The following is a 113,985-nucleotide window of genomic DNA, read 5'->3' as shown; positions in this document are numbered from 1 at the left end:
GGCCGACCACGTGGTGGCCTCCGACGAGGTGCCCAACGGCCGTCCGCATCCGGCCCAGGCGCTGGCCAGTGTCATCGCGCTGGGCATCGAGGACGTCGCCGCCTGCGTGAAGATCGACGACACCACCCCGGGCATTCTCGAGGGGCGTCGCGCCGGCATGTGGACGGTGGGCCTGACCTGCTCGGGCAATGCCCTGGGCCTGACCCTCGAGGAGTTCCAGGCGCTCTCGCCCGCGGCCCTGGCCGAGGGGCGCGCCCGGGTCGCCCGGGAGTTCGAGCCCTCGCGGCCCCACTACCTGATCGACACCATCGCCGACCTGCCGGGGGTGATCGACGACATCAATGCCCGGCTGGCCCGCGGCGAGATGCCCCAGGCCTGCTGAGCGGGCGCCGCCTTGAAGGATGACACGACCGGGCTCAGGCCCGGTCGTTCTCGTTGGGAAAGCGTCAGGGCGGGGCGGTGACGCCGGATAGTGCTCATGTGCCAGAATCGAGCCTCGCCCCGGCCTCCGGCCGGCCACCGGCCACGGCTTCCCCGCCAGCAGGACTCCCCGACATGAGCGACGCCTACTACCTCCACCTCACCGACCGCCTGCGCGACCTCCTGGAGACTCCCGAGGCCTTCGGTGATGATCGGCTGCCGTCCGAGCGGATGCTGGCCGAACGCTTTCGCACCACGCGGGTGACCCTGCGCCAGGCCCTGGCGCAGCTGGAGGGAGAAGGGCGCATCCATCGCAGCAACCGCCGCGGCTGGTTCGTCTCGCCGCCGCCCCTCGACTACGACCCGACCCGGGACGCCGGCTTCAACGACTACGTGCAGGCCCAAGGGCGCCGCCCGCGCACCGAGGTGCTGCTCACCGATATCCGCCCCCATCGCCCGGCCGCCGAGGCGCTTGGCCTGCCCATCGATCATCCCTTCCATCACATTCGCCGGCGCCGCTTCGTGGACGACCGCGCGGTGCTCTCGGAGTCGCTCTGGGTCGTGCCGGAGCGTGCCCCGCGGCTGCTCGAGGGGGACTTCACCGCCTCGCTGTGGGGGCAGCTTCGGGACCGCTGGGGGGTGACGCTGGCCCATCGCTCGCTGCGTCTCTACTCCGAGGCGCTGCGCGCCCAGGAAGCGGAGGAACTGGGGGTGGCCGCCGGGACGGCCGGCCTGAGCCTGCGTCGTGCCATTTTCGACGCCCATCATCGGCCGGTGGAGTACGACGAGGAGCACTGGCTGCACAACGCGCTGTGCATCACGGTGGACCTGGAAAATACCGCGTAATCAATCGTCTGCATTTTTCACTCGACGTTCAAAGAACTGTCATGCAAGCGTCACGCGGCATCGCCAGACTCTTGGTATATACCAGATAGGCACTGGCCCATCTGATCTTCACCAAGCACTGGAGCACGACGATGTCCCTCTTTTCCCGTTCCCTGCTGGCCGCCGCGGTGGGCCTCGCCATGACCACCGGGGCCCAGGCGGCCACCGAGCTGACCGTCTACACCGCCGTCGAGGCGGACGACCTGCAGAAGTACGCCGCGCGCTTCGAGCTCGCGCATCCGGAGATCGAGATCAAGTGGGTGCGGGACTCCACCGGCGTCATCACCGCGCGCCTGCTGGCCGAGAAGGACAATCCCCAGGCCGACGTGGTCTGGGGCCTGGCCGCCACCAGCCTGCTGGTGCTGGAAGAGGAGGGCATGCTGTCCCGCTACGCGCCCGAGGGCGTGGAGGCCCTGGACCCCAAGTTCGTCGATCCGGCCATCCGCGAGGGAAAGGATCCGGCCTGGGTCGGCATGGACGCCTGGGTGGCGTCGATCTGCTACAACACCATCGAAGGCGAGCGCCTGGGCGTGCCCAAGCCCAGCTCCTGGGAAGACCTCACCCGCCCCGAGTATGAGGGCCATGTGATCATGCCCAACCCCAGCTCTTCCGGCACCGGCTACCTGGACGTGGCCAGCTGGATGCAGCTGTGGGACGAGGAGGGCGGCTGGGACTACATGGACCGCCTGCACCAGAACATCGCCCGCTACACCCACTCGGGCTCGGCCCCCTGCAACCTCGCGGCCTCCGGCGAGACCGTGGTGGGCGTCTCCTTCGCCTTCCGCGGCGCGCGTCTCGCGTCCCAGGGCGCGCCCCTCGAGCTGGTCTTCCCCGAGGAGGGTGTCGGCTGGGACATGGAGGCGGCGGCCATCATCGAAGGCAGCGACCGGCGCGAGGCCGCCGAGACCCTGCTCGACTGGGCCGTCACCGAGGAAGCCAACGCGCTCTACAACGAGGGCTATGCGGTGGTGGCCTATCCCGGCGTGGCCGAGCCCATCGAGAACTATCCCGAGAACATCACCGAGCTGATGATCGAGCCCGACTTCAACTGGGCGGCCAACCACCGCGAGCGTCTGCTCGGCGAGTGGCAGCGCCGCTACGACGGCAAGTCTGACAGCCAGTAATCCCCTCGCCATCCTCGTCATCGCCTCGGCGCAGCGCGTCGGGGCTTGGAGTCCTCCTGCATGACCACCCTGACCGTTCCCCAGACCGATTCGGTGCACGCCGCCGTCGCCGATGCCGGCATTCACCTCGAGATCGCCGGCCTGACCAAGCGCTACGGGCAGTTCACGGCCCTGCGCGATATCGATCTCGCCATCCGCGAGGGCGAGTTCGTCTGCTTCCTGGGGCCCTCGGGCTGCGGCAAGACCACCCTGCTGCGCGCCATCGCCGGCCTGGCGCCCCAGAGCGCGGGACGCATCGTCCAGTGCGGCCGTGACATCTCGCGGCTGCCGCCCCAGGCCCGGGACTTCGGCATCGTCTTCCAGTCCTACGCGCTCTTTCCCAATCTCACCGTCTTCGACAACGTGGCCTACGGGCTGCGCAACCGTCGCGACGAGCGCCATCTGATGCGTCAGCGGGTCGCCGAGTTGCTGGCCCTGGTGGACCTGACCGGCAGCGAGGGCAAGTACCCGGCGGCGCTCTCCGGCGGCCAGCAGCAGCGCGTGGCGCTGGCCCGCGCGCTGGCCACCGAGCCGGGCCTGCTGCTGCTCGACGAGCCGCTGTCGGCCCTGGATGCCCGAGTGCGCGTGCACCTGCGCAGCCAGATCAAGGCGCTGCAGGCGCGCCTGGGGGTGACCACCATCATGGTGACCCACGACCAGGAGGAGGCCCTGGCCATGGCCGATCGCATCGTGGTGATGAATCACGGCGTGATCGAGCAGGTGGGCACGCCGGCCGAGATCTACCGCCACCCCGCCAGCGCCTTCGTGGCCGAGTTCATCGGCAGCATGAACTTCCTCGACTGTCGCCCCGAGGGCGGTCACGGCCTGCGCCTCGGTGAGCAGCGCCTGGACTGCGCGGCTCACCACTGCGCCGACGAGGAGCGGGTGCGTCTGGCCATTCGCCCCGAGGCGGTGCAGCTGTGCGCGCAGGACGAGGGGCTCTCGGCCCGGGTCGACCACGTCGAGTTCCTGGGCGCCTTCCTGCGGGTCAGCCTGACCCTCGAGGCGAGCGGGCAGGCGCTGACCGCGGACGTCGCCGTGCGCGACGGCGAGCGCCTGGGGCTCGAGCAGGGCATGACCCTCGGCGCTCGCCTGCCGGCCGAGGCGATGCGCCTCTTTCCCAGCGAGGAGGCCCGGGCATGATCGCAGGTGCCTCCATCTGGCCCGAGCGGTTCTCCGGCGAGGCTCTGATCCGGCTGCTGGCGCTGCTGCTGGCGCTGGGCCTGCTGGTGGTGGGGCTGCTCTTTCCCCTGGCCGCCATGCTGGTCAAGAGCGTGCAGGATCGCGCCGGCGACTTCATCGGCCTGGCCAACTTCGCCCGCTACGTGCAGACCCCGGCCCTGGCCGGCTCCATCGTCAACTCGCTGACGGTGGCCCTGACCAGCACCGTGATCGTGGTCGGCCTGGCCTTCCTCTGCGCCTACGGCATCACCCGCACCTGCATGCCGGGCAAGCGGCTGTTTCGCATGCTGGCCACCCTGCCGATCCTCGCGCCCTCGCTGCTGCCGGCCATCAGCCTCGTCTACCTGTTCGGCAACCAGGGCTGGTTCCGGGAGGCGCTGATGGGGGAGAGCATCTACGGTCCCATCGGCATCGTCATGGGCATGTGCTTCTGGATCTTCCCCCATGCGCTGATGATCCTGGTGACGGCGCTGGCCAACAGCGACGCGCGCCTCTATGAGGCCGCGGAAGCGCTCGGCACGCCGAAGTGGCGCAGCTTTCTCACCATCACCCTGCCGGGCGCCCGCTACGGGCTGATCTCCTGCGCCTTCGTGGTCTTCACCATGGCGATCACCGATTTCGGGGTGCCCAAGATCATCGGCGGGCAGTTCAGCGTGCTGGCCACCGACGTCTATCGCCAGGTGGTGGGGCAGCAGAACTTCCAGATGGGTGCGGTGGTCAGCGTGATCCTGCTGGCGCCGGCGCTGGTCTCCTTCGTGGTGGACCGCTGGATCCAGCGTCGCCAGGTCGCCCAGCTCTCGGCCCGGGCGGTGCCCTGGCAGCCGAGCCCGAGCCCCCTGCGGGACTGGACCTTCGCCGCGATCTGCTACGGCGTGGCGGCGATCATCCTGACGGTGATCGGCACCGCCATCTACGCCTCCCTGGTGCAGTTCTGGCCCTACGACCTGGCGCTGACCCTCGAGCACTACGCCTTCGAAGCGCTGGCCGGCGGCGGCTGGGCCGCCTGGTTCAACTCCCTGACGCTCGCCTTCTCGGTGGCGTCGATCGGCACCCTGGTGATCTTCTTCAACGCCTGGCTGATTGAGAAGAGCGACGGCTACCGCGCGCTGCGCCAAGGGCTGCACTTCATGGCCATGCTGCCCATGGCGGTGCCGGGCATGGTGCTGGGCCTGGCCTACATCTTCTTCTTCAACCAGGCCGACAACCCGCTGAACTGGATCTACGGCACCCTGATCATCCTGGTGCTCAACACCCTGGTGCACTTCTATACCGTCTGCCACCTCACCTCGGTGACCGCGCTCAAGCAGCTCGACCCCGAGTTCGAGGCGGTGGGGGCGTCGCTCAAGGTGCCGTTCTGGACCACCTTCCGTCGCGTGACCCTGCCGGTCTCGCTGCCGGCGGTGCTGGATATCTCGGTCTACCTGTTCGTCAACGCCATGACCACGGTCTCGGCGGTGGTCTTCCTCTACACCAGCGATACGCGCCTGGCCTCCGTGGCGGTGATGCACCTCGACGAGGCCGGCTACTTCGCCAGCGCGGCAGCGATGGCGGTGCTGATCTTCTTCACCTCGCTGGCGGTCAAGCTGGCCCATGCGGCGATCAGCCATCTGCTGCTGACCCGCGCCCAGCGCTGGCGCCACGCGAGCTAGGCCCCCCTCGGCGGCCATCGCCGCCCTCGATGCTGCCCTGGCCCTTGGCCGGGGCAGCCCCCTCTTGCAAGGAGAGTGTCATGCGACCCTGTTGGTTGCCCGGGGCCCTGGCGGCCCTTTCACGCGTTATGAAACAACGGGCCGCGGCGGCGGGCCAGCTTGGCCCTTGCGCGTCATGAGTCCCCTGGCGCTGGGGCTCGTGCTGCTGTCGGTCTGCCTGCATGCCGGCTGGAACCTGATGGGCAAGGGGCGGGCGCCGTCGCTGGCCTTCTTCGTGCTGTCAATGGGCGCCGGGGCGCTGGCGCTGGCGCCGCTGCTGTGGCTGGGGCCGTCGCCGGCCGCGCTGCCGCCGGCGTTCTGGGGCTGGCTCGTCGCCTCCGGGCTCTGCCAGATGCTCTACCTGGGCGGCCTGGCCTGGGCCTATGCCCGCGGCGAGATCAGCGTGCTCTATCCTATCGCCCGCGCCCTGCCGGTGGTGCTGGTGCCCCTGGTGTCGGTGGTCGTGCTGGGCAGTCGCGCCCTGACGCCCCTCGATCTTGCCGGCATGGGGCTGATCGTGATCGGCGCGCTCTGCCTGCCCCTGACGAGCCCGCGGGCGCTGCGGCCCTCGACCTACCTGACCCCGGCGTTCGGCTTCGCCCTGCTGGCGGCGGTGGCCACCGCCGGCTACTCGCTGATCGACAACCGGGCCCTGGCGCTGATGATGGCGAGCGGCTACACCAGTCTCGCCGCCGGCAGTCACTTCATGGTGCTCCAGGCGCTGATGACTCTGGCCTGGGGCCTGCCCGCGGTGCTGCTGCTGCCCGTCGAGCGGTGCCGCCTCGCCGCGCTCTGGGACGGAGAGCGATCTGCAATGGCGCTGACCGGGATCATGATGCTCACCACCTACGGCTTGGTGCTGGTGGCGATGGCCCTCACCGAGGAGGTGAGCCTGGTCGTCGCCATGCGCCAGCTGTCGATCCCGCTCGGCGTGGTGCTCGGGGTGTGGTGGCTGCGCGAGCGCGCGGCACCGGCCAAGTGGCTCGGTACCGCGCTGATGCTCGCTGGGCTGTGGGTGGTGGCGCTGCCCTGAGGCGAAGAGGAGGAGGGTGATGGGGGCGGCGGCGTCCGGTGGGACGCCGCCGTGTACCGGCCCGGCAGCGATCAGCTCGCCCGGTGGGCCTCGATCAGGCGCCGCACCCGGGGGGCGAAGTGGGCGAACTCCGGCGTCTGGCGGCCGGCTTCCTTGCCGGCATCGTCCAGCAGGCGCACCTTGAGGATCGCCTCCAGGTGGGGGTGCTGGGCGAAACGCTCCGCCTCATCGGCCGCCATGGGGCCCCCCTGCAGGCGCAGGGAGTGCTGAGAGGCCCGGGACAGGGTGTCGGCATAGGCCGGGTCGACCGCACAGAGGTAGCGCTTGGCTGCCACGTGCTCGCGAATGCAGGCGACCACCGCCGGCGGCAGGTGCGCCTCGACCAGGGCGGCGCCGGTGCTCTCGTGGCAGCGATCCTCGGTGTCGGTCAGGGCGAAGGTGCCGCGATCCCCGGCGAAGTGGCCGATGTCGTGGAGCAGGGCGCCGACGATGATCTCGTCGCTCGCGCCCTGCTGCTCGGCCAGCCAGGCCCCCTGCAGCATGTGTTCGGCCATGGTGACCGCCTCGCCCAGGTAGCTCTTGGCGCCCTGCTCGGCGAAGAGGGTGGCGAGGGTCTCGACGACGGTATCCGGCGTGTGGGTCATGCGTCGGCTCCTTCGATGGCGGTTTCCAGGCAGGCGAGGGTGGAGAGCAGGCCGTCGCGGTCGGCGTAGCAGCCCTGCAGCCAGCGCGACCCCTCGCCCGAGTAGCCGGTGCGCGCGTGCAGCACCCGGGTGTTGTCGACCAGGAAGGCCTCGCCGGGGGACAGCTTGAAGGTCACGCCGAGCTCCGGGGACTCGAGCAGCTCGCCGAGGCGGCGATAGGCGGCGTAGTAGGCGGCCATGTCGTCGAAGGGGATGTCGGTGAAGGGCGCTGCGGAGCGGTTGTTGAAGCGAATGCCGATCAGCTCGCCGTCCGGGGCCAGCTCGATCATCGGGCGCCGGGCCTGCAGGCAGACGTCGCCGAGGCCGCGATACTCGAAGCGGGCGCAGTAGCCGGCCAGCAGTTCGAAGCCGCGGGGATCCTCCTCGCGCAGGCGCTGGGCGGCGCGGAAGCCGTCCACCACCCGGTTGTCGCCGCCGGCCGCGGAGTTCTCCAGGCAGTAGAGCAGCTGCAGGGTCGGCGCCGGATCCCGGTAGGGGTTATCGGTGTGGGCCGGCAGGCCGAGGCCGGTGAAGGCCAGGTTGGTCGGGGCGATCTCGCTGCGCACCTCGAAGTAGCGGCCGTAGTTGGTCTCTCGGGTGAAGCCGAACTGGGCCACCACGTCGAGCAGGGCGCCATCCTCGATCGGGCCGCCCGTGAGCTTGCCGATGCCGTAGCGACGAATGTCGGCGAGCCACCGGCGCTTGGTGTCGTCGTCGTTGCTCAGGGCCGTGATATCGGCGCAGGGCAGGCGCTCGGCCAGCGAAGCGTCCCAGGTCTCTGCGTGCGCGTCGAGCCAGCCGCGCTGGGCGGGCGGTTCGCGATCATAGGCGTGCTGCCAGAGCCAGGCGGCGTCATAGGTGAACTCCCGCCCCTCCGGGGCCATGGCCACGATCAGGCGCCCGCCCTCGACCCGCGCCTCGGTCAGCCGCAGGGTGGCGGGGATGTCGGCGAGGCTGATCAGGCGCTGGCCGTTGTCGGGGGAGCGGGTGGCGGCGTCCTGGGCGTTGTCGCGCAGCCAGACGCCATGAAAGCGGCGTTGCGCGCCCTGCTGGAAGGTCAGCAGTACGGCCTGGCCGTGGTCGATCAGTTCGGCGGTCTCGAGCATGAGGCTCTCCATGACACAGTGTGATGGATGGATGCCTGGCCATTTGACGTCGCCAGTGGCATAACGACAATCAACGGTTTTTGGGGTGAGAGGTGCAAATTTCTTATGGCTGAATCCACCGCCCTGCTGCCCTCGCTGGAGTGGGTCCGGGTCTTCGAATCGGCAGCGCGGCTGGGCAGTTTCACCGCTGCGGCCCGGGAGCTGGGGCTGACCCAGGCCGCCGTCAGCCAGCGCATCCGCCACCTGGAAGAGCGGCTGGGGGTGTCGCTGTTCGAGCGCCAGGCGCGGGGAGTGACCCTGTCGCTGCAGGGCGAGGCCTGGCTGCCCCACGTGCAGCAGGCGCTCGAGCGGCTCACCCACAGCGCCGACAGCCTCTTCGCGGCGCCTCGCACCCGCCTGAGCCTGATGGCCTCGGTCTCGCTGATCGAGCTCTGGATCGTGCCGCGCCTGGCCGCGCTGCAGGTCGAGCTGCCCAGGCGACAGCTGGTTCTCTCCACCATGCATCGCTGGCCGGACTACGCCCAGGCGGAGGCCGACCTGGACATTCGCTTCGGGAAGGGCGACTGGCCGGAGCGGGTCAGCCATCGGCTGTTCGGCGAGGTGCTCGCGCCCATGGCAACACCGGCGCTGCTGGCCGGCGTCAAGGACTGGCGGGGCCTGCCGCGCATCGCCGTGGCCGGGCCACGGCTGGGCTGGCGGGAGTGGGATCAGCGAGTGGAGGCGGGCCCCGGCCCCATGCCGGTGGTGCGCCTGGATAGCCTGGCGCAGGCCCTGCGCGCCGCCGAGGCCGGCGCCGGGGTGCTGCTGGGCTCGCTGCCCCTCTGCCGGGCGGCGCTGCAGGCCGGGCGGCTTCAATGCGCAAGCCCCGAGACGCTGCCCATGGCCGAGGGCTACTGGCTGACCCGGCGCAGCGACCGCCCCGCCGGGCCCGAGTTCGAGCGCGTGCTGGCGGCCCTGCGCCCCGCGGAAGACCTCGCCGATGGCGGACGCTGAGACCCCTTACGGCTCCAGCGGATGCTCCTCGCCGATCACCGCCGGGTCGAAGGGCGTGCGCGAAAAGACGCGGCGCAGCATCGGCTCGAAGTGCTCGAGGGGCGGGGTGGGGTAGTCCGGGTCGAAGGAGGCCTGGTCGTAGCGCTCGCAGAAGTCGACGCAGCTCTGATAGCAGGGGTGGTCTCGATAGCGGTCGCGCTCGTTCGGGTCCATGCCGAAGTGGTGGGCGAAGTAGTAGGTCTGGAAGAGACCGTGGTGATGGACCACCCAGGTCACCTCGCCGCGTACGTATGGGCGGATGATCGAGGCGGCCAGCTGGGAGTGGTTGTAGGGCGCCAGATCATCGCCCAGGTCGTGCAGCAGGGCGCCGACGATCATGTCCTCATCGGCGCCGTCGGCCTCGGCCCGGGCGGCCGACTGCAGCGAGTGCTCCAGCCGCGTGACCCGGTAGCCGCTCAGGCTGTGCTCGAGCTGGCGCAGGGCATCCAGCAGGCGGTCCACCAGCCCCGCGTTGAACTGTTCCTCCAGGCCCTCGAGGAAGAGGTACTCTTCCCGGGTGCCGTCCTTCATCTGACGGAATGCGACCTGTTCCATTCAGGCGACCTCCTCGATCGAATCATGATGTTTCACTAGGCTCGCGAAGCGTTCGCGCGGGCCGTCTGTGTCCAGGTAGCAGCCCTGCAGGTGGCGGCGCCCCTCGCTGCTGTCATAGCTGGTGCGCCCGTGCAGCACCCGGCTGTTATCGAACAGCATCAGCTCGCCGGCATTGAGGGCGAAGCGACGCTCGTAGGTCGGGTCCGCGAGCAGCTCGCCGAGCCGCCGCCGGGCGGCGTGGAAGAGCCGAGTCTCGGCATCGGAGAGCAGCGGCAGGGCGTCGAGCCGCGGGCTGTAATGCACGCCGGTCGGGTGGCCGTCGTCGTCGGTCTGGATCATGGTGCGGTGGGTGACGAGTTCGGTGCCGGCATCGACGAAGCGAAAGCGCACCGGCGTGGTCTTGAGCAGCGCATAGCCCTCGGGGGACTCGTGGCGCAGCCGCTCGAGCACCTTGAGGCTGTCGGCCAGGGTCGAGAGCCCGCCTTGGGTCTCGTTGACCAGGCAGTGCAGCAGCTGGATGCCCGGCACCGGGTTTCGGTACGGGTTGTCGGTGTGCGGGCCGAGCGCCACGCTGCGATAGGCCAGGTCGTTGCCGCTCGGCCGCGAGTAGACCTCGAAGTAGCGGCCGAAGTTGGTCTCCTTGACGTAGCCGAAGTGACTGCCGACCTCGAGGATACGCTCGGGGTCGGTGGGCACGTTATAGAGCACCAGGTGACCATAGCGCAGATAGGCATCCAGCGAGGCGCGAAAGTAGCCGGGCTCCGCGAGCACCCTCTGCCAGTCGAAGCGCACGCGATCCGCGTCCAGTCGGGCATCCCAGGGCTCGGCCGCGGGGAAGCTCGCCGCGTCATCGAGCTCGGCGGCCAGCACGCGAAGATCGTAGGTCTCGCGATGGCCGTCGCTGAAGGCCAGCGCCGCGTGGTGATCGTCGACCCGGGCGACCTCGGTCAGCGTCAGGTCGGTGTCGATGGCGTGGGAATCGAACAGGCGCTGCTGGGTCATCGGCTCCAGCTGGTCGGGCAATTGAGTGCGCTCGCGCAGCCATAGCGGGCTGATCTCACGGGAGGCATCGCCGTTCTCGAGGCGCACCGAGGGCGGCTGCTCGTGAAGGACGAACGCGGGTCGGGTGGGCATGAAGGGCATCCTCGTGTGGCTTGGTCATCACGCTAACGATCGCCGGCATGGTGACTGGCGCGCCGCTGCACGAGTAGGGCCGTTGGCTTATCGCCTGGCATGCATTTTTCTTATGTCCTTCACTCGAGCCCATCGTCCAACCCCTTCGCCCAGCCCCTTCGCCGTCATCGAGGATCGCGCCGATCATGGTGATTCTGTGGCCGCGCCCGTGACGCGCCTCGTGATGTGCGCTGCGCCTCGAGGATGGCGTCGTTGCGCAGTTCCGGGCGCACGATGTCGTCTTCGGCGAGCAGAGCGGCCAACGAGTGGCGGCGAGTGACGGCGGCCGAGGCGTGAGTGGTGGTGCGAGCGATAGTGGTGCGGTAGGTCATGATCGTCTCCGTTTCCCCTGGGGTTCGCTGGAAAGGGTGGTTCGGCAAGCGCCGACCCAGGGGAGAGGAGTCGCACGCCGCTTTAGCTGCATTTCTATGCCGCCCGCAAGTTGGTGCTTAAATCGGCGGCGGCCCGAGGGCCAGACAACAAAAAACCCGCTTTGCGTGTGCTAAAGCGGGCCTCTGGCAGCGCTTTAGCGGCATTTGTAGAGCGCCCGCAAGCTGGAATTCAAATCGGCGCTGTCTGGATCATAGGCTTCGTCGCGCCCGGATGTAAAGCCTTGCCTCGGCCCCGGGTCTGCCCGCCGGCGAGGCCCGTGCATCGCCGGCACGGTGCCGCCTCGCGCCTTGATTAACGCGTTCATCATTAGCGGGGGTAGCCAGCGCTCGAGCGTTACTAGTAAACTGGTCTAATCAGTTCGGATGCAAGGCGCCGAGCCCAGTTTCACACCTATCGAAGAGGACGTTACCGCATGGCGAACCAGACCCTGCTGACACCGACCCGCCTGGGCAGCCTGACGCTGCCCAACCGCATCCTGATGGCGCCGCTGACCCGGGCCCGCACGCCCGACAGCGTGCCGGGCAAGCTGCAGCAGGCCTACTACGGCCAGCGTGCCGGCGCGGGGCTGATCATCAGCGAGGCGACCAATATCTCGCCCACCGCGAGGGGCTACGTCTATACCCCCGGCATCTGGACCGACGAGCAGGAAGCCGGCTGGAAGGACGTGGTGGAGGCCGTGCACGCCAAGGGCGGACGCATGGCCCTGCAGCTGTGGCACGTCGGCCGCGTCTCCCACGAGATGGTGCAGCCGGACGGCCAGGCGCCGGTGGCGCCGAGCGCCCTGAAGGGCGAGGGGGCCCAGTGCTTCGTCGAGTTCGAGGACGGCAGCGCCGGTCGTCACGAGACCAGCACCCCGCGCGCGCTTGCGACCGACGAAATCCCCGGTATCGTCGACGACTATCGCCAGGCGGCGATTCGCGCCAAGCGGGCAGGCTTCGACATGGTCGAGGTGCACGCGGCCAACGCCTACCTGCTCAACCAGTTCCTGGCCACCGGCACCAACCAGCGCACCGATCGGTACGGCGGCTCGCTGGAGAACCGCGCCCGCTTCCCGCTGGAGGTGGTCGATGCGGTGGCCGAGGTGTTCGGGCCCGCGCGCACCGGCATCCGCCTGACGCCCTTCATCGAGATCTTCGGCCTGACCGACGATGAGCCGGAGGAGATGGCCTTCTACCTGATGGAGCAGCTGTCTCGTCGCGGCCTCGCCTATGTACACGTCAACGAGCCGGACTGGGCCGGTGGCGATATCCGGTTCAGCGATGAGTTCCGTCGCGCTCTGCGTGAGCGCTTCTCCGGCAGCCTGATCTTCTGCGGCCACTACGACGCCGAGCGCGCCCAGCGGATCATCGACGACGGGATCGCCGATGCGGTGGCCATCGGGCGTTCCTACATCGCCAACCCGGATCTGGTCGAGCGCTTCCGCGTCGGCGCCGCGCTCAACGAGCCGAACCCCGATACCTTCTATGGCGGCGACGAGACGGGCTACACCGACTATCCGTTCCTGGATAACGGTTTCGATCGGCACGCCTGATTGCGACACCTTGCGATGTTCCATGCTTTGCTGTTTTTGCCCCCTCGATGAGGGGGCTTTTTTTGGAGTGTCTTGCGGCGCCCTCAGCGCGGGGCGGCCGGCCCCAGGAAACGCGTCTCGCGCTCGATCGCAAGCGCCCCGTCGCCGGCGGCGACGATCCTCAGCGTGACGGGGTGGCTCGGCCGGGTCAGGGCCTCGCGCTCGGCCTGAAGCGCGACCCGCCAGCGCTGGGTGCTGTTCGCTCCCACTTCCATGACGTCGGGGCCGATCAAGGCGAGCGCCGGGAGCCCGCTCGCGTCTAGGCGAAAGCGATGCGCCCGGTCGTCCTGATTGCGCAGGGTCAGGGTGTAGTGGTTGACGACGCGCCCTTCCGCGACCTGGGTGAAGAGCCGCTGGCGATCCCGTTCGATCTCGAACTGCAGGGGCGTGCGATCGACCATGAACGCCACCATCAGGCCGATCATCACGGCAAGCCCAATGGCGTAGCCCACTAGCTGGGGGCGCAGAATCCGCGAGGGCTGGCCGGCCAGGGCCCGCTCGGTGGTGTAGCGCACCAGGCCGCGCGGCTTGCCGATGCGTTCCATGACGTCGTCGCAGGCATCGATGCAGGCGGCGCAGCCGATGCACTCGTACTGCAGGCCGTCGCGGATGTCGATGCCGGTGGGGCACACCTGGACGCACAGCTCGCAGTCGATGCAGTCGCCCGCCGGCGCGGCCTGGCCCGCGGCCTTGTGCTGGCGGTCGCGGCGCGGCTCGCCGCGGGCGGCATCGTAGGAGACGATCAGCGTGTTGGCGTCGAACATCGCCGACTGGAAGCGGGCGTAGGGGCACATGTGCAGACACACCTGCTCGCGCAGCCAGCCCGCGTTGAGGTAGGTGAAGAGCGTGAAGAAACCGATCCAGAACAGCGCCCAGGGGCCGACGTCGAGGCTCGCCAGGTCGACGACCAGCTCGCGGATCGGCGTGAAGTAGCCGACGAAGGTCAGGCCGGTGACAAAGGCGATGGAAAGCCAGGCGCCATGCTTGGCGGCCTTGCGCCACAGCACATCGAGGCGTCGAGGCGAGCGGTCGCGACGCATGCGCCGGTGCCGCGGGCCCTCGAGCCGATGCTCGAACCAGATGAACAGGAAGGTCCAGACGCTCTGCGGGCAGGCATAGCCGCACCAGACGCGTCCGGCGAGCACGGTGATCAGGAAGAGGCCGAAGGCGCAGACGATCAGCAGCCAGGCCAGCAGGATGAAGTCCTGGGGATAGAAGGTGGCGCTGAAGAGGTGGAACTCGCGGCTCGGCAGGTCGAACCAGACCAGGGGGCGATCGCCGAAGCGGAGCCAGGGCGCCCCGACGTAGAGCGCCATCAGCACCCAGTTCGCGCGGCGTCGCAGGCGCTGGAAGACTCCCTTTATCTCGCGGACGTAGAGGCGCGAGCGCGTGGCGGGCCTCGCCGGCGGCGGGGTGCCGGCGGGCTCGTGGTGACCGACCCCGGCCTCGGCCGCCAGGTCGTGAAGGGGAATGCGTTGCGTCATATCGGTATCCAGGGAAAGGGCAGGCGGGCAACACCCGCACTATGCGTGCCGTGTGCTTGGCATAACAGGCTCAGTTGGCAAGCAAAAAGCCATATCAGATGCTCCCTGCACCCTCTGCTGAGGCGCTTGCTGCTGTGCTGTGGTTTCTCTCCCCGGCCGAGCCTGTTTTCGCCGCGAGCGCCTCGGGTGGGGTATGCTGACGCTCCCCCCGACTCGCCGGATGCGGAGCCGATGAAGCGCTACGAGCAGTTTGCCGACAGGATTGCGACGCTCATTCGCCAGGGCGTGCTGGCGCCCGGCGAGCGCATCCCCTCGGTGCGCCAGGCCAGTCAGCGCCACGGCATCAGCCCGTCAACCGTGTTCCAGGCCTACTACCTGCTGGAGAACCGCGGGCTCATCACGGCGCGGGCCCGTTCGGGCTATTTCGTGCGCGCACATGCCCGGCGCCTGATGGAGGAGCCCAGGGTCTGTGTGCAGCGGGCGGATCCCGCCGAGGTGGAGGTCAGTGAACTGGTCTTCTCGGTGCTCGAGTCGCTCCAGGACACCAGTACGGTGCCCTTCGGCTCGGCCTTTCCGAGCCCCGAGCTCTTCCCCCTGTCGCGCCTGGCGAGCAGCATGGCGCGGGGGTTGCGCGGGCTGTCGCCCGACGCGGTGATTGCCGACATGACCGCCGGTCATCCCGACCTGCGCCGCCAGATCGCCCTGCGCTACACGCTCGGCGGCATGCAGCTGCCCCTGGAGGAGCTGGTGATCACCAACGGCGCCATGGAGGCGCTGAACCTGGGCCTGCAGTGCGTCACTCAGCCGGGCGATCTGGTGGCCATCGAGGCGCCGGCCTTCTACGCGAGCCTCCAGGTGCTGGAGCGGCTCGAACTGAAGGCGGTGGAGATACCGGTGCATCCGCGTGAGGGCATCGACCTCGATATCCTCGAGGAACGCCTGGCGACCCTGCCCATCAAGGCCTGCTGGTTCATGAGCCACCTGCAGAACCCCCAGGGCGCCAGCCTCAGCGATGCGCGCAAGCGTCGCCTCTACGCCCTGTTGAAGCGCCATCGGCTGCCCATGCTCGAGGATGATGCCTACGCCGAGCTGTACTTCGGCAGCACGCCGCCGACGCCCGTGAAGTGGCTCGACGACGAGGGACTGGTGATGCACTGCGGTTCGTTTTCGAAGTGCCTGGCGCCCGGTTATCGGGTCGGCTGGGTGGCGGGAGGGCGCTTCGCCGGGGCGATTTCGCGGCTCAAGTTGATGACGACCATCTCCCCGTCGATCCCCGCCCAGGCGGCCATCGCGGATTACCTGCTGCGCGGCGGCTTTGACCGCCACCTGCGCACGCTGCGCCATGCCCTGGAAGCGCAGCAGGCCGCCATGCTGGCCTCCGCCGACCGGCACTTTCCCGCCGGCACCCGGATCACCCGGCCCGAGGGCGGCTACTTCCTGTGGGTCGAGTTTCCGGAACACATCGACTCGCTGCGCCTGTTCCGCATGGCCCTGGACCAGGGCGTCAGCCTGGCTCCTGGCCCCATCTTCTCGGCTACCCAGGGCTTTCGCCACTGCGCCCGCCTCAGCTATGGCCACCCGTGGACGGCGCGCAGCGAGCGGGCCATGGAGACACTGGGGCGGCTGCTCGCCTCGTTCTGATCCGGTGCATCCCCACCCACACAGATCAACGTGTCGCCCAGATTGGTGTGCCCCCGACGCAACGATGCCAGTCGGCTTTCGCCGACTGGCATCTTCGCTATCGCCTCATCCCACACCAGGGCCGAGTGCCGCTTCGGCTAGCCCTTCGTGTGGCAGGCGGAGTGTCTTAGCTGCCCGTCGCCTCGCGGGCCGGATACAGACCGCTGGGCATCAGGGCCAGATCGCGTGTGGCGTTCTGGCTCTGCTGCAGGCGCTGACGCGCCTCCATCATGGCCGTGGAGTCGCCGAGCATGCCGCCGGCGAAGACCTCCAGGTCGGTCATGTCCATCGGCGCGGCGTAGGAGATCGTCGCCTCGTTCAGGCCAAGGGCACGCTCGGTGGCCGGGTCGGCCTGGGCCGTTCCGGCGAGCATGACAGTGGCCAGCATCAGACCTGCAAGTGACTTGGAAAGCATGGTAAACCTCCGGCAATAGCGATATTGAAACGATGTTGAAGCTTAGATGAACGGTCTTACGTGAGCGGGCTTGAATGAACTCACTGGCGTGAATCGACGCTGACGAGCCGATCCACGCCGGCGGTTATCAGTTGCCGCGGTAGGTGGAGTAGCCGTACGGGCTGAGCAGCAGCGGCACGTGGTAGTGCTGCTCTGTGTTCTCGACCTGGAAGGGCACCGGGATCTCCGGGAAGAAGGTGGCGGTGTCGTGCTCGGCGAACCACTCGCCGGTCTCGAAGGTCACGCGGTAAACGCCGGCTTCGAAGGCTTCGTCTTCGGGATACAGGGCGTTGATGCGGCCGGCCTCGTCAGTGGTCGCGGTGGCCATGGATTCCCAGCCCGCGTCGGTGCGACGCTCGAGTTCGACCTCGACGCCCGGCGACGGCTGACCGTTCTGGATGTTGAGCACGTGCACGCTCAGCGGGTTGTCGGCGGCCATGGCGGTGGCGGCGGCGCTGCTGAGGGCGATACCGGCGGCGACGGAAGTGAGGATCTTTTTCATGGATGACTCCTGTTGGCGTATTGTCGACGGCGCTGTCGGCGCGTCCGTCGTGGGTCTATCGGAACGTGTGTCGAGGGTCTGTCGACCCGAGGCTTTCGGGTGCTGCAAATTCGGGTGCTGCAAATTCGGGTGCTGCAAATTCGGGTGCTGCAAATTCGGATGTTGCCAAAACGGGCTTACTGGCCGGCGTTGGCCTGGGGCAGCACGTCCTCGATGGCGCTGATGGCGCAGCCTTCGTCGATGGCGGAGCCGCCAGCGCCGGCAACGCCCAGGGCGCCGATCACTTCACCGTCGATGGTCACCGGTACGCCGCCGCCGAGCAGCAGCAGCTCGTCCAGGGTGTTCAGGTTGGCCGACTCGGGATCGTCGCGAGCGATCTTGGAAAGCGCCCGGCTGCTGGTGCCGGTAGAGAGCGAGGTGAAGGCCTTGCGCTGGGCGGCCACGGTGTTGTGCGGGCCGATGTTGTCGTCGCGCTGCAGGGCCACCAGGTTGCCGCCGCGATCGACGGCCGCCACCACGGCGGTGCGTCCGTCGGCGTTGCAGGCCTCGAGCGTGGAGTCGACCAGGCGATTGGCCAGCTCCAGCGACATGTTCTGCTGCGTGAGGCCTGCACCGGTGTCGGCGAGGACACTGCCGGCCAGCAGGGCGGCGCCGAGCAGCGGCAGTCGAGCCAGTCGTGATGTCATGAGAACCTCCTGATGAATTGACGAGGCCATCGTGACACGCTGGCCTCGTCAATCACCTGACGGCAGGATTACAGCTTTGTAATGGGCAAGGGGGGCGGCTCCGGCTACTCTGTGCCGATTTCGCGGAGGGGCAGCATGCGTATCCTGGTGGTAGAGGATGAACAGAAGACCGCCGACTACCTGTGCAAGGGGCTCGGGGAGTCGGGATATCGTGTCGAGGTGGCGCGCGACGGCTTCGACGCCCAGCACCTGTTCACGGAAGTAGAGTTCGATCTGATCATCCTCGACGTGATGCTGCCGGGCCTGGACGGCTGGCAGCTGCTGCAGCTGATCCGTCGTCGCAGCCAGGTGCCGGTGCTCTTTCTGACCGCGCGCGACGCGGTGGAGTATCGCGTCAAGGGGCTCGAGCTCGGGGCCGACGACTACCTGGTCAAGCCGTTCTCCTTCGTCGAGCTGCTGGCGCGGGTGCGCACCCTGCTGCGCCGCGGCCCGCCCCGTGAGACCGAGCACTTCCGCGTGGCCGACCTGGAGATGGACGTGCTGCGCCGCCGGGTGACCCGCCAGGGCGAGCGCATCGCGCTCACCAACAAGGAGTTCGCGCTGCTGGAGCTGTTCCTCGATCGCGAGGGGGAGGTGCTGTCGCGCACCTACATCGCCTCGAGGGTCTGGCAGATGAACTTCGACAGCGATACCAACGTGGTGGAGGTGGCCGTGCGCCGGCTGCGCGCCAAGGTCGACGATCCCTACACGCCCAAGCTGATTCACACCGAGCGCGGCATGGGCTACGTGCTGGAGGATCGTTCCTGATGCCGGTGCTCAACTCCCTGGCGGCGCGCCTGGCGCTGCTGTTTGCCCTGGTCAGCGTGGTGCTGCTGGGCAGCGTCGGCGCCTATCTGTATCACTCGCTGAATCGGGAAATCGCCTGGCGCGACGACCAGATGCTGCGCGGTCGCCTGGAACGCATGGAGGCGCTGCTCGACGACGGCGAGAGCGTTGCCGCTCTGCGCGAGCGCCCTCAGCTCTACGCCAACATGCTCGGCAACCGCGACAGCCTGCTGTGGATCCTCGACGCTCGGGGCGAGGTGCTGATCGAGGTGAACCCGGGCCAGCTGCCGGTGCCCGATCTGCCGGAAAGCGACGGTGTGCGCCTCGACGGCGTGTCCGGTGCGATCCCGGCACGCCTGGCCTGGCAGACGCTCGAGAAAGACGGGCGGGCGCTGACGCTGGTGGCCGGCAAGCTGCTCGGCGAGCGCCAGCAGATGCTGGCGGCCTACCGGCTGCGGCTGTGGCTGGTGCTGGTCGCCGGGGCGCTGCTGGCCTTCCTGCTGGGATGGGGGGTGAGTCGGCGTGGGCTGCGACCGCTGCGCCGCCTGGCCGAGCAGGCCAACCGCATCGACGTGCGCCATCTGGATCGGCGCCTCAACGATGAGGGTGAGACCCAGGAGATCGGCGCGCTGAGCCTCGGATTGAACCAGATGCTCGATCGTCTGGAGGAGGGCTTCATGCAGCTCGCCCGCTACTCCGCGGACATGGCCCACGAGATGCGCACGCCGCTGACCAACCTGCTGGGGCAGACGCAGCACACCCTGCGACGTGAGCGCAGCGCCGAGGAGTACCGGCAGGTGCTGGAGTCGAATATCGAGGAGTACGAGCGGCTGTCACGCATGATCGACAGCATGCTGCTGCTGGCGCGTACCGAGAATCCGTCGAGGGATACGCCCCGCGAGGCGGTCGACCTGGGCCTGCTGGTCGAGCAGCTCTGCGAGTATTTCGAGGGCATGGCGGAAGACGACGAGCGCGAGCTTATTCATCGTGCCAGCGGCTGCGTGGTGGCTAACTGTGAGCTGCTGCGCCGGGCGCTGGCCAACCTGCTGGCAAACGCCCTGCGCCACGGCCGCAGCGGCACGCCGATCTGCGTCAGCACCGCAGTCACGGCGGAGAGGGTAGCGCTGCGCGTGCAGAACCAGGGTGACGTCATCGCGCCCGATGACCTGTCGCGGGTGTTCGAGCGGTTCTATCGCTGTGATCCCGCGCGCACCGGTTCGGTGGATTCCGGCGGTTTGGGGCTTGCCATCGTGCGCTCGATCGCCCAGTGGCACGGCGGCGAAGTGGACGTCGAGAGCAGCGCCGAGCACGGCACCGTCTTCACCCTGTCGCTGCCGCGGATCAGTCCCGACGCGGCGGCACCACGACCACCGGCACGTGGGAGCGCTTGATCACGCCCTTGGTGATCTTGCCCGCATAGGTGGCCGAGAAGCTGCGCTTGTTGGCCGCCATCACGATCATGTCGCTGCCACGGCGATGGGCGAAGTCGGTGATCACGATGGCGGGATAGCCCTCCAGCACGGTGCGCGGCATTTCGCGCGCGCCGAAGGCCTCCTTGAGCTCGGGGTGGCCGGCCCAGAAGGTCTCGATCTTCGTCTCGAGCACTTCACCGGCCTCCTTGAGACGCTGCGCCCGCAGGGTCTCGAGGATCTGCCGATCCGGGATGTTGACCCTGAGCGTGTTGACGACGTCATCGGACAGCGACCTGACCGCGTGGAGCACCTCAAGCTCGGCTCCGGTGGCTACCGCCAGCCCTACCGCCTGCGCCAGCACCGGATTGCAGTCGATCTTCAGCCCCACACAGCACAGGACGCGACGGATACCATGGCTCATGATGCCTCCTTGGGCGGCGCGTCACCCAGTGGCGGCGCCGCGTGCTCATTGATGGTCAGTACTCACTAGCTTATCGCACTCGGCCCATGGCGCCGAGCCTTCCCGCCGCGCTCATATCGTCGGTGGCCGATCGTGCATCAGCTGCCACAGTGTCTCCAGCGAGGCGGCTTCGACGTCGGGCTGGCGATAACAGGCCACGACCAGCTTGGGGCCGCCCAGCATGTCCCGCAGCGAGACCAGCCGGCCCGCCATCAGGTCCTCCTCGATCAGGCCGTGGGGCAGCCAGCCGATCCCCAGGCCCGCCAGGGCCAGCTCGCGAATGCCGATCGTGAACGAGGTCTCGCAGACCAGCTCGGTATCGAAGCGGCGCTGGAGGTCGAGCAGGTAGGGGCTGGCCAGCACTCCCCCCAGAAAGCTGTCCGCTTCGTAGCCGATCAGCGGCAGATGCGCCTTGCCGTCGAGGTCGAACAGGGGGTGGCCATGCGGGCCGGCGGCGCAGACGGGGATCAACTGCTCCACGCCCAGCGGGACGCGCTCGATCTCCTCGCGATCAAGGAACAGCGGCGCGCCCTCGAGCTCGCTGCACAGCAGCAGGTCGGCCTCGCCGCGCTGGAACTGGCGAATGCAGTCGCTGCGATCCGAGGATCTGACCTGCAGGCGCGCCTCCGGTGCCTGCTGACGGAAATGGCGCAGCAGTCGCGGCAGGTAGCTCACGGTGAGGGTGTGCTGGGTGGTCAGGATCGCCCTCGGGCCGTGCAGGGCATCCGCCCGAATGCGGCTGCGCATGGCGTAGAGGCGCGCCAGCCAGTCGCGCATCGAGGGTTCGTAGGCCCGCGCATGGGGCGTGAGGGCGAGACGCGTCGAGTGGCGATCGATCAGCTCGACCCCCAGCCACTCCTCCAGCTGGCGGATGCGCCGCGAGAAGGCCGGCTGGGTGACGTGTCGCATCTCCGCGGCCTGGGAAAAGGTGCCCGCCTCGATCAGCGCAAGAAAATCTTCAATCCACTCGATCTTCATCACAATCTTCCAGGGATCAATGCCAGTTCAGTGGTATCTGTGGTGTATGCAAAAAAGTAACCGTTCACGAGCATCTTGGCATTGGTCCGCATCGGCGTGCAGGTATTAGTTTTAGGGCAGACCGGTCGGCGGTGAACCAGGGTTCGCCGGCCCGTTGACCGTCTCATTTCGAGAGCACGCTTATGCCACAACAAATTACTCGCCTGGAGGCTCGTATGCATCTTTCCCGCTTTCCCCGTGTTCGGCTCGGCCACATGCCGACGCCCCTTGAGCCGATGGACAACCTGAGCCGTCTGCTGGGCGGGCCGCGCCTGTGGGTCAAGCGCGACGACTGCACGGGGCTCTCCACCGGCGGCAACAAGACACGCAAGCTCGAGTTCCTGATGGCCGATGCGCTGGAGAAGGGCGCCGACACCATCATCACTCAGGGCGCGACCCAGTCCAACCACGCCCGCCAGACCGTGGCGGCCGCCTGCAAGCTGGGCCTCGAGTGCCATATCCTGCTCGAGGACCGCACCGGCAGCCACGACCCGGCCTACAACTACAACGGCAACGTCTTCCTCGACCAGCTGCACGGCGCCAGCGTCGAGAAGCGTCCCGGCGGCGCCGACATGCCGGCCGAGATGGAGACCCTGGCGGAGAAGCTGAAGGGTGAGGGCAAGACCCCCTACATCATTCCCGGCGGCGGCTCCAACGAGATCGGCGCCCTGGGCTACGTCAATGCCGCCCTGGAGCTTCTGGCCCAGGCCAACGAGATGGGGCTGCAGATCGATCACCTGGTGCATGCCACCGGCAGCGCCGGCACCCAGGCAGGCCTCGTCACGGGCCTCGCCGCCTGCAACTCCGGCATCCCGGTGCTCGGCGTGGGCGTGCGTGCGCCCCAGGACAAGCAGGAGGCCAACGTCTTCGCCCTGGCCCAGAAGACCGAGACCAAGCTCGGACTCTCCGGCGTGGTGTCCCGCGAGGACGTCGTGGCCAACTGCGACTACGTCGGCGACGGCTACGGCATCCCCACCGAGAGCATGGTCGAGGCCGTCACCCTGATGGCTCGCCACGAGGGCATCCTGCTCGACCCGGTCTACTCCGGCAAAGGCATGGCGGGCCTGATCGACCTGATCCGCAAGGGCCATTTCAAGGAAGGCGAGAACGTGGTGTTCCTGCACACCGGCGGCAGCGTGGCCCTGTTTGGCTACCCGGATGCCTTCGGTTTTCCCGACTACCAGGCGTGATGGCCGCCCCCGGCCTTTCACCGGCCGCGAGGGGGCCTGAGCGTCGTCCCCGGGGCGCGCCCCGGGGGATTCATCAGAGATTTGAGCCGTTAGCGCCATTGCGGAGAACACAATGACAATTCGACATCTCAAGACGGCGGAGGGCGCCGAGGGCGTCGCCGCCGAGGATCAGCGGGTCACCACCGCGGTGCGCCAGATGCTCGACGACATTCGCGAGCGTGGCGAGCCGGCCGTGCGCGAGTACGCCGAGAAGTTCGACGGCTGGACCGACGATTTCGTCCTCAGCGACGAGAAGCGCCAGCGCCTCATCGACGGGGTGCCGCAGACGGTCAAGGACGATATCGACTTCGCCCATCGCCAGATTCGTCGCTTCGCCGAGGCGCAGCGCGACAGCCTGACCTCCTTCGAAATCGAGACCGAGCCCGGCGTACTGCTCGGCCAGCGGATCCTGCCGGTCGACTGCGCCGGCTGCTACATCCCCGGCGGCCGCTATGCCCATGCCGCCTCGGCACTGATGAGCGTGGCGACGGCCAAGGCGGCCGGCGTGCCACACGTGGTGGCCTGTTCACCGCCCCGCGGCGATAGCATCGACCCGGCGGTGGTCTACGCCCTGCACGTGGCCGGCGCCGACATGATCCTCGAGATGGGCGGCGTTCACGCCATGGCGAGCATGGCCTTCGGCCTGTTCGGCGGGCGCGAGGCCGACATCCTGGTCGGCCCGGGCAACGCCTATGTGGCCGAGGCCAAGCGCCTGCTGTTCGGCCAGGTCGGTATCGATGTCTTCGCCGGCCCGACCGAATCGGCGGTGATCGCCGACGACTCGGCCGACCCGATGACCATTGCCGTCGACCTGGCCTCCCAGGCCGAGCACGGCACCAACTCGCCGGTTTGGCTGTTCACCACCAGCGAGGCCGTGGGGCAGAGGGTCATCGAGCTGGTGCCCCAGGTCGCCGACGACATGCCCAATGCCGACGTGATCCATGCCGCCTGGCGCGATCATGGCGAGGTGATCCTGGGCGATACCCGCGAGGAGGTCGTCGAGGTCAGCGATCGCTACGCCTGCGAGCACCTGCAGGTGCTGTGCGAGGATCTCGACTGGTGGAAGGAGCACCTCGGCAACTACGGCTCGCTGTTCCTCGGCGAGGGCAGCACCGTGACCCACGGTGACAAGTGCTCGGGCACCAACCACATCCTGCCGACCAAGCGCGCCGGTCGCTACAGCGGCGGTCTGAATGTGCACAAGTTCATGAAGGTGCTGACCACCCAGCAGCTCAGCGAGGAGGCCAACCGCACCTTCAGCGCGGTGGGCTCGCGCATCTCTCGCGGCGAGGGGATGGAAGGGCATGCCCGCGCCTGCGACTGGCGCCTGACCAAGTACTTCCCCGACGAGCAGTGGGATTTCCCCGTCCATCACCAGCAGCGTTATTGAGGCAGGTTCCATGCGCCGTTTCCCGAAATCCTTTACCCAGCAGGAGCCGATCGCCGAGGCGGCGATCGAGGCCGCGGTGGCGGTGATGCGCACCGGTCGCCTGCACCGCTATAACCTGGTCGAGGGGGAGAAGGGCGAGACCGCCTTGCTGGAGCAGGAGTTTGCCGAAAGCCTCGGGGTCCCCTATGTACTGGCCTGCGCCTCCGGGGGCTATGCGCTGCAGCTGGCGCTGCGCGCCTGCGGGCTCGAGCGGGGCGAGGCGGTGCTGTGCAACGCCTTCACGCTCTCGCCGGTGCCGGGCAGCATCCACGCCGCGGGCGGTGAGGCCGTGCTGGTGGACATCCTCGAGGACACCACCGTGGACCCCGACGATCTGGCCGCCGCGGCGCGGGAGACGGGAGCGCGCTTCTTCCTGCTCTCGCACATGCGCGGCCACATCGGCGACATGGACGCCATCGTGGCGGTCTGCGAGGCCCACGGCATCACCCTGATCGAGGATTGCGCCCACACCATGGGGGCCAGCTACGACGGTCGTCCCAGCGGCACCTTCGGCAAGGTGGGCTGCTTCAGCACCCAGACCTACAAGCACCTCAACTCCGGCGAGGGGGGCCTTTTGAGCACCGAGGATCCCGAGGTGATGCGTCGCGCGGTGATCATGTCGGGCTCCTACATGCTCTACGACCGCCACCTGACGGCCCCGCCGGCCGAGACGTTCAGCGATACGCGCCTGGTGACGCCCAACATGAGCGGGCGAATGGACAATCTGCGCGCGGCGATCCTGCGCCCGCAGCTGGATGAGCTCGGCTCGCGTCGGCAGCGCTGGAACACGCTCTATCGTCGCCTGGAGGCGGGTCTGGCCCAGATGGCCCCGGTCGAAACGATTCCGCGGCCCGCGCGGGAGGACTTCGTCGGCAGCTCGATACAGTTCCATCTGCCGTCGCTTGGCCATGACGAGATCGCCCGGTTCGTCGCCGGGTGCGAGGCCCGTGGCATCCCGCTCAAGTGGTACGGCAAGTCACAGCCCGAGGATTACACCAGCCGCTACGACAGCTGGGGCTATCTCTCTGCGACGCGTCCTCTGCCGAACGCCGATCGCCTCCTGGCCACGCTGTGTGACCTGAGGCTGCCGTTGACCTTCGACGAAGGAGACTGTGACGACATCGTCCAGCTGATGGGCGACGCCATGGACCAGGCAACCAACAAGACGACGCCCGAGTAGTGCATACGCGTCGTATGCAGTAGCAGCACCCACCCGATGAAGAATGGAGTGACAACAATGTTCAAGAAAACTCTCTTGGCTTCCGCCGTGCTGGCCACACTGACCGCCCACGCCGCTCAGGCCGAGACCTTCAAGGTCGGTATGGGCGATCCCATGGAGTCCGATCAGGGGGCCCTGGCGCAGCGCTTCGAGGAGCTGGTCGAATCGCTCTCCGGCGGCGAGATGCAGGTCGAGCTGTTCCCCGGCGGTCAGCTCGGTTCCGAGACCGGCATGATCCAGGACACCCGCATCGGCAAGCTCGACTTCGCCCTGGTGGGGGTGGGTAACCTGACTCCCTATGCGCCGCGTCTCGGCGCCCTGACCATGCCCTACGCGATTCGCAGCCATGCCGATGCGGTCAAGGCCACCACTGGGCCCCTGGCGGATCGCTGGAACAGCATTGCCGAAGAAGAAGCCGGCGTGCATATCGTCAGCTGGCTCTATTCCAACTTCCGCTACCTCACCAACTCCGAGCGCCCCGTGACCACCCTTGCGGACATCGAAGGCCTCAAGGTGCGGGTGCCGCAGAACGAGCTGATGCTCTCTACCTATGAAGCCTGGGGCGCCAGCCCGATCAGCATGTCCTGGCCGGAGGTCTTCACCGGCCTGCAGCAGGGCGTGATCGACGGCCAGGACAACCCCTACATCGTCAACTACACGATGAAGTTCCACGAGGTACAGGACTACCTCACCGAGATCCACTACCAGTATTCCCTCCAGCCCATCGTGATGGGCGTGCGGACCTACGAGAAGCTCTCCGACGAGGAGCGCGCGATCATCGACCGGGCGGGTCTCGAGGCGCAGCTCTACGCGCTGCAGTTCCAGCTGACCGAGGCCTCCAAGGCACGCGCCGGCATGGAGGCCGAAGGGGTCGAGGTCTCGACCCTCGAGGACGAGGAAGAGTGGGTGCGCATCGCCAAGGAGCAGGTCTGGCCGGAGTTCTATGACGACATCGGCGGTCAGGAAGCCTTCGAGGAAATGCAGAAAGCATTGGGCCACTGAGTGAGGCCGGGCCGGGCGGCGAGGCGTCGCCCGGTCCGTCGCGCTTCTTGCACTCCCACCGGGGAAGGAGGCTTTCGTGTTAGCCAAGCTCAATCATATCGAGGATTACGCCTGCCGCTTCCTGCTCGGGGTGTTCGTCGTGCTGCTGTTCGTGCAGGTGGTCATGCGAGTGACGCTGGGCATCGGCATGGCGTGGATCGAGGAACTGGCGCGCTACGCGTTCATCTGGTTCGTGTTCCTGGGGGCGGCCCATGCGGCCCACCTGGGGGCCCACAACCGTTTGCAGACGCACATCAAGCTGTTGCCCAAACGCGTCGCCAACACCTTGCTGCTGCTGGTCGACCTGATCTGGGTGGGCTTCTGCCTGGTGCTGGCCTGGAAGAGCCTGGATCTGATCGGGCTGCTGCTGGAGTTTCCCTACGACTCGCCGGCCCTTGGCTGGTCGCTGGCCTACGTCTACTTCGTGTTCCCCATCGCCTTCGTGCTGATGGCCTTTCGCGTGCTGCAGGTCCAGTACCTGAAGCTGGTCAAGGGCATCGAGCCCGGCGACGTGGAACAGCAGGAAGTCAGCAAGATTACCGAGGGGGAGTCCAACACCACTGACGACTCGTCCTCCAACGGCAAGGGGTAAGCCGCATGGCCGCAACGTTACTGTTTTCCATGTTCGGGGCGCTGCTGTTCTTCGGCGCGCCCATCGTGGTGGCCCTCGGGGTCGCCTCCATGGCGGTCTACGTGCTCAACGGCGACGATATCAGTTCGCTGATCGAGCTGGCCTTCTCCGCCATCAACTCGTTTCCGCTCATGGCGCTGCCCTCGTTCATCCTGGCCGGCGCCCTGATGGGCGACGCCGGTATCGCCCGACGCCTGATCCACATCGCCGAGGAGCTGGCGGGTCCCGCCGCCGGCGGGCTGGGCGCCGCCGCGGTGATGGCCTGCATGTTCTTCGGCGCGATTTCCGGCTCCGGACCGGCGACCACGGCCGCGGTCGGCATGCTGGTAATTCCGGCGATGATCGAACGCGGCTACGGGCGCAGCTATCCGGCGGCGATCACCGCCACCGCCGGCGGACTCGGAGTCGTGATCCCGCCCAGCATGCCGCTGGTGATCTACGGCGTGACCGCCAACGAGTCCATCTCGGCGCTGTTCATGGCCGGGGTCTTTCCCGGCATCATGCTCGGCGTGGGCCTGATCGTGGCCAACTACATCACCGCCAAGCGCAACGGCTACCAGACCGAGGGCACGGGCTACGACAAGAAGCGCATCTTCAGGGTCCTGAAGGACGGCTTCTGGTCGCTCATGGCGCCGGTGGTGATCCTGGGCGGCATCTATTCCGGGATGTTCACGCCTACCGAGGCGGCGGTGGTCTCGATCTTCTATGCCCTGTTCGTCGGCATCTTCATCCACAAGGAGTCGTCGCTGCGCGGGCTCAACGAGGCCTTCCAGAGCACCACCTGGCTGACCGGGCGGGTGCTGATCATCATGTTCACCGCCACCGCCTTCGGCCGCATCCTGGTCGAGAATCACATCCCGGCGATGATTGCCCAGGGCATCCTGCAGATCACCGACAGCCTGTGGCTGGTATGGATCCTGGTGATCGGCTTCCTGCTGATCGTCGGCATGTTCATCGAGATTCTCGCCACCATCATGATCGTCACCCCGGTGCTGCTGCCGGTGATGGTGGAGCTGGGCGTCGATCCGATCCACTTCGGGATCGTGCTGGTGGTGAGCCTCGGCATCGGCTTCTCCACGCCGCCCCTGGGCGAGAACATGTTCATCAGCTCGAGCATCGCCAACGTCTCCATCGAGCGCATCTCGGTCCGCGCCATTCCGCTGGTCGGCTCCATGATAGTGATCGATCTGCTGCTGGCGTTCTTCCCCCAGATCACCCTGTGGCTGCCCACGGTGCTGGGCTTCTGATCATCCATGACACTCATGACACCGATGAATAGGCACACGATGACGATCGACGACCGCGACAGCCAGGCCTCCTCCCGCGAGCCGCACACCATGGTCGGCGTGCTGGGGGGCATGGGGCCCGATGCCACCGTGACCTTCATGCAGCGGGTTATCGACGCCACGCCCGCCGAGGATGACATCGATCATGTCCATCTGCTGGTGGACAACAACCCCAAGGTGCCCTCGCGGATCAAGGCGCTGATCGACGGCGACGGCGAGAACCCGGGGCCGGCGATCGCCGCCATGGCCCGGCGCCTCGAGCGGGCCGGCGCCGCCTTTCTGGTGATGCCGTGCAACACCGCCCACTACTACTGGCGGGATGCCCAGGACGCCGTCGATATCCCGGTCTGGCACATCGTCGAGCGGACGCTGGACAGCGTCGCTCGTCGCCTGCCCGGGGCCCGGGTTGGCCTGCTCTGCTCGCCGGCGCTGCGCAGGATCGGACTCTACGAGGGCTTCGTCGAGGCGCGCGGCCTGTCGCTGGTCTATCCCGAGGACGAAGGCGCGGTGCTCGAGGTGATTCGCGCTGTCAAGCGCGGGCAGGGGCGTCATCCCGACACCCTGGCCGCCTTCGCCCGGGCCGCCGACGATCTCAAGGCGCGCGGGGCGGACGTGCTGGTGCTGGCCTGTACCGAGCTCTCGGTCATCGACGACGCCCTCGATGGCTCGCTGCCCGTGGTAGATAGCGTCCGGGTGCTGGCCGAACAGGTGGTGGCCGCCGCCGAGGGCGTCGAGGCCGTCACGCCCTAGCCGTTAAGCCCTAGCCGTCAAGACCTAGCCGTCTCGACCGAACGGGTCCGAACGATACCGGCCCCCACTTTTCCCGACTCGCCGGGCCTGTCTGTCCCTGTTTGCTGGATCGGGGGAGAGGTCGTGCGCCCGGCGAGCGGCACCAGGAGAACCGCGACATGAAAACCACCCTCTTCGATACGCCACTCGCCGAGCGGCTCGGCCGGGCCACCCCCATCGGCCGCGGCCTGCTGGTGTGCGTCACCATTGCGCTTGCCACCACCTTCATCGCCGACCACTACGGCGGGCCGACGCTGCTCTACGCCCTGCTGTTCGGCATGTCGCTGCACTTCCTGAGCGAGGAGGGGCGCTGCCGCCAGGGCATCGAGTTCGCCGCTCGAACCGTGCTGCGCCTCGGCGTGGCCCTGCTGGGGGCACGCATGACCCTCGCCCAGGTCGGCGACCTGGGGATCGGCCCCGTGCTCACCGTGGTGGTGGCCGTGGCCCTGGTCATCGCCATGGGCTCGGTGCTGGCCCGGGTGCTGGGCCTGGATCGCGATCTCGGGCTTTTGACCGGCGGCGCCGTCGCCATCTGCGGAGCCTCGGCGGCGCTCGCCCTGTCGGCGGTGATGCCGCGTCATGAGACCCACGAGCGCAACACCATCCTCACGGTGGTCGGGGTCACCACGCTATCGACCATGGCGATGGTGATCTATCCGCTGATCGCCGGGGCCCTGGAACTCGCCAACGCCCAGGCGGGGATCTTTCTCGGCGGCACCATCCACGACGTGGCCCAGGTGGTGGGGGCCGGCTACATGATCTCGGAGGAGACCGGCGACATCTCGACGCTGGTCAAGCTGGTGCGGGTGGCCATGCTGGTGCCGGCGGTGATGGTCTTCATGTGGCTGTTCCGGGCCTCGCGCCAGGCGGAGGGGGCGGCGACCAAGGTGCCGATGCTGCCGAGCTTCCTGGTGGGCTTCGTGGTGCTGGTGCTGGTCAACAGCATGGGGCTGATTCCCGAGGTGGTGAACGAGGGGATGTCGACCCTGTCGCGCTGGTGCCTGGTCACCGCCATCGCCGCGCTCGGCATCAAGACCTCGTTCCAGAAGCTCGCGGTGGTGGGCTGGAAGCCGGTGATCCTGATGGCGCTGGAGACCCTCTTCCTGCTGGTCGTGGTGCTCGGCGTGGTGCTGATCGGCGGCCTGGGCACCTGATCGCCCGGGCTATTTCAACGGGGCTAACGCAGATAGCGGAGTTGCTGGCGCTGATTCGTTGACAGGTCTTCAGGGGGCGCTGTGAACCCATCCATGGGCGCTACCGACGCCCTGCGGTGCTCCCGCGTCCCGCTCCGCTTGCAGGGCCGGTGCTGGCCATCCATGGCCAGCCCGTTCGAAGCCATGCTTCTCACCCTTGGCGTAGGACCCCCTTTCGACCTTTCCCCGACAGCTTCATCCATACCAGTTGCCACTCTGGTCACCCCGAGCTTCTCGCGCAGAGTGCGTGAAAGAAGAAGCGACCAGTCGGCATTCGTCGACTGGCCGCCGGCGTATGTGAGGGGAGGGGAAGGCGCGCGGGAAAGGGGACAATCGACGTGTCGCCGATTCTCGGCTTGATTTTATAGACAGTCGGTCTATATTTAACGACATGACCAACACGACCTCCAAACCCCGTCGCGGCCGGCCCCCCAGGGTGCCCCGCGACGACCCGGATACCCGGGCGGCCCTGATTCGCAGCGGCACCGAGGTGCTGACCGAACAGGGCTTCACCGCCTCTGGCATCGACGGCATCCTCAAGCGCGTCGGCGTCCCCAAGGGCTCGTTCTACTACTACTTCGACAGCAAGGAGGCGTTCGGGCGTGCCGTGATGGAGCACTATGGCGCCTACTTCGCGAGAAAGCTGGATCGCCATCTGCGGGACGCCGCGCGCTCGCCGCTTGCGCGCATCGAGGCCTTCGTCGCCGATGCCCGCGACGGCATGGCCCGCCACGACTTCCGCCGGGGTTGCCTGGTCGGCAACCTGGGGCAGGAGGCCGGCGGCCTGCCGGAGGGGTATTGCGAGTGGCTGCGGGCGACCCTCGATGACTGGCAGCGGCGCCTTGCGCGCTGCCTGAACGAGGCGAAGATGGCCGGCGAGCTCGCCGATCACGCCGACAGTGAGCGGCTCGCCGAGGCCTTCTGGATCGGCTGGGAGGGCGCGGTGATGCGCGCGAGACTCGAACGCCGGGCGCGTCCCCTGGAGGTCTTCATCACCACGTACATGGAGGGGCTTCCCCGCTAGGGGCGCCCCTTCATGCCACCCGCGTGGCATTTACATGCCATTCGATAGACGCTCGGTCTATAAACTGTTCAACAAGACGAGGTGCACGATGTTCAAGGCCATTCTGATCGACAAGAACGACGACGGGCAGCGGGTTGCGGTAGAGACGCTGGACGAGTCCCGCCTGCCGGACGGCGACGTCACGGTGCGGGTCGACTGCAGCACCCTCAACTACAAGGACGCCCTGGCGATCACCGGCAAGGGGCCGGTGGTGCGCCAGTTTCCCATGGTGCCGGGAATCGACCTGGCGGGCACGGTCGAGCACTCCACGGTGGATGCCTACCAGGCGGGTGACGCCGTGCTGCTCAATGGCTGGGGCGTGGGTGAGAAGCACTGGGGGGGCCTTGCCGAGAAGGCGCGCCTGGACAGCCGCTGGCTGATTCCCCAGCCCGCGGCCTTCAGCGCCCGCCAGGCCATGGCCATCGGCACGGCCGGCTACACCGCCATGCTGTCGGTGATGGCGCTGGAACAGCAGGGCGTGACACCGGAGCAGGGCGAGGTGCTGGTGACCGGCGCCAACGGCGGCGTGGGCAGCTATGCCATCGCGCTGCTCGCCCGGCTGGGCTTCCGGGTCGTGGCCTCCACCGGACGCCTCGAGGAGACGGACTACCTCAAGGGGCTCGGCGCCGAGTCGGTGATCGACCGGGCCGAGCTCTCCGAGCCCGGGCGTCCCCTGGCCAAGGAGCGCTGGGCGGGTGCCGTCGACTCGGTGGGCAGCCATACCCTGGCCAACGTGCTGGCCTCGACCCGCTACGGCGGTGCCGTGGCCGCCTGCGGGCTGGCCCAGGGCATGGATCTGCCCTCGAGCGTCGCGCCCTTCATCCTGCGCGGCGTGACCCTGGCCGGAATCGACAGCGTGATGCGCCCCTATGCCGATCGCGTCGAGGCCTGGCGCCGGCTCGGCGAGCTGCTCTCACCGGAGCAGCTGGACGCCATCACCCGCACCATCGGCCTGGACGAGGCTATCGACACCGCGGGCGAGCTGCTGGCCGGCCGGGTGCGCGGTCGCGTGGTGGTCGATATGTCGCGCTGAGGGCGGTGCCTGGCGATCTCGGACGACCGACAGGGGCACGCCGACGGCGTGCCCCTTTTTTGCGTCCGGGCGCCGCACGCTTTTCTGATAGGCTTGCCGGAGTCATCGATCGTCGCCGAGGAGAGGGAATGAGGGCCGCCAGTCGTCTGGAGAAACGCAACGTCGCCATCCTGGTCGCCAGCCAGACGCTCTACATGGTCGCGACGATCACCGTGATGACGCTGAGCGGGGTGGTGGGCCACCGGCTCACGCCCGCGGCGGGGCTTGCGACGCTGCCCGTCGCCATGCTGATGATTGGCACCCTGCTCGCGACCCTGCCGGCTTCGCTCTACATGAAGCGGGTGGGGCGCCGGCGCGGTTTCATGGTCGGGGCGGCGCTCGGCGGCGCGCTCGGCGGGCTGGTGGCCTTCGCCGCCATCGCCCTCGAGCACTTCTGGCTGTTCTGTCTGGGCAACCTGCTGCTGGGTGGCTATCAGGGCTTTGCCATGTACTACCGCTTCGCCGCCGTCGACGTGACCCGCCCGGCCTTTCGCAGCCGGGCCATCTCCCTGGTGCTGGCCGGCGGAGTGGTGGCAGCCTTTCTCGGGCCCTGGAACGCCAGCCTGACCAATGACTGGATCGCCACGGTGCCGGATGGTGGGCCCTATCTGATGATTGCCGGCCTGGCGCTCGCGGCGATGCTGATACTCGGCGGCCTGCGCGTGCCGGCGAGCGGCGAGCCCGCCCCCGGCGAGTTCGCCCGTCCGATGGCCGAGATCGGCGCCCAGGCGCGCTTTTGGGTCGCGCTGGTCGCCGCGGCCACGGGCTACGCCATCATGGGGCTGGTGATGACCGCCACGCCGCTCTCGATGCGCGCCCTGGGCTTCGAGATGGGGCAGGTGGCCATCGTCATGCAGTGGCACGTGCTCGGCATGTTCGCGCCCTCCTTCGTCACCGGGGATCTGATTGCTCGCTTCGGGGTCATCCGCATCCTGCTGGTGGGCACCGCGATACTGGCCGTCTCGAGCCTGCTGGCGGCTTCCGGCACTGGGCTTGTCCATTTCTGGGCGGCGCTGCTGATGCTCGGCGTCGGCTGGAATTTCCTGTTCATCGGTGGCAGCACGCTGCTCGCCAGCACCCACTCCGAGGCCGAGCGCGGTAAGGTTCAGGGCGTCAATGACCTGGTCATCTTCTCGCTGGTGGCGGCGGGTTCGCTGCTGTCGGGGAATCTGCTGCGGCAGCTCGGCTGGACCGGGCTCAACCTGGCGATGCTGGGGCCGATCGTGCTGGTGGCTGTGCTCATCGCCTGGTTCAAGCTCAACGAGGCGCGTGATCGTCCGGCGCAGCTCAGCGGCGAGCGGCGGTAAACAGGCGCGCATCGCGCAAGGGGCCCGCGGGCAAGGAGCTCTAGCGCTTGATTGGGAGGCGGGGCCGATTGGGATATGCTGATGGCGATGCCGAAGGCCTGGCAGATCACCTACCCCAGGGAGAGCCCTATGTCGTTTCGTCCCCTTCTTGCCAGCCTGCTGCTGGCTACCCCGCTGCTGACTACTCCGCTCGTGGCCGCCGCCGCGGCCCCCAATATCGAGCCCGGCCAGTGGGAGTTCACCAGCACCACCTCGGTGGCCGGCGACCTGCCGATTCCCGACCAGGTTGAGACCAGCCAGGAGTGCATCGCCCAGGGCGACCTCGAGGATGAAGCGTTCAGCTTCATCGAGGAGGAGGAGGGCTGCGAGCTGCTCGACCACGAGGTCACGGTCGACGGCATGGACTATCGCATGGTCTGCCGGGCCGAGGGCGGCGAGGCCAGCATCGTTGGCCGCATGGACTTTCTCGGCGAGCGGGTCGAGGGCAACGTCGACATCCTGGTCGACTCCGCCGCGGGCGAGCTCAATATGACCACCGTCGTGGAAGGCCGGCGCCTCGGCGACTGCTGAACCGCGCGCTCGCCCATCGCCACCTCCCGGCCATTGGCGCCGATTCAACGACGTGATCCCTCGCCCATAATCGGCGCCGCCTAGCCACGGCGCCGCCTAGCCACGGCGGCGTCGACCGAGCGTCAGTGGCCGGCGGGTTCCTCGCCCATCTCGTCGGCCAGGCGTCGGGCGACATCGCCGGGCGCGCCGGTGCGCCGGGCCAGCAGGTCGTAGGCCACCGGCACCACGAACAGGGTGAACAGTGTGGCCGCGGCCAGGCCGCAGAGAATGACGGTGCCGATCACCAACCGGGTCTCGGCGCCGGCGCCGCTGGAGACGATCAGCGGCACGGCGCCCGCCATGGTGGTCACCGCCGTCATCACGATGGGCCGCAGGCGCGTCACTGAGGCTTCCACCAGGGCCTCATGGAAGGCCATGCCGCGATCGCGCAACTGGTTGGCGAACTCGACGATCAGGATGCCGTTCTTGGCCGCCAGCCCCACCAGCATGACCAGCCCCACCTGACTGTAGATGTTCAGCGACTGCCCGGTGAGGTAGAGCCCCAGCAGGGCGCCGCAGATCGCCAGCGGCACGGTGAGCATGATCACGAAGGGGTGCACGAAGCTCTCGAACTGCCCGGCCAGCACCAGGAAGACCACCAGGACGCCCAGTCCCAGCAGGAAGGCGGTGGCGCCGCTGGCTTCCTGGTAGTCCCGCGAGGCGCCCTTGACGTCGGTCTGGGCCGCCGGCGGCAGGATCTCGTCCACCGTGGTTTCCAGGTACTCGAGCGCCTCGCCCAGCGTATAGCCGTCCGCCAGGTTGGCCTCGATGGTGATCGCCCGGACCCGATTGAAGCGGTTCAGCGTGCTGGGCCCGGCGAAGTCCGTGAGCGTCACCAGGCTCGCCAGGGGGATCAGCTCGCCCGAGCGGTCGGAGCGCACCCGGATGCTCTCCAGGGACCTGGGGCTCGGCCGGGAACCGGGTGCTCCCTCGAGGATGACGTCATACTCCTGGCCGTCGTCCACGTACTGGGTCACGGTGCGCCCGCCCAGCAGGGTCTCCAGGGTGCGGCCGATCTCGGTGACCGTCACCCCCAGCGCGGCGGCGCGGGTGTAGTCGATGTCCACGCGCAGCTGCGGCTGATTCTCCTCGTAGTCGCTCTCAAGCCCCGTCAGGCGCGGGTTGTTCTCGCGCAGGTGGGCCAGCAGGGTGTCGCGCCACTCGGCCAGCTGCTCATAGGTGCCACCACCCAGCACGAACTGCACCGGCTTCTCGACCCGCGACCCGAAGCCTTGTCGCATCACCGGGAAGGCCCGGATGCCGGGCAGGTCGGCGAGTCGGCCGCGGATCTCGTCCATGATCGTCCAGGCCGAGCGGCGCTCTGCCCAGTCGGCGAGGGTGACGATGACGAAGCCGCTGTTGAAGTTCTCGATGTTGCCCCAGCCCCGCGGCGCGCGCACCAGGATGCGCTCGACCTCACCCTGCTCGGTGAGCGGCAGCAAGCGGGTCTCGATCTCGTCCATGTAGTCGAGCATGTAGTCGTAGGTCGCACCGGGCGGGCCGTTGACCAGCACGAAGAAGTTGCCGCGATCCTCCTTGGGGGTGTACTCGTTGGGCAGTTGCCCGTTGAGCCACACCGTGGCGCCGACGATGCCGAGAAACAGCGCCAGCACCAGCAGGCGAAGCCCCAGTACGCGCTCGAGCAGACGGCGATAGCCCCGGCGGGAACGGTCCAGGCCCCACTGCACGGCCCGCGCCAGGCGGCCCTCGTGCATGTCGGCCTTGAGGATCTTGGAGGCCATCATCGGCGTCAGAGTCAGCGCCAGCAGGCTGGAGATGATCACCGCGGCGGCCAGGGTGAGGGCGAATTCCGAGAATAGGCGCCCGATGTCGCCCTGCAGGAGGCTCAGCGGCACGAACACCGCCACCAGCACCAGCGTGGTGGCGATGACCGCGAAGGCGATCTGGCGGGTGCCGCGGAAGGCCGCCACCAGTGGTGTCTCGCCGAGCTCCTGCATGCGCCGGTGGATGTTTTCCAGCACCACGATGGCGTCATCGACGATCAGGCCGATGGCCAGCACCAGAGCCAGCAGGGTCAGCAGGTTGATGGTGAAGCCCAACACCGCCAGCGCCGCGAAGGTACCGATCAGGGCGATGGGCACCGTCACGGCCGGAATCAGGGTGGTGCGCACGTTGCCGAGAAACAGGAAGATCGCCACCACCACCAGGCCCATGGCGATGAACAGTGTCTGTACCACCTGGCCGATGGCGCCGGAGACGAACACCGACGAGTCGAAGTTCAGCGACAGCGACATGCCTTCGGGCAGGGTACCCTGCAGGCGCGCCATCTCCGCCTTGGCGCCCTTGGAGATCTCCAGCACGTTGGCGGTAGACTGCTTCATCAGACCCAGCCCGACCACGGGCACACCGTTACCGCGAAAGATGGTGCGCTCCTCCACCGCGCCGATCTCGACTCGCGCCACGTCGCCCAGGCGGACCAGGTAGCCGTCGGCGCCCTCGTCGAGGGCCAGCTGGCGGAAATCCGCGGGGGTGGCAAAGCTTCTCGGCAGGCGCACGATGAACTGACGTGCCTCGGAGACCAGGGCGCCGCCGGGAAGCTCGACATTTTCTTCACGCAGGACGTCTTCGACGTCGCCCACCGTCAGGCCGCGCGCCGCCAAAGCGTCAGCATCGAGCCAGACACGCATGGCGTATTCTCGGCCGCCCCCGACCCGCACCTGGGCCACGCCGGGCAGCACCGAGAAGCGATCCACCAGATAGCGGTCGGCGTAGTCGGTCAGCTCGGCCACGTCGTAGCCCTCGCCGCTCAGCGAGAACCAGATCACCACTTCGGAGCTCGAATCGGCCTTCTGCACCTCGGGCGGATCGGCCTCCTCGGGCAGGTTGTCCCGGGCCCCGGAGATACGATCGCGAATGTCGTTGGCGGCCGCGTCGATGTCCAGGTTCAGGCTGAACTCCACGTTGATGCTGGAGCGGCCGTCGCGGCTGGAGGAGGAGATCACCTCGATGCCCGCCACCCCGGCGATGCGATCCTCCAGCACCTGGGTGGCGCGGGTCTCCACGATGCTGGCCGAGGCGCCGGGGTAGCGGGTGTCGATGGAGACCACCGGCGGGTCGATGGCGGGGTACTCCTGGAGCGGCAGCCGCTCCAGCGCCAGCAGGCCGAAGGCGACGATCAGGGCGGCCATCACCACCGCCAGTACCGGGCGCTGGACGGACAGGTCGGAGAGGCGCATCAGCCGTTCACCTCGGCGGCGTCGCGGCTGCGACGCAGCAGCTGGGGCACGGTGGTGTCGCCGTCGAGGATGCCCAGCAGGCGAGTCGGCTGGCCATCGCGGACCCGCTCGGTGCCGTGGGCGACCACCAGGTCATCCTCGGCGAGCCCCTCGAGGATCTCCACCTCGCCCTCGCGACGCGCGCCGATGCGCACCTCCCGTTCCTCGACCCGGTAGGCCTCGCCGTCGCTCTGGAGGGTCAGCACGAACTGGCGCTGCCCCTGTGGCATCAGCGCCGCCTCGGGAATCACCAGCGCCTCTCGGGGCGCGCTCTCGAGTCTCACCTGCATGAGCATGCCGGGGCGCAGCGCGAGCGCTGGATTGGCGAGTTCGGCACGCACCCTGATGCTGCGGCTTATCGGGTCGATCCGCGTGCCGATGCTCGCCACCTCGCCGCGAAACGGGGTGTCGGGCAGGGCTGCACTGGTCGCGGTCAGCGTCAGGCCCGGCGCGATCTGAGCGAGGGCCCGCTCGGGCAGGGTGAAGTCGAGCTTCATGACCTCGAGCCGGTCCAAGGTGACGAGCTCGGTGCCGGGGGTCACCAGGGTGCCCACGCTGACGTTGCGAAAGCCCACGATGCCGCCGAAGGGCGCCTGGATGCGAGTGTCGGCAAGTCTAGCCTCCAGAGCCTGGATTTCCGCTTCGGCCTGGCGCAGGCGGGCCCGGGCGTCTTCCACGTCGGCCCGTGGCGCCAGGTTGCGGCTCTGCAGCTGGGCGAGCCGGCTGACGGCGTTGCGCCGCTCGTCGCGCAGCGCCTGGGCGACCCGCAGGTCGGCGCGCTGCTCGTCATCGGCCAGGCGCACCAGCAGCTCGCCGGCCTCGACCCGCTCGCCGCCCTCGAAGGTCAACTCGGCGATGGTCTCGGTGACGGTGGCGGAGAGGGTCACGCTCTCGTCGGCGCGCAGGGTGCCCAACGCCTCCAGCGGGTCTGACCAGGCGGCGAGGCTGGCGCGGGCGGCGATCACCGCGGTGGGCTGCTGGGCGATGACCAGCGGCGAGAGCACCAGCAGGGCCAGGCCGATCAGCAGGGTCAGGCGTGTTCGCGATGAGATCATGGCGGGCTTCTTGTCGATGGTCGATGAGCGGGTACCCGTTCCGTCGGGCCCGTAGCAGCTTGGAATTCGGCTGTGGCAGAGTGTGACAGCACAGTGTGGAAGAAATGCACAGGTGGTTTGCTGTCATCCCAATGTACAATTCTTGTACAGAAATAACCACTCTCCGACGGTGCTCGGCGTCGAACCGGCGGACTGCTAGAATGCGCGGCCCGACTCGATGCCCGCAGGAGACCCTGGCCGTGACGTATGACGTGGTAGTGATCGGCGCCGGCGCCGCCGGCCTGATGTGCGCGCTGACTGCCGGCTATGCCGGGCGGCGCGTGCTGGTGGTGGATCATGCCAACAAGGCCGGCAAGAAGATCCTGATGTCCGGCGGGGGACGCTGTAACTTCACCAACCTGGCCTCCAGCCCGGCCAACTTCTATTCGGACAACCCGGCCTTCTGCATCTCGGCCCTCAAGCGCTACCGGCCCGAGCACTTCGTCGAGCTGGTGGACCGCCACGGCGTGGAGTACGTGGAGAAGGCCCCGGGCCAGCTGTTCTGCGCCGACTCCGCGAAGGAGATCCTGCGCGTGCTGCTGACCGAGTGCGACTGGGCGGGGGTCGAGATTCGCCTCAAGACCTCGATCGAGGCCGTGGAGCGCGCCGGGGAGGGCATGCGGCTGACCACCTCGGCGGGGCGCATCGACGCCGGCGCCGTGGTGGTGGCGAGCGGTGGGCTCTCCATCCCGACCATGGGCGCCAGCGGGTTCGGCTATGATCTCGCCCGGCAGTTCGGCCTCGCGGTCACCGAGACCCGGGCCGCCCTGGTGCCCTTCACCCTGACCTCGCAGTGGAAGGCGCGGGCCGAGGCCCTGGCCGGGGTCAGCGTCGAGGTGGCGGTGAGCTGTCGCGGTCGTCGCTACCGCGAACCGATGCTCTTCACCCATCGCGGCCTGTCGGGCCCCGCCATGCTGCAGATCTCCAGCGTCTGGCAGCCGGGCGATACCCTCTCCATCGACCTGCTGCCCGGTATCGATGCCCTCGAGGCCCTGGTCTCGGCGCGCCGTGAGACACCCAGGCGCCGCCTATCGACCTGGCTTGGCGAGCGGCTGCCGAAGCGACTCGCCCAGGCGCTGGTGGAGTGGCATGGCGATGACGGGGTGCTGGCCGAATATTCCAATGATCGTCTGGCGGCCTGGGCAGAGCGGCTCGGCGACTGGCGGGTCAAGCCGTCCGGCACCGAGGGCTGGCGCACCGCGGAGGTGACGATGGGCGGAATCGACACGCGGTCGATCTCGTCGAAGCACTTCGCGGTCACGGGGCTGCCCCAGCTGCGTTTCATCGGCGAAGTGCTGGATGTGACCGGCGAGCTCGGCGGCCACAACTTCCAGTGGGCCTGGGCATCCGGCGTGGCCTGCGGTATGGCACTGTAGCGGTCTTCCTTCCTGGCACAACCGTTTACGGAAAGCCTGTCGTCGGACGCCGTCGCCACGAAACAGCGGGGCTGGCAAATACCCAGGGAGTCGCCGTCCCGGGTTCGCCTCAGGTGACCGTTAACCTGGCTCAGGGGCTCCCTCGCGCGTTTGACATGTCTCGAGGGAGGATTGACAGTGGATGCATGAGCCATGGTACCCACAGCTTCGATCCCCACGACGATCATTCGTCGGTTGCCCTATCCGTCGAGCAGCTCGACGCTGCTATCGAGCGGCTCGCCGCCGCCAATGCCGTGGCGGGTGTCTCGCCCGTGTTCGAGGTCCTGGAGCCGGCACGCGCCTTGATGTTCGACGAGGCGGGGATGGAAGCCCTCTATGCGCGGATACCGGCACTCGAGGCCGCCGGGTTCTTCCGTGGCAGCGATTGGGATTATCCCCAGACGCTGGTGCCATCCCTTGCTGTCAGAACGGTTCGCCATGGTGACCCGGTCGCCGCCCTGGTGGAGAGCCTGAGCCAGGTCCGCCTGCTGGCGGTGGCCAGCGGCGACTTCAGCCATCCCTCCATCTCGGCAGAGCACGCCCATCACTTCCTCGCCCAGGTGATGGCCATGAACCTTGATCTCGTGGTCAGTGATCTTCAGGAGAGCGACCGCCTGCGGCCCGACGGGCTGGGCATCGTGGTCCAGAATCTCTATCACTTCCTGCTGCGTCATCTGGGCTACGAAAACCTGCTGGAGCATCTGGTCGCCGAGGTGTGGCGAGTGCTGGCGCAACGCCCGGTTCAGGTCGACGGCGTCAAGCATATGGTGACGCAGATCGCCGCCTGCCTGCACAAACCCGACGCGATGATGGGAGACGTCGGGGATGATGCGCTGCGACTGATCAATGCCGTGTTTAGCCCCACCGAGGGCTGCCGCGAGGATCCCGGCTTCGATCTCTATGCCGAGCGATTGGCGGCCATGGATGAGGCCTCTCTGCTGCAGGAGGCCATAGCCTTTGCCCAGGCGATGCACGGCACCGGCCTGGTGTCGCCCTACATGCCGGGCTTCATACGTTTTCTGCGGACCCGGTGGAATGCCTTGATTCCTACGGCGCTGGGCCTCAGCTACACCGGCGCAGACGCCTTCCACTGCTATCCGTCCTTGATCCACACCCTGATCGACCAAGCTCTGTTCGCCGAAACCAGTCAGGCGGTCTATGGCCTCGCCATGATGCTCGAGCGGGGCATCCTGTATGCGCCGCCGGTGGCTCCATCGCTGTGGCGGCAGGTGCGGTTGAGCCTGTGTGACGCGGCGGCCGAGAAGATCGTCAGCGTCTTCGGTAGCCGGCGCTCACCGGAATGCTTCCTGCTGGCGGATGTTCTCAACGTCCTTGGCCATCCCCTTGGCGTGGGGCAGGGCAACTATCCTACCTGCCAGTCCACACGCGCCCTTTCCATGTGGGCCTACAGTGCGCCGGCCGATCTGCTGCGCACCCTCGCCTGGGCGGCGCGCGATGATGAGATCGTGATGCGTTTCGAGGGCGAGCCTATTTCCTCGCGGGAACTCGACGCCGGCCTGGCGAGTGAGCCGCCCGTTGATGTGGATGCCGTTTCATTGCTGACCGTTCCGCACCTCGACCGCATCTATTTCGAGATGGGACGTCGCAGTGCCGGTCGTGGAGAGGACCCGCACAAGTGGGTCAATGCCGAGTTCCACGGAGAACAGGTCGGCCATGGGTTCTGCATCGCCGTCGACGTCTTTACGGGTGGCTTGAAGGATTTTGAGGGATTCATCCGAAATTTCTACGCCACGTATCATCCGTATTACAATGGCGATATACCGGTCATTAATCCTCAGCCAGCAGGAATCGCCGTGACCGATAGTGCCACGCGTTTTCTCGGCTGGCATGCCATCACGATTCAGCGTCTCGCCCTCGATCCTGGCGGGATAATGCGGGTATATTTCTTCAATCCCAACAATGACAGCGGTCAGGACTGGGGGCAGGGAATCATCACCTCAACCCAGGGAAACGGCGAGCTATATGGAGAGGCATCGCTACCCGTTGACCAGTTCGCGTCGCGGCTCTACGTCTTCCACTACGACCCGCTGGAGAAGGGTGATCCTGAATGCGTGCCGGCGGAGGAAGTGCAAGGCGCCATGCGACTGGCCCATGCCAGCTGGGCGTCAGGCCGCTAGTGCGGCATTGCGATAATTCGTTGCCGAGAACTCATTAATTTAGAGTTTATTGACTCCGTTTCCTATTCGATAGCAGAGCCGCTACACTGGGTTTGAGAACAAGATTCAAGTGCACAGGCGGATCTTGTCGAGCCTTTTCGCATCACACCGCACATGCTGCCGGGTGGCCTGGTTTTCGTTAAATATTACTTCCTGGCGGCTTGATTTATAGAGCATGTTTTATAGAGCATGCGCTCAGCTCCGAGTGCTAGCTTTTCCTAAAACCACAAGGAGAATGTCGAATGACGATGCCAGCAACAGAAACTGAACTGCCCCCGGAAGTTGCCGCTTGGACCGATCCTTCGATGGACTCTGTTCGCGGAACGGAAACGCCCAAGGATCCGAATAAGGGTTACATCGCCCTGCTGGGTTGGAGCGTCAATGCCATCAAGGCGGCACAGCAGTTTGATCGTCGCTATGTGGTTGTTGCGCCCGAGTGGGCCGAGGATTTCTGCACGGCTAACAAGATTCCGTTCATTGCCTGGGATTTCATCCGCCTGAACGATCGTTCGATGGAGATTGCCGAAAAACTCAAGGAGGAGGGCGTTGATGTCGCCATCCCCCTCTTCGAGGAAACCGTCGAATGGTCAGGCGCGATCAATTCCGTGCTGATGGACAGCCCCCGTATGTACGGACAGTCCATCCTGTTCCGTGACAAGGCGTTGATGAAACGCCGCGCCCAGCTGGGTGGCATTCGCGTGGGGATCTTCGAGGAGGCCCACGAGAAGGAGGACGTCGTTCGCTTCATGAAGCGCGTCAACCAGACGCTGCTCAAGCTCGACGGTGATCCAGACGACCCGATCCACGTAAAGGCTTTCGACAAGGCAGGTTGTCTCGGCCATCGAATGATCCGCACGATGGAAGAGATCGAGCATATCCCGGATGAAGAGTATCCGTTGCTGATGGAGAGTCACCTGGACGGTTGGGAATTTGCCGTCGAGGCCTGGATCCACGATGGCAAGATCCAGTTCCTCAACATCTCCGAATACGTAACACTGGGCTACTCGGTCTTCGTTCCTGCCACCAGGGAGCTCGAGAGCTGGCGCGATGCCATCACCAAGCAGATCGAGAAGCTGATCAAGACGTTCGACATCCAGTTCGGTCTGATTCACCCGGAGTATTTCGTGACCGCCGATGGCGAGATGTACTTCGGTGAAGTCGCCTATCGCCCACCCGGGTTCAAGGCCTTCGAACTCATCGAGCGTGCCTACGGTTTCAATGCCTATCAGGCATCGATGGTCGTGTTTGACCCCAAGAGCACCAAGGAGGAGGTCGCCAACTTCTTCCCGCGCGAAGTGGTCGACGCCAAGGGCTATGCGGGTTGCTTCGGCGTGTATCCGCGTCGTCGTGTCGTCAGCAAGCTGGAGATGCCCAAGGAAACCACCGAGCATCCGTATTTCGATTCTCACGAACTGGTTGCGCCGACCGAGGAGACGGTGCCGGATCGCTCAGCCTTCGGCACGCACTGGGGCCTGGTGTTCTTCTTCGGCGATGACCCGATCAAGATGCGCGATCTGCTCAAGGCCCAGGAAGACCTGGATTTCTATGTCTAACGTTGCAGTTCAGGCCGTCATCTAGCCGGCGGTAATATGGCGAAAGGCAGGGCTCAGGCCCTGCCTTTTGCGTGGGTATCCATCTCTTGCATGGATGCTTGCATTAGAGCTCACATACGAGCGTCTGCGTTATAGATAGCGACCACCGGAGGCAATAACGACCGTCGCCAGCCCCAATATCAGGTTGATGCCGATCAGCCGACGGATCCGGGCCAGCTGCTTTCCCCCGGCGGGCCAGTCCTCGCCGGCCACGGCCCGTCCCAGGCGCACCAACGGCGCGAACCAGATGTGCAGGAAGATCGCCATCATCGCGAGTCCCGTCACCAGCATCAGGTGAACATGCACGCCGGCACCGGCCATGCCGCCGAAGGTCCCGAAGAGCATCCAGAGCCCCGTCGCCAGCAGCACGATCACGCTGGCCCATACCCAGGGGAAGAAGCGCTGGAAGACGTGGTACCAGAGCGTCAGCCGCAGGGGTGGCTCGAGCAGCTCGCCGGCGACCCGGCGCAGGATCATCCAGGCGAAGAACATGCCGCCGACCCAGATCACGGCGGCGAGAAGGTGCAGGCTGATGGCAAGGGGCATGAGGGAGATCCTTTAGGGCCTGTAGTGGCTTTGATAGGGTCGAACTGGCCGGGGCCGTCAGGGCCTTCTCGAGGCCCCGTTTCGAGCATGGGGGTGGGGGAGGTCGCTCGCCTGGCGGCATCATCATAGGGATGGGCGGCGGTCTGACTCAGCGCAGCAGATCGCGAGCCTTCTTGGCAAACAGCGCACCGGTGGTCAGCCGGCGTGCCAGGCGCGCCGTGCCTCCGGGGTGGCGCAGCCCGCGATAGGCCAGCAGTCCGCCCGCCACGAGCAGCGGGGTCTTGAAGCGTGACAGCAGCTGCCAGCTCTGATCGAGAGTCTGTTCGGCCGTGCGCCAGCGGTGGGCGGCCACCAGCAAGTCGATGCGTTGCTGCTCGATGGCATGCTCGAGCTCGGCCCGGCGGGCTAGGCGTTCAGCGCGGTTCACGGCTCGCCTCCACCAGGTCGCGATCGGTGGCCAGGTGGCGAAGGGTGCCGGCCAGCAGAGTGCGGCGCCGAGCCAGCTGCATCACGCGCAAGGCCATCAGCAGCCCGCTGCCGAGCAGCACCACGGCGCTGGCGCCGATGGCGGCCAGGCGGTGGGTCTCCCAGAAGGCGACGATCACCACGGCGGTCAGGACGCCGATACCGAGCAGCAGCAGGATCAGGCTGAGGCCGGCCAGCAGCAGCAGGCCGAACAGGCGTGCACGCTCCTCCTCCAGTTCGAGCACGGCGAGACGCAGGCGCGTCTCGCCGGTGGCAAGCAGGCTGCCGAGCAGGCGCTTGCCGGCACCGAACAGCCGTTGAGCCGGTCCCTGGCTTGCCGCCATCAACGCCGCCCGATCAGCATGCCAACCACCACGCCCATGGCGGTGCCGATGCCGATGCTGGTCCAGGGATTATCATGGACGTAGCGGTCGCAGGCGTCGGCCTGCTGGGTCACATTGTCCCGCGCCTCGCCGTAGAGTCGCTCGCCGCGTGCCTCGAGGCGTTCTCGGGTGTCCTTCATCCGCTTCTCTGCGCGCTCGCGGAGCTCCTTGATGTTGCTTCGCGAGTCATCGGCCGTGGCATCGACCAGCTCCTCGATGGTCTGGGTGAGATGTTGCAGGTCGTCCTTGAGCTGCTGTGTGGATTCGCTGGTGCGCGAGTGTTGTTGGGCCATCGGGTCTTCCTTTGACGGTGAATGACAGGCTCAGCATAGCATCCAGCCGATTCACTTCAATCCACTCGGGCTCATGTCCGGGGCGCTTTCGTCGAGCCATCCACCCCGGCTATACGTTTCGAATCGGAAACCGGCTCAGCGCTCGAGGCCGCCATAGGAGAACAGGGGATTGAGGCTGAAGCCGAGACTCAGGCGATTGGTGCGCTCGTCATAGTCGATCAGGCTCTCGCCATAGCCATAGTAGTACTGCAGGTGGCCGCGAATGCTGCCGAACATCGGCCAGGAGTAGTCCAGCTGGGTGCCCAGGTTGCCGTCGCCGGGATTGCCGCGCAGCATCAGGCTCAGCTCGTTGTCATCGTTGACGCGCTTGGCCACGGTGATGTCGCCATAGCCGAGATACTTGTGGATGTCGGGGTTGTCGTCCTCGCCCTCGGATTCCGGGATGCGCCAGTGGGGCGCCAGCACCACGGTCCAGTCGTCGTTGGTGAAGGAGGACTGGAGGATCAGCCGGTTCCAGCTGCGCGACAACTCCCCGGAGCGGCCGTTGGACTGGTGGTTGAACGACAGGCGATTGTGGATGTTGGTCCAGCCCAGCAGCGAGGTGCTGTTATCGAAGTCGATGAACACCTCGGGCTCGTAATTGGTCTCGCGAAACGGCGAGGAGGCATCCGCATTGTAGGCCTGCCACCAGCTGCGCTGGGTATAGCCGAAGTGCAGGTCGCCGCCGACATCGCCGAAGAGATCCTCGACCAGGTTGAACTTGACGCTGAACTGGAACTTCATCTCCGCCCGGTCGGCGTCGCTATCATCGTTGACGTCGCGAAAGACGCCTTCGTTCGGCGTAGCGTTGTAGCTCAGCGGGAACCAGTAGTTGCGCTTGTGGGTGGTGATGGCGTAGGGGTTTTTGGCCGAGGCGCGCTCGAGCTGGCGGCGTTTGTCCACGGCCTCCTCGAGCTCCTGGCCGGTGTCGTCATCGGCGAGGACGGCGGTGGCGGATGGCGTGTTCTCGGGCGTCTGCAGCTGTTGGCGCAGCGCGCCCATCTCTGCCTCGAGTTCGGCGATGCGGGCTTCGATGGCCTGCCGCTCGACCTCGCTCAACGGTTCGGCGGCCAGGGTCGTGCCGCTCAGGCTCGCCATCAGCAGCGCAGCGCACAGGGGAAAACGGGCAGGCATCATGGTCAGGCACCTTGTGGAAGATCACGAGCGTTTCTATCACGCCAGTCCGGCAAGTCAACTGTGACCCCGGGGCGACAGGCGGTCATTGCCTTGCGGCTTCGGGGAGCCGAGAATCACGCGATGTCCCATCATACCCGAGGCTGCCCCTTGAACGCCTATTATCGTCTCGGCCGTCGGCGCGCTGCCGTTTGCTGCGGCCTGCTGCTCTTGCTGTGCCTGGTGGTGGGGCTTTGGGTGGCAACGCCCGCGCTGGCCCAGGAGGTCGTCCCGCCGGCCGGTGCCGACCAGCCGCTTCCCTCACGGGAAGAGGTCAAGGCACGTCTCGAGGATCGCCAGCTGGCCGAGGGCGAGACACCCGCCGAGGGCACCCAGCGTGAGATCGAGGCGCTGCGCGCTGCCCTCGAGGGTCTGGAGCGGCTGGCCGCGGTGAAAGAGCAGCTGGCCGAGCTCGAGGCGCGGGTCGAGCGGGCGCCGCAGGCCCTCCAGCGCATTCAGCAGGCGCTTGGCAAGATGGAGCGAGTCGATCGGCAGACCACCATCGAGGAGTTGGAGGAGCTCTCCCTCGAGGCGCTGGAGACGCGCCGCAAGAATGCCCAGGAAGCCCTGTCGTCGTCCCAGGACACGCTCGCCGAGGTCTCCTCTAGGCTGCTCAATGCCCAGACCCTGCCGGAGCGTGCCCAGCAGGCCATCGGCGAGGCGATGCAGCGGGTCGACGAGCGGCGTCGCCAACTGGAGGAGCTGGCCGGCGCCGAGGTGGCGGCGGATGCCCCCAGACGCTGGCAGCTGCGCATCGAACGCGCGCTGGCAGAACAGACCCTGGCGCTGCATCAGCGACAGCTGGAGACCAACAGTCGTCTGCGCGAGCTGGACCAGGAGCATCTCGACCTGCTCGAGCGCCAGGTGGCCAGCCAGGAGGCCCGGCTGACCATGCTCCAGGCGGCCCTCGATCGTCGCCGTCGCGAGCAGTCCGAGCAGGTCATCGCCGAGGCGGTCAGCGAGGAGGGGGAGGGCATCATCGGCCATCCTCTGGTGCGCCAGGCCCGGGAGATCAACCGCTCCATGAGCCTCGAGCTGCTGCGCGCCACCGATCGAGCCAATCGCCTGGTTCGCGAAAGTCTCGAGGTGCGTCGTCAGTTCGATCGGGTCCGCCAGCTTCAGCGCAACCTCAACGAGCAGATCGACGCCGTCCGCGGCAGCATGCTGCTGTCGCGTATCCTCCGCGAGCAGCGATTGACTCTGCCGCGGGTGGAGGAGCGGACTGGCCTTCAGGAGGAGATCGCCGACCTGCATCTCAAGCAGTTCGAGCTCGGCCGCCAGCGCGACCAGCTGCGCGAGGGCGAGAAGCTCGCGCGCCAGCGCATCGATGAAGCCGATGCCGAGGCCTCGCCGGCACTGGTCGAGTCGCTGCTCGATCTCTACCAGGCGCGTCGCGAGCTCGTTGATCAGCTGGAAAAGGCCTACGGCGAGATGCTCAGCGCGGCCATCGATCTGCAGCTTACCCAGCAGCAGCTGCTGGATACCAGCCAGGAGCTGCGCGCCACCATCGATGAGCAGCTGTTCTGGATCGCCAACACCCGCCCCTTGAGCCTGACCTGGCTGGGCAACCTGCCGGAGAATCTGGCCATGGAGTGGCGTGAGGGGGAGTGGCGAGCCTTGCTGCCGGCACACTGGCGGCTACCGAGCGCCCGGGCGCTGCTCGGCGTGCCGGTCCTGCTGGCGGCGCTGGGGCTGGTTGCCTGTCGCCATCGTTTCCGGGCGCGACTGTCACGGCTACACCAGGAGGTCGGTCATCTCAAGCGCGACTCCCAGGGGCATACGCCTCAGGCGGTGGCGCTAAACGCCCTGCTGGCTCTGCCCGGCCCGCTCTGCCTGCTGGCGGCCGGCATCGCGCTCCTGGCGGGCACCGGGGGCATCGGGCAGGGGATCGGCGAGGCGCTGCTGCACCTGGCCCTGGCCTGGGCCGTGCTCACCTGGGCCCGCAACCTGCTGACATCGCACGGGGTGGCCATCCGTCACTTTTACTGGTCTTCCGGCTATGCCGCCTCGCTTCGCAAATGGCTGCTGTGGCTGGGTGTGGCGCTGGTCCCGGTCCTACTGATTGCCCCGCTGGCTCGGGACGCGGCCGTCGCGCTGAATCAGCGTCCGTTGGGCCTGCTGCTGATGTTGAGCGGCCTGCTCGCCATGAGCCTGGTGCTGGCCAAGCTGATCCTGGCTCACGTGCCCTTCTTCGGGGTCAAGCTGTTCCGCCTGCTGCTGGGGCTTGCCATCGCGCTGGTGCCGCTGGCGATGGCGGGTCTGATCGTCTCCGGATACGAATACACCGCCCTGAGCCTGGTGGGGCGCTTCGTCATCTCGCTCTATCTGCTGGGCCTCTGGATCCTGGTGGAGGCCACGGTGATCCGCGGCCTGGCAGTGGCCGCACGGCGACTGGCCTACCGTCGTGCCCTGGCGCGGCGGCACGCCCAGGCTCAGGAGAGCGTCGAGGGCCTGGAGGTCGTCGAGGAGCCGCCGCTGGACATGGAACAGGTCAACCAGCAGTCGCTGCGCCTCTCCAGGCTGATCCTGGTGATCGGCTTCCTCCTGATGCTCTACCTGGTGTGGTCGGATCTGCTCTCGGTGTTTGGTTACCTCGAGCAGGTCACCCTGGTGTCGCCCGGCGAGGGAGAATCCCCCGAGGCGCTCGGCGACATGGTCTCGGTGGCCGACATCATCACCGCCCTGCTGGTGGTGGTGCTGACCATGACGATGGCGCGCAACCTGCCGGGCCTGCTCGAGGTGATGGTGCTCTCGCGGCTGGCGCTTAAGCAGGGCAGCGCCTATGCCATCAGCTCGCTGCTTGCCTATGCCATCGTCGGCGGCGGTGTGGTCGCGGCGCTGGGTACCCTGGGCGTCTCCTGGGACAAGTTGCAGTGGCTGGTGGCGGCGCTGAGCGTGGGGCTGGGGTTCGGCCTGCAGGAGATCTTCGCCAACTTCGTCTCGGGGCTGATCATCCTGTTCGAGCGGCCGGTGCGCATCGGCGACACCATCACCCTCGGCAACCTCACCGGTACGGTGAGCAAGATCCGTATCCGCGCCACCACGGTGACCGACTTCGATCGCAAGGAGATCATCATTCCCAACAAGACCTTCATCACCGACCAGCTGATCAACTGGTCGCTCTCCGACACCATCACCCGGGTGGTGCTCACCTACGGGGTTGCCTATGGCTCGGATCACCGCCTGGTGCACCGTCTGCTGAGCGAGGCGGCCGACGAGAACGCGCGGGTGCTGGCCGACCCCGAGCCCCAGGTGTTCTTCATGAGCTACGCCGAGAGCACCCTGGACTTCGAGCTGCGCATCTTCGTCAACAGCCTGGGCGACCGGCTGTTCGCCACCGACGAGATCAACTGCCGGGTGGGCGAGCTGTTCGCCGAGCATGGCATCGACATCGCCTTCAACCAGCTCGACGTCTGGCTGCACCGGGCCGACGGTCAGGCCAGCAGGGTCCAGAGTGTCTCACCGCGGCGGCCGACCGAGCCCAACCGCCCGGCACCGGGCGCGAAGGGCGACCCGGGCGAGTTCGATGCCGGCGGTGATGGGGGCGGCGACGCCGGGCGATGAGACCGAGGAAGGGGAGGGCGGAAAGCGCCGGGGCGTCAGCGTCGCACGGCGTGGAGCAGGAACTCCCGGTTGCCGTCGCCGCCGAGCAGCGGACTCGGCTGCCAGTGCAGGATCTCGAAGCCGAGCTCGGAACAGACCTCCCGGATGCGCGCTTCTACCTCGGCGAAGCGGCCTTGATCCACTACCAGGCCCCGCGCGTTGACGCCTCCCGGGCCCACCTCGAACTGCGGCTTGACCAGGCTCAGCAGCTCGCTTCCCGGCGGCAGCAGGGTGGCGAGCTCGGGCAGGATCAGCGTCTGTGAGATGAAAGAGACGTCCATCACCACAAGCTCCGGGCCGTCGCTCCCGAACGCCGCGAAGGCCGCCGCGAGGCGCGGGTCGCTCGCCATGGCGCGCGCGTTGAGCCCCTCCAGGCAGGTCACCCTGGGGTCGTGGCGCAGGCGAGCGTCGAGCTGGTCGTGCCCCACCTCCACCCCGATCACGTGACGGGCACCGAAGTGCAGGGCGCAGTCGGTGAAGCCCCCGGTGGACTGGCCGACATCGAGCACCGAGCGCCCCGCGAGCGACAGCCCGAGCGCCTCGATCAGCGCTTCGAGCTTGAGTCCGGCTCGGGAGGCATAGCGCTCCTCGGGATCGTCCTCCACCCTCAGGTCGGTCGTCTCCGGCAGCTTTTCGCCGGGCTTGGTCAGCGGCGCATCGCCCGTCGCCAGGCGCACGCGACCATGGCGGATCAACCGCTGGGCGCGGGTGCGGGAACGGGCCAGGCCCTGGGTGACGAGCAACTGATCGAGACGGGGCATGGCGGCTCCGGCGAGGCGTGAACGGGAGCGCCATTATGGCATATCGCGTCGCTTGCTCGAGAGGCAGGCGAGCGCGATGCCGGCAGGGAGGAGTTCCTCGGCACGATGCCCCCGCACCCAGGGTGTACGGGGGCATCGAGTCGGGCGGCTGTCGCGGTGGGCGGGGTCGTCGACCGAGCCTTTCGGTCTAGGGACCCTCGTCGGCCTGCTGGCCGACGGGGGGAAGCCGGTCGCTGCCCCAGCTGCGTTGGATATGGCCCGTTACCCGGTCCAGCTCTTCCTGGGTGATCTTCGCCAGTTCACCCCGCTCCAGGGGATCGTAGTGGTAGATGTAGAGGCGCGAGGCGAACTGCTCGAAGGGCAGCGAGGACTCGCCGAAGCGCTCACCCTGGTCTGCCGTGCTCACCTTGGTGCCATCGCCCCAGTCCTGGCCGCTGTCGTTGTTGGGGTTGAAGAAGTACACCCGCATGACGTCGTGAGGGTCGAGGGTGACCCGCAGGATGGTGATGGCGTGCCAGCCGATGAAGCGGGCGGCGCTGTCGGTCACGGCGATGCCCGCCGGCTGGGGGTGGATCAGCGGCTGATTGCCGTTGTAGTAGGGGTGATAGCTGGCATAGAAGTGGCGCAGGAAGTCGTCCAGCTCATGCAGCTTGCCGGTCGCCACGTCGACATTTATGCGAAAGCCCCGGCCCGACCACCAGCCGTGGAACTCCGGGTTGACCCAGCGGTGCGGGTCGCCTTCTCGGCCGATGCAGCGCCGGATCATTTCCGCATAGATGCGATCCAGGTGCGGCACCACGATCAGCGATACCGGATCGAGGTCCATGGGCAGCGACTGGGCCACCCCGGAGAGGCTCGCCATGGAGGAGAGCGGCATGCCCTCGAAATGGATGATGATGTCGTCGTCACGGGCCGCCCAGGTCACCATCTGCAGCAGGTAGTCCGGGTCGTTGTAGGCCCACATGGAGAGGGCGCGAGCCGACTGGCAGGTGGGATTGTTGCCCTGGCCCACGCCCAGCGGCAGACCCAGCATGCACAGCACGCCCTCCAGCAGCCGGGCGCGGGGCGAGACGGTCTCGCCGAAGGCCAGGTTGAGGCGCGCCTGGGACCACTCCGACAGGGAGAGCCCCAGCTGGCGCCACATGGCCGGGGCCACCGGCGGCTGGTAGAGGATGCCGCGCTCCAGCATCAGCGCCAGGCCATAGGCGGCCTGCGGGGTGGTCGGATAGATGCCCCCGCGGATCAGCGCATGGACCAGTTCGCGATAGCAGAGCAGGCAGTCGCGGCCGGTGGACGAGAGCCCCAGCGCTTCCGCCAGCAGGTGGTCGTTGTAGTCCAGCAGGTGGCGCAGCAGTACCGGATGATAGGCGGAGACCAGGCCGGTGTCGTGCATGGCGCGGGCGAAACCGGTGGCCTCGCCCTGAAGAGCCGGAGTGTCCATGCTCGACAGCCGTTCGCGGTATATCTCAAGGCCTGGGTCTTCCCGGCTGGCCCGGGTCGGGCCGAACAGCGAGCTGACCAGGCGGTCGGCGCCCTGGCCGCTGGCCCCCAGGTCGATGTCGGGGTTGGCCTGGCAGATGGCGATCTGGGTGATCATCTGCTTGACCGGCTCGACCTGGATGGGCCGCTGTTCGATGATTCGCCAGATCTCCTCAATCAAGCGGTCGATGATGTGTTCATAACCGATGCGCTCGGCCAGATGGCCGAACAGCTGTCGCGGCACCAGCGCCAGCTGTCCCTGGGACTCGCGTTCCGCCTCGCTGGGAGTGCCGAACAGCAGCCAGAGATTGATGGCCATCACCTGGGTCAGATAGTGGTGCGCCTGCTCCATCGAGATATGCGGATGCAGGAAGTCGCCCTTGGCCACGGCCAGCAGCCGCAGCTCGCTGAGCGCCTCGATCGCGACGGTATTGGGATCGGCGCTTTTCAGCGCATGAGGGGTGAGGGAGGGCACGAGGTACTGGGGTGTCTCCCAGTCGGACCCGCGAAAGGCGCCGGCCTCCTCGAAAGCGCGGGCTCGCTGCTCGATGGCGTCGCAGCCGCCGTCTTGCAGCATCACCTGCCGGGCGATATCGAGAAGGTCTGGGAGCATGCCCGCTTTGGCGTTGTCGCTTGCGTCGTTGAACAGGCTGACGGTGTCATCGAACTTCTTGAGCAGGCCGGCGAGCTCGTCGCTGGCTCTCGGTACATCGCTGAGGGGGCTGTCTGTCGTGTCACGTGGGTTCGTCACACGAACTCCTTGTCGTCAGGTGTCATGGACTCTATGACGCCTGCATTGGACGTAGAAATCAAGCACCCGATTCCCGCATCGACCCTTGTTGCCGGGAGGGCACATTGGTATAGTGCGCCCCGGTCGACGAGGGTCTGTCCCGCGTTGGTCGTGGCGTCTTGGAGACGCATGCTGTGGTGGCCCCGTTGGTCCTCCCGCAACGCTATATCGCAAATCCCGCCAGGCCCGGAAGGGAGCAACGGTAGTGATGGACGCGTGTGCCGGGATGTGGCTTTCGGGGCCGCCTCTCTTTATTTATGGCCTTTGTCGCTCCTCTAGCGTGATCTTGCCCGGCTCGCCTGATGCCTTCCCCCGGCGGTCGCACTCCGCTTTATCTTCTCCCGCTGCTCGCTCGCTTCCTCGGCGTTCACTACCACCCGCCGGTGGGTCTGCGCGTGTCCGCTATTCCGGGGTCGCAGCGCGTCTTGCCGGCGTGATGTCGCGCATGATGCCGCCGGTAAAAGAGCCGGCCGGACGCGAAACCTAATGCGAGTCTGTTTATCGAAGCAACTGATGTCTTCATAAGGAGCGCGACATGAACGCCAAGAGCATTCTCGAGCAGGTCATGAAACAGGCCGGCAGCGGCCAGAGCGGTACAGGTGGCCTGGACGTTCAGGGCCTGGTGAACCGAGTGTCTTCCTCCCTCGGCGGGAACAGCGCTCGTGGCGATTCACAGAGCGCCAGTGGCGGGGCACAGAGCGCCGGTGGCGGGTCTCAGGGCAGCGGCGTCGACATCAAGAGCCTGCTCGGCGGCGGAGCCCTGGGATTGTTGGTGGGCTCCAAGCGCGGGCGCAAGATGGGCGGCAAGGCGCTGAAGTATGGCGCCATCGCCGGCGTCGGCGCGCTGGCCTGGAAGGCGTGGCAGAACTCGCGTGGCGATCGTGGTGGAGAGGGTGGCGGCGAAGAGGCCAAGGAGGGTCGCCCCATGGAGCGCCTCGAGGGCGCTTCTCAGGAGCAACGCAGCCTGGAGCTGCTGCAGGCCGTGATCATGGCGGCGCGTGCCGATGGCCACATCGACGACCGCGAGCGCGCCCTGCTGACCGAACAGATCGATGCCATGGGCGCCGACGCCGAACTGCACGACTGGGTGGAGCAACAGCTCGCCGCGCCGCTGGATGCCGAGGCCCTGGCCCGCCAGGCGGATTCGCCTCAGGCGGCGCGGGAGATGTACCTGGTCAGCGTGGCGGTAATCGATGAGCAGAACCCCATGGAGCGCGCCTGGCTCGATCAGCTGAGTGGCGCCTTGGGGCTGGACGACGGCATGAGGCAGGAGCTCGAGCGCCAGGCGCTGGGGGCCTGAGCCAGGCACCGCCACATTGTCCGTCGCCCCGCGGCCTGTCATCTTACCGTTCATCACCTTGATGTTAACCCTGGCCGACGAGGATGCCCGATCGCGATGCTGACCTTTCACAGTGAACGCACCAAATGGCGTCGCGCCCGCACCGAGCTTGACGGCGGACAGCTCGTGACGCCCTACGAATGCCCCGAGCGGGTCGATCTGGTGCTCAAGTACGTGCTCGAAAGCGGCCTTGGCGAGGTGCGCGCGCCGGCCGAGCACGGCCTCGATCCGGTACTGGCAATTCACGATGCCGGCTATGTCGACTTCCTTGAACGCTGTTGGGCGGACTGGGTTGCCGCCGGTCGACGGGGCGAGGCGATCGCCTGGGTCTGGCCGACTCGCACCATGCCGGGACGCGTCATCCCCGATCACATCGACGGCCGGCTCGGCCACTACGCCCTGGGGGCGGACACTTCGATCTGCGAGGGCACCTTCGAGGCGGCCATGGCCAGCAAGGACGTGGCGCTCTCGGCGGTGGATCACGTGCTGGCCAGCGGCGAGCCGGCCTTCGGGCTGTGCCGCCCGCCCGGACACCATGCCGCCACCGATCAGTTCGGCGGCTACTGCTTCTTCAACAACGCCGCCATTGCCGCCCAGCGGGCCCTGGACGCCGGCCGCTCGCGGGTCGCGGTGCTGGACATCGACTTCCACCACGGCAACGGCACCCAGCAAATCTTCTACGCCCGCGACGACGTGCTCTTCCTCTCCCTGCACGGCGATCCCCGCCACTGCTTCCCGCACTTCCTCGGCCACGCCGACGAGACCGGCGAGGGCCCCGGCGAAGGCTTCACCGTCAACCATCCCCTGGCGCCGGGCACCGGCTATGCCGCCTGGGCCGAGGCGCTGGAGGAGGCCAAGGCGCGCATCGTCGATGCGGGCTGTGAGCTGCTGGTGGTTTCGCTGGGCGTCGATGCCTTCGAGCACGATCCCATCAGCGCCTTCACGCTCTCAAGCGACGACTTCACCGACGTGGGTCGGCGATTGGGTAGGCTTGGGCTGCCCACGGTCTTCCTGCTCGAGGGCGGCTATGCCGTGGAGGAGATCGGCATCAATGTGGTCAACGTGCTGAGCGGCTTCGAGCAGCTGCGAGTCGATCCTTGCGCCGAGGCGTCTCCAGCGACTTGGCGTTTATGAGGCCTGGGGCCACACTGAAGGGCGAGAGCGCCGCCACCGAGGACGAACCATGAAGGATGCTCCGGCAGGGCCCGACGGCGTCGGGGTCTGGCGCGCTGCGCTGATCGGGTTCGCCGCAGCATCCGCGGGGAGTCATCTAGGATGATGAAGCGCGCCCGGCGACGCATCGTCGCGCTGGCGACGCTCGGCATCCTCGTCACCGGGGCGCTGGTCGGGCTTTCCACGGCCTGGCCGCTCTACCAGGCCCATCGCCAGGGGCTCGAGACGATTACCCTGGTGAGCGCCTCGGCCCAGGCGGAGACCCTCGACCACCTGCTGGCGCGCTATCGGGACGTGGCCCGCCAGATCGCCAGTCGCACCGAGCTGCGTCGCCGCCTGGAGGACCTCGTGGAGGGGGCTGCCGCAAGCCGCGATGAGCGGGGCGCCCTGTCGGCCTTCATGGCGCCGCGCCTCGTGGACGCCATGCTGCCGTCCCCGGATCTCGTGGGCCTGGTCCGGCTGGGCCCGGCGGGCGAGCCGCTGGTGACCATCGGCCGGGTGCCCGAATCGCTTCCGGCGACCGACGCGACCGCCGTGGATGGTCAGGCACGCCTGGTGCCCGCCGAGGAGGGTGTGCTCGTCGAGGTGACGACGCCGGTGCTCTCCCTGGAAGGCCGTCCCCTCGGCACCGACCTGCTCTATTTCGGCCCGCAGGGCATCGCCGGGATGCTCGACGATGCCGGTCGCTTCGGTAAGGGCGCCCGACAGTGGCTGCTGGCGCCACCCGGCCAGGCCCTGCTGGCCGCGGATCCCCAGGGCGCGCTGGTCATGGCCGAGCCCGATGGGCGGCTCGCCGGACGCCTTCGCGAGGCGCTGGCGACCGATCGGGCGGGGCTTTTTCGCGACGATGATGGGGCCGAGGCGGCGGTGCTGGTGCAGGTGCCGCTGGTCACGCCTGGCTGGACGCTGTTGGTGCAGATTCCCGCCCGCGGCTTCTATGGCGTGGTCTACCAAGAGCTGCTTTGGCCGGCCACCATGGTGCTGGTGCTGATGGGGCTCGGGGCCCTGGCCACGGCACGAGTGATCAGCCCGCTGCTGTCGCGCATCACCGATCAGGCCGGCCGGCTCAAGCGGTCGGCCAACTTCGATTCGCTGACCGGCCTGCCCAATCGCGCCTATCTCAACCATCGACTCGCCCTGGCGCTGGAACGCGCCGAGGAAGACCAGGGCTCCCTGGCGGTGTTGTTCCTCGATCTGGACCACTTCAAGGACATCAACGACAGCCTCGGGCACCCGCTGGGTGACCGGTTGCTGCAGGCAGTCGGTCGGCGCCTGGGGCGGGCCGTGCGCGACGATGACTCCCTGGGGCGCCTGGGTGGAGACGAATTCGTGCTGGTGCTGGAGCGCCTGCACGAGCACGCCGATGCCGGACGGGTGGCGCAGAAGCTGATCGATGCCCTGCTGCAGCCATTCACCGTCGACCAGCATGAGATCTTCATCGGCGCCTCCATCGGCATCAGCGTCTATCCCCGCGATGGTCGCAGCGCCGGCGAGCTGATCCAGCGCGCCGATACCGCCATGTACGGTGCCAAGGCGCTCAAGCGCAATACCTGGATGTTCTTCGCGCCGGAGCTGGCCGCGGCCAGCCGCGAACGCTTCACCATGGATACCGGCCTGCGTCGGGCCCTGGATCGCCAGGAACTGGTGCTGCACTACCAGCCCCAGGCGCGGGTCGACGGCAGCCGGGTGTTCGGGGCCGAGGCGCTGGTGCGCTGGACGACCCCGGAGGGCGAGGTGATCGGGCCGGGACGCTTCATCGCCCTGGCGGAGGAGGCCGGGTTGATCCATACCATCGGTCGCTGGGTGTTGGGCGAGGCCTGTCGCCAGGCGCGTGAATGGGAGCTTGCCGGGCTGCCCCTGCGCGTCGCGGTCAACCTGTCGGGGCTGCAGGTGGTGCAGGGGGACATCGTCGGCGACGTGCGTGAGGCGCTGGAACAGAGCGGGCTTTCGCCCTCGCGGCTGGAACTGGAGATCACCGAGGGGTTCGTTATCGGCCATGCCGACGAAGGGCTGGAGCGGCTGAACGGGCTGCGTCGCCTGGGCATCGAGCTGGCCGTGGACGATTTCGGTACCGGCTACTCCTCGCTCTCCTATCTCAAGCGCCTTCCGGTGCAGTGCCTGAAGATCGACCGCTCCTTCATCACCGACGTGCCCGGCGACCCCGACGACGAGACGATCGTCGCTGCCATCCTCTCGATCGCCGACCGTCTGGGGCTCGACGTGATCGCCGAAGGCGTGGAGAACGCGACTCAGCTCGATTTCCTTCGCTCGCTGGGCTGTCCCGCCTATCAGGGCGATTACCTGAGCCCGCCGCTGACGGCCGCGGAGTTCACCGAGCGCTGGGGCGCAGGAGGACTGGCGCGGGAGGCCTGAACCGGGCGCCGCTTTCCGCCAGGCGCCCCGGTCGATAGAATGAACGTTTTCCGCCGAGCATCGGGCTCGATCCATCGAGGCACCCAACCGCTCGGCGCCCCATCACCCAGCTGCTGTTCGCTTTACCGCAAGGATCCCGCGCTGCATGAGCTATCAGGTTCTGGCCCGCAAGTGGCGACCGCGTACCTTCCATGAACTGGTCGGCCAGGAGCATGTCCAGCGCGCGCTGGTCAATGCCCTGGACCAGGGCCGGCTGCACCACGCCTATCTGTTCACCGGCACCCGTGGCGTGGGCAAGACCACCCTGGCGCGCATTCTGGCCAAGTGCCTGAACTGCACGGCGAACGGCCGCGGTGACGACGGCGTGACCTCCACCCCCTGTGGCGAGTGCGACAGCTGCCGGTCCATCGACGAGGGACGCTTCGTCGACCTGATCGAGGTCGATGCCGCCTCGCGCACCAAGGTCGAGGACACTCGCGAGCTGCTCGATAACGTGCAGTACGCGCCGACCCAGGGTCGCTACAAGGTGTACCTCATCGATGAGGTGCACATGCTCTCCACCAGCAGCTTCAACGCGCTGCTCAAGACCCTGGAAGAGCCGCCGCCCCACGTGAAGTTCCTGCTGGCGACCACCGACCCGCAGAAGCTGCCGCCCACGGTGCTGTCGCGCTGCCTGCAGTTCACCCTCAAGCACATGGCGCCGGAGCGCATCGTCGGGCACCTGGCCTCGGTGCTCGAGGCCGAGCAGGTGAGCTTCGAGGAGAGCGCCCTGTGGCTGCTCGGCAAGGCCGCCGAGGGCTCCATGCGCGATGCCATGAGCCTCACCGACCAGGCCATCGCCTTCGGCCAGGGCGAGGTGCGCCACGCCGACGTGGCGGCCATGCTCGGCACCCTCGATCATCGCCACGTGCTGGCGCTGGTCGAGGCGCTGGCCGAGGTGGATGCCGCCCGGCTGCTCGGCGAGGTGGCCGCCCTGGCCGAGCAGGGCCCCGACTTCGCCGCGGTGCTCGATGACATCACCGGCGTGCTGCACCGGCTGGCCATCGCCCAGATGGTGCCCGACGCCGTGGACAACGGCCACGGTGACCGCGACGCCCTGCTTCAGCTGGCCGCGCGCTTCACCGCCGAGGATATCCAGCTCTTCTATCAGATCGGCATCCAGGGCCGCGGCGACATGGAGCATGCCCCGGACCTGCGCACCGCCCTGGAGATGACCCTGTTGCGCATGCTGGCGTTCCGGCCCCAGGGCGTGCCGCGGCCGGCGCAGACGCCGCTGCCGCTGCGCGGGCAGCCGAGCGGCGGTGGGGCGGGACCGGCTAGCGACCCGGGGAGCGATCCATCGCCTGGGCCCGAGGCGTCGCGCGCCTGCTCACCCCAGGCAATCCCATCCCAAGCGACCACCCCCCAGGCGGCCGAGCCGACCCAGGCGCCGTCGTCCGAGGCGGCTCATCCTGCGCCCGCCGCTCGAGCGCCCGAGCCGCCCCCCGCGCCGGCAGCGGTTGAAAAGGCTGTGCCGCCGGTCGAGGCCGCGCCTTCCGAGGGTGCGAAAGCGAGCCATCCGGCAGTCGACGCGCCACACGCCAGCGCGTCCGTTGCGGCGCCAGCGGAGAGTGCGTCTCAGGACGCGGCCGCGACGCTGCCGCCGGAGATCGCGTCGCCCGAGAATGAGTCGCCCGAGAATGAGTCGCCCGAGAATGAGTCGCCCGATAGGCCTGAACCGGTCCCGTCGAACGAGGCGACCGGTGAGCTCGAGCCGGCCGATCCTGCCGATGCGGCGGCCCCGGCCGCCCCGACCGGCCGCTTCGACCACGCCGACTGGCTGGCCCGCTTCGAGTCGCTGGGGCTCGGCGGGCTGACCCGCAACCTGGCGGCCCACTGCGTGATCGAGGCCGACGACGGCGCCCAGCTCACGATGCGCCTCGACCCCTCCCTGGAGGCGATGAACGCCGAGATCCACGTGACCCGCATCCGCCAGGCGCTGGCGGCCATCGGCGTCGAGCGTCGTCTGGTGCTCGAGCCCGGAGAATTGCCCCCGGAGGTCGAGACGCCCAGGCAGCAGGCCGAGCGCCTCGCCGCCCAGCGACACGCCGAGGCGATTGAAGCCTTGAACCGTGACCCCCATGTACAGAAGTTGCAGCAGGCCTTCGGCGCGCGCCTGATCGAATCCACGGTCAAGCCCGCCGGCGCCGAGGCGCGCGGCTGAGCCGCGGCCCCAGAACGATCACATCAACCACGAGAGGATTTCGCCATGATGAAGGGTGGAATGGGTAACATCATGAAGCAGGCCCAGGAGATGCAGGAGAAGATGCAGAAGGCCCAGGAGGAGGTCGCCAAGGCCGAGGTCCAGGGCGAGGCGGGCGCCGGCATGGTCAAGGTGACCATGAACGGCCGCCACGACGTGAGCAAGGTCGACCTCGACCCGAGCCTGATGGAAGAGGACAAGGAGCTCCTCGAGGATCTGCTGGCGGCCGCCGTGAACGACGCGGTGCGCAAGGTCGAGGCGGACTCCAAGACGCGCATGGAGGAGGCCACCGCCGGTCTCAACCTGCCGCCCGGCTTCAAGATGCCCTTCTGATCCAGGCCGAGACGGACCGACCATGAGCTTTTCCCCGCTGATCGAGAGACTGATGGAGTCGCTGCGGGTGCTGCCCGGTGTCGGCCCCAAGACCGCCCAGCGCATGGCCATGCATCTGCTCGAGCGCGACCGCGACGGCGGCCGGCGCCTGGTGGCGGCGCTGGACGTGGCGCTCGAGCGGGTCGGCTACTGCCGGCGCTGCCGCACCCTGACCGAGGAAGAGGTCTGCGGCATCTGCCAGAGCGCGCGGCGCGACGACGCCGTGCTCTGCGTGGTGGAGTCTCCCGCCGACCAGCTGGCCATCGAGGAGGCCGGCGGCTTTCGCGGTCGCTACTTCGTGCTGCACGGCCATCTCTCGCCGCTGGACGGCATCGGGCCCGAGGACATCGGACTCGACCAGCTCGAGGCGCGAATCGCCGAGGGAGGCGTGGAGGAGATCGTGCTGGCCACCAATCCCACGGTGGAAGGGGAGGCCACCGCCCACTACATCGCCGCCCAGCTCGCGCCACAGGGCGTCTCGCTCTCGCGGCTGGCCTACGGTGTGCCCATGGGCGGCGAGCTCGAGTACGTCGACGGTGGTACCCTGAGCCGCGCCTTTAACGGTCGCCTGCCCTTCCGGGGCGAGTGAGCCTTTTCCCCTGTTGTCGGAACCCTGCATGACCCTGAACCCCGAGATTCGATGGATCGATACCCCCGCCGCCCTGGACGCCGCCTGTGCCGAGGTGGCCAGGGCCGATGTCATCGCCCTGGACACCGAGTTCTTTCGCGAGAACACCTTTCACCCGGTGCCGGCGCTGATCCAGTTCGCCGCCGGCGGCCCGGCCTTCCTGGTCGATCCTCAGGAGGTGGCGTGCACCGAGGCCTTCCGTCGTCTGCTGGCCGAGGGGCCGTTGAAGCTGCTGCACGCCTCGAGCGAGGACCTCGAGGTCTTCGCCCACTGGGCCGAGGTACCCGTGGCGCCGTTGGTGGACACCCAGGTCGCCCAGTCGCTGCTCGGTGAGGTGCCCTCGATGGGCTACCAGAAGCTGGTGGCGCACTGGACCGGCGAGACACTGCCCAAGGACGAGACCCGCTCCAACTGGCTGCTGCGCCCGCTCTCCGAGTCCCAGCTGCGCTATGCGGCCCTGGACGTGGTCTTCCTGCTCGGGGTGTGGGAACAGCAGCGCGCCTCCCTCGAGCGCCTGGGCCGCATGGCCTGGGTCGAGGCCGACTGCGCCGCGCTGGTCGCCCAGACGACGCGCAGCGAGACCGCCGACGGCCAGTGGTACCTGCGTCATCGCCAGCTCTGGCGTCTCACGCCGCGTCAGGTGGAGGCCTATCGTCGCCTGACCATCTGGCGCGAGGGCGAGGCCCGGCGTCGTGACGTGCCGCGGGGCTGGCTGGTTCCTGACCGGCTGCTCTACGCCATCGCCGAGCAGCTGCCGGAAAATCGCTTCGAGCTGGCCCGCGTCGAGGACCTCAAGCCCGCGCTGATCAAGCGCGAGGGCGACGACCTGCTGAGGCTGGTGCGTGAGGCGCTGCAGGTCGACGAGGAGGCGCTGCCGCCGGCACCGCTCTCGCCGATGACGCCCGCGTTCAAGAAGCGTCTCAAGGCCCTGAAGGCGGTGGTCAATGCCGAGGCCGAGGCGTTGGGCGTGGCGCCTGAGGTGCTGCTCAAGCGACGCGAACTCGAAGCCCTGGTGAGCGCCGACCTTCGCGGAGAGCCGCTGCCCCTGCCCGGCGGCTGGCGCGGGGATCGCCTGGCGACGGGCCTGGCCGCGGCCCTCGAGGAGGCATCGCGATGAGCGACGACCGGATGCGCGGCGACAAGCTGCTGTGCGAGATCTTCAAGAGCGCGCGCAAGGAGGGAATGTACCTCTACGTGGACAAGCGCCAGGGGCTTGATGAGGTGCCCGAGGCGCTGCTGGAGCACTTCGGCAAGCCGATCTCCGCCATGACCCTGATCCTCACCCCGGAGAAGTCGCTGGGGCGGGCGCAGGCCGGTGATGTCATGGCCGCCATCCGCGAGAAGGGCTACTACCTGCAGATGCCGCCCGCCAAGGAGGACTATCTGCTCGACCTCTATCGCACCCCGACGGCGGCACGTTACTAGCCTCGCGCGGCATCGGGCGCGATAAACGAGTATCGCGCCCGATGCCGCGCGAAACCCGCAGGAGCGCGCCCTGGGCCGCGCGGCCCCGCTGGATCGTGCAAGACGTCGCACGAACCTCGCTGGATATCGCCCCAGGTGACGCAGGAGAGATCATGAGAGAACGATTCTGGGAGCGCTTCGATCTTCAAGAGCTCACCGACGAGGAGTGGGAGGCGCTCTGCGATGGCTGCGGCCAGTGCTGCCTGCTCAAGTTCCAGGATGAGGAGAGCGGCGATCTGGCGGTGCTCAACGTCGCCTGCGAACTGCTGGATATACAAAGCTGTCGTTGCAGCGACTATGACAATCGGTTCGAGAAGGTACCGGACTGCACGCAGTTGACGCCCGAGCGCATCGACGACTTTCGCTGGCTGCCCAAGTCCTGTGCCTACCGCCGGGTGGCCGAGGGTCGCAAGCTGGCCGCCTGGCATCCGCTGATCGCCGGTGGATCCGAGCGGATGCACCGCAAGGGCGTCAGCGTGCGCAGCTTCGCCGTCTCCCAGCGCGAGGTTCCCGAGGAGGAGCTCGAAGAGCACATCATCGCTATCCTGCCCATCGACGGTTGACTCGTTCCCTCTCGTCGGGGCGCCCTCCGCTCCATGCCTGATACGCCCCATACTCAGTGGGCGTTCAGGGTCATCCCCTTGTAGCCGTTGTTTCATGGCATCGTCCTATGGCGCCGATCACCGGCGGGGACGATGCTTTGCTATGTGTAACAGTTTGTTGTATGGCACGGGCATACGCTTGGCGCCTCGACGGCGGCTAAGGCTTGGGATCAAGGGGGGATCGATCATGAATGGCTTCAGTAAGCTTGCGCTCGCGGCGCTCGTGGGGGCCCTGGCCTCATCCGGCGTGGCGGCGCAGTCGTCCTCATGGGGCGGAGAGTCGCTTAGCGACGACGAGATGGCGGCGATGTTCAACGACCTCATGTATGAGGGGAGGGTGCTCGACGATCAGGAGATGGGGCGACTGCAGTCGTGGCTATCGACGCGGCAAAGTCCCGAGGGGCTCCTGCTGCTCTTTCCGCCGGGCGCCGGTGACCAGGAAACGGGGCTGTCCAGTGCGCGCGACGGCAGTGATGTCGCCCTGGCCGCCAGCGATGGTGGCGGCGTTTCCGGTGATGGTACCGATGACGGCACCGACGACGGTACCGACGACGGCACCGATGACGGTACCGACGATGGCACCGATGACGGCACCGACGACGGCACCGATGACGGCACCGATGATGGCACCGACGACGGCACCGATGACGGCACCGATGACGGTACCGGTGGCGGTAGTCCTGGCGGTGGCTCGGGTGGCGGTTCTGGCGGTGGTTCCGGTGGCTCGGGTGGCGGTTCCGGCGGCGGCTCGGGAGGTGGTTCCGGTGGTGGAGCCGGCGGCGGTGCGGGCGGTGGAGCCGGCGGCAGCAGCTGAGCCGGTCCGCTCCGACTCATCTAAGCGTCACAGGGACCCGGCCTCGGCCGGGTCCCTGCCGTCAGGGCGTTCTATTATCAGGGCTGTGTCGGCAGGGCTCTAACGACAGGGCTCTGTCGTCAGGCATCAGGCCTCCCGACCTTCCAGCCCCAGCGCCCAGAGGATGAAGGCATCCTGTCGGGCGTTGTCGTGCCAGGCCTTGAAGCGGCCCGAGGCGCCGCCATGGCCGGCGCCCATGTCCGTCCTCAGCAGGATGGGATGATCGCCAGGGCGTTGTCCTTGGCCCAGCTCCTTAAGGCGCGCGTAGAGCTTGGCCGGTTCCCAGTAGGGCACCCGGGTATCGTGCCAGCTGCCCTGCAGGAAGACCGCCGGCCAGGGCTGGGCCGACAGGTTGTCCAGTGGAGAGTAGTCGCCGATGCGGCGTCGTGCCTCGGGTTCGCGAGGGTCGCCCCATTCGCTGTACTCCGCGGTGGTCAGGGGCAGGTCGGGGTTCTCCATGGTGCGCAGCACGTCGACGAAGGGCACGTCGAGCACCGCGGCGCAGAAGGCCTCGGGGGCCAGGTTGAGGCTGGCGCCGACCAGCAGGCCGCCGGCACTGGCGCCGTAGGCGGCAATGCGCTCACCGTCGCTGAGCCCCTTCTCGACCAGGGCATCGCGGGCGGCGAGGAAGTCGTGAAAGCTGTTGGCCTTGTGCTCGAGCTTGCCGGCTAGGTACCAGGGCTCGCCGCGGTCGCCGCCGCCGCGCACGTGGGCCACGGCGAAGGCCGCCCCGCGCGCCAGCAGCTCCAGCCGGGCGACCGAGAACCAGGGATCGAGCACCTCGCCGTAGGCGCCGTAGCCGTAGAGCAGGGTAGGCAGGGGATGGCCGGATAGATCGGCCCGCCTGACCACCGAGACCGGCACGCGCTCGCCGTCGTGGGAGGTCGCCCAGATCCGCTCGCAGGCCAGTTCTTCGGGCTTCAGGTCGCCATGGATAGGCTGCTGCTTGAGGAGGTGGCGCTCGCCGCTGTCGAGGTCGAGCTCGTGCCAGGTCACCGGCAGGGTGAAGGACTCCTCGCGCAGCCGCAGGCGCCGGTCCGCGAAGTGCGGCGTGTCACCCAGTGCCAGGCTGCAGGGCAGTTCCGGCAGTGGCAGGCGCTCGTCGCGGGTCTGGGCGTGGTCAGCATCCAGCTCGAGTACTCGCACATGTACCTGAGCCTCGTGGTGGTCGCGCTCGGTGATGACCAGCCCCCAGTCGAAGGCGTCGACCCCCTCCAGGGTCGCCTCGTCGCGATGGTCGATGAGTGGTTGCCAGTGGTGCATCGGATCGGGCTCGCCGAGGTCTTGTTCGATCATCCGATCCAGGCGGAAGTGGGTCGCCTGGCGGTTATGCAGGATGTAGAAGTGGCCGGGCCGATGGTCTATCGCATACTCCACGCCGCGCTCCCGGACGCGGAAGCAGCGGGGTGGTGTGGCCGGGGCGTGGGCGGGAATCAGATGGCTCTCGCTGGTGTCCTTGGAGGCGCTCTCAAGGATCAGCCACTCCCGCGAGCGGGTCTTGCCCAGCCCCAGCCAGAACTCCGGATCCTGCTCGCGCAGGATCAAGATTGGCTCACCGGCCCGGCCGTCGGCGACCGGAAGGCGCCAGATGCTCTCCGGGCGCTGGGTGGCATCGAAGCGGGTGAACAGCAGGGTGGCGTTGTCCTCGGCCCAGCCGATCTCGGGGCCGATCTCATCGAGCAGCACGGCGGGGCCGCCGTCCGGTAGCCGCTTGAGGTAGAGCGTGTAGGTCTCGTCGCCGCGAGTGTCCTCGGTCCAGGCCAGCCAGGCCTCGTCCGGGGAGAGGGCCATGTCGCCAAGCTCGAGGAAGTCGTGCTCGCCGGCTCTGGCCTCCAGGTCGAGGAAGGCCTCCGCGGCCTCGGGGCGTCCATTGGGATGGCGCCACCAGACCGGATAGTCGGCGTTCGCCGCTGTCTCGCTCCACACCGTGAAGTGATCGAGCGGCGTCTTGAGTCCGCTGACGGCGAGCTCCCGGCGCGCCAGGTGGCCGTGGTAGAGACGTTCCACGAGATCGTCCAGCGGCGCGAACCAGTGATCGGACTCCTGGTTGGCGGCCTCCAGGAAGGCGGTGACCTGCGGGGCGTCGCGCTGTTCCAGCCAGTGCCAGGCCGGATCGTCGGCGTGGCGAAAGCGGGAGACGGGGTCATCGGCGGCGAGGGGCGTGGCCTTGTCACGTGGCGGCTGTGCTTTCATGGCGCGGGATGTACCATACTCAGTGTGTTTTCAAGAACGTGCGTCGTCGACGCACAACTCGCGAGGTCGTGATGCTGATGTCGGATTCGATGCCCCTACTATGGCTGGTCTATGTCGTGTTGTCGCTGGTGGTGCTGCTGACCGGTTACCTGGGGCTGGGGTTCCTGCCGCGGTTGCCGCGGCTGGTGATTACCTGGGCGGTAGCCGGCGTGATGTGGACCCCGTCCCATTTCCGGCTGCCGCTGCTGGAAGAAGGGGAGTTCTACAGCGGGTTCGCCCCGGCGGTGATGGTCGCGGCCGTGGCCTTCCTCGAGAATAACCGCGAGACCTTCCTGCCGGTCGCCCTGCTGGTCGTCGTGGGGGCCGGCGTTGGCGCCCTGTTGGGGCTGCTGCTGTGGTGGCGCGGTCGCCACCGCCGCACCCATGAGCACGACGACGTCGTGGACAACGACGAAACGCCCGCTGCCGCCGATCGCCGCGGCAGTGGCGAACGCCATGAGCCGGTGATCGGCTAACACGCGCCGCGAACGACTGCCTGGATCGGCTGACGTGATCGGCTTAAGGAGTTCCGATGAGTGGGTATGGCAAGGAACGCATCGGCTGGCTGCCCCGGGTGCTGGCCGCGGGCATGGCCCTGTGGCTGTGGGCCGGTCCGCTCTGGGCCCAGCCACATGCGGAGCGCCCCGACGTCAGGGTGGTGGTCGATGTCTCCGGTAGCATGCGGGACAACGATCCCGAGCGGCTCGCCGTCAGCGCACTCGACCTGCTGGTGGCCCTGCTGCCAAGCGGTGCCCGGGCGGGCGTATGGACCTTCGGCGAGACGGTCGACAATCCCCTACCGCTGGGCGAGGTGGATGCGGCCTGGCGCGAACAGGCCCTGGCCCTGCCCCCGGCGCTGCAGGCCTATCAGCAGCACACCGATATAGAAGCCGCACTGAACGCGGCGGCAAGCACCGAGGCCAACGGCTGGCGCCACCTGGTACTGCTCACTGACGGCATGATCGACCTGGCGCCCGGCCGGGGTCCCAAGCCTGAGATCGATCGTGCCTCGCGGCGCCGGCTGGTCGAGGAACGGGCTGCGGAACTCGCCGCTCAGGGCGTGGCGGTCCACGCCATCGCCTTCTCCGGCGAGGCCGACCTGGCCCTGGTGGAGCGCCTGGCGCAGTCCACCGGCGGGCTGGCGGCGCTGGCAGAGAGCCCCGAGGGCCTGCTGGGTGCTTTTTTGGACATCATCGAGCGTATCTTTCCCGCCGACCAGGTCCCCCTGGACGAAGGGCGCTTCGTCATCGACGATGGCGTGGAGACCTTCTCGGCGCTGATCTTCCATGAGCCCGACGACGGCCCCCTGGCCTTGGTCGCCCCGGATGGCACGCGCTACAGGGCCGAGGACGCGCCCGATGACATCCGCTGGCAGGTAGAGCCGCGCTTCGACCTGATCCGGGTGCTGGACCCCCAGGTCGGCGAGTGGGGCCTGGACGGCGACGTGGGTGAGGAGAGTCGCGTCAACGTCGCTTCCCCGCTGCACCTGCGCACCGCTGAGCTGCCGACCACCCTCTATCGCGGCTTCGATGTCCCCGTGGAGGCGTGGATCACCCACGACGTCGGTCCCTTCGAGGGCGGCGAGGAGCTGACGCTCTCCGTGTCGCTGCAGGATGCCCAGGGCAATGTGCAGTCCCGGGTCATGCTCGAGCCCGAGGCGGGTCGCTATCGCGGGCGCCTGCCCGCGCCGGCGCTGACCGGCAACGCCCGCCTGGTGATCCGTGCCGAGAGCGAGACGTTTAAGCGACAACGCTCGCAGGCAGTGAACGTGCTGCCGGCCATCGGGGCCGTCCATCGTCCCCGGGCCGGTCGGGTGGTGCTGGCCGCGGAGCATCCGGCCCTCAATCGCGACAATACCGAGATCCACGGCGAGCTGCAGGGCGTGCGCCTCGAGGCCGAGGCGGTGGAGGAGACGCGCTGGCACCTCTCGCTGCCCGAGCTTGACCCCTCGCTCTCCCTGCCGCTGCTGCTGGAGGCCACCGTCGAACTCGAGGGCGAGCGCCAGACGCTGTCCCTGCCACGTCTGGTGCTTTATCCCGATGGCCGCCTCGGCATTGGGCTTGCCGATGTGGCCGGTCCGACGCTTGCCACCGAGACCTTCGACGACCCGCGCGGGGACGACACTACGCCGCCGCCCGAGGCCGACACCCCGCCCGTCGCCGACCGCTTCGTCGAGTGGGTCAATCGTTTTCCGGAGACGGCCCGGTCGCTGTGGCAGGCGGGGTGGCCGGGCCTCGAACGCCTCTGGCACGAGCACCATCGCGATCCGCGCCTGTGGGGCGCGCTGGTGGCGTTCGTCCTGCTGCTGGTGGTTATACCCCTGATTCGGCGCCGCCAGACGCGGCGCCCCCCACGCCGGGAGGAACCCCATGTGTGAGCTTCTGGGCATGAGTGCCAATGTGCCCACGGATATCTGCTTCAGCTTCACCGGCTTCCTGCACCGGGGCGGCGGGACCGGACCACATCGCGACGGCTGGGGCATCGCCTTCTATGAAGAGGGCGGCTACCGCGATTTTCGCGACCCGCATCCCTCGGTGCACTCGCCCATCGCGCGGCTGATCTGCGACTACCCGATCAAGTCGAACATCGTCATCAGCCATATCCGCCAGGCCAACGTTGGCCAGGTGCGCCTGGCCAACACGCACCCCTTCGTGCGCGAGATGTGGGGGCGTCCCTGGTGCTACGCCCACAACGGCCAGCTGGCCGACTGGCAGGCCCTGCCGCACACCTTCTACCGTCCGGTAGGCGGTACCGATAGCGAGCACGCCTTCTGCTGGCTGCTCGGCGAGCTGCGCGGCGCCTTCCCCGAGCCGCCCGCCGACGATCGGCAGCGCGAGGCCTTCTGGAGAGCGCTGCACGGACTCTGCGAGCGGCTGCGTGGCTTGGGGGTGTTCAATCTGCTGCTGGCCGATGGCGACTATCTCTACACCTTCTGCTCCACCAAGCTGGCGCATATCACCCGCCGGGCGCCCTTCGGGCGGGCGAGCCTCTCGGATGCCGAGTTGACGGTCAACTTCGCCGAGCACACCACCGCCAACGACGTGGTCTCGGTGATCGCCACAGAACCGCTAACCGACAACGAGGAGTGGGTGCGCATGATGCCGGGCGAGTTGCTGGTGTGGCAGGGTGGGGTGATTCAAGCACGCTATAAAACGTAAGTTTCAATCGCTCGTTTTACAGCCGTCGAGCCGCTGTTATAAAGTGCCTGCTAACATCACCGCGTGTGGATAACCCCTCGCGTGGATAACAATAAGGCCGATATCGACATTGGCCGCAGTATGGAGACAGCCCATGAGCGAGAACGCCACGCCCGCTATCCTGACCGGCCAGCCCCTCGAGAAACTCGACGACTACGCCTCGGTGATGGAGGTATTTCACGCCTCGGTGGCGCGCTTCGGCGACAAGCCGGCCTTCAGCTGCATGGGCCGGGTGCTGAGCTATGCCGAGCTCGACCGTCTCTCCGGCCACTTCGCTGCCTGGCTGCAGCAGGAGACGCCCCTTGAGCCCGGGGATCGTATCGCCATCCAGTTGCCCAACGTGCTGCAGTTTCCGGTGGCGGTGTTTGGCGCCCTGCGGGCCGGCCTGGTGGTGGTCAACACCAATCCGCTCTACACCGAGCGCGAGATGGCCCATCAGTTCAAGGATTCCGGGGTCCGCGCCATCGTCATCCTGGCTAACATGGCCGCCAAGCTCGAGAGCATCCTCGAGCGCACCGACATCGAGCAGGTGGTGGTGACCGAGCTTGGCGACCTGCACCCCTTCCCCAAGCGCCCACTGATCAACAGCGTGGTCAAGTACGTCAAGAAGCTGGTGCCGGCCTTCTCGCTGCCTGGTGCCACGCCGTTTCGCCGGGCGCTCGCGACCGGGTCCCGGCATCCGCACCGTGAGGTGAGCCGCGAGCCCGACGATATCGCCGCCCTGCAGTACACTGGCGGCACCACGGGACTCGCCAAGGGCGCCATGCTGACCCATCGCAACCTGGTGGCCAACATGCTGCAGGCGCGCCAGGCGATCGGGCCGGCCCTTGGCGAGGGCGTCGAGACCATCATCGCGCCGCTGCCCGTCTACCACATCTACACCTTCACGGTGAATTGCCTGTTCATGATGGAGACCGGCAACCACTCGGTGCTGATCCCCAATCCCCGCGATCTGGACGGCTTCGTCAAGACCCTCAAGAAGGTGAGCTTCACCGGTTTCATCGGGCTCAACACCCTGTTCAATGCCCTGTGCAACCGCGAGGACTTTCGCCAGCTCGACTTCTCGCGGCTGCACCTGACCATCTCCGGCGGCATGGCCCTCACGCGCGCCTCGGCGAATCGCTGGGAGGAGGTGACCGGCTGTCAGGTGGCCGAGGGCTACGGCCTGACCGAGACCTCGCCCATCGTCAGCTTCAATCCCGTGGATGCCATCCAGCTGGGCACCATCGGCAAGCCGGTGGCGGGCACCGAGGTGAAGGTGCTGGACGCCGACGGCCGGGACGCCCCCCTTGAGGCCGCGGGGGAGCTCTGCGTGAGGGGCCCCCAGGTGATGAAGGGCTACTGGCGCCGCGACGACGAGACCGCGCAGTCGATCGACGATCAGGGATGGTTTCACACCGGCGACATCGCCGTGCTCCAGTCGGATGGCTATATCCGCATCGTCGATCGCAAGAAGGACATGATCCTGGTGTCGGGCTTCAACGTGTATCCCAACGAGATCGAGGACGTCGTGGCGGCCCATCCGGGGGTGGTGGAGTCGGCGGCCGTGGGCGTGCCGGACGAGGCCAGCGGCGAGGCCATCAAGCTGTTTGTGGTGTCCCGCGACGAGGGGCTGGATGCCGAGACCCTGCGGGCCTGGTGCAAGAAGGAGCTCGCCGGTTACAAGGTGCCGAGATTCGTGGAGTTTCGCGACGAGCTGCCCAAGACGAACGTGGGCAAGGTGCTGCGCCGCCAGCTGCGCGACGAGGAGCAGAAAAGCGCCGGGGCGTGATCCCGTGTTCAGGACACTGCTGCGTTCAGCAAACTCGCTGAGCGACGACGTGGGCGAAATTCGCAATGTCGCTCGGAGCGCCGTCCACAGCTCTTCGAGGAGGCGCTGTGGTCCCATCCCTGGGCGCTACTTTTGCCCTCCCTGGCAAAAGACCTCCTCTTCGAGCTGTCCCCGGCGCCACTCGTCAGATCAAGCAGCAATGGCTCTGTCAAAGGTGCCCCGATTAGGCGCGGTCGAGGCCGCGACGTTATAATGCAGGCCCGCACCGGGAGTCCCGGGCGGGCCACTTTTCGCTGACCGTGACCCGGAGCCGACCGTCGATACCGTGACCACCGAGACCCGCCAGCCCCCCGCCGCGAAGGCCGAGGATGCCGCCGAGCTTGACGCCCTGACCCGTGACCTCGACGCCGTCATGCGCCGCGACGTCGTCGGCCTCGAGAAACGCCTGCGCGGCCTGCGCCGCCGCCTGAAGGAAGGCAAGCCCGTGGACCGCGGGCTCGCCGAGGTCCGCCGCGCCGTGGAGCGCTCGCGCGGCCTCGTCGAGCGGCGCCGGGCGCGCCCGGTGACCCTCGAGTATCCGGCGGCGCTGCCGGTCGCCGAACGCCGCGAGGACATCCTCGAGGCGCTGCGCGATCATCAGGTGGTGGTAGTGGCCGGCGAGACCGGTTCGGGCAAGACCACCCAGCTGCCCAAGCTCTGCCTGGAGCTGGGCCTGGGGCGGCGCGGGCTGATCGGTCACACCCAGCCGCGGCGCCTGGCGGCGCGCTCGGTGGCCACGCGCCTGGCCGAGGAGCTCGCGGTGCCGCTGGGCGAGCAGGTCGGCTACCAGGTGCGCTTCACCGACCAGAGCAGCGACGCGACCCTGGTCAAGCTGATGACCGACGGCATCCTGCTGGCTGAGACCCGCCACGACCCCGACCTCAGCCGTTACGAGGCGATCATCATCGACGAGGCCCACGAGCGCAGCCTCAACATCGACTTCCTGCTCGGCTACCTCAAGCGCCTCACCGCGCGGCGTCCCGACCTCAAGGTGATCATCACCTCGGCGACCATCGACGTCGACCGCTTCGCCGCCCACTTCGGCCGTCGCGACGCAGAAGGCCAGGACGTGCCGGCGCCGGTGGTCGAGGTCTCCGGGCGCACCTACCCGGTGGAGGTGCGCTATCGGCCCCTGGTGCGCGATGACGACGACGAGGAAGACCGCACCCTGCAGGAGGGCATCCTGCACGCCGTGGAGGAGATCGAGCGGGTCGAGCGCGAGAAGGCCTGGTTCCAAGGGCCGCGCGACATCCTGGTGTTCCTGCCCGGTGAACGCGAGATCCGCGAGACCGCCGACACCCTGCGCCGGGCCGATCTGCGCGGCACCGAGATTCTGCCGCTCTATGCGCGGCTCTCCAACGCCGAGCAGAATCGCGTCTTCGCCTCCCATGCGGGGCGGCGCATCGTGCTCTCCACCAACGTCGCCGAGACCTCGCTGACGGTACCGGGCATCCGCTACGTCATCGACCCCGGCCTGGTGCGCATCAGCCGCTACAGCTACAAGGCCAAGATCCAGCGCCTGCCGGTGGAGCCGGTCAGCCAGGCCAGCGCCAACCAGCGCAAGGGACGCTGTGGCCGCGTGGCCGAGGGCGTCTGCATCCGCCTCTTTGATGAGGAGGACTTCCTCGCCCGTCCCGAATTCACCGACCCCGAGATCCGCCGCACCAACCTGGCCTCGGTGATCCTCTCGATGCTCTCGCTGAAGCTCGGCGACATCGCGGCCTTCCCCTTCGTCGACCCGCCGGACTCGCGCTTCATCACCGACGGCTTCCGGCTGCTCTTCGAGCTGGGCGCGGTGGACGCGGGCAATCGCCTGACCCCGCTGGGGCGCAAGCTGGCCCGGCTGCCCATCGATCCGCGTCTGGCGCGCATGGTGCTGGCCGGCGCCGAGCAGGGAGGGCTGCGCGAGGTGCTGATCGTGGTCGCCGGCCTGGCGGTCCAGGACCCCCGCGACCGCCCGGCCGACAAGCGCCAGGCCGCCGACCAGGCCCATCGCCGCTGGCACGACCCGGACTCCGATTTCGTTGCGCTGCTCAACCTCTGGCACGGCTTCGAGGCCGCCCGGGAGGAGCTCTCCGGCAACCGGCTGCGCCGCTGGTGCAAGGATCACTACCTCAACTACCTGCGCCTGCGCGAGTGGCACGACACCTTTCGCCAGCTGCGCCAGCTGCTGCGCGACATGGAGATCGAGGTGCCGCCGCCGGCGCCGCCCGAGGTTCAGGAGGAGGGCGACGACAAGGCGCGCCGCGAGGCCGGCCGCAAGCGCGCGGTCGCCCTGCACCAGGCGCTGCTCACCGGGCTGCTCTCGAATATCGGCCTGCTCACCGAGAACCGCGAGTACCTGGGGGCGCGCAACCGCAAGTTCGTCGTCCATCCGGGCTCGGGGCTCGCCAAGAAGTCGCCCAAGTGGCTGATGGCGTTCGAACTGGTGGAGACGACCAAGCTCTTCGCCCGCACCGCGGCGAAGATCGAGCCCCAGTGGATCGAGCCGCTGGCCGGCCACCTGGTCAAGCGCTCCTACGCCGAGCCCCACTGGGAGATGAAGCGCGCCCAGGTGGTGGCCACCGAGCAGGTCACGCTGTTCGGCCTGCCCATCGTGACCGGGCGCAAGGTCAACTTCGGCCCGATCGACCCGGTGGCGTCCCGGGAGCTGTTCATCCGCCGCGCGCTGGTCGAAGGCGAGTTCAAGACTCGCGGCGATTTCTTCGCCCACAACCGGGCGCTGGTGGAGGAGGTCGAGGATCTGGAGGATCGCGCCCGCAAGCGCGATATCCTGGTCGACGAGGAGACCCTGTTCGCCTTTTACGACGAGCGCCTCCCCGCCGATATCGTCAACGGCAAGGGCTTCGAGGCCTGGCGCAAGAAGGCCGAGGCCGAGGATCCCGGCATCCTCAAGTTCGACCGGGCGGCCCTGCTGGCCCGCGAGGCCGGCGAAGTTACCCAGGCTGAGTATCCCGACGCGCTCACGCTCAACGGGGTGAGCTACCCGCTCGCCTACCATTTCGAGCCCGGCGCCGCCGACGACGGCGTGACGCTCACCGTGCCGGCCGCCATGCTGCCCCAGCTGCCCCTGGCGCGACTGGAGTGGCTGGTACCGGGGCTCTTGCGCGAGAAGTGCATCGCCCTGATGAAGTCGCTGCCCAAGGCGATCCGTCGCCAGGTGGTGCCGATCCCCGACTGGGTGGACGCCGCCCTGGAGGCCATGACCCCGGACGACGTCCCGCTCACCGAGGCGCTGGGCGAGTTCCTGCGCCGCAAGACCGGCGTGCGCCTGCACCCCGACGACTGGAACCTCGAGGCCCTCGAGCCCCACTTGGTGATGAACCTGCGGGTGGTCGACCATCGGGGCGAGCCCCTGGGCCAGGGCCGCGACGCGCGCGAGCTGGAGCGTCGCTTCGAGGCGGCCGCGGGCGAGGGCGCTCGGGCCCTGGCCGTTCAGGCCAGCGACGAGGGCGAGCTTTCGGCCCTGCCCGAGACGCCGCTGCCCGAGTCCCGAGTCACCACCCAGGCCGGCATCCGGGTGGAGGCCTATCCCGCCCTGGTGCCGAGCAAGGAGGCCTTCCGGGTCGAGCTGTTCGATCATCCCGACAAGGCGCGTGAGGCCCATCGCGCCGGCGTGGTGCAGTCCGCCATGGCGCGGCTGCCCGATCAGGCACGCGCCATCGAGCGGCTCAAGGGGCTGTCGACCTGCGCGCTGCTGTTTGCCAAGGTAGGCGGCAAGCGGGTGCTCATCGAGGATGTGGTGGCGGCGGTCTTCCGCCAGGTGGTGGCCACCGATCCGCTGCCGCGCTCTCAAGGCGAGCTGTCGGCGCGGCTCGAGGCCACCGGCGATGCCCTGCTGCCCCGGGCCGAGGCGCTGGTGGCGACCCTGGAGCGGGCACTCCAGGGCCACCTGGCGGTGACCAAGGCGCTGAAGGGCAACCTCAACCTCGCCCTGGCGCTGGTGTACAGTGACCTCAAGGCCCAGATGCAGCGCCTGGTTCACCCCGGTTTCGTCAGCGAGGCCGGCGCGTGGCTCGAGGAGTATCCTCGCTACATGGAGGCGGCGCTGATCCGCCTGGAAAAAGCGCCGCGGGAGCGCATGCGCGACCAGATGCACATGCAGGAGATCCAGGACTTCGAGGCCCGCCTGGCGGCTCGCCGCGAGAGCGAGCGGCGCGGTGGGGTGGAGGACCCGGCGCTGGTGGAGTTCGGCTGGTGGATCGAGGAGCTGCGTGTCTCGCTCTTCGCCCAGCAGCTGGGCACCCGCTTCCCGGTATCGACCAAACGCCTCGAGAAACGCTGGGCCGAACTCACAGGGAGAAGCGCATGACCCATGCAGTGATCACCGGCACGGGGCTCTTCACGCCGCCCCATGCCATCGACAATGCGGACCTGGTGGCCTCGTTCAATGCCTGGGTGGACGCGGAGAACGCGCGTCGCGCCGAGGCGGGCGTCGAGGAACCCCTGGCCCACTCGAGCAGCGATTTCATCGTCAAGGCCTCGGGCATCCACAGCCGCTACGTGATGGACGCCGAGGGGATCCTCGATCCCGAGCGCATGCGCCCGCGACTCTCCCCGCGCGGCAATGACGAGCCTTCCATCCAGTGCGAGATGGGCCTGACCGCGGCCCACCAGGCGCTGGACGCGGCGGGGGTGGCGGCCGGGGATATCGACCTGGTGATCGTGGCCTGTTCCAACCTGGAACGCCCCTACCCGGCGGTGGCGGTGGAGTTGCAGGCGGCGCTGGGCGCCGGCGGTTACGCCTTCGACATGAACGTGGCCTGCAGCTCGGCGACCTTCGCCATCGAGACCGCCGCCAACGCCATCCGCGCCGGCAGTATCCGGCGCGCCCTGGTGGTCAATCCCGAGATCTGTTCGGCCCACCTCAACTTTCGCGACCGCGATAGCCACTTCATCTTCGGCGATGCCTGTACCGCCATGGTGCTGGAGAGCGATGAGGTGGCCAGCGCCGAGTCGCGTTTCGAGATCCTCGGCACCCGGCTCACCACGCGCTTCTCCAACGCTATTCGCAATAACGCCGGCTTCCTCGATCGCGTCACCGACAGCGACCCGCTGGCCACCGATCGGCTCTTCGTGCAGGAGGGGCGGCGGGTGTTCAAGGAGGTCTGCCCGCTGGTGGCGGCGTTGATCACCGATCACCTGGCGAGCCTGGAGCTCGCCGGCGATGACCTGGCCCGCCTGTGGCTGCATCAGGCCAACCGCCACATGAACGACCTCATCGCCCGGCGCGTGCTGGGTCACGCGCCGGACGCCGAACAGGCGCCGATCATCCTCGATCGCTACGCCAATACCAGCTCGGCCGGCTCGATCATTGCCTTCCATCTGCATCGTCATGACCTCTCGCCCGGCGCGCTCGGGGTGGTCTGTTCCTTCGGCGCGGGCTACAGTGCCGGCAGCGTGGTGGTGCGTCGCCAATGAGCGTCAAGACAGTAACCGCAGGGAGGCGATAGCGCCCGATGAATGGATGTGAGAGGAAAGGGATGATGTCAGGGGTGATGACCGGGGCGATGACTCAGTGGGCCGGGCGTGGCGCCCTGGTGATGTCCCTGGCACTGCTCGCGGGCTGCGCCAGCAGCGGCGAGATGCGTGATCGCCATCCCGACGACCCCTGGGAGGGCTTCAACCGCAAGGTGTTCGCCTTCAACGACGTGGTCGACCGCTACGCGCTCAAGCCGGCGGCCCAGGGCTATCGCTTCATCACCCCGGACCCGGTGGAGACGAGCGTGGGCAACTTCTTCTCCAACCTGGGCGAGATCCGCACCACCCTGAATAGCCTGCTGCAGGGCAAGGGCGCCAACGCAGGCGTGGCCACCGGCCGTTTCCTGATAAACACCACCGTCGGCATCGGCGGGCTCTTCGACGTCGCCACGCGGATGGAGATCACCGGCCGCGAGGAGGACTTCGGTCAGACCCTGGGCGCCTGGGGGTGGGAAGAGTCCCGCTATCTGGTGCTGCCGCTGCTGGGGCCGAGCACCCTGCGCGACACCGGCGGCCTGCCCGTGGACATGGCCACCTATCCGACCACCTACGTGGAAGAGGATAAGGTGCGCCTAAGCCTGACCGCGCTTAGGGTGATCGATACCCGGGCCGGGCTGCTCGATCAGGAGGCGCTGATCAGCGGCGATCGCTACAGCTTCATCCGCGATGCCTACCTTCAGCAGCGTCGCTTCGAGGTCAACGACGGGCAGCTGGGCGAGGATCCCTTCGCCAGCGACGAGTTCGACTTCGATGATGCGGACTTCGACGACGCCTTCGCCGAATGAGGCCATGACCGCATGCCACCAGCCAAGCAACTGATCGGAGTGATCGACGTTCCTGGGTCGGAGCGTGACGCCCTGGCACAGACCATCGCCCGTGATGACCTGGCGGTGTATGCCGCCTCCGGCATCGAGGAGCTGCCGCCCGAGACGGCGCTGATCGTCGCCCATGCGCGGGCGGTGTCGCGCGCCGATTGGGAGCGCCTGGCCGAGCGGCTGCCGACCCTGGTGGTCAGCGACGATCGTCAGGATGCCGACCTGCTGAAGGCGGTGGAGGCGGGCCTGGTGGATTACATCGTCGATCCGCTGCGCCACGGCTCGCTGCTGCGGCGCATGATCGTCAAGGCCATCGAGGTGCATCGGCTGGCCGCCGATCGTGAACGCGACCGGGCCCGGCTGGCCCATCTCAACGCGAATCTCGAGGAGCTCAACGAGAGCCTGGAGACCCACCTGGCGATGCTGCGTCTCGACCAGCAGGCGGGCGGGCAGATACAGCGCAAGCTGCTGCCGCCCAGGCCTCAGACCCTGCAGGACGTGAGCTTTGACTACTGGCTGGCGCCCTCGCTCTATCTCTCCGGCGACTTTCTCGACTTCCAGGCCTTCGACGAGCGCTACAGCCTGTTCTACTTCGCCGACGTCTCCGGCCACGGCGCGTCCTCGGCCTTCGTCACCGTGCTGCTGAAATACCTCTCCAATCGCTGGCAGCAGGAGTGGGACGGAGAGCACCCCGAGCGGCTGGCGCCGCGCTGGCTGGCGGCGCTCAATCGCGAGCTGCTGGATGCCGGCATCGGCAAGCACGCGACCCTGTTCGTCGGGGTGATTGACCACCGGCACCGTTATCTCCACTATTCGCTCGGCGCGCAGCTGCCCATGCCGTTGCTGGTGGCCGACGGCGAGGTGCAGGCGCTGCCCGGCGAGGGCATGCCGGTCGGCCTCTTCCCCGGGGTCGACTATCCGAGCCTGGGCTGTCCGCTGCCGGAGAACTTTCGGCTGTGGCTCTGTTCGGATGGCATACTGGAGTGTCTACCGGGGGACACCCTGGAGGGGCGGCTCAGGGAACTCGAGCGACGGGTACTGGCCAGCACGACGCTGGAGGACCTACGTGGCAGCCTTGCGCTGGGGCATCTGGCCGACGATGATGAAGTCGTCGCCCAGAGCGCGCCGGGTCATGAGGAGCTGCCAGACGACCTGACGATCATGGTGTTGAGCGGATTTGGCAATGATAAATCATGAGGGCCGCATCAAGGCAGCGTTTGCATCGGGGGTCTTCGTCCTCAAGCTGTGCGGGGACGTACGCCTGACCCTGTGCGCGACCCTGGACCGCCAGGCCCGGCAGCTCGCCGAGACGCCGGGACTCGAGACGCTGATTATCGACCTGAGAGACACCACCAACGTGGATTCCACCGCCCTGGGCTTTCTCGCCAAGGTGGCCATGGCGGTGCAGGGGCGCGTCAGCGAGCCGCCGACCATCATCGCCGACAATCCCGATGTCCAGCGGATGCTCGACGTCATGGGATTCTCGCGCATCTTCACCCTGGTGGAATCGCCGATCACCGAGACGCGTGACCTTCACGACCTGCCCGAGATTCCCACTGACGTGGAGGAGACTCGCCAGCGGGTGCTCGAGGCGCATCGCATCCTGATGCGGCTCAACGAGCATAACCGCGAGGAGTTCCAGCCGCTGGTGGAGATGCTCGAGGCCCAGCAGGCCGCCTCCCACGGCCCCTAGGCGGGCTCCCGTCGGGGCCGCCTGTCTGCCTCACCCCTTCCTGAGCTCTCCCAGCAGCGTCTCCAGCTTGCGCTGGTCGGCCATGAACTTGCGGATGCCCTCGGCGAGCTTCTCGGTGGCCATGGCGTCCTCATTCATCTCCCAGCGGAACTCGGCCTCGTCCTGAGGCTCCGGCGCGCGAGTCTCTGCGTCCAGCGGCGTGAGTCGACGCGTCAGCGGCGCCTCGGTACCGGCCAGCTCCTCCAGTAGCTGGGGAGAGATGGTCAGCCGGTCGCAGCCCGACAGGGCGAGGATCTCGCCGCTATTGCGGAAGCTGGCGCCCATGACGATGGTCTCATAGCCGTGGCCCTTGAAGTGCTCGTAGATGCGCTTGACCGATTGCACGCCCGGATCGCGGTCGCCCGTGAAGTCGGCCTCGGGTTCCTGTGCCTTGTGCCAGTCGAGGATCCGGCCGACGAAGGGCGAGACTAGGGTCGCGCCGGCATCCGCGCAGGCGCGGGCCTGGGCGAAGCTGAAGAGCAGGGTCAGGTTGGTGTGGATGCCCTCGCGCTCGAGGATCCGCGCGGCGCGAATCCCCTCCCAGGTCGCCGCGACCTTGATCAGGATCCGCTCGGGGCCGACCCCGTGGCGGCCGTAGCGCTCGATCAGCGCCCGGGCCCGGGCCAGGGTGGCGTCGGTGTCGAAGGAGAGCCGCGCGCTGACCTCGGTGGAGACGTAGCCGGGCACCAGGGCGCTGATCTCGCTGCCGATCTCGACGGCCACGGTGTCCAGGGCATCGTCGATGTCGGTGGCGTGGCGGGCGATCTCGGCCAGCCGAGTCCGGCGCGTTTCGTGCTGGGCCGCCTGGAGGATCAGCGAGGGATTGGTGGTGGCGTCGGTGGGTTCGAAGCGACGAATCGCCTCGAGATCGCCGGTGTCGGCCACCACAGTGGTCATGGTCTTGAGTTGTGAAAGCAGGTCGTCTGCCATGGTGGGATCCCTCCGGTTGTCATGGCATCCACTCTAGCAAGGCAGCCTGGAGGAAAATAGGCGGCCGGGCCAGCGAGTGAATTTTGGGGTATCATTAGCCCACTATCTTTTGCCGCGATTCTGCCAAGAGCCCTGTGGGAGGCGCCTTGTTGACCCTGAATTCCCGGCGTGTGGCCCTGCTGGTCGCCGCCAACACCGCCCTGGCTCCCTTCGCCATCGATGCCTATCTGCCCGCCATGCCGGCGCTGGCCGAGGCCGTGGGCGCGAGCATCCACCATACCGAGCTGTCGATCAGCACCTTCCTGGCCGGCTTCGCCCTCGGCCAGCTCACGGGTGGCCCGCTCTCCGACCGGCTGGGCCGCAAGCCTGTGCTGCTCTCAGGCCTGGTGATCTTCCTGCTGGCGAGCCTGATGCTGACCACGGTGGGCAGCCTCGGCGAGCTGCTCGCCTGGCGCCTGGTGCAGGCGCTGGGCGGTGGGTCCTGCGTGGTCAACTCCGCGGCCATCGTGCGCGACTGCTTCCAGGGCCGTGAGGCCGCCAAGGTGATGTCGACCATGGCGATGATCATGATGCTGGCGCCGCTGGCGGCCCCGGCCGTGGGCAGCGGGCTGCTCTATCTTGCCGACTGGTGGCTGATCTTCGTCTTCCTGGCGGTCTATGCGGCCTTCCTGCTCTGGCTGATGGGCACCAAGCTGCCCGAGACCCGCGCGCCGGACGCCCCCACCGCCTCGCCGCGACAGGTGCTGCGCAACTACGGAAGCGTGCTGCGCCACCGCGAAGGCATGGGCTATGTGCTCGCCGTGGCCGCGACCTTCGCCGGCATGTTCGCCTTCATCACCGCCTCGCCGTTTCTCTATATCACCCACTACGGCGTGTCGCCGGCGATCTATCCGGTGGTCTTCGGCGCCAACGTGGTGGTCATGGCGGCCTCGAATCGCGTGAACATCCGCCTGCTGCGCCGCCGCACCCCACAGCAGAACATGCGTCTCGGCCTCGGCGTGCAGCTCGGCGTGGCGTGCTGCCTGACCCTGCTGGTGGCTTCCGGACAGGACTCGCTTTACACCGTGGTGCCTTTGATCATGCTGTTCATGGGCATGGTCGGCCTGATCACGCCCAACGCCATCGCCTCGCTGCTCGAGCACTTCAGCCACATGAGCGCGACCGCCACGGCGCTGCTCGGCAGCATTCAGTTCACCTGCGGGGCGCTCGCCGGGGTGGTGGTGAGCGGTTTCGAGATCGACAGCGCCTGGCCCATGGTGCTGACCATGCTGGCGGTATCGCTGGCCGGCAACCTGGCCCTGCGGGGACTGGTGGGGCGCGCCGCCGGCCGGGAGATCACCTCCGCCACCTGACGGCGACCGGCTGGGAGGCGAGGCGACGATGATGTCGTCGCCACGGGTTGTCATGAAGCTGTCACGTTGCTGAGGCAACGTGTGTGTCGCGAAGGATGAATCCCTTTCTCGACAGGAGATCGCTCCATGAACCGCATCCTCAAGAACCCAGTTCTCAAGGGCACGGCCATCGCTGCCGCCGTCATGGGTGTAGCTACTGTGGCCCACGCCCGTGACCAGATCCGCATCGTCGGCTCCAGCACCGTCTACCCGTTCGCCAGCTACGTGACCGAGGAGTTCGGCGCGGTGACCCAGTACCCGACGCCGGTCATCGAGTCCACCGGCTCCGGTGGCGGCCTGCGCCTGTTCTGCAATGGCGTGGGTGACGATACACCGGACATCACCAACGCCTCTCGTCGTATCAAGGTCTCCGAGCTCGAGCGCTGCATCGAGAACGGCGTCACCGATGTCACCGAGGTCAAGATCGGTTCCGACGGCATCGTCTTCGCCCAGTCCAGCACCAACGAGGCCATCGAACTGACCCTCGAACAGCTGTTCCTGGCCGTAGCGGCCAAGGTGCCGGTCGACGGCGAGCTGATTGACAATCCTTACACCAACTGGAGCGAGATCGACGCCTCCCTGCCGGATCGCGAGATCTCCATCTACGGCCCGCCCAGCACCTCGGGGACCCGCGATGCTTTCGAAGAGCTCGCCATGGAAGTGCCTTCTGAAGAAATGGAGGCCTACGGCGGTGAGGCCTATACCGAGGTTCGCTCCGACGGCGCCTATATCGACGCTGGCGAGAACGACAATCTGATCGTCCAGCGCTTGAGCGAGGACACCGATGCCTTCGGCATCTTCGGCTACTCCTTCCTGGTCGAGAACCCCGATACCCTCGTTGGCACGTCCATCGATGGCGTGGCACCGGAGTCCGAGGCGATCAGCGCCGGCGACTACCCGATCGCCCGTTCGCTTTGGTTCTATGTCAAGAACCAGCACGCCGAGGCCGTGCCGCCGCTGTACGACTACGTCGACATGTTCGTCTCCGAGACCATGATCGGAGCGGGTGGCTACCTCGGTGACCTGGGCCTGATCCCGCTGCCGGAAGCCGAGCGCGAGCAGACCCGTGGAAAGGTCGAGAATCGCGCGCAGCTCGAGGTCAGCGACCTCAAGTAACATCCGAGTAGGCAAGGACGCCTGATCCGGCCGGCAGCCCACGGCTGCCGGCCGTCGCACGTTCCGGCAGGCACGCTGCCGTCGTTATCCACCGAGAGAGACCTATGCAGACCAACCAACTCCTCGCCATGTTCAGCGGCGTCCTGCTGCTGCTGGGTCTGATAGCCTTCTTCCTGGGCCGGGCCAAGGCCGCGCGGGTGCGCGCTACCGGCACGGCCATGTACGCCCAGCCCGACCAGTACGCCTGGTTCGCCGTCCTCGCCACTGCCGGTCCGGCGATCACCGTGGGCGCCATCGGGGCCTTCCTGATGCTGCTGCTGGGCGCCGATATTCCCACGCTCTACCTGCTGGCCGGCAGCCTGGTGATCGCGGCCATTGGCCTGATGGTGGGGATGAGCCAGGTGAAGCCTGACTTCCACGCTCGCCAGGCCATCGAACGGGTGATTCGCTGGGTCCTGGTCACCGCGGCACTGATCTCGATCTTCACCACCTTCGGCATCCTCTTCTCCATCGTCTTCGAGGCGCTGCGGTTCTTCCAGATGCACAGCTTCTGGGACTTCATCACCGGCACCGTCTGGAACCCCGGTGCCAGCTTCCTGGCCGCCGCCGGGCGGGCCGACGAGGGCGCCAGTGCCGCCCAGTTCGGCTCGGTGCCGCTGTTCGCCGGCACCTTCATGATCACCGCCGTGGCGATGCTGGTGGCGATCCCCATCGGCCTGCTCGCCGCCATCTACATGGCCGAGTTCGCCCCCGCTCGCGTGCGCACCCTGGCCAAGCCCACTCTCGAGGTGCTGGCCGGTGTTCCCACCGTAGTCTATGGCTTCTTCGCCGCCATCACGGTAGCGCCGATCATCGTCGATGTGGCCGGCTTCTTTGGTCTGGACGCCTCCTTCAACAATGCCGTGGCACCGGGGATCGTGATGGGCATCATGATCATCCCCTTCATCTCGTCGCTCTCCGACGACGTGATCAATGCGGTACCGGACAGCATGCGCCAGGGCTCGCTGGCGCTGGGCATGACCAAAGGCGAGACCATCCGCGACGTGGTGATCCCGGCGGCCCTGCCGGGGATCATCTCCGCCTCGCTGCTGGCGGTCTCCCGGGCGCTAGGCGAGACCATGATCGTGGTGATGGCGGCGGGCATGCGGCCCAACCTCACCGCCAACCCGCTGGAGGACATGACTACGGTGACGGTGCGTATCGTCGCAGCGCTGACAGGGGACCTGGAGTTCGAGAGTGCCGAGACGCTCTCCGCCTTCGCCCTGGGCCTGGTGCTGTTCGCCGTCACCTTGAGCCTGAACCTGGTGTCGGTGCTCATGATCCGCCGCTTCCGCGAGAAGTATCGCGTCAACAACCTGTAACGCCGAGGAATCGCCGACATGAGTCAATCCTTCGACGACATCAGCGCCCAGCTCAAGCGCCGCCACCGTAACTCCGCGCGCCTGAAGTGGATCTCCATGGGCGCGCTGGGTCTCGCCGGCCTGTTCCTGGTGCTGTTCTTCGCCGACATGCTCTCCAAGGGCCTGCCGGCCTTTCAGCAGGCGCAGGTCCAGGTGGAGATCGACTACAACGAAGACGCCCAGCGCATGGGGCGTGCCGCCCTGGACCCCGAGGTGTCGCGCCTGGTCAGCCGAACCTTCGAGCGCTTGATCCCGGTGCGGATGCGCGACAATCCGGAGCTGCTGGGCACCAGCGAAACCCGCTGGGTGCTCGCCGACAGTGAGGTGGACCAGTACCTCAAGGGGCATCGTCACAAGCTCAGTGAATCCCAGCAGGCCACCGTCGATGCCCTGGTGGAGCAGGGTAGGGCGGCCCTCAAGTTCAACACCACCTTCTTTACCAGCGGTGACTCCAAGATGCCGGAAGCCTCGGGCATCCTCTCCGCCGCGGTGGGTACGGTGATGACCATGCTGGTGACGCTGGCCATCGCCTTTCCCATCGGCGTGATGACGGCGGTCTACCTGGAGGAGTTTGCTCCGGATAACCGCCTGACCCAGATCATCGAGATCAACATCAACAACCTGGCCGCGATCCCCTCGATCCTGTTCGGCCTGCTGGGTCTGGCGATCTTCATCAACTTCTTCGGCGTGCCGCGCTCCTCGCCGCTGGTCGGCGGCATGACGCTGGCCCTGATGACCCTGCCGGTGATCATCATCGCCACCCGCACGGCGCTGCGCAGCGTGCCGGACTCGATCCGCCACGCCGCCTTCGGGGTCGGCTGCTCGCGCTGGCAGGTGGTACGTGATCACGTGCTGCCGCTGGCCATGCCCGGCATCATGACCGGCTCGATCATCGGCCTGGCCCAGGCCATGGGCGAGACCGCGCCGCTGATCATCGTCGGCATGGTGGCCTTCATCCCCGACGTGGGCGCCTCCTTCACCCAGGCCGCCACCGTGCTGCCGGCACAGGTCTTCACCTGGGCAGGGGAGCCGGAGCAGGCCTTCGTCGAGAAGACCGCCGGGGGGATCCTGGTGCTGCTGACGATCCTGATCTTCCTCAACGCCACTGCCGTCATCCTGCGCAAGAAGTTCGAGCGCCGCTGGTAGGCCACGCTACGTTACAGGGTATCCACAGATGAACATTCACGTTGCCGAGCGGAGTACCGCGCCGATGTCACGTCACGACAGCTCTCGTCCCGAACCCGGCCAGCCGGTGACCCGCAATACCGACGCCCATCACGAGCTGAGCATTCGCGTTCGCGACCTCAATCTCTGGTACGGCCAGAGCCAGGCGTTGAAGAACATCAATATCGATGTCTATCAGAAGAACATCACGGCCCTGATCGGGCCGTCGGGCTGTGGCAAGTCTACCTTCCTGCGCTGCCTGAACCGCATGAACGACCTGATCCCCAGCGTGCGCCTCGAGGGGCTGGTGGAGATGGATGGTCGCGACGTCAACGCCGCCAAGATGGATGAGGTCGCGCTGCGCCGCCGGGTGGGCATGGTCTTCCAGAAGCCCAACCCCTTTCCCAAGTCGATCTACGACAATGTCGTCTACGCGCCTCGCATGCACGACCTGGTGAGTCGCAAGTCGGACCAGGATGAGCTGGTAGAAAAGGCCCTGCGCGACGCCGGCCTGTGGGAGGAGGTCAAGGACAAGCTGCATGCGCCCGGCACCTCGCTCTCCGGTGGCCAGCAGCAGCGCCTGTGCATCGCCCGGGCGATCGCCGTGCAGCCCGACGTGATCCTGATGGACGAGCCGACCTCGGCCCTGGACCCGATCTCGACGGCGACCATCGAGGACCTGATGGACAAGCTCAAGCAGCAGTTCACCATCATCACCGTGACCCACAACATGCAGCAGGCCGCGCGGGTCGCCGACTACACGGCCTTCTTCCACCTCGGCGAGATCATCGAGTACAACGACACCAAGACGATGTTCTCCAACCCGGCCACCAAGAAGGCCGAGGACTACATCACCGGCCGCTACGGCTAGGCGTGGGCGAGCGGCTCGACATGCCGGCGGCGCGTCGTGACGGCGGGACCCGCCGGCCGGGGCGCCCGGGGGAGGTCTTCCGAGCCTTCCTGCTGCTGGGCCTGACCTCCTTCGGCGGCCCGGTGGCGCACCTGGGCTATTTCCGGCACGAGTTCGTGACGCGCCGTCGCTGGCTCACCGAGGCGGACTACGCTGACTTGGTGGCGCTCTGCCAGTTCCTGCCCGGGCCCGCCAGCAGCCAGGTGGGCTTTGCCCTGGGGCTGTTGCGCGCCGGCCCCTGGGGTGCCGCCCTGGCCTGGCTAGCCTTCACTCTCCCCTCGGCGCTGTTACTGGTGGCCTTCGCCTTGGGCGCGAGCCTGTTCGGCGGTCCTCTCGGTACGGGGCTGATCCACGGCCTCAAGGTGGCGGCGGTGGCCATCGTCGCCCAGGCCGTGTGGGGCATGGCGAAGGGGCTCTGTCCGGATCGACGTCGCGCCGGCATCGCGCTTGCCGCGGTCTTCACCGTGGTGCTGATCGGCGGCCCTCTTGGTCAGGTGGTTGCCATCCTGGTGGGAGTGTTGGCCGGCTTGGCGCTTTGCCGCTCCGATGGTGACGATGTGTCCCGCGCGCCACTGGTCCTCCCGGTGTCCCATCGGGCGGGCGGCCTCGCCTTGGTGGCCTTCCTTGCCCTGCTGGGGGGCTTGCCGCTGCTGGTCCTCTCCACCGCCTCGCCGACCCTCGACCTACTGGATGCCTTCTATCGGGCCGGAGCCCTGGTGTTCGGCGGCGGGCACGTGGTGCTGCCGCTGCTCGAGGCCGAGGTGGTGCAGTCGGGTTGGGTCTCTCCGGAGTCCTTCTTGGCCGGCTACGGAGCCGCTCAGGCGGTGCCCGGTCCGCTCTTCACCTTCGCGGCCTACCTCGGCAGCCTGCTGAGCATCGGGCCTGGTGGGGCCCAAGGCGCTGCCCTGGCACTGGTGGCCATCTTCGTGCCGGGACTGCTGCTGTTAGTGGCCGTGATGCCGTTCTGGAACCGGCTGCGCCACCGGGCGGGTGCCCAGTCGGCGATGCGCGGCGCCAATGCCGCGGTGGTAGGCATCCTGGGAGTCGCGCTCTACGACCCGGTCTGGACCGGCGTCGTCATCGGGCCCGAGCCGTTCGCCCTGTCACTGACCGGCTTCCTGCTGCTGGTGCGCTGGCAGCTACCCGCCTGGGCGGTGGTCGGGCTGCTGGCCGTGTTGGGGATGCTCATCGCGCCCTGATGGATGTCACCGAATTGACATCTGGCGCTGTTATATATGATATTCCATATATCTTGGAAGTCTCCAATGGCGAAACAGCGCGTTCTTTTCCTATGCAATGCCAATTCCGCCCGCTCGCTGATGGGGGAGGCGCTGTTGCGCCACCTGGCAGGCGATAGGTTCGAGGCCTTCAGTGCCGGCAGCGAGCCGGATGAACCCGCTGCTCTGACCCTGGCGGCATTGAAGAAGCAGGGCATTTCCACCGAAGGACTGGCCAGCAAGTCGCTGGATGCCTTTGCCGGTGAACATTTTCATGCCGTCATCGTGCTGTGCGACAAGGCCCAGCAAGCATGTCGCGACTGGCAGGGCGGAAGCGACGAGCATCTCTACTGGGATATTCGCGACCCCCGCCTGATCGAGCGTGCCGACGCCTACGAACAGGCCCTCAACGAGATACGCCACCGCCTCTCGCTGTGGCTTCAGATCAAGGCCCGGGATGCCGATGCCTGAGGGTGTCTCCCGGCGTTTCGTCTTTAACAGGAGAGCAACATGACCCTTCGTGTCGGCATCAATGGCTTCGGGCGCATCGGCCGCCTGGTGCTGCGTAGCCTCTGGCCCCGCGTCGCGGCGGGCGAGGTCGAACTGGTGCGCATCAACGACCCGGGTGGCGACGCCGCCACCTTCGCCCACCTGCTGGAGTTCGACTCGGTGCACGGCCACTGGTCGCCGGGGCAGGGTATCCGGGTCGAGGAGGATGCCATCGTGATCGACGGCCACCGTCTTGCCTTCAGTGGGCACAAGGTGCTGGCTGACGGCGACTGGTCCGGCTGTCAGGTCGCCATCGAGTGCTCCGGCAAGATGAAGAGCACGGAGGCGCTCCAGGCCTACCTCGACCAGGGCGTCGAGCGCGTGGTAGTAAGTGCGCCGGTAAAGGAGGAGGGCGTGCTCAACGTGGTGGTAGGCGTCAATGACGAGGCCTATGACCCCGATGCCCACCGTATCGTCACCGCGGCGAGCTGCACCACCAACTGCCTGGCGCCAGTGGTCCAGGTGATTCACGAGACCTTCGGCATCCGCCACGGCTCGATGACCACGGTGCATGACATCACCAACACCCAGACCATCCTCGATGCTCCGCACAAGGATCTGCGCCGGGCTCGCGCCTGCGGCATGAGCCTGATTCCGACCACCACCGGTTCGGCCAAGGCGATCACCGCCATCTTCCCGGAACTCGAGGGCAAGCTGAACGGCCACGCCATCCGCGTGCCGCTGGCCAACGCCTCGCTCACCGACATGGTCTTCGAGCTCGCGCGCGAGGTGACGGTCGAGGAGGTCAACGCGGCGCTCGAGGCCGCCGCCGAGGGTCCACTTGCCGGCATCCTGGGCTATGAAGAGCGACCACTGGTCTCCATCGACTATCGCACCGATCCGCGCAGTTCGATCATAGATGCCCTCTCGACCCTGGTGGTCAACGGCACCCAGGTGAAGCTCTACGCCTGGTACGACAACGAGTGGGGCTATGCCAATCGCACCGCCGAGCTGGCACTGAAGGTGGGGCGTGGTTGATGGAAACTCGCTCGCCGGCCGTCTGAGGGCACTGCCCTTCGAGGTGCGCCAATACCTGCTGATCACCGGCAACTACTGGGCCTTCACCCTCACCGACGGCGCCCTGCGCATGCTGGTGGTGCTGTACTTCCATCAACTGGGTTATTCGCCGCTGGAGGTGGCGCTGCTGTTCCTCTTCTACGAGGCCTTCGGCGTGGTCACCAATCTGGTAGGGGGGTGGCTGGGTGCCCGTCTGGGGCTCAACCGCACCATGAACGTCGGTCTCGCCCTGCAGATCGTGGCGCTTTCCATGCTGATGGTGCCCGCCACGGCGCTCACCGTGCCCTGGGTGATGGCCGCCCAGGCGCTCTCGGGGATCGCCAAGGACCTCAACAAGATGAGCGCCAAGAGCGCGGTGAAGGTGCTGGTGCCCAAGGACAGCCCCAGCGCCGGCAGCGCCCTCTATCGTTGGGTGGCGATCCTCACCGGTTCCAAGAACGCGCTCAAGGGAGCCGGCTTCTTCCTGGGTGGGGCGCTGCTGACCCTGATCGGCTTCCGTGGCGCCGTGATCGCCATGGCATTGATGCTGTTGGGGGTGCTCGCCCTGTCGCTGGTCCAGCTCAAGGCCGATCTGGGGCGCCAGAAGCGCAAGCCCAAGTTCACCGAGGTGTTGTCGAAGTCGCGGGCCATCAACGTGCTCGCGGCGGCCCGGCTGTGCCTGTTCGCCGCGCGAGACGTCTGGTTCGTGGTGGCGCTGCCGGTGTTCCTCTATGACCAGCACGGCTGGAGCCACTGGACGGTAGGGGGGCTGCTGGCCATCTGGGTGATCGGCTACGGCGGGGTGCAGACCCAGGCGCCGCGCCTTACCGGCCTGGTCAAGGGTGGGGCGCGCGGCGTCACGGCCTTCTGGGCGCTGGCGCTGGCCGGCCTGCCGGCGGCGCTGGCGCTGCTGCCCCTGGCCGAGGTGGGTTGGCTGGTGGCGGGGCTGCTGGCTTTCGGCGTGCTGTTCGCCGTCAACTCCAGCTGGCACAGCTACCTGATCGTCCACTACGCCCGCGCCGACGGCGTCTCCATGGACGTGGGCTTCTACTACATGGCCAACGCCATGGGCCGCCTGCTAGGGACGCTGCTGTCCGGCTGGGTCTACCAGGTTCACGGCCTGGCCGCCTGCCTGTGGATCTCGTCCGCCCTGGTAGCGGCCAGTGCGCTGATGGCCCTGGCCCTGCCGCGGGAGGCGGCATGATGCGCCCTCCCCGGCGGGGGCTGATGGCAGCCCAGGTCCTGACTGCCGTCGGCGCTGGCGCCGCCAGTGCCGGTGGTGCTCTTTGCCATCCCTCGCCCGGGAAGCGCACGGGAGGCCCGATTGGTTACACTGGCCAATCGTTGATCCCCACGATGAGGTAAGCCCCTTGCAACCCCTCGATCTCTTCAAATGCCTGTCCGACGAGACTCGACTGACACTGGTCGCGTTGATTTACCGGGAGGGAGAGCTCTGCGTCTGTGAGTTGACCCATGCCCTGGCCCTGTCGCAGCCCAAGGTGTCCCGCCACCTGGCGCAGCTTCGCCACTGCGGCCTGCTCGGCGATCGCCGCGAGGGCCAGTGGGTCTATTACGGGCTGGAGGCGAGCCTGCCCGGCTGGGTGAAGACCATCCTGGAAGCGGCCGCTGGGGAACAAGGCACCCGCCTGGCGGCCCCTCTCGCACGTCTCGCGGCCATGGGCAATCGGCCGGAGCGACATTTGGCGATGTGTTGAGCTGCCAACCGATCCGTGTCCGAGGGTGGCCGGATATGCCGTCGCTTTACGAGGCCTGGTAGCCGGGGTCACGCCCTCAGCAGGCTCTCGATCTTTTCTCGGCCCGGCACGCTGCCGCTGTGAACGAGCGTGCCGTCGATGGCCACAGCGGGTGTCGACATGACCTGGTAGCCCATGATCGCGGCCGGGTCGGTGACTTTTTCCACCTCGACCTCTATGCCCAGTTCGCCGGCCACTGCCTGAATCCGTTCGGCGGTGCTGACGCATTTCTTGCAGCCGGTACCCAGCACTTCGATCTTCTTCATGATGTGTCTCCTTTAAGATGGGAATCCGCTGAAAAGCCAGGGGCTCAGCAGGTTGATGAGCCAGCCAACGATCATGAAGTTGGCTAGCAGGATGACGAAGATGGTGGCCAGTAGGCGCCACTGCATGACCTGCTTGAGCATGATGAACTCGGGGAAGCTCGCTGCCACGGTGCTCATGCAGAAGGCCAGGGTGGTGCCCACCGGCAAACCCTTGAGGATCAGGCTCTCCATCACCGGGATGACACCGGTGGCGTTGGAGTAGAGCGGAAGCCCCGCCAGTACGGCGGCGGGTACGTTCCACCACTGACCACTACCCAGGTTGTTGGCGAACCAGCCGTCCGGCACGAAGCCATGCAGTCCGGCCCCCAGGGCGACGCCGATGATCACCCACTTCCAGATCCGCCCGACGATCTCCTTGAGTTCGTCCCGGGCAAAGGCATGGCGCTCCTTCAGGGTGAGGGAGGGCGTCTCGGGTGCGGGCTCATCGTCGTGGGGCGTCGCGGCGGCCTGCTGGTAGGCCTTGGCCGCGAAATCCTCCAACCAGCGCTCGCCCCTCAGGGCATCGAGGAGCATGCCACCGCCGATGCCCACGGCCATGCCGATGACGATGTACACCAGAGTAAATTCCCAGCCCAGCAGGCTCCACAGCATGATCACCGCTACCTCGTTGATGATCGGCGAGGTGAACAGGAAGGCCATGGTGATGCCCAGGGGGATACCGGCGCTGGTGAAGCCCAGGAATAGAGGGATGCTCGAGCAGGAGCAGAAGGGCGTGATGGCGCCGAAGCCGGCACCCAGGCCGTAACCTGCCAGACGATGCTTCTGCTGGATGTAGTGACGCACCCGCTCCAGGTTCAGTGAGGCACGCATCAGGGCGATGACGTAGATCATCACCACCAGTAGCGCGAAGATCTTGGTCGTGTCCTCGACGAAGAAGTGCAGCGATGCGCCGAGCTTGCTCTCGGGGTCAAGGCCTGCAAGGCCATAGATCAGCCAGTCGGCCAGCCAGGTAAAGACCTCCAGCATGTTCATCTTCTCCCTGTGAGTTAGGTCGGTGTCACACAGGAAGACGTAGCAGGAGGCAAAAGGATACAGGCACGATGCGAAAAATCTCGTTTATCCTCGGTCCGCGCGATGACAGCAGATATCCCCCTTCTCGTCGAAGACGATGCCGCATTGAGCGATAAGACGCTGGCGCAACCGCTGTCGGGCCCGACGTAGACGCGCCTTGGTGGCCGGGAGGCGCAGGCCATGGTCGTCGGCGTAGTCGGCCTGGCGGAGGCCCTCCAGGTCGCAGCGCCTCAGGATATCGCGATCCTTCGCCTCGAGATGGGGCATGGCGTGTTCGATGCAGTTGATCAGGCTCACCAGGGGAGACGTCGGTGGCGACTCCTCGGCGATCTCGGGGGGCGGCTGGTCCGTCCAGCGTCTGTCTCGACGCTGTTGGTCGATCCACTGATGGCGGGCCACGCGAAACAGCCAGGCCCGGGGGGAGTCCAGTTTGCAGAACTGCTGGCGGTGAGTCAGCGCCTGGGTATAGACACTCTGGAGGAGGTCATCGGCAGTGTCTTGGTCGCCGCTGTGTCGGATCAGGAAGCCCCTGAGTTCATCTCGATGGGCTTGCCAGGCGGACTCGATGCAGGGAAAGGCACGGCGCACGGTCAGACATCTCCTGAGGCGAGGGGGTCCTGGCGGTGCAGTGGCTGGAGCGCCATCAGCCCGAGAATCGGCCCCGGCAGCAGCCACCACAGTACCCAGGTGCCCTGGAGTTCCCACAGGGTGGTGGTGAGCGAGATGGCCGGGATGGTCAGGGCGAAGCCCACGGCGTTCATCACCGCCAGGGTCGAGCCCACTCGCTCGCGTGGTGCGCTGGCCGCGGCCAGCGCCGAGAACTGGGGCGAGTCGGCGATCACGGTGAGTCCCCACAGCGCCAGCAGGGTGAGCAGCAGCCCTGGCGGCAGCCAGGTCATCAGCGGGTAGGCCAGGCAGATCAGCCCGGAAGCGGCCAGCGCTCGACGCGCCACCCAAAGGCTGCCGAGACGGCGGCTGAGCTGCCCGCCACCGACACAGCCCAAAAATCCCAGCGCAATGACGGTAAACGACAGCCAGGGAACCCAAGCCTCGGCTGTGCCGAGCCGCGCCACCTCGCGGGCGACCAGGAAGGGGGTAAGCGTCCACAGGGCATAGAGTTCCCAGCAATGGCCGAAGTAACCGCTGGCCACGGCGCGGAAGCGGGGCTCTCGCAAGGCGGCCAGTCCATCGAGTAGTCGTGTCTTGCCCCTCGACGGTGGCAGATGCGTGCCATCTCCCAGGACGAAGATGCCTATCCCGCCGAGTACAGCAAGGACGGAAGCACCCAGCAACGACCACTCCCAGGCCAGGCCCAGGCTGGCGCCGCGCAGCAGGTGGGGCAGGGCGGTGCCGAGGGTCAGCATGCCGACGAGCCAGGCCAGCGCTGCCCCGGTATACCGGGGCGTCCAGCCTATCACCAGCTTCATGCCCAGCGGGTAGATGCCCGCCAGGCAGAGACCGGTCAGCAGGCGCAGGGCGATCGCCAGGGGCCACTGGTCGGCTACCAGCACGAAGCCGGCGTTGGCCAGGGCGCCGGCCAGGCAGGCGGCGGCGAAGATGCGGCTGGCACGAAAGCGGTCGGCCAGGCCGGAGATGGCCATGAACAGGGTGCCGGCGATAAAGCCTGCCTGCACGGTGAGGGTCAGTCGGCCCAGGTCCGCCTCGGAAACGCCCAGGTCGCGGGAGAGCGACAGTCCCACGCCGTTGACGGAGAACCACAGCGAGGTGCCGAACAGCTGGGCCAGCACGATGGTGAGCAGCGGGTAGCGCCGCAGGAGAGTCGCAGTCATCGCCTGATCCTCACTGGGAAAATGCTTCGGTGCAAGCCGCGAGGGCTTGCTATCTGGACAACGACGCACCGTCCACGAAGAGATGTCGAAGGCCCCGGAAGCCCTCGACGTCGAGTGTCAGGCCCTGATCGACCAGCGTCGGATCGATATAGAGCACCACATCATCACGCTCGAGGCGCGTGAAGTACTCCGGTGCATCCGGTGTCCTGGCCTCGGCCACCGCAATGTCCGCTCTGCCGCCACAGCACCCATGACGGGGCGAGAGGCGCACCATGGCCACGCCGCCATGTTTCCTCAGCCACTCGCGGGCCCGGTCGCTGATCTCGATGGCCATGGGTCAGCCTCTTGCCTCGGAGGTAGCCTGGGCCGGTGCCTCGGGGAAGTGGTGTCGGGTCCTGTTGGCGATGCGCACCAGCGCCAGCATCAGCGGCACCTCCACCAGCACGCCCACCACCGTGGCCAGTGCTGCGCCGGACTGTAGCCCGAACAGCGCGATGGCGGCGGCCACGGCCAGTTCGAAGAAATTGCTGGCACCGATCATCGCCCCGGGGGCGGCCACGCTGTGGGGTACCTTCCACGCCTTGGCCCAGCCATAGGCGATGAAGAAGATCAGGAAGGTCTGGAGGATCAGCGGGATGGCGATCAGCACGATATGCAGCGGCGCCTCGAGGATCACCTCACCCTGGAAGGCGAACAGCAGCACCAGGGTGATGATCAGCCCGATGGGGGTGATCGGCCCCACCTTCTTCATGAAGACGTGGTCGTACCATTCGCTGCCGCGGCGGGCGATCAGGGTGCGCCGGGTCACGACGCCGGCGGCCAGCGGGATGACGATATAGAGCACCACCGACAGGGCGACCGTATCCCAAGGCACCTGGATGTTGGAGACGCCGAGCAGGAAGACCACGATGGGGGCGAAGGCGAACAGCATGATCAGGTCGTTGAGGGCGACCTGCACCAGGGTGTAGGCGGCATCACCGCGGGTCAGGTAGCTCCACACGAAGACCATGGCGGTGCAGGGGGCGGCCCCCAGCAGGATGGCGCCGGCCAGGTACTGGCTGGCCAGGGGCTCCGGGATCAGCGGGGCGAACACCACCGTCAGGAAGAACCAGGCGATGGCGAACATGGTGAAGGGCTTGATCAGCCAGTTCACCGTGGTGGTGATCAAGAGCCCCTTGGGCTGGCGGCGCACCCCGAGCACGGCGGAGAAGTCGATCTGCGCCATCATCGGGAAGATCATCGCCCAGATCAGGATCGCCACCGGGATCGAGACCTGGGCATATTCGAAGCGCGACAGCGTTTCGGGTACTGCCGGGGCAAACTGCCCGAGAAGTACCCCGGCGACGATGGCCAGCGCCACCCATAGCGAGAGGAAGCGCTCGAAGAGTCCCATGCCCTCCGAGGTGCTGGGAGACTGTGATTCCTGTCGAGTGCTCATGGTGTGACTCCCGTCAGATGGCGCGCTGGTTGACCCGTGCAGAGAGCTGCTCGACCGACTCCTTGCGCTCGGAGTAGCGGTCGGTGAGCGCCTCGCTGCAGTCGCGCGGCTTCCTCCACCGCCAGACGGCTGAAGTAGCGGCTTCGCAGCGAGCCCTAGAGCAGCAGGATGCGCGGGCATGCTCACTGTCCACGTGGATGCCCAGGCTGGCGGCATCGGGCACCCGGAAGCGCTCGCGGTCGATGTTGGGCAGGTCGTCCAGGGGGTGGGTCGTCACGCGGTGTCTCCTTTCCTCCAGCGCACTAGGTTCATGGTGTCTCCATCGAGACAGGCTTGGTCATTGGGCGCATGCCGCAGCGATGCTACGATATATGGAAAATCATATATATTCAATGCTGTCAACCGAAGGGCGACGCTTGCGCTGATCGGGAGAGCACGCTGGAAGGCTGGCGAGAGCTCGCTGGGAGTTCAGATTTGGAGATGCCTGGCGGCGGCCATGGGCAGTTGCATCCAGACCAGGGCAATGCGCGGATCTAGCCGAGAAAGGTCAGGAAGCGGGCTTGGAGATCGCCGGCAGGGTGAGGGAGGGATGCTGCCACGGTAGCAGACCGCAGGAGAGATATCGTGGCGGCACCCTGGTCACCGTGCTTGCCGGCTCAGATCAATGCACGGCGGACCTTGGCCGAGAGCGTCTCGCTGACCACCACTGTGCCGAGGATCACGATCAGGATGGTGGCCACCTGGGACCAGGCCAGGGTGTCGATGGAGGACTGCAGCTTCATGCCGATGCCGCCGGCACCCACCAGCCCGAGGATGGTGCTCTCGCGGATATTGATGTCCCAGCGGAACATCGAGATGCCCCAGAAGGCGGGCAGTACCTGCGGCACGATGCCGTAGTGGATCACCTGGGCCCGACCGGCGCCCGTGGCCGTCACTGCCTCGACCTGGCGGGCATCGGTCTCCTCGATGGCTTCATACAGCAGCTTGCCGACGAAGCCGATGGAGCGCAGGGCGATGGCGACGATGCCGGCGAGCAGGCCCGGGCCGATGATCGCCACCAGCAGCAGGGCCCAGATCAGCGAGTTGATCGAGCGCGAGCTGACGATGATGAAGAGTGCCAAGGGCCGAATCAGCAGCGCCGAGGGTGTGGTGTTGCGCGCCGCCAGGAAGGCCACCGGTACGGCCAGGATGACGCCGCCCACGGTGCCCAGGGTGGCAATGTTGAGGGTATCCCAGAGCGGCATCAGCAGTTCGGGCAGGTAGGCCAGCTCGGGCGGGAACATGCGACTGCCGATGTCGGCAGCCTGGCTGGACGCGTCGGTGACGAAGATCCACAGCGTGTTCTCGTTCATTATCTGCCAGCACCAGACGAACAGTGCCACCAGCGCCACCCAGCCGACCCACAGCGCGAGGCGGGCACGCGGCGTGCGAAAGGTCCAGACCTGAGAATAGTGGGGGGGCTCCCCGGGGCCTGTGTCGAGAGCGCTCATTGCAGGTACTTCCTGAGGTAGCTGGAGCCATACTCCGAGAGCATGACGATGGCGATGACGAGCAGCAGGATGGCGCCGGCACTGTCGTACTCGTAACGGTCGATGGCGGTATTGAGGGTGGCGCCGATGCCCCCGGCGCCGACGATGCCGATCACCGCGCTCTCGCGGAAGTTGATGTCCAGGCGATAGAGCGACAGGCCGATCAGTCGCGGCATGACCTGTGGCTGAACGGCGTAATGGATCAGCTGCAGGCCGCTGGCACCTGTGGCGCGGATGGCCTCGATCTGGCTGGCGCTGGCCTCTTCGATGTCGTCGGCGAGGAGCTTGGCGACGAAGCCGATGGAGGCGAAGGCCAGCGTGAGGAAGCCGGCGAAGGGACCGAAACCGAACATGGCGACCAGGAAGATGGCGATGATGATCTCCTGCAGCGAACGGCTGACGGCGATGATTGAACGACACACCAGATAGACCGGGCGCGGTGACAGGTTACGGGCCGCGCCGATGCCGATGGGCACCGAGATCAGCACGCCCACCACCGTGGCGGTGAGTGTCATGGTCAGGCTCTCGATCAGCCCCTGACGAATATCCTGCCAGCGGCTCACGAAGTCCGGCTGCAAGAAGCCCTGAATGAAGCGTGCGCCGCGCGACAGGCCTTCGACGACGCGGCCGACGTCGATCTCCAATGAGCCCAGCGCCAGCACCAGGTAGGCCATGACCAGCAACGGCAGGGTCAGCCGCCAGCGTCGGGTCGTGATCAGCTGCGGTGGGCGCTTCCAGCGGCGCGGATAGGCGGTGTTCGCGGTCATGTCGCTGCCCCCGGCAGCCGCAGGGAGATCTGTGCATCGCTGCTGGATTCGGGCTCGTCGTCCTCCTGGTCCATGGCCGTCCAGTCCTCGGCACCGTAGATCTCGGTGAGCATGGCCTCGTCGAGGCGGTCTGGCGTGTCATCGAACACCATCCGCCCGGCGCGAAGTCCCACCAGTCGGTCGACGAACTGCTGGGCCAGCGGCACATCGTGGATGTTGACGATGGCCGGCAGCTGGCGCTCGGCGCAGATCTCGGTGATCAGCCGCATGATCTGGCGGCTGGTCTTGGGGTCGAGGCTCGCGGTGGGCTCATCCACCAGCAGCAGCTCTGGCTCCTGGGCCAGAGCGCGGGCGATGCCCACCCGCTGGCGCTGACCCCCCGAGAGGGCATCGGCGCGCTTGTCGGCATGTGCCAGCAGGCCCACCCGATCGAGCAGGCGGTAGGCATTCTCGATGTCCTGGCCCGGGAAGCGCCGCGTGAAGCTGCGCCAGAAGGGCACGTATCCCAGGCGGCCGGACAGCACGTTCTCCATGACGGTCAGTCGCTCCACCAGGGCGTATTCCTGGAAGATCATGCCGATGCGCCGCCGCGCTCGTCGCAGCTCGCGACTGCCCAGGCAGGTCAGGTCGGTCTCGTCCAGGTAAATCGCGCCGCTGGAAGGCTCTACCAGGCGGTTGATGCAGCGGATCAGGGTCGACTTGCCGGCCCCCGAGGGGCCGATCAGGCCGACGACCTGGCCTCGCGGGACGCGAAAGGTCACGTCGCGCAGTGCCGGGTCGCCGACGCTATAGGCCTTGGTCAGCTGGTTGAGGGTCAGCACGTGGCGGGTTCTCCCCTGTGACTCATCGACGCGAAGGCGCGGGCGGCATGGCGCCCGCGCCTTCCCTGGCTTGAGGCTCAGTTGCAGTCGTATTCGACGCCGTTGGCCTCGTCGATCTGGCGGATCACCGCCCAGTGCTCCTTGAAGGAGATGGGAATGAACTGCTCCTCCCCGTTGCGACCGAACTCCTCGGCCAGTGCGCTGCCTTCCCACTCGAAGCTGAAGAAGGCCTCCTGGATCGCCTCCTGCAGCTCGGGCGCCAGATTGTAGACGGTGCCGTAGCTGGTGGTGGGGAAGGTGTCGGACTGGTAGATCACCTCGAGCTTGTCGGCGTCGATCACGCCACGGTCTAGCATGCGGTTCTTGACCGAGTTGGCGACGGTGGCCACCGCGTAGTCCTGGTTGGCCACGCCCAGCACGGAGTTGTCGTGCTTGCCGGAGAAGTCGACCTCATAGTCCTCGCCGGAGACCATATCGAACTCGGAGGCCATCAGCGCGGTGGGCGCCTTGAAGCCGGAGTTGGAGGTCTCGGAGGTGTGGGTCAGGGTACGGCCGCGGATGTCCTCGACCTCGTCGATGCCGGAACCGGGATGGGTGATGATCTCCATCTCGTAGCCGAAACTGCCGTCCTCGGCGGCCATCATGGTGAAGGGCCGATAGCCGGCACATGCCACGGCCAAGGGATTGGAGCCGGTGTTGAAGCCGGCCACATGCAGTCGCCCGGCGCGCATCGCCTCGATTTGGGCGGAGTTGGACTGCACCGGGAAGAACTGCACCGTCTTGCCGGTGACCCCCTCCATATGCTCGAGGAAGCCATCCCACACTTCGGCGTAGACGGCGGGGTCCTCGACTGGGGTATAGGCGAACACCAGGGTGTCGGGGTCGAGCCACTGGCTCTCGTCCGCGGGGATATCGGACACCAGATCGCCATCGTTATCGGTGTAGCGCTCGCTCAGGGAGAACTCGGCCTGGGCCTGAGAGATGCCGACGGTGAGAGCGGCGACGGCGACGCCGCCGGCGAGCAGGGAGCGTGTCAGGGTTTGCATGGGAGTCGACCTGTGTCAGGGAAAAGAGGTTCATGATTTATCTTGGAAGCCTTTCATGACTGCGATGAGTCGCCGAGATGACGCGAAAATGACCGTGGCAGGTCTCACTCTCACGTAAGCGACTAGCTGCTACCATCGCAGCCAGTTCCCCTGCAGCGGAGGCCACCGTGATTGCACCCTCGTCGCTGCACCTGGTGTGGCTCGCCGTCGCTGAGTTGTCCCCGGTGACCCTGACCCTTCCCCCCGGCGAGATCCTCTGTCTCTCCGGCAGCAGCGGCTCGGGCAAGAGCCGTCTGCTGCGTGCCGTGGCCGACCTGGAGCCCCACGGCGGCGAGGCCTGGCTCGGCAAGACGGCCCAGGCGTCGATCGCCGGGCACGCCTGGCGCGCCCGGGTAATGCTGGTGCCGGCGGAGAGCCACTGGTGGGCCGAGTCGCTGGGCGAGCACCTGCCCGACGCGCGTCTCGATGACCTCGAGGCCCTGGGCTTCGCCCCCGAGGTGTTCGATTGGCAGGTCGCGCGACTCTCCTCGGGCGAGAAGCAGCGCCTGGCGCTGGCGCGGGCGCTGAGCCGCGAACCCTCGGCGCTGCTGCTTGACGAGCCCACCGCCAACCTGGACGACGCTACTACTCGCCGCGTGGAGGCGTGGCTACGCGCGCGAATCCGCGCGCGCGGCTGGCCGGTGATCTGGGTCGCCCATGATCCGGCGCAGATCGCCCGGGTGGCCGATCACCATCGGCGCATCGTCGGGCATCGACTCGAGGAGGCGGACGAATGGGCGTGATAGCGCTGGCGTGGTGGCAACTGGCCCTGGCGGCGCTGATGGTGGTAGCGCTGGCCGGCTGCACGGTCGCCGCCCGGCTGGGGATGGGGCGCAGCCTGCTGATCGCCGCGGCGCGCACGGTGATCCAGCTCGGCCTGGTGCTCGAGGCGCTCTTCTCGGCGGCCCGCTTCCACTGGGTGGCGCTGATGGCGCTCGGCATGCTGCTGATCGCCGGGCGCGAGGTGATGGCCCGCCAGAGGCGCCGGCTGTGTGGCGGCTGGGCCTTCGGCATCGGCACCGTGGCGATGTTCTTGTCGTCGTTCACCGTCACCGTGCTGACGCTCACCGTGATCATCGGCCCCGAGCCCTGGTACCGGCCCCAGTACGCCATCCCGCTGCTCGGCATGATGCTCGGCAACACCATGACCGGGGTCGCCCTGGCCCTGGACCGCCTCACCGACACGGCCTGGCAGCAGCGTGCGGTGATCGAGAACCGGCTGATGCTCGGCCAGCGCTGGCAGGAGGCGATCGGCGATATCCGAAGGGAAGCGATGAGAAGCGGCATGATGCCGATGATCAACGCCATGGCTGCCGCCGGGGTGGTCAGCCTGCCGGGCATGATGACCGGCCAGATACTCGCCGGTAGCCCGCCGGCGCTGGCGGTGAAGTACCAGATACTGGTGATGTTCACTATCACCCTGGGCACCGGCTTCGGCACCCTGGCGGCAGTGGCGGCGGGCAGCCGCCGGCTGTTCGATGGCCGCGAGCGGCTGCGCCTGGAGAGGCTGTCGGCGCCTCGCGACTGAAGGTACCTGCCACGTGAACGATCCCGCCGTTTCTTCGAGCGTGTTTCACTCCACGGCAGATCATCATCGGGGGCAGCGCTTCGTGAGGGCGCTGTGAACCCATCCCTGGGCGCTACATTCGCCATCCTTGGCGAATGACCCTCACTTTGCGCTGCCCCCGATTCGCCGAGTCAGGCGGCTGAGGCAAGGCGCTTTAGTCGATCAGCTCCACGGCCACGGCGGTCGCCTCGCCGCCGCCGATGCAGAGGCTCGCGATGCCCCGCTTGCCGCCCTTGGTGCGCAGGGCGTGAATCAGGGTGGCGATGATCCGCGAGCCGGTGGAGCCGATGGGATGGCCCTGGGCGCAGGCGCCGCCGAACACGTTGACCTTCTCGTGGGGCAGGCCCAGGTCGTCCATGGCCATCAGCGTGACCACCGCGAAGGCCTCGTTGATCTCGAAGAGGTCGACGTCGTCCACGCCCCAGTCGAGCTTCTTCATCAGCTTGTCGATGGCGCCCACCGGGGCGATGGTGAACTCGCTCGGGTGACGCGAGTGGGTGCTGTGGCCGAGCATCCGCGCGATGGGCGTGGCGCCGAGCCGGTCGGCCGCCGCCTGGCTGGCCATGATCAGCGCCGAGGCACCGTCGGAGATGGAGCTGGCGTTGGCCGCGGTGATGGTGCCGTCCTTGGCGAAGGCCGGACGCAGGGCGCGAATCTTGTCGAGCTTGGCCTGGAAGGGCTGCTCGTCGTGGTCCACTACGCTCTCGCCCTGCCGGCTCTTGACGGTGACTGGGGCCATTTCGGCGTCCAGGTGACCGGCCTTGGTCGCCTCCATGGCGCGCTCCAGCGAGGCGATGGCGAAGTCGTCCAGGCGCTCGCGGCCGTAGTCCCGCTCGCTGGCGACGTCCTGGGCGAAGACGCCCATCAGCTTGCCGGTCTCGGCATCCTCGAGGCCGTCCAGAAACATGTGGTCCTTCAGCTCCCCGTGGCCCAGGCGGTAGCCGGCGCGGGCCTTGGTGAGCACGTGGGGCGCGTTGGACATGGACTCCATGCCACCGGCCAGCATCACCTCGGCGCTGCCGGCGCGGATCAGGTCGTGGGCCAGCATGGTGGCTTTCATGCCCGAGCCGCACAGCTTGTTGATGGTGGTGGCGCCGCTGGCGTCGGGGATGCCGGCCTGGCGCATGGCTTGGCGGGCCGGGCCCTGCTTGACGCCAGCGGGCAGCACGCAGCCCATGATGCCCTCGTCGATGGCGGAGGCCTCGATGCCGGCGCGCTCGATGGCGGCGCGGATGGCCGTGGCCCCGAGCTCGGGGGCGGTGAGGCTTGAGAGGCTGCCGAGCATGCCGCCCATGGGCGTGCGGGTGGCAGACAGGAAGACGATATCGTTGGACTGGCTCATGGCATGGCTCCCGAGGTGTTCCGGCGCTGGCCGGACAGGATGAGGGTTGTCGTTGTTGGATGCTTGTTGCTTGTCGCGTCGCGTTGACGGCCTAGTTTCACGAATCTGGTCTCAAGGAGTTGTCCTAAAAGCTTGTCTCAGAGACGTGTCTCAAGGACTGTCGTCCAGGCGGTTGCCGCGCGTTGACCCGGCGTCGGGCCTGTGGTCTTCTCAGGGTCAACCAAGCAAGCGCTAGTGTAAATCCCAATGAATGTAATGAATGACTCCCCGCGCCGCAAGGAATTGACCCGCCAGGCCGCCCAGTTGTTCGTCCAGGAGGGCTTCGATCGAACGACGGTGCGCATGCTCGCCCAGGAGATGGGGATCAAGTCCGGCAGCCTGTTTCACCACTTTCGCGACAAGCAGGAGATTCTCGCGGCGGTGATCGAGGAGGGCACCCAGAACGCCCTGGTCATCGCCAGGGCGGCCCTCGACGAATGTGACCACACCGCCGAGGCGCGGTTGCAGGCCATGGCCCGTGCGCACCTGGAGACCCTGCTCACCGACCGCAACGCCCATGTGGTCGCTCTCTACGAGTGGCGCCGCCTCGAGCCCGAGGCCCGCGATCACCTGAGCCATCTGCGCGATGCCTATGAGGCGCTCTGGGAGGCGGTGATCGACGAGGCGCTGGAGGCCGGCCTGATCCATGGCGACCGCTTCCTGGTCTCGCGCTTCGTGATGGGCGCGCTGAACTGGACGGTGCGCTGGTACGACCCCGCCGGGCCGCGCTCGCCGGACGACCTGGCCCATGAGCTGGTCGCCATGATCACCCAGCGTCCCGCGTGATCCCTCGGGCGGTGCGCCGCTTCATCGCTCCGCCCCGCTCGACCATCGTCTAGTCCCTTCTTGTCGCTCAGGGGTTGCCCCCTTCCCCGGTTGCCACTAGCGTGTACCGAGCGCTTGCTAGGTTTACGCTTACGTTAACTGCTTGGCAATCGGAAGAGGGCGTGTCCACGCCAGCGACCGGCCAGTCTCATGGTCGTCACCGTTTGCCACTACAACAATCACAATCCGCAAGAGGGCAGACCATGAGCACCCAATCCGCGCCATACCCGACCGACTACGCGACCTATCTCGAGTCCTTCTCCGTCGATGAGGTCATCGCGCGCCTCGACGATCATCGCGACGGCCGTGCCAACGCCTTCGAGTCCTGCTGCGCTCGCCATTTGCGCGCCGGCCGGGGGGAGGTGCCGGCATTGATCCAGGAGGATGCCCAGGGAGAGGTCACCACTCTGAGCTATGCCGAGCTGGAGGCCCAGAGCGCCCGTCTCGCCGGCTGGTTTGTCGAGCAGGGGCTGGGCGCGGGGGATCGCATCGCCTGCATGCTGCCGCGCACGCCGCAGCTGCTGGTGGCGGTGGTGGCCACCTGGCGCATCGGCGCGGTCTACCAGCCGCTGTTCACCGCCTTCGGCCCGGATGCCGTGGACTACCGCCTGGGCCGAGCCGATACCAAGCTCGTGATCACCGATCACGCCAACCGCTTCAAGTTCGACGGCCTGACCCAGTGCCCGCCGGTGCTCGCCGTGGGCGGCCCCGACGATCAGCACGCCGACGACCGGGACTGGGCCGAGGCGATGGCCCACGCGCCCCTCGAAGCCGCGCCGCCGCGGCTGCCTCGCGAGGCGCCCTTCCTGCAGATGTTCACCTCCGGCACCGTGGGCAAGCCCAAGGGCGTGGCGGTACCGCTGTCCGCCATGCCGGCCTTCGCGCTCTACATGGAGCTCGCCGTCGACCTGCGCGACAGCGACCGCTTCTGGAACATGGCCGATCCGGGCTGGGCCTACGGCCTCTACTACGCCATCGCCGGCCCGCTGCTGCTGGGCGTGACCACCCACTTCTGCGAGGCGGGCTTCAGCGCCGAAGGGGCGCTGGCCTTCATGAAGCGCCACCGCATCACCAACTTCGCCGCTGCGCCGACTGCTTATCGCCTGATGAAGGCCTCTGGGCTGTTCGACGATGCCCACCAGACCCTCAAGCTGCGCGCGGCGAGCTCCGCCGGCGAGCCGCTCAACACCGAGGTGGTGACCTGGGTGGAGCGCTCGCTGGGCTGCCCGGTGATGGACCATTACGGTCAGACCGAGACCGGCATGACCTGCAACAACCACCACGCGTTGGGCCACCCCAAGCACGTCGGCGCGATGGGGGTGCCGATGCCCGGCTACCGCCTGGCGATCCTCGATGCCGAATACAACGAGCTGCCGCCGGGGGAGCCGGGCGTGCTGGCCGTGGACATCGAGAACTCCCCGGCACACTTCTTCGCCGGCTACACCTGGCAGGAGAAGCACCCCTTCGCCGAGGGCTACTATCTGACCGGCGACGTGGTGATCAGAAACGAGGACGGCACCTTCCAGTTCGCCGGTCGCGACGATGACATCATCACCACATCCGGCTACCGGGTGGGCCCGACCGACGTGGAGAACAGCGTGATGACCCACCCGGCGGTCGCCGAGTCCGCCGCCGTGGGCCAGCCCGACGAGATCCGCGGCGAGGTCATCAAGTCCTACGTGGTGCTGCGCGAAGGCTTCGAGGCGAGCGACGAGCTGGCCGACGAGATTCGCCAGCAGGTGCGCGAGCGGCTCTCGACCCACGCCTTCCCGCGGGTGATCGAGTTCGTCGACGTGCTGCCCAAGACCCCCAGCGGCAAGATCCAACGCTTCAAACTGCGCGCCGACGCCTCAGACAAGGCGGACGCCGCATCGGCCACCTGATATCGAGGAAACCTGCATGAACGTGAAGGACAATACCTTCCTGATCACCGGCGCCGCCTCCGGGCTGGGCGCGGCCACCGCCGAACGCCTGGTCGCCGGGGGCGGCCGGGTGGTGCTCTGCGACCTGAGCGACGCGGTCGAGGCCCACGCCGAGACGCTGGGGGAGGCGGCCCGCGCGGTGCGCGGCGACGTCACCTCCGGCGACGACATCCAGGCGGCCGTCGACGCCGCCGTGGCCCTCTCCGAGGGGCGCGGCCTCGCCGGGGTGGTGCACTGCGCCGGCGTGGTGAGCGTGGGCAAGCTTGTTGATCGTGAGGGTAACCCCGCCGATCTGGACGCCTACAACCGCACCGTCCAGATCAACCTGGTGGGCACCTTCAACGTGATGCGCCTGGCCGCGGCCGCCATGGCGAAGAACGCCCCCGGCGAGGATGGCGAGCGCGGCGTGATCATCAACACCGCCTCCGTCGCCGCCTTCGACGGCCAGGTGGGGCAGTGCGCCTACAGCGCTTCCAAGGCCGGGGTGGTGGGCATGAGCCTGCCCGCGGCGCGTGAGCTTTCGCGCCACGGCGTGCGGGTGATGGCCATCGCCCCCGGCGTCTTCGAGACGCCGATGATGAGCGAGATCCCCGACGAGGCCGCCCAGGCCCTCGCCGCCGCCGTGCCCTTCCCCAAGCGCCTGGGCAAGCCCGCGGAGTTTGCCCGCCTGGCCGAGCAGATCGTCACCAACCCCATGCTCAACGGCGAGGTGATCCGCCTGGACGGTGGTATCCGCATGCAGTAACGCCCTTCGGGCAGCGCCTAGCTGAAAGCGCCGAGCCGCCAAGCTGACACGTGTGTCAGCCGCTGAGGTCGAAAGCCCCTGCTGGATCAAACGTCCAGTGGGGGCTTTGTCGTATTATCAGGCGTGGCAGAAACGCCCTACTGTTTGTCTGGCGCCGATATTAAAACGAACGCTTGACTCATAGGTGTCGGGTGGATACTTTCAAACACATGTTTGAAAGCGGCCGCCGCCGCTTCCTGCGCCCGATTTCAGGAGAAACGAGATGCCCGACTACCAGGCCCCCCTGCGCGACCTTCGCTTCGTGATGGACGAGATGCTCGACTATCCGGCCCACTACTCGCGCCTGCCGGGCGGCGAGGAGGCCACGCCCGACGTGGTGAGCGCCATCCTGGAGGAGGGCGCGCGCTTCGCCCGCGAGGTGCTGCTGCCGCTGAACCAGAGCGGCGATCGCGAGGGCTGCCTGCTGGAGGGTGGTGAGGTGAAGGCGCCGAAGGGCTTCAAGCAGGCCTACGCCCAGTACGTGGAGGGCGGCTGGCCGGGGCTCGCCGCCGAGGCGGAGCACGGCGGCCAGGGCCTGCCGGCCTCGCTCGGCATGGCGCTCAACGAGATGATCTGCGCCACCAACCTGGCCTGGGGCATGTACCCGGGGCTCTCTCACGGCGCCGCCGACGCCCTGCGCCACCACGGCACCGAGGCGCAGAAGGCCACCTATCTGACCAAGCTGGTCGAGGGCACCTGGACCGGCACCATGTGCCTGACCGAGCCCCACTGCGGCACCGACCTGGGGCTGATCAAGACCCGCGCCGTGCCCACCGATGATGGCGCCTTCGATATCACCGGCACCAAGATCTTCATTTCCGCGGGCGAGCACGACCTGGCCGAGAACATCGTGCACCTGGTGCTGGCCAAGCTGCCGGACGCCCCGGCGGGCTCCAAGGGCATCTCGTTGTTCGTGGTGCCCAAGTTCCTGCCCGACGGTGACGGCAATCCTGGGGAGCGCAACGGCGTCACCTGCGGCTCGCTCGAGCACAAGATGGGCATCCACGGCAACGCGACCTGCGTGATGAACTTCGATGCCGCCCGGGGCTACCTGGTCGGTGCGCCTCACAAGGGCCTGGCCTGCATGTTCACCATGATGAACGCCGCGCGCATCGGCGTGGGCATCCAGGGGCTCGGCCTCACCGAGGCGAGCTTCCAGAATGCCTTGGCCTACGCCCGCGACCGCCTGCAGATGCGCGCGCTCGCCGGCGCGAAGGCGCCCGAGAAGCCCGCCGACCCGATCATCGTCCATCCGGACGTGCGCCGCATGCTGCTGACCCAGAAGGCCTTCGCCGAGGGCGGCCGGATGCTGGTGCTCTATACCGCGCAGATGATCGATCTGGTCGAGCACGGGGTTGATGCCGCCGAGAAGGAACGCGCCGAGACCCTGCTCGGACTGCTGACCCCGGTCGTCAAGGCCTTCCTCACCGAGGTCGGCTTCGAGGCCACCAACGAAGGGGTGCAGGTCTTCGGCGGTCACGGCTTCATCCAGGAGTGGGGCATGGAGCAGCTGGTGCGCGACGCGCGCATCACCCGCCTCTACGAGGGCACCACCGGCATCCAGGCCCTCGACCTGCTCGGCCGCAAGGTGCTGATGAGCCAGGGCGAGACCCTCAAGGTGTTCACCAAGGAGATCCACCAGTTCTGCCGGGCCGAGGAGGGCAACGCCGAACTCGCCGAGTTCGTGCGTCCCCTGGCCAAGCTGAACCAGGAGTGGGGCGAGCTGACCATGGGCGTGGGCATGAAGGCCATGGCCGACCGCGAGGAGGTGGGGGCGGCCAGCGTCGACTACCTGATGTATTCGGGCTACGTGACCCTGGCCTACCTCTTCGCCCGGGCCGCCAGGCAGGCCCGTGCGGCGCTGGCCGAGGGGGGCGACGAGGCCGCCTTCTACCGCGCCAAGCTCGACACCGCGCGCTTCTACTACCAGCGCCTGCTGCCGCGCACCCGGGCGCACAAGTTGTCCATCGAGGCGGGCGCCGAATCGCTGATGGCGATCAGCGCCGAGGACTTCGGCCTGGGCTTCGAGAACTGAGCTTCGAGACCTGATGACGTAACGACATACCAGCGAGCACTCTCGATCGGGAACGATCGGTATCTGGCGGCGAGGAATTCCCTCGCCGCTTTCTTTACGTCAGACCCCGCCTGGCCCTGCAGCGGTGGCGGTTTGCTTGGTAGGCCCGCAAAGAGCAGGATGCATCGTAAGGCGTCGGGCCATCTGCCTTGCGGAAATTACGGAGATGAGTGCCTCATGCGTGTCTTTGCCAATCCGGTCGGTGCCGGATCCCTCTGGTTCGACAATCTTGCTACTGCCGACGGCACGCCCGTCGCCTATGATCCCCAGGCTCGGGCTTTCCTGCCCATGCCGCCGTTTTGCATCAATCGGGAGGTCATCGGCTGCAACTGGATCGCGCCCGAGCAGGGGGCCTTCTGCCGCTCCTGTGCGATGACCGCGCTGGCGCCGGATCCTTCCATTCCCGATGCCATGCCCAACTGGGCGCAGACCGAGGCCGCCAAGCGCTGGGTGCTCGACAACCTGGGGCGCTGGCACTGGTTCCGGCCCGAGGACCCCGGTGCTCGCCCGGTGTTTCACATGCTGGCCGAGGGCCATACTCCGGTGCCCATGGGCCACGTTGGGGGCGTGGTGACCATCAGCGTGGCCGAGGCGGACTCGGTCCTGAGTACCACCCGGCGGGAAGCGCTGGAGGAGCCCTATCGCACCATGATTGGCCACATGCGCCACGAGATCTCGCACATGCTCTGGTGGCGCCTCAGCCTGCGGGACGATTTTCTCGAGGCCTTCCGGGCCATGTTCGGCGACGAGCGGGTGGACTATTCCACCGCGCTCCAGCGCCATTACCATGACGGTCCTCCGCTCGGCTGGCGTTCAAGCTTCCTGACCTCCTATGCCTCCGCGCACCCTCATGAGGACTGGGCCGAGACCGCCGCCCATCTGCTGCACCTGACCGATATCACCGACAGTTTCGTGGCGGCGGGGCTTGCCTCCCCGGAGCTGCCGAACTCTCACTGGGATCCCTACATGGAGCCCGACGCTGAGCGCCTGATCCATGTGGCGGCGAGCCTGGTGGCCGGGGTCAACCACGTCAATCGCTCCATGGGACTCTCCGACCTCTATCCCTTCGTGCTCTCGGATGCCGCACGCCGTAAGCTGGTGTTCGTGCATAATTGGCTACGCCGGGGGGCCCAGGGGCTTTGAGCAGGGCGGGACGCCATGCCGTGGAGGGGCCGGGAACCGGCGGCATGCCTTGCATCGCATCTTTGATGTCGCTTTCCTCTTCCGCTTGCAAACGCTTGGCCGCGTGGCTGTTACCGTTACGCCGCTAGAGGCATGATGATCGCCTCGACGCACACTAAGGCGGCGAGAGACTGCCACGCGCACGAGGAATCGCCCATGTCACGAACGACGCGCCTGCAAGACCTGATCCGTGAGCTTCGCCATCACACAGGCCCGATCGGCGGGCCCGAGCTTGCCGAGCGGCTGGGGATCACCCTTCGTACTCTCTACCAGGATGTCGCCGCGCTGCGGGCGGTGGGGGTCGAGGTGGTCAATACGCCCGGCCAGGGCTATGTGCTGTCGCCTGACGTCGTGCTGCCGCCCGCGGCACTGGCTGAGCCAGCGCCACGCGAGCCGGCCGAGCTCATCTTTTTCACCAACCCGCTCTCGCGGGGCGGCATCGTCCACTGGATGCTCGAGGAGCTCGGCGTCTCCTATCGCACCGTGGTGCTCGAGTACGGCACCACCATGAAGTCGCCCGACTACCTGGCGCTCAATCCGATGGGCAAGGTGCCGGCGATTCGCCACGGCGACGCGGTGATCACCGAGGCCGCCGCGATCTGCGCCTACCTCGCCGACGTCTTTCCCACCGCCGGGCTGGCGCCGCCAACCGCCGACCGGGCCGACTACTACCGCTGGCTCTTCTTCGCCGCCGGGCCACTGGAGGCCGCCCTCGGGCTCGGCCTTCTGGGTGTGCATCCCACGCCCGAGCAGCAGGTGCAGCTTGGCTGCGGCGACGTCTGGGCGGTGCTCGACGCCCTGTCCGGCGCGGTCGCCGGGCGTCGCTATATCGCCGGCGACCGCTTCAGCGCGGCGGACGTCTACGTCGGCTCCCACCTCGGCTGGGGCATGCACTTCGGCACCATCCCGCGGCGGCCCGAGTTCGAGGCCTACTGGGCGGGCCTGAGGGACCGGCCGGCGCGCGCCCGCTGCGAGGCGTTCGTCGAGCAGGCCCTCTCGCCGCTGGCCTGATGGCAAGGCGCGTGCGAGGTCGCAGGCTGCTGCACCGCCACGGCCACCTGGCCCTGGCGGTGCTGGTGCTGCTGGCCTGGTCGCTTGCGAGCAACGACTGGGCCGGCGTGCTGTTCCTGCCGGTCTGGGTGCTGGCCACCCAGCTGATCGTGGCCGGCAGCCTCGAGGCCGCCCGGCTGCGGCGGCGTGCCTGGCTCGATCAGTACCTGCGCGACGACTCCCCCAGGCGGCGCTGGCTGCAGGGCGGCGTGCTGATGGTGCTGCGCCACCAGTTCGTCGGCGCGCTGCTCGCCCTGGTGCTGCTGGTCGACCTGCGCCTGCTGCCCTTGTCGGAGTGGCCCCTGTTGCTGGCCGCGCTGCCGCTGCTGGTGGTGGCCAGAAACCGCCTGCGGCGGCGACTCTCTCGCCACGTCGTGGCCGAGCATCTGCCGGCGGTCACGCGGCGCCTGGTGACGCTCCCGGCCGCCGCGCTGCTGGCCCTGGCCCTAGTGCTCGCGGCGCTCTGGCTGCCCCAGCCGTGGCTGATCGGGCTCGGCTGGGAGGAGGCGATCGCCCGCCACCTGCCGGGAGGCGAGGGTAGGGCGCTGCTCGGCTTCTTCGAGCGGCTGGCCGCCAGCGCCGAGCTCACCCGGCTGTGGGCCATGCAGAACGCCGTGGAGCGCTTTCACCTGGCCACGCCCGTGGCGATGCTCGGCTGGCTGGTGTTGCTGCTGACCCAGGGCGCCGTCGCCTGGGCCTATGTCCGCCTGCTGGTGGGCGCCGAAGCGCTGCGCCGCGAGGGCCGTTCGCCCCACACCGTGACCACGGGTGAACCCGCCGCGGCCAACGATCGGGAGACTCGCGCATGAACGCCACCGGCGAGGCCTCACACCGCCTTGATGGGCGCGCGTTCGATCCCTCATCCCGCTGGCGCGGCTGGGCGCTCTCGGCCCTGGTGGTGCTCCTGCTGCTTCTCGTGTTCGAGGCCGGCCACCGTGTCCTCGAGGCACGCAGCCAGGCGTCGCTCTATCGGGTGATCGTGGCGGGCGAGTCGCTGACCCTGGATGCCGAGACCCATGCCGCCTTCTCCCGCGACCTGACAAGACTCGCCGCCGAGGCCGAGGCGACGCTGGCCGCACGCATGGCGCCCTGGTCGCAGGCGCGCCTCGAGCAGGCCTTCGCGCCCCTGGAGACGGCGGTGCCGGGCTATCTCGACTGGTACTTCTCCCTGCGCGGCAGCTACCTGAGGCTCACAATGGGCATCGCTGGTGATCAGGCGGCCTGGCTCGAGGCGCAGCGTCACGAGCGGCTGATCGAGGCGAGCGGCATCGAGCCGGCCCTGGCCGACCTCCAGGTGGACCATGCGGCGCGGCTGGCCGACGAGCAGCGGGCCGTGGTTGAGGCGATGAGCGCAAGGCTTATCGAACGCTACGCCCCGCGGCGTGTCGCCGACGCGAAGACGCAGGCGGCGCCGGCGTTCGATCTGGATAGTGAGATGCAAGAGACGCTGCCGGCAGCGCTGGATACCCGCCGCTGGCGCTCGGCCGCCTTGGGTGGCAGCGGCCTCGGCTTGCTGGCGGGGCGGCCCCTGGCGCGCAGGCTCGGGGCCGGTGCCGCGGGGCAGGGCGGCCGGGTGGCGCTGCGCGCCCTGGCGGCGCGGCTGGGCGCCGGCGCCGCGCGATCGCTCGCAAGTGGCGGGACCGCCGTGGCGATGACGGCCCCTACCGGCCCTGGCGCCCTGATGGTGGGCGCGGCGACCACCGCCGTGGGCCTGGCCGGGCTCGTCGGCGGTGAGTTCGCCCTGCTGAAGCTGCAGGAGGCGCGCCATCGCCCTGCCTTTGAGGCCCGGCTGCGCGATGGCATCGATGAGGCCCGCCGAGACGTGGCGCGCTCGCTTGAAGGTGCCACCTCGGCCGCCGCCGCTCGGCTGGCGGAAGGGCTAGAGAGCCGGAGCGAGGAGGGCGAGCGGCTGCCGGGCAAACGTATGCCGAGCGAAGCGAGGCCCGATCACTATCGCATCCTCGGCCAGCTCAAGCGTCCGGCTGGCTCCGACGCCTGACACGAACACCCGACGCGGGCATCGCAGCGCGTCAGCGCCGACGGCCTTTGGCGTGCTGTTGGCTCAGACCCCGTGCAGGCGCCGATGCAGCGCATGAACCCGCTCGGCGAGCTCCGGCACCGGGCCCTCGACGGTGGCGCTCGGTACCACCTCCTGGATCGGCAGGGTGTTCACGGGCGGCGGGGCCACGCCCATCTCCTTGAGCCAGCCGCCGAGCTGCTCGGACGAGCTCGCGTAGACGATGCGCCCCAGCCCCACCCAGCCGTGGGCGGCCGCGCACATGGGGCAGTGCTCGCCGGAGGTGTAGACGGTGGCCCGGGCGCGCTCCTCGGGCGGCAGGTTCTCCGCGGCCCAGCGGGCCAGGAAGAACTCCGGGTGCTGGGTGGCATCGCCGCCGGCCACGTGGTTGTGGTCCTCGACCAGCACCGCCCCGTCGCCGCTCACCAGCACCGAGCCGAACGGTTCGTCGCCGGCCTCCAGGGCCTCCTCGGCGAGCTCCACGCAGCGCGCCAGGTGCTGCTTGTCGGTCTCGCTGATCATCGTCGTTCCCTCCATTGAATGTGGCGTGCCTCTCCATCATACGACTCGCCGGGGGCGTTTTCATGAGGGGGCGACGGCGTGTTGCAGCGATCCCGCTTGGGAACTGTTGCACGGGACTGCCACACTGAGGCGTCTGCCGTCAGGCTCCATTCATCGATCGGGGAGGGCACAATGAGCAACGGTCTCTATCAACGGCTGGAATGCGACTGCGGGGCGGTCTGCCTGCTGGCTTGCGGGGCGCCGCTCGGCAGCGCCGTGAACCCGGCCGGTGAACCCGTCACCCTCTGGCCTCGCGAGGCGGTGCAGGTCGGCGAGGGCGTGGAGGAGCTCGACTCGCGCGCGGGTGACGCGGGCGGCGATGTTCAGTCGTGTCGCCGCTGCGGCGAGGTGATGCTGATCGAGCATGATGAGGCGGACGTGATAGTCCTGTACTGGGCGCCCGATGATGAGAAGGTCGCGCCGGTGGCGGCCTCGCTGCGCGAGACCCTGGAGGCCCTGGGCTATCGCTTCGCCTCGAAGGACAACGGCTGACGGCGGGCCGCGGCCTCAGTGCTGGGGCGGGTAGCCCAGGGCTTCGCGCAGCCGTTCGGCGTGCTCCGCCACCCAGGTGGGGTCGATGGGCCCCCAGTCGCGAATCACGTAGGCACCGATGTTGTGGCGCTCGCCTGTCAGGTGCTCGAACTCGCAGACCATGTCCAACTCGGCCAGGGCGGCGAGGGTGTCCTGGGCGGTGCGCCGGGGCATGCCGGTGGCTTCCATGATGGCCGGCACGCTGGCGGCACCGCTGACCACCAGATGGGCCACGTAGAGGCGACGATAGAAGCTGGTGCGGGTCTT

Annotated in this window: 103 protein-coding genes and 1 other RNA gene (2 of these 104 only partly in view); 67 read left to right on the top strand and 37 right to left on the bottom strand. The window is 67.6% G+C overall.

The genetic code is table 11. The annotated features are described in order from the left end of the window. From phnX to RSO68_RS03975, 6 genes are all read left to right on the top strand, one after another. A protein-coding gene (phnX, locus tag RSO68_RS04000; protein WP_315585535.1) for a phosphonoacetaldehyde hydrolase crosses the window boundary here: on the top strand, positions 1–382 show its 3' end. 446 nt of this gene lie to the left of the window's left edge; 382 of the gene's 828 nt are visible here — the last part of the coding sequence; its start codon lies off the left edge, out of view; the stop codon is at positions 380–382. Positions 383–555: 173 nt separating this feature from the next. Beyond that, positions 556–1,266, top strand: coding sequence for a UTRA domain-containing protein (locus RSO68_RS03995; RefSeq protein WP_315585534.1), 711 nt, complete (start codon positions 556–558; stop codon positions 1,264–1,266). A 131-nt stretch (positions 1,267–1,397) separates the two neighbouring features. Beyond that, complete coding sequence (locus tag RSO68_RS03990) at positions 1,398–2,429, top strand: putative 2-aminoethylphosphonate ABC transporter substrate-binding protein (protein ID WP_315585533.1); 1,032 nt, start codon at positions 1,398–1,400, stop codon at positions 2,427–2,429. Between the two features lie 60 nt (positions 2,430–2,489). Beyond that, positions 2,490–3,611: a putative 2-aminoethylphosphonate ABC transporter ATP-binding protein gene (locus tag RSO68_RS03985; protein WP_138179944.1), complete on the top strand. Its 1,122-nt coding sequence runs from the start codon at positions 2,490–2,492 to the stop codon at positions 3,609–3,611. After that, positions 3,608–5,299, top strand: coding sequence for a putative 2-aminoethylphosphonate ABC transporter permease subunit (locus tag RSO68_RS03980; protein ID WP_315585532.1), 1,692 nt, complete (start codon positions 3,608–3,610; stop codon positions 5,297–5,299). The genes RSO68_RS03985 and RSO68_RS03980 overlap by 4 nt, the downstream gene beginning before the upstream one ends. A 175-nt stretch (positions 5,300–5,474) precedes the next feature. Continuing rightward, the gene (locus RSO68_RS03975) at positions 5,475–6,371 is read left to right on the top strand and encodes an EamA family transporter (protein WP_315585531.1); all 897 of its coding nucleotides are present in this window, start codon (positions 5,475–5,477) and stop codon (positions 6,369–6,371) included. A gap of 71 nt (positions 6,372–6,442) precedes the next feature. On the opposite strand, the gene RSO68_RS03970 is transcribed toward RSO68_RS03975, so the two are convergent. Further along, positions 6,443–7,015, bottom strand: coding sequence for an HD domain-containing protein (locus RSO68_RS03970; protein ID WP_138179936.1), 573 nt, complete (start codon positions 7,013–7,015; stop codon positions 6,443–6,445). Beyond that, complete coding sequence (gene tmpA, locus RSO68_RS03965) at positions 7,012–8,160, bottom strand: 2-trimethylaminoethylphosphonate dioxygenase (RefSeq protein WP_315585530.1); 1,149 nt, start codon at positions 8,158–8,160, stop codon at positions 7,012–7,014. The genes RSO68_RS03970 and tmpA overlap by 4 nt, the downstream gene beginning before the upstream one ends. A gap of 105 nt (positions 8,161–8,265) precedes the next feature. Here tmpA and RSO68_RS03960 point away from each other — a divergent pair, with 105 nt between their 5' ends. Further along, positions 8,266–9,153, top strand: a complete 888-nt coding sequence (locus RSO68_RS03960; RefSeq protein ID WP_315585529.1) for a LysR family transcriptional regulator — start codon at positions 8,266–8,268, stop codon at positions 9,151–9,153. Positions 9,154–9,159: 6 nt separating this feature from the next. Here RSO68_RS03960 and RSO68_RS03955 read toward each other — a convergent pair whose 3' ends face one another. The 3 genes from RSO68_RS03955 to RSO68_RS03945 all read right to left on the bottom strand — a co-directional run bounded on the left by RSO68_RS03955 (position 9,160) and on the right by RSO68_RS03945 (position 11,252). Beyond that, positions 9,160–9,747 (bottom strand): HD domain-containing protein, encoded by a 588-nt coding sequence (locus RSO68_RS03955; RefSeq protein ID WP_315585528.1) that lies wholly within the window; start codon positions 9,745–9,747, stop codon positions 9,160–9,162. Then, a complete protein-coding gene (locus RSO68_RS03950) occupies positions 9,748–10,881 on the bottom strand; it encodes a TauD/TfdA family dioxygenase (protein ID WP_315585527.1) in 1,134 nt (377 codons plus the stop codon). It lies immediately after the preceding gene. Between the two features lie 164 nt (positions 10,882–11,045). Next, positions 11,046–11,252: a hypothetical protein gene (locus RSO68_RS03945; protein ID WP_315585526.1), complete on the bottom strand. Its 207-nt coding sequence runs from the start codon at positions 11,250–11,252 to the stop codon at positions 11,046–11,048. A 473-nt stretch (positions 11,253–11,725) separates the two neighbouring features. On the opposite strand from RSO68_RS03945, the gene RSO68_RS03940 reads away from it, so the two are divergent. Next, positions 11,726–12,844, top strand: coding sequence for an alkene reductase (locus RSO68_RS03940; RefSeq protein WP_315585525.1), 1,119 nt, complete (start codon positions 11,726–11,728; stop codon positions 12,842–12,844). An 83-nt stretch (positions 12,845–12,927) separates the two neighbouring features. Here the strand turns inward: RSO68_RS03940 and ccoG are convergent, their stop codons facing one another. Next, positions 12,928–14,367 (bottom strand): cytochrome c oxidase accessory protein CcoG, encoded by a 1,440-nt coding sequence (ccoG, locus tag RSO68_RS03935; protein WP_315585524.1) that lies wholly within the window; start codon positions 14,365–14,367, stop codon positions 12,928–12,930. 231 nt (positions 14,368–14,598) lie between these two features. Here ccoG and mapR point away from each other — a divergent pair, with 231 nt between their 5' ends. Then, complete coding sequence (mapR, locus tag RSO68_RS03930) at positions 14,599–16,008, top strand: GntR family transcriptional regulator MpaR (protein ID WP_315585523.1); 1,410 nt, start codon at positions 14,599–14,601, stop codon at positions 16,006–16,008. 166 nt (positions 16,009–16,174) lie between these two features. Here the strand turns inward: mapR and RSO68_RS03925 are convergent, their stop codons facing one another. From RSO68_RS03925 to RSO68_RS03915, 3 genes are all read right to left on the bottom strand, one after another. After that, entirely contained in the window at positions 16,175–16,462 is a 288-nt protein-coding gene (locus RSO68_RS03925; protein WP_315585522.1) for a hypothetical protein, read from the bottom strand. A 127-nt stretch (positions 16,463–16,589) separates the two neighbouring features. Further along, positions 16,590–17,003, bottom strand: a complete 414-nt coding sequence (gene uraH / locus RSO68_RS03920; protein ID WP_089850916.1) for a hydroxyisourate hydrolase — start codon at positions 17,001–17,003, stop codon at positions 16,590–16,592. A gap of 176 nt (positions 17,004–17,179) precedes the next feature. Next, complete coding sequence (locus RSO68_RS03915; protein ID WP_315585521.1) at positions 17,180–17,689, bottom strand: GlcG/HbpS family heme-binding protein; 510 nt, start codon at positions 17,687–17,689, stop codon at positions 17,180–17,182. A gap of 135 nt (positions 17,690–17,824) precedes the next feature. Here RSO68_RS03915 and RSO68_RS03910 point away from each other — a divergent pair, with 135 nt between their 5' ends. Together RSO68_RS03910 and RSO68_RS03905 are read left to right on the top strand one after the other, a co-directional pair. Further along, positions 17,825–18,496, top strand: coding sequence for a heavy metal response regulator transcription factor (locus tag RSO68_RS03910; protein ID WP_089850920.1), 672 nt, complete (start codon positions 17,825–17,827; stop codon positions 18,494–18,496). Then, the gene (locus tag RSO68_RS03905) at positions 18,496–19,905 is read left to right on the top strand and encodes a heavy metal sensor histidine kinase (RefSeq protein WP_315585520.1); all 1,410 of its coding nucleotides are present in this window, start codon (positions 18,496–18,498) and stop codon (positions 19,903–19,905) included. Before RSO68_RS03910 ends, RSO68_RS03905 begins: the two co-directional genes overlap by 1 nt. Here RSO68_RS03905 and RSO68_RS03900 read toward each other — a convergent pair. Both RSO68_RS03900 and RSO68_RS03895 read right to left on the bottom strand, forming a co-directional pair. Next, the gene (locus tag RSO68_RS03900; protein ID WP_315585519.1) at positions 19,856–20,347 is read right to left on the bottom strand and encodes a universal stress protein; all 492 of its coding nucleotides are present in this window, start codon (positions 20,345–20,347) and stop codon (positions 19,856–19,858) included. The genes RSO68_RS03905 and RSO68_RS03900 overlap by 50 nt on opposite strands. A 111-nt stretch (positions 20,348–20,458) precedes the next feature. After that, the gene (locus tag RSO68_RS03895) at positions 20,459–21,364 is read right to left on the bottom strand and encodes a LysR family transcriptional regulator (RefSeq protein ID WP_315585518.1); all 906 of its coding nucleotides are present in this window, start codon (positions 21,362–21,364) and stop codon (positions 20,459–20,461) included. A 215-nt stretch (positions 21,365–21,579) separates the two neighbouring features. Here RSO68_RS03895 and RSO68_RS03890 point away from each other — a divergent pair, with 215 nt between their 5' ends. The 12 genes from RSO68_RS03890 (at position 21,580) to RSO68_RS03835 (ending at position 34,232) form a co-directional block, all read left to right on the top strand. Continuing rightward, positions 21,580–22,593 (top strand): D-cysteine desulfhydrase, encoded by a 1,014-nt coding sequence (locus RSO68_RS03890; RefSeq protein WP_315585517.1) that lies wholly within the window; start codon positions 21,580–21,582, stop codon positions 22,591–22,593. Between the two features lie 112 nt (positions 22,594–22,705). Beyond that, on the top strand, positions 22,706–24,022 hold the full coding sequence (hisD, locus tag RSO68_RS03885; RefSeq protein ID WP_315585516.1) for a histidinol dehydrogenase: 1,317 nt from the start codon (positions 22,706–22,708) through the stop codon (positions 24,020–24,022). Between the two features lie 10 nt (positions 24,023–24,032). After that, positions 24,033–25,241 carry a DegT/DnrJ/EryC1/StrS family aminotransferase gene (locus RSO68_RS03880; RefSeq protein ID WP_315585515.1) on the top strand — a complete coding sequence of 403 codons (1,209 nt, stop codon included), beginning with the start codon at positions 24,033–24,035 and terminating at the stop codon, positions 25,239–25,241. 57 nt (positions 25,242–25,298) lie between these two features. Continuing rightward, on the top strand, positions 25,299–26,282 hold the full coding sequence (locus tag RSO68_RS03875) for a TRAP transporter substrate-binding protein (protein ID WP_089850934.1): 984 nt from the start codon (positions 25,299–25,301) through the stop codon (positions 26,280–26,282). A gap of 76 nt (positions 26,283–26,358) precedes the next feature. Continuing rightward, on the top strand, positions 26,359–26,913 hold the full coding sequence (locus tag RSO68_RS03870; protein ID WP_315585514.1) for a TRAP transporter small permease: 555 nt from the start codon (positions 26,359–26,361) through the stop codon (positions 26,911–26,913). Between the two features lie 5 nt (positions 26,914–26,918). Further along, complete coding sequence (locus RSO68_RS03865; RefSeq protein WP_089850936.1) at positions 26,919–28,199, top strand: TRAP transporter large permease; 1,281 nt, start codon at positions 26,919–26,921, stop codon at positions 28,197–28,199. Positions 28,200–28,238: 39 nt separating this feature from the next. Next, positions 28,239–28,988, top strand: coding sequence for an aspartate/glutamate racemase family protein (locus tag RSO68_RS03860; RefSeq protein ID WP_315585513.1), 750 nt, complete (start codon positions 28,239–28,241; stop codon positions 28,986–28,988). 158 nt (positions 28,989–29,146) lie between these two features. Beyond that, a complete protein-coding gene (locus RSO68_RS03855; protein ID WP_315585512.1) occupies positions 29,147–30,181 on the top strand; it encodes a YeiH family protein in 1,035 nt (344 codons plus the stop codon). A gap of 430 nt (positions 30,182–30,611) precedes the next feature. Further along, a complete protein-coding gene (acuR, locus tag RSO68_RS03850) occupies positions 30,612–31,244 on the top strand; it encodes an acrylate utilization transcriptional regulator AcuR (protein ID WP_315585511.1) in 633 nt (210 codons plus the stop codon). Between the two features lie 88 nt (positions 31,245–31,332). Continuing rightward, positions 31,333–32,316 carry an acrylyl-CoA reductase (NADPH) gene (gene acuI / locus RSO68_RS03845; protein ID WP_315585510.1) on the top strand — a complete coding sequence of 328 codons (984 nt, stop codon included), beginning with the start codon at positions 31,333–31,335 and terminating at the stop codon, positions 32,314–32,316. A gap of 128 nt (positions 32,317–32,444) precedes the next feature. Then, on the top strand, positions 32,445–33,662 hold the full coding sequence (locus RSO68_RS03840; protein WP_315585509.1) for an MFS transporter: 1,218 nt from the start codon (positions 32,445–32,447) through the stop codon (positions 33,660–33,662). A gap of 129 nt (positions 33,663–33,791) precedes the next feature. Continuing rightward, positions 33,792–34,232 (top strand): DUF3617 domain-containing protein, encoded by a 441-nt coding sequence (locus RSO68_RS03835; protein WP_315585508.1) that lies wholly within the window; start codon positions 33,792–33,794, stop codon positions 34,230–34,232. A gap of 122 nt (positions 34,233–34,354) precedes the next feature. On the opposite strand, the gene RSO68_RS03830 is transcribed toward RSO68_RS03835, so the two are convergent. After that, positions 34,355–37,468 carry an efflux RND transporter permease subunit gene (locus RSO68_RS03830; RefSeq protein WP_315585507.1) on the bottom strand — a complete coding sequence of 1,038 codons (3,114 nt, stop codon included), beginning with the start codon at positions 37,466–37,468 and terminating at the stop codon, positions 34,355–34,357. Further along, positions 37,468–38,562, bottom strand: a complete 1,095-nt coding sequence (locus tag RSO68_RS03825; RefSeq protein WP_315585506.1) for an efflux RND transporter periplasmic adaptor subunit — start codon at positions 38,560–38,562, stop codon at positions 37,468–37,470. Before RSO68_RS03825 ends, RSO68_RS03830 begins: the two co-directional genes overlap by 1 nt. A gap of 239 nt (positions 38,563–38,801) precedes the next feature. Here RSO68_RS03825 and RSO68_RS03820 point away from each other — a divergent pair, with 239 nt between their 5' ends. The 3 genes from RSO68_RS03820 (at position 38,802) to RSO68_RS03810 (ending at position 43,746) form a co-directional block, all read left to right on the top strand. Next, a complete protein-coding gene (locus RSO68_RS03820; protein WP_315585505.1) occupies positions 38,802–39,977 on the top strand; it encodes a BaiN/RdsA family NAD(P)/FAD-dependent oxidoreductase in 1,176 nt (391 codons plus the stop codon). A gap of 185 nt (positions 39,978–40,162) precedes the next feature. Further along, positions 40,163–42,154, top strand: a complete 1,992-nt coding sequence (locus RSO68_RS03815; protein ID WP_315585504.1) for a hypothetical protein — start codon at positions 40,163–40,165, stop codon at positions 42,152–42,154. Positions 42,155–42,498: 344 nt separating this feature from the next. Next, on the top strand, positions 42,499–43,746 hold the full coding sequence (locus RSO68_RS03810; protein ID WP_089850954.1) for an ATP-grasp domain-containing protein: 1,248 nt from the start codon (positions 42,499–42,501) through the stop codon (positions 43,744–43,746). A gap of 129 nt (positions 43,747–43,875) precedes the next feature. On the opposite strand, the gene RSO68_RS03805 is transcribed toward RSO68_RS03810, so the two are convergent. The 5 genes from RSO68_RS03805 to RSO68_RS03785 all read right to left on the bottom strand — a co-directional run bounded on the left by RSO68_RS03805 (position 43,876) and on the right by RSO68_RS03785 (position 46,648). Beyond that, positions 43,876–44,331 (bottom strand): CopD family protein, encoded by a 456-nt coding sequence (locus RSO68_RS03805; protein ID WP_089850956.1) that lies wholly within the window; start codon positions 44,329–44,331, stop codon positions 43,876–43,878. Between the two features lie 148 nt (positions 44,332–44,479). Then, the gene (locus RSO68_RS03800) at positions 44,480–44,758 is read right to left on the bottom strand and encodes a YqjK-like family protein (protein WP_315585503.1); all 279 of its coding nucleotides are present in this window, start codon (positions 44,756–44,758) and stop codon (positions 44,480–44,482) included. Beyond that, positions 44,745–45,140, bottom strand: a complete 396-nt coding sequence (locus RSO68_RS03795) for a phage holin family protein (RefSeq protein ID WP_315585502.1) — start codon at positions 45,138–45,140, stop codon at positions 44,745–44,747. The genes RSO68_RS03800 and RSO68_RS03795 overlap by 14 nt, the downstream gene beginning before the upstream one ends. Beyond that, a complete protein-coding gene (locus RSO68_RS03790; RefSeq protein WP_315585501.1) occupies positions 45,140–45,472 on the bottom strand; it encodes a DUF883 family protein in 333 nt (110 codons plus the stop codon). Before RSO68_RS03790 ends, RSO68_RS03795 begins: the two co-directional genes overlap by 1 nt. A gap of 135 nt (positions 45,473–45,607) precedes the next feature. Next, positions 45,608–46,648 carry a phospholipase A gene (locus RSO68_RS03785; protein ID WP_315585500.1) on the bottom strand — a complete coding sequence of 347 codons (1,041 nt, stop codon included), beginning with the start codon at positions 46,646–46,648 and terminating at the stop codon, positions 45,608–45,610. A gap of 147 nt (positions 46,649–46,795) precedes the next feature. On the opposite strand from RSO68_RS03785, the gene mscK reads away from it, so the two are divergent. Next, positions 46,796–50,248, top strand: a complete 3,453-nt coding sequence (gene mscK, locus RSO68_RS03780) for a mechanosensitive channel MscK (RefSeq protein ID WP_315585499.1) — start codon at positions 46,796–46,798, stop codon at positions 50,246–50,248. Between the two features lie 35 nt (positions 50,249–50,283). Here mscK and RSO68_RS03775 read toward each other — a convergent pair whose 3' ends face one another. Then, the gene (locus tag RSO68_RS03775; RefSeq protein ID WP_315585498.1) at positions 50,284–51,048 is read right to left on the bottom strand and encodes a TlyA family RNA methyltransferase; all 765 of its coding nucleotides are present in this window, start codon (positions 51,046–51,048) and stop codon (positions 50,284–50,286) included. A gap of 187 nt (positions 51,049–51,235) precedes the next feature. Beyond that, positions 51,236–53,278 (bottom strand): hypothetical protein, encoded by a 2,043-nt coding sequence (locus RSO68_RS03770; RefSeq protein ID WP_315585497.1) that lies wholly within the window; start codon positions 53,276–53,278, stop codon positions 51,236–51,238. Positions 53,279–53,461: 183 nt separating this feature from the next. Between RSO68_RS03770 and ffs the strand changes: the two genes are divergently transcribed. The 10 genes from ffs (at position 53,462) to RSO68_RS03720 (ending at position 63,471) form a co-directional block, all read left to right on the top strand. Beyond that, positions 53,462–53,558: signal recognition particle sRNA small type (ffs, locus tag RSO68_RS03765), an RNA gene on the top strand. Positions 53,559–53,852: 294 nt separating this feature from the next. Further along, on the top strand, positions 53,853–54,617 hold the full coding sequence (locus tag RSO68_RS03760) for a tellurite resistance TerB family protein (protein ID WP_315585496.1): 765 nt from the start codon (positions 53,853–53,855) through the stop codon (positions 54,615–54,617). Positions 54,618–54,713: 96 nt separating this feature from the next. Next, the gene (locus RSO68_RS03755) at positions 54,714–55,790 is read left to right on the top strand and encodes a histone deacetylase family protein (protein ID WP_089850337.1); all 1,077 of its coding nucleotides are present in this window, start codon (positions 54,714–54,716) and stop codon (positions 55,788–55,790) included. Positions 55,791–55,931: 141 nt separating this feature from the next. Then, the gene (locus tag RSO68_RS03750; protein ID WP_315585495.1) at positions 55,932–58,202 is read left to right on the top strand and encodes a putative bifunctional diguanylate cyclase/phosphodiesterase; all 2,271 of its coding nucleotides are present in this window, start codon (positions 55,932–55,934) and stop codon (positions 58,200–58,202) included. 145 nt (positions 58,203–58,347) lie between these two features. After that, positions 58,348–60,405, top strand: coding sequence for a DNA polymerase III subunit gamma/tau (dnaX, locus tag RSO68_RS03745; RefSeq protein WP_315585494.1), 2,058 nt, complete (start codon positions 58,348–58,350; stop codon positions 60,403–60,405). Between the two features lie 45 nt (positions 60,406–60,450). Then, positions 60,451–60,777, top strand: coding sequence for a YbaB/EbfC family nucleoid-associated protein (locus tag RSO68_RS03740; protein WP_089850343.1), 327 nt, complete (start codon positions 60,451–60,453; stop codon positions 60,775–60,777). Positions 60,778–60,799: 22 nt separating this feature from the next. Next, positions 60,800–61,405 (top strand): recombination mediator RecR, encoded by a 606-nt coding sequence (gene recR / locus RSO68_RS03735; protein ID WP_089850345.1) that lies wholly within the window; start codon positions 60,800–60,802, stop codon positions 61,403–61,405. A gap of 28 nt (positions 61,406–61,433) precedes the next feature. Next, positions 61,434–62,561: a ribonuclease D gene (gene rnd, locus RSO68_RS03730; RefSeq protein WP_315585493.1), complete on the top strand. Its 1,128-nt coding sequence runs from the start codon at positions 61,434–61,436 to the stop codon at positions 62,559–62,561. Further along, on the top strand, positions 62,558–62,869 hold the full coding sequence (locus RSO68_RS03725) for a YcgL domain-containing protein (RefSeq protein ID WP_315585492.1): 312 nt from the start codon (positions 62,558–62,560) through the stop codon (positions 62,867–62,869). The genes rnd and RSO68_RS03725 overlap by 4 nt, the downstream gene beginning before the upstream one ends. Positions 62,870–63,021: 152 nt before the next feature. Beyond that, entirely contained in the window at positions 63,022–63,471 is a 450-nt protein-coding gene (locus tag RSO68_RS03720; RefSeq protein WP_315585491.1) for a YcgN family cysteine cluster protein, read from the top strand. 415 nt (positions 63,472–63,886) lie between these two features. On the opposite strand, the gene RSO68_RS15900 is transcribed toward RSO68_RS03720, so the two are convergent. After that, positions 63,887–64,132 carry a hypothetical protein gene (locus tag RSO68_RS15900; RefSeq protein WP_390882388.1) on the bottom strand — a complete coding sequence of 82 codons (246 nt, stop codon included), beginning with the start codon at positions 64,130–64,132 and terminating at the stop codon, positions 63,887–63,889. Positions 64,133–64,450: 318 nt separating this feature from the next. Next, the gene (locus RSO68_RS03710) at positions 64,451–66,556 is read right to left on the bottom strand and encodes a S9 family peptidase (RefSeq protein ID WP_315585489.1); all 2,106 of its coding nucleotides are present in this window, start codon (positions 66,554–66,556) and stop codon (positions 64,451–64,453) included. A gap of 71 nt (positions 66,557–66,627) precedes the next feature. Here RSO68_RS03710 and RSO68_RS03705 point away from each other — a divergent pair, with 71 nt between their 5' ends. The 9 genes from RSO68_RS03705 to RSO68_RS03665 all read left to right on the top strand — a co-directional run bounded on the left by RSO68_RS03705 (position 66,628) and on the right by RSO68_RS03665 (position 79,591). After that, positions 66,628–67,071, top strand: coding sequence for a hypothetical protein (locus RSO68_RS03705; RefSeq protein ID WP_089850355.1), 444 nt, complete (start codon positions 66,628–66,630; stop codon positions 67,069–67,071). 56 nt (positions 67,072–67,127) lie between these two features. Beyond that, positions 67,128–68,972 carry a vWA domain-containing protein gene (locus RSO68_RS03700; RefSeq protein ID WP_315585488.1) on the top strand — a complete coding sequence of 615 codons (1,845 nt, stop codon included), beginning with the start codon at positions 67,128–67,130 and terminating at the stop codon, positions 68,970–68,972. After that, entirely contained in the window at positions 68,965–69,753 is a 789-nt protein-coding gene (locus tag RSO68_RS03695; RefSeq protein WP_089850359.1) for a class II glutamine amidotransferase, read from the top strand. Before RSO68_RS03700 ends, RSO68_RS03695 begins: the two co-directional genes overlap by 8 nt. A 133-nt stretch (positions 69,754–69,886) precedes the next feature. Then, positions 69,887–71,563, top strand: a complete 1,677-nt coding sequence (locus RSO68_RS03690; protein ID WP_315585487.1) for an AMP-binding protein — start codon at positions 69,887–69,889, stop codon at positions 71,561–71,563. A 412-nt stretch (positions 71,564–71,975) separates the two neighbouring features. Then, positions 71,976–75,914: an ATP-dependent RNA helicase HrpA gene (gene hrpA, locus RSO68_RS03685; RefSeq protein WP_390882387.1), complete on the top strand. Its 3,939-nt coding sequence runs from the start codon at positions 71,976–71,978 to the stop codon at positions 75,912–75,914. After that, positions 75,911–77,023, top strand: coding sequence for a beta-ketoacyl-ACP synthase III (locus RSO68_RS03680; RefSeq protein WP_315585485.1), 1,113 nt, complete (start codon positions 75,911–75,913; stop codon positions 77,021–77,023). The genes hrpA and RSO68_RS03680 overlap by 4 nt, the downstream gene beginning before the upstream one ends. Positions 77,024–77,100: 77 nt before the next feature. Further along, complete coding sequence (locus tag RSO68_RS03675; protein WP_390882386.1) at positions 77,101–77,868, top strand: MlaA family lipoprotein; 768 nt, start codon at positions 77,101–77,103, stop codon at positions 77,866–77,868. Between the two features lie 12 nt (positions 77,869–77,880). Further along, positions 77,881–79,095, top strand: a complete 1,215-nt coding sequence (locus tag RSO68_RS03670) for a PP2C family protein-serine/threonine phosphatase (protein WP_089850368.1) — start codon at positions 77,881–77,883, stop codon at positions 79,093–79,095. After that, positions 79,082–79,591, top strand: a complete 510-nt coding sequence (locus RSO68_RS03665) for an STAS domain-containing protein (RefSeq protein ID WP_089850370.1) — start codon at positions 79,082–79,084, stop codon at positions 79,589–79,591. Before RSO68_RS03670 ends, RSO68_RS03665 begins: the two co-directional genes overlap by 14 nt. A gap of 30 nt (positions 79,592–79,621) precedes the next feature. On the opposite strand, the gene tal is transcribed toward RSO68_RS03665, so the two are convergent. Then, positions 79,622–80,560: a transaldolase gene (gene tal, locus RSO68_RS03660; protein ID WP_315585483.1), complete on the bottom strand. Its 939-nt coding sequence runs from the start codon at positions 80,558–80,560 to the stop codon at positions 79,622–79,624. Between the two features lie 149 nt (positions 80,561–80,709). Between tal and RSO68_RS03655 the strand changes: the two genes are divergently transcribed. The 10 genes from RSO68_RS03655 (at position 80,710) to RSO68_RS03610 (ending at position 91,018) form a co-directional block, all read left to right on the top strand. Then, the gene (locus RSO68_RS03655; RefSeq protein ID WP_315585482.1) at positions 80,710–81,912 is read left to right on the top strand and encodes a Bcr/CflA family multidrug efflux MFS transporter; all 1,203 of its coding nucleotides are present in this window, start codon (positions 80,710–80,712) and stop codon (positions 81,910–81,912) included. 126 nt (positions 81,913–82,038) lie between these two features. Then, on the top strand, positions 82,039–83,067 hold the full coding sequence (locus tag RSO68_RS03650; RefSeq protein WP_315585481.1) for a substrate-binding domain-containing protein: 1,029 nt from the start codon (positions 82,039–82,041) through the stop codon (positions 83,065–83,067). A 104-nt stretch (positions 83,068–83,171) separates the two neighbouring features. Further along, positions 83,172–84,428, top strand: a complete 1,257-nt coding sequence (gene pstC, locus RSO68_RS03645) for a phosphate ABC transporter permease subunit PstC (protein WP_089850378.1) — start codon at positions 83,172–83,174, stop codon at positions 84,426–84,428. An 18-nt stretch (positions 84,429–84,446) separates the two neighbouring features. Continuing rightward, positions 84,447–85,613, top strand: coding sequence for a phosphate ABC transporter permease PstA (gene pstA, locus RSO68_RS03640; RefSeq protein ID WP_089850380.1), 1,167 nt, complete (start codon positions 84,447–84,449; stop codon positions 85,611–85,613). A gap of 64 nt (positions 85,614–85,677) precedes the next feature. After that, positions 85,678–86,502 carry a phosphate ABC transporter ATP-binding protein PstB gene (gene pstB, locus RSO68_RS03635; protein WP_390882376.1) on the top strand — a complete coding sequence of 275 codons (825 nt, stop codon included), beginning with the start codon at positions 85,678–85,680 and terminating at the stop codon, positions 86,500–86,502. Positions 86,503–86,522: 20 nt separating this feature from the next. After that, the gene (chrA, locus tag RSO68_RS03630; RefSeq protein ID WP_315585480.1) at positions 86,523–87,740 is read left to right on the top strand and encodes a chromate efflux transporter; all 1,218 of its coding nucleotides are present in this window, start codon (positions 86,523–86,525) and stop codon (positions 87,738–87,740) included. Positions 87,741–87,806: 66 nt separating this feature from the next. After that, on the top strand, positions 87,807–88,229 hold the full coding sequence (locus tag RSO68_RS03625; protein WP_315585479.1) for an arsenate reductase ArsC: 423 nt from the start codon (positions 87,807–87,809) through the stop codon (positions 88,227–88,229). A gap of 39 nt (positions 88,230–88,268) precedes the next feature. Then, positions 88,269–89,285, top strand: coding sequence for an ArsJ-associated glyceraldehyde-3-phosphate dehydrogenase (locus tag RSO68_RS03620; protein WP_315585478.1), 1,017 nt, complete (start codon positions 88,269–88,271; stop codon positions 89,283–89,285). Further along, entirely contained in the window at positions 89,278–90,507 is a 1,230-nt protein-coding gene (arsJ, locus tag RSO68_RS03615; protein WP_315585477.1) for an organoarsenical effux MFS transporter ArsJ, read from the top strand. The genes RSO68_RS03620 and arsJ overlap by 8 nt, the downstream gene beginning before the upstream one ends. Before the next feature lie 166 nt (positions 90,508–90,673). Next, positions 90,674–91,018 (top strand): metalloregulator ArsR/SmtB family transcription factor, encoded by a 345-nt coding sequence (locus RSO68_RS03610; protein ID WP_315585476.1) that lies wholly within the window; start codon positions 90,674–90,676, stop codon positions 91,016–91,018. A 68-nt stretch (positions 91,019–91,086) separates the two neighbouring features. On the opposite strand, the gene RSO68_RS03605 is transcribed toward RSO68_RS03610, so the two are convergent. The 11 genes from RSO68_RS03605 to phnD all read right to left on the bottom strand — a co-directional run bounded on the left by RSO68_RS03605 (position 91,087) and on the right by phnD (position 99,785). Next, positions 91,087–91,323 (bottom strand): thioredoxin family protein, encoded by a 237-nt coding sequence (locus RSO68_RS03605; RefSeq protein ID WP_315585475.1) that lies wholly within the window; start codon positions 91,321–91,323, stop codon positions 91,087–91,089. Positions 91,324–91,335: 12 nt separating this feature from the next. Further along, positions 91,336–92,349: a permease gene (locus RSO68_RS03600; protein ID WP_315585474.1), complete on the bottom strand. Its 1,014-nt coding sequence runs from the start codon at positions 92,347–92,349 to the stop codon at positions 91,336–91,338. A gap of 90 nt (positions 92,350–92,439) precedes the next feature. Then, positions 92,440–92,982, bottom strand: coding sequence for a sigma-70 family RNA polymerase sigma factor (locus RSO68_RS03595; protein WP_315585473.1), 543 nt, complete (start codon positions 92,980–92,982; stop codon positions 92,440–92,442). Positions 92,983–92,984: 2 nt separating this feature from the next. Next, positions 92,985–94,184, bottom strand: coding sequence for an MFS transporter (locus RSO68_RS03590; protein WP_315585472.1), 1,200 nt, complete (start codon positions 94,182–94,184; stop codon positions 92,985–92,987). Positions 94,185–94,233: 49 nt separating this feature from the next. Beyond that, complete coding sequence (locus RSO68_RS03585; protein ID WP_315585471.1) at positions 94,234–94,518, bottom strand: CC/Se motif family (seleno)protein; 285 nt, start codon at positions 94,516–94,518, stop codon at positions 94,234–94,236. Between the two features lie 3 nt (positions 94,519–94,521). Beyond that, on the bottom strand, positions 94,522–95,622 hold the full coding sequence (gene arsB, locus RSO68_RS03580) for an ACR3 family arsenite efflux transporter (protein ID WP_315585470.1): 1,101 nt from the start codon (positions 95,620–95,622) through the stop codon (positions 94,522–94,524). 13 nt (positions 95,623–95,635) lie between these two features. Then, complete coding sequence (locus RSO68_RS03575) at positions 95,636–95,899, bottom strand: hypothetical protein (protein WP_315585469.1); 264 nt, start codon at positions 95,897–95,899, stop codon at positions 95,636–95,638. 379 nt (positions 95,900–96,278) lie between these two features. Continuing rightward, on the bottom strand, positions 96,279–97,112 hold the full coding sequence (phnE, locus tag RSO68_RS03570) for a phosphonate ABC transporter, permease protein PhnE (protein WP_315585468.1): 834 nt from the start codon (positions 97,110–97,112) through the stop codon (positions 96,279–96,281). Continuing rightward, positions 97,109–97,918, bottom strand: a complete 810-nt coding sequence (gene phnE, locus RSO68_RS03565; RefSeq protein WP_315585467.1) for a phosphonate ABC transporter, permease protein PhnE — start codon at positions 97,916–97,918, stop codon at positions 97,109–97,111. Before phnE (RSO68_RS03565) ends, phnE (RSO68_RS03570) begins: the two co-directional genes overlap by 4 nt. Beyond that, positions 97,915–98,739, bottom strand: a complete 825-nt coding sequence (gene phnC / locus RSO68_RS03560; protein ID WP_315585466.1) for a phosphonate ABC transporter ATP-binding protein — start codon at positions 98,737–98,739, stop codon at positions 97,915–97,917. Before phnC ends, phnE (RSO68_RS03565) begins: the two co-directional genes overlap by 4 nt. Positions 98,740–98,816: 77 nt before the next feature. Further along, complete coding sequence (gene phnD, locus RSO68_RS03555) at positions 98,817–99,785, bottom strand: phosphate/phosphite/phosphonate ABC transporter substrate-binding protein (protein WP_315585465.1); 969 nt, start codon at positions 99,783–99,785, stop codon at positions 98,817–98,819. Between the two features lie 167 nt (positions 99,786–99,952). On the opposite strand from phnD, the gene RSO68_RS03550 reads away from it, so the two are divergent. Together RSO68_RS03550 and RSO68_RS03545 are read left to right on the top strand one after the other, a co-directional pair. Next, positions 99,953–100,567, top strand: coding sequence for an ABC transporter ATP-binding protein (locus RSO68_RS03550; protein ID WP_315585464.1), 615 nt, complete (start codon positions 99,953–99,955; stop codon positions 100,565–100,567). Continuing rightward, the gene (locus RSO68_RS03545; protein ID WP_315585463.1) at positions 100,558–101,352 is read left to right on the top strand and encodes an ABC transporter permease; all 795 of its coding nucleotides are present in this window, start codon (positions 100,558–100,560) and stop codon (positions 101,350–101,352) included. The genes RSO68_RS03550 and RSO68_RS03545 overlap by 10 nt, the downstream gene beginning before the upstream one ends. A 193-nt stretch (positions 101,353–101,545) precedes the next feature. Here RSO68_RS03545 and RSO68_RS03540 read toward each other — a convergent pair whose 3' ends face one another. After that, on the bottom strand, positions 101,546–102,733 hold the full coding sequence (locus tag RSO68_RS03540; protein ID WP_089850411.1) for an acetyl-CoA C-acyltransferase: 1,188 nt from the start codon (positions 102,731–102,733) through the stop codon (positions 101,546–101,548). 255 nt (positions 102,734–102,988) lie between these two features. Here RSO68_RS03540 and RSO68_RS03535 point away from each other — a divergent pair, with 255 nt between their 5' ends. The 8 genes from RSO68_RS03535 (at position 102,989) to RSO68_RS03500 (ending at position 112,608) form a co-directional block, all read left to right on the top strand. Next, positions 102,989–103,558 carry a TetR/AcrR family transcriptional regulator gene (locus tag RSO68_RS03535; RefSeq protein ID WP_315585462.1) on the top strand — a complete coding sequence of 190 codons (570 nt, stop codon included), beginning with the start codon at positions 102,989–102,991 and terminating at the stop codon, positions 103,556–103,558. Between the two features lie 242 nt (positions 103,559–103,800). Further along, positions 103,801–105,480, top strand: coding sequence for an AMP-binding protein (locus tag RSO68_RS03530; RefSeq protein ID WP_315585461.1), 1,680 nt, complete (start codon positions 103,801–103,803; stop codon positions 105,478–105,480). 16 nt (positions 105,481–105,496) lie between these two features. Then, positions 105,497–106,264 (top strand): SDR family NAD(P)-dependent oxidoreductase, encoded by a 768-nt coding sequence (locus tag RSO68_RS03525; RefSeq protein ID WP_089850416.1) that lies wholly within the window; start codon positions 105,497–105,499, stop codon positions 106,262–106,264. Between the two features lie 262 nt (positions 106,265–106,526). Continuing rightward, positions 106,527–108,338 (top strand): acyl-CoA dehydrogenase C-terminal domain-containing protein, encoded by a 1,812-nt coding sequence (locus RSO68_RS03520; protein WP_315585460.1) that lies wholly within the window; start codon positions 106,527–106,529, stop codon positions 108,336–108,338. 216 nt (positions 108,339–108,554) lie between these two features. Continuing rightward, positions 108,555–109,520 carry a zinc-binding metallopeptidase family protein gene (locus tag RSO68_RS03515; RefSeq protein ID WP_315585459.1) on the top strand — a complete coding sequence of 322 codons (966 nt, stop codon included), beginning with the start codon at positions 108,555–108,557 and terminating at the stop codon, positions 109,518–109,520. Positions 109,521–109,715: 195 nt separating this feature from the next. Continuing rightward, positions 109,716–110,570 (top strand): HTH domain-containing protein, encoded by an 855-nt coding sequence (locus RSO68_RS03510; protein ID WP_315585458.1) that lies wholly within the window; start codon positions 109,716–109,718, stop codon positions 110,568–110,570. 11 nt (positions 110,571–110,581) lie between these two features. Next, positions 110,582–111,418: a hypothetical protein gene (locus RSO68_RS03505; RefSeq protein ID WP_315585457.1), complete on the top strand. Its 837-nt coding sequence runs from the start codon at positions 110,582–110,584 to the stop codon at positions 111,416–111,418. Beyond that, positions 111,415–112,608 (top strand): hypothetical protein, encoded by a 1,194-nt coding sequence (locus tag RSO68_RS03500; protein WP_315585456.1) that lies wholly within the window; start codon positions 111,415–111,417, stop codon positions 112,606–112,608. The genes RSO68_RS03505 and RSO68_RS03500 overlap by 4 nt, the downstream gene beginning before the upstream one ends. A gap of 63 nt (positions 112,609–112,671) precedes the next feature. Here RSO68_RS03500 and RSO68_RS03495 read toward each other — a convergent pair whose 3' ends face one another. Further along, positions 112,672–113,148: a nucleoside deaminase gene (locus RSO68_RS03495; protein WP_315585454.1), complete on the bottom strand. Its 477-nt coding sequence runs from the start codon at positions 113,146–113,148 to the stop codon at positions 112,672–112,674. Positions 113,149–113,319: 171 nt separating this feature from the next. Between RSO68_RS03495 and RSO68_RS03490 the strand changes: the two genes are divergently transcribed. Further along, the gene (locus tag RSO68_RS03490) at positions 113,320–113,679 is read left to right on the top strand and encodes a hypothetical protein (RefSeq protein ID WP_315585453.1); all 360 of its coding nucleotides are present in this window, start codon (positions 113,320–113,322) and stop codon (positions 113,677–113,679) included. Between the two features lie 15 nt (positions 113,680–113,694). Here the strand turns inward: RSO68_RS03490 and RSO68_RS03485 are convergent, their stop codons facing one another. Next, positions 113,695–113,985 carry the 3' portion of a winged helix-turn-helix domain-containing protein gene (locus RSO68_RS03485; protein ID WP_315585452.1) on the bottom strand. It continues 12 nt past the right edge of the window, so only the last 291 of its 303 coding nucleotides appear in the window; the start codon falls outside the window, past its right edge — the gene reads right to left on this strand; the stop codon is at positions 113,695–113,697.

The sequence above is a fragment of the Halomonas saccharevitans genome (assembly GCF_032333995.1).
Taxonomy (GTDB): domain Bacteria; phylum Pseudomonadota; class Gammaproteobacteria; order Pseudomonadales; family Halomonadaceae; genus Halomonas; species Halomonas saccharevitans.
This window is presented reverse-complemented; position numbering and strand designations above follow the sequence as displayed.

Bases quoted from the DNA above. Each gene is read 5' to 3' on its own strand.
- RSO68_RS03995 (WP_315585534.1), top strand. From the start codon at position 556: ATGAGCGACGCCTACTACCTCCACCTCACCGACCGCCTGCGCGACCTC.
- RSO68_RS03990 (WP_315585533.1), top strand. From the start codon at position 1,398: ATGTCCCTCTTTTCCCGTTCCCTGCTGGCCGCCGCGGTGGGCCTCGCC.
- RSO68_RS03985 (WP_138179944.1), top strand. From the start codon at position 2,490: ATGACCACCCTGACCGTTCCCCAGACCGATTCGGTGCACGCCGCCGTC.
- RSO68_RS03980 (WP_315585532.1), top strand. From the start codon at position 3,608: ATGATCGCAGGTGCCTCCATCTGGCCCGAGCGGTTCTCCGGCGAGGCT.
- RSO68_RS03975 (WP_315585531.1), top strand. From the start codon at position 5,475: ATGAGTCCCCTGGCGCTGGGGCTCGTGCTGCTGTCGGTCTGCCTGCAT.
- RSO68_RS03970 (WP_138179936.1), bottom strand. From the start codon at position 7,015: ATGACCCACACGCCGGATACCGTCGTCGAGACCCTCGCCACCCTCTTC.
- tmpA (WP_315585530.1), bottom strand. From the start codon at position 8,160: ATGCTCGAGACCGCCGAACTGATCGACCACGGCCAGGCCGTACTGCTG.
- RSO68_RS03960 (WP_315585529.1), top strand. From the start codon at position 8,266: ATGGCTGAATCCACCGCCCTGCTGCCCTCGCTGGAGTGGGTCCGGGTC.
- RSO68_RS03955 (WP_315585528.1), bottom strand. From the start codon at position 9,747: ATGGAACAGGTCGCATTCCGTCAGATGAAGGACGGCACCCGGGAAGAG.
- RSO68_RS03950 (WP_315585527.1), bottom strand. From the start codon at position 10,881: ATGCCCACCCGACCCGCGTTCGTCCTTCACGAGCAGCCGCCCTCGGTG.
- RSO68_RS03945 (WP_315585526.1), bottom strand. From the start codon at position 11,252: ATGACCTACCGCACCACTATCGCTCGCACCACCACTCACGCCTCGGCC.
- RSO68_RS03940 (WP_315585525.1), top strand. From the start codon at position 11,726: ATGGCGAACCAGACCCTGCTGACACCGACCCGCCTGGGCAGCCTGACG.
- ccoG (WP_315585524.1), bottom strand. From the start codon at position 14,367: ATGACGCAACGCATTCCCCTTCACGACCTGGCGGCCGAGGCCGGGGTC.
- mapR (WP_315585523.1), top strand. From the start codon at position 14,599: ATGAAGCGCTACGAGCAGTTTGCCGACAGGATTGCGACGCTCATTCGC.
- RSO68_RS03925 (WP_315585522.1), bottom strand. From the start codon at position 16,462: ATGCTTTCCAAGTCACTTGCAGGTCTGATGCTGGCCACTGTCATGCTC.
- uraH (WP_089850916.1), bottom strand. From the start codon at position 17,003: ATGAAAAAGATCCTCACTTCCGTCGCCGCCGGTATCGCCCTCAGCAGC.
- RSO68_RS03915 (WP_315585521.1), bottom strand. From the start codon at position 17,689: ATGACATCACGACTGGCTCGACTGCCGCTGCTCGGCGCCGCCCTGCTG.
- RSO68_RS03910 (WP_089850920.1), top strand. From the start codon at position 17,825: ATGCGTATCCTGGTGGTAGAGGATGAACAGAAGACCGCCGACTACCTG.
- RSO68_RS03905 (WP_315585520.1), top strand. From the start codon at position 18,496: ATGCCGGTGCTCAACTCCCTGGCGGCGCGCCTGGCGCTGCTGTTTGCC.
- RSO68_RS03900 (WP_315585519.1), bottom strand. From the start codon at position 20,347: ATGAGCCATGGTATCCGTCGCGTCCTGTGCTGTGTGGGGCTGAAGATC.
- RSO68_RS03895 (WP_315585518.1), bottom strand. From the start codon at position 21,364: ATGAAGATCGAGTGGATTGAAGATTTTCTTGCGCTGATCGAGGCGGGC.
- RSO68_RS03890 (WP_315585517.1), top strand. From the start codon at position 21,580: ATGCATCTTTCCCGCTTTCCCCGTGTTCGGCTCGGCCACATGCCGACG.
- hisD (WP_315585516.1), top strand. From the start codon at position 22,706: ATGACAATTCGACATCTCAAGACGGCGGAGGGCGCCGAGGGCGTCGCC.
- RSO68_RS03880 (WP_315585515.1), top strand. From the start codon at position 24,033: ATGCGCCGTTTCCCGAAATCCTTTACCCAGCAGGAGCCGATCGCCGAG.
- RSO68_RS03875 (WP_089850934.1), top strand. From the start codon at position 25,299: ATGTTCAAGAAAACTCTCTTGGCTTCCGCCGTGCTGGCCACACTGACC.
- RSO68_RS03865 (WP_089850936.1), top strand. From the start codon at position 26,919: ATGGCCGCAACGTTACTGTTTTCCATGTTCGGGGCGCTGCTGTTCTTC.
- RSO68_RS03860 (WP_315585513.1), top strand. From the start codon at position 28,239: ATGACGATCGACGACCGCGACAGCCAGGCCTCCTCCCGCGAGCCGCAC.
- RSO68_RS03855 (WP_315585512.1), top strand. From the start codon at position 29,147: ATGAAAACCACCCTCTTCGATACGCCACTCGCCGAGCGGCTCGGCCGG.
- acuR (WP_315585511.1), top strand. From the start codon at position 30,612: ATGACCAACACGACCTCCAAACCCCGTCGCGGCCGGCCCCCCAGGGTG.
- acuI (WP_315585510.1), top strand. From the start codon at position 31,333: ATGTTCAAGGCCATTCTGATCGACAAGAACGACGACGGGCAGCGGGTT.
- RSO68_RS03840 (WP_315585509.1), top strand. From the start codon at position 32,445: ATGAGGGCCGCCAGTCGTCTGGAGAAACGCAACGTCGCCATCCTGGTC.
- RSO68_RS03835 (WP_315585508.1), top strand. From the start codon at position 33,792: ATGTCGTTTCGTCCCCTTCTTGCCAGCCTGCTGCTGGCTACCCCGCTG.
- RSO68_RS03830 (WP_315585507.1), bottom strand. From the start codon at position 37,468: ATGCGCCTCTCCGACCTGTCCGTCCAGCGCCCGGTACTGGCGGTGGTG.
- RSO68_RS03825 (WP_315585506.1), bottom strand. From the start codon at position 38,562: ATGATCTCATCGCGAACACGCCTGACCCTGCTGATCGGCCTGGCCCTG.
- RSO68_RS03815 (WP_315585504.1), top strand. From the start codon at position 40,163: ATGAGCCATGGTACCCACAGCTTCGATCCCCACGACGATCATTCGTCG.
- RSO68_RS03810 (WP_089850954.1), top strand. From the start codon at position 42,499: ATGGACTCTGTTCGCGGAACGGAAACGCCCAAGGATCCGAATAAGGGT.
- RSO68_RS03805 (WP_089850956.1), bottom strand. From the start codon at position 44,331: ATGCCCCTTGCCATCAGCCTGCACCTTCTCGCCGCCGTGATCTGGGTC.
- RSO68_RS03795 (WP_315585502.1), bottom strand. From the start codon at position 45,140: ATGGCGGCAAGCCAGGGACCGGCTCAACGGCTGTTCGGTGCCGGCAAG.
- RSO68_RS03790 (WP_315585501.1), bottom strand. From the start codon at position 45,472: ATGGCCCAACAACACTCGCGCACCAGCGAATCCACACAGCAGCTCAAG.
- RSO68_RS03785 (WP_315585500.1), bottom strand. From the start codon at position 46,648: ATGATGCCTGCCCGTTTTCCCCTGTGCGCTGCGCTGCTGATGGCGAGC.
- RSO68_RS03775 (WP_315585498.1), bottom strand. From the start codon at position 51,048: ATGCCCCGTCTCGATCAGTTGCTCGTCACCCAGGGCCTGGCCCGTTCC.
- RSO68_RS03760 (WP_315585496.1), top strand. From the start codon at position 53,853: ATGAACGCCAAGAGCATTCTCGAGCAGGTCATGAAACAGGCCGGCAGC.
- RSO68_RS03755 (WP_089850337.1), top strand. From the start codon at position 54,714: ATGCTGACCTTTCACAGTGAACGCACCAAATGGCGTCGCGCCCGCACC.
- RSO68_RS03750 (WP_315585495.1), top strand. From the start codon at position 55,932: ATGATGAAGCGCGCCCGGCGACGCATCGTCGCGCTGGCGACGCTCGGC.
- dnaX (WP_315585494.1), top strand. From the start codon at position 58,348: ATGAGCTATCAGGTTCTGGCCCGCAAGTGGCGACCGCGTACCTTCCAT.
- RSO68_RS03740 (WP_089850343.1), top strand. From the start codon at position 60,451: ATGATGAAGGGTGGAATGGGTAACATCATGAAGCAGGCCCAGGAGATG.
- recR (WP_089850345.1), top strand. From the start codon at position 60,800: ATGAGCTTTTCCCCGCTGATCGAGAGACTGATGGAGTCGCTGCGGGTG.
- rnd (WP_315585493.1), top strand. From the start codon at position 61,434: ATGACCCTGAACCCCGAGATTCGATGGATCGATACCCCCGCCGCCCTG.
- RSO68_RS03725 (WP_315585492.1), top strand. From the start codon at position 62,558: ATGAGCGACGACCGGATGCGCGGCGACAAGCTGCTGTGCGAGATCTTC.
- RSO68_RS03720 (WP_315585491.1), top strand. From the start codon at position 63,022: ATGAGAGAACGATTCTGGGAGCGCTTCGATCTTCAAGAGCTCACCGAC.
- RSO68_RS03710 (WP_315585489.1), bottom strand. From the start codon at position 66,556: ATGAAAGCACAGCCGCCACGTGACAAGGCCACGCCCCTCGCCGCCGAT.
- RSO68_RS03705 (WP_089850355.1), top strand. From the start codon at position 66,628: ATGCTGATGTCGGATTCGATGCCCCTACTATGGCTGGTCTATGTCGTG.
- RSO68_RS03700 (WP_315585488.1), top strand. From the start codon at position 67,128: ATGAGTGGGTATGGCAAGGAACGCATCGGCTGGCTGCCCCGGGTGCTG.
- RSO68_RS03695 (WP_089850359.1), top strand. From the start codon at position 68,965: ATGTGTGAGCTTCTGGGCATGAGTGCCAATGTGCCCACGGATATCTGC.
- RSO68_RS03690 (WP_315585487.1), top strand. From the start codon at position 69,887: ATGAGCGAGAACGCCACGCCCGCTATCCTGACCGGCCAGCCCCTCGAG.
- hrpA (WP_390882387.1), top strand. From the start codon at position 71,976: ATGCGCCGCGACGTCGTCGGCCTCGAGAAACGCCTGCGCGGCCTGCGC.
- RSO68_RS03680 (WP_315585485.1), top strand. From the start codon at position 75,911: ATGACCCATGCAGTGATCACCGGCACGGGGCTCTTCACGCCGCCCCAT.
- RSO68_RS03675 (WP_390882386.1), top strand. From the start codon at position 77,101: ATGACCGGGGCGATGACTCAGTGGGCCGGGCGTGGCGCCCTGGTGATG.
- RSO68_RS03670 (WP_089850368.1), top strand. From the start codon at position 77,881: ATGCCACCAGCCAAGCAACTGATCGGAGTGATCGACGTTCCTGGGTCG.
- RSO68_RS03665 (WP_089850370.1), top strand. From the start codon at position 79,082: ATGATAAATCATGAGGGCCGCATCAAGGCAGCGTTTGCATCGGGGGTC.
- tal (WP_315585483.1), bottom strand. From the start codon at position 80,560: ATGGCAGACGACCTGCTTTCACAACTCAAGACCATGACCACTGTGGTG.
- RSO68_RS03650 (WP_315585481.1), top strand. From the start codon at position 82,039: ATGAACCGCATCCTCAAGAACCCAGTTCTCAAGGGCACGGCCATCGCT.
- pstC (WP_089850378.1), top strand. From the start codon at position 83,172: ATGCAGACCAACCAACTCCTCGCCATGTTCAGCGGCGTCCTGCTGCTG.
- pstA (WP_089850380.1), top strand. From the start codon at position 84,447: ATGAGTCAATCCTTCGACGACATCAGCGCCCAGCTCAAGCGCCGCCAC.
- pstB (WP_390882376.1), top strand. From the start codon at position 85,678: ATGTCACGTCACGACAGCTCTCGTCCCGAACCCGGCCAGCCGGTGACC.
- chrA (WP_315585480.1), top strand. From the start codon at position 86,523: ATGCCGGCGGCGCGTCGTGACGGCGGGACCCGCCGGCCGGGGCGCCCG.
- RSO68_RS03625 (WP_315585479.1), top strand. From the start codon at position 87,807: ATGGCGAAACAGCGCGTTCTTTTCCTATGCAATGCCAATTCCGCCCGC.
- RSO68_RS03620 (WP_315585478.1), top strand. From the start codon at position 88,269: ATGACCCTTCGTGTCGGCATCAATGGCTTCGGGCGCATCGGCCGCCTG.
- RSO68_RS03605 (WP_315585475.1), bottom strand. From the start codon at position 91,323: ATGAAGAAGATCGAAGTGCTGGGTACCGGCTGCAAGAAATGCGTCAGC.
- RSO68_RS03600 (WP_315585474.1), bottom strand. From the start codon at position 92,349: ATGCTGGAGGTCTTTACCTGGCTGGCCGACTGGCTGATCTATGGCCTT.
- RSO68_RS03590 (WP_315585472.1), bottom strand. From the start codon at position 94,184: ATGACTGCGACTCTCCTGCGGCGCTACCCGCTGCTCACCATCGTGCTG.
- RSO68_RS03585 (WP_315585471.1), bottom strand. From the start codon at position 94,518: ATGGCCATCGAGATCAGCGACCGGGCCCGCGAGTGGCTGAGGAAACAT.
- arsB (WP_315585470.1), bottom strand. From the start codon at position 95,622: ATGAGCACTCGACAGGAATCACAGTCTCCCAGCACCTCGGAGGGCATG.
- phnE (WP_315585468.1), bottom strand. From the start codon at position 97,112: ATGAGCGCTCTCGACACAGGCCCCGGGGAGCCCCCCCACTATTCTCAG.
- phnE (WP_315585467.1), bottom strand. From the start codon at position 97,918: ATGACCGCGAACACCGCCTATCCGCGCCGCTGGAAGCGCCCACCGCAG.
- phnD (WP_315585465.1), bottom strand. From the start codon at position 99,785: ATGCAAACCCTGACACGCTCCCTGCTCGCCGGCGGCGTCGCCGTCGCC.
- RSO68_RS03545 (WP_315585463.1), top strand. From the start codon at position 100,558: ATGGGCGTGATAGCGCTGGCGTGGTGGCAACTGGCCCTGGCGGCGCTG.
- RSO68_RS03540 (WP_089850411.1), bottom strand. From the start codon at position 102,733: ATGAGCCAGTCCAACGATATCGTCTTCCTGTCTGCCACCCGCACGCCC.
- RSO68_RS03535 (WP_315585462.1), top strand. From the start codon at position 102,989: ATGAATGACTCCCCGCGCCGCAAGGAATTGACCCGCCAGGCCGCCCAG.
- RSO68_RS03530 (WP_315585461.1), top strand. From the start codon at position 103,801: ATGAGCACCCAATCCGCGCCATACCCGACCGACTACGCGACCTATCTC.
- RSO68_RS03525 (WP_089850416.1), top strand. From the start codon at position 105,497: ATGAACGTGAAGGACAATACCTTCCTGATCACCGGCGCCGCCTCCGGG.
- RSO68_RS03520 (WP_315585460.1), top strand. From the start codon at position 106,527: ATGCCCGACTACCAGGCCCCCCTGCGCGACCTTCGCTTCGTGATGGAC.
- RSO68_RS03515 (WP_315585459.1), top strand. From the start codon at position 108,555: ATGCGTGTCTTTGCCAATCCGGTCGGTGCCGGATCCCTCTGGTTCGAC.
- RSO68_RS03510 (WP_315585458.1), top strand. From the start codon at position 109,716: ATGTCACGAACGACGCGCCTGCAAGACCTGATCCGTGAGCTTCGCCAT.
- RSO68_RS03500 (WP_315585456.1), top strand. From the start codon at position 111,415: ATGAACGCCACCGGCGAGGCCTCACACCGCCTTGATGGGCGCGCGTTC.
- RSO68_RS03495 (WP_315585454.1), bottom strand. From the start codon at position 113,148: ATGATCAGCGAGACCGACAAGCAGCACCTGGCGCGCTGCGTGGAGCTC.
- RSO68_RS03490 (WP_315585453.1), top strand. From the start codon at position 113,320: ATGAGCAACGGTCTCTATCAACGGCTGGAATGCGACTGCGGGGCGGTC.